The 115,343-nt window shown below is 34.3% G+C and carries 118 protein-coding genes, 1 pseudogene and 1 other annotated feature (1 of these 120 only partly in view); of the genes and pseudogenes, 79 read left to right on the top strand and 40 right to left on the bottom strand.

The features are described 5' to 3' along the window. From BN1242_RS05040 to BN1242_RS05030, 4 genes and pseudogenes are all read left to right on the top strand, one after another. Positions 1–522, top strand: the end of a protein-coding gene (locus tag BN1242_RS05040) for a UvrD-helicase domain-containing protein (RefSeq protein WP_062352262.1). The gene continues 1,272 nt to the left of window position 1, outside the view; only the last 522 of its 1,794 coding nucleotides appear in the window; the start codon falls outside the window, past its left edge; its stop codon occupies positions 520–522. A gap of 516 nt (positions 523–1,038) precedes the next feature. Then, positions 1,039–2,535 (top strand): protein kinase domain-containing protein, encoded by a 1,497-nt coding sequence (locus BN1242_RS05035; RefSeq protein WP_062352259.1) that lies wholly within the window; start codon positions 1,039–1,041, stop codon positions 2,533–2,535. Between the two features lie 506 nt (positions 2,536–3,041). After that, positions 3,042–3,248, top strand: a pseudogene (locus BN1242_RS13125) (3'-5' exonuclease); the annotation flags it as partial. Positions 3,249–3,369: 121 nt separating this feature from the next. Continuing rightward, positions 3,370–3,549, top strand: a complete 180-nt coding sequence (locus BN1242_RS05030; RefSeq protein ID WP_062352256.1) for a sporulation YhaL family protein — start codon at positions 3,370–3,372, stop codon at positions 3,547–3,549. A 46-nt stretch (positions 3,550–3,595) separates the two neighbouring features. Here BN1242_RS05030 and BN1242_RS05025 read toward each other — a convergent pair whose 3' ends face one another. Then, positions 3,596–4,447, bottom strand: coding sequence for a peptidylprolyl isomerase (locus BN1242_RS05025; protein WP_062352253.1), 852 nt, complete (start codon positions 4,445–4,447; stop codon positions 3,596–3,598). Positions 4,448–4,693: 246 nt separating this feature from the next. Between BN1242_RS05025 and BN1242_RS13120 the strand changes: the two genes are divergently transcribed. Together BN1242_RS13120 and BN1242_RS05020 are read left to right on the top strand one after the other, a co-directional pair. Further along, positions 4,694–4,777 (top strand): YjcZ family sporulation protein, encoded by an 84-nt coding sequence (locus BN1242_RS13120; protein ID WP_072136170.1) that lies wholly within the window; start codon positions 4,694–4,696, stop codon positions 4,775–4,777. Between the two features lie 76 nt (positions 4,778–4,853). Further along, positions 4,854–4,943, top strand: coding sequence for a YjcZ family sporulation protein (locus BN1242_RS05020; protein ID WP_062352250.1), 90 nt, complete (start codon positions 4,854–4,856; stop codon positions 4,941–4,943). 75 nt (positions 4,944–5,018) lie between these two features. On the opposite strand, the gene BN1242_RS05015 is transcribed toward BN1242_RS05020, so the two are convergent. Then, positions 5,019–5,198 carry a hypothetical protein gene (locus tag BN1242_RS05015; RefSeq protein ID WP_062352249.1) on the bottom strand — a complete coding sequence of 60 codons (180 nt, stop codon included), beginning with the start codon at positions 5,196–5,198 and terminating at the stop codon, positions 5,019–5,021. Positions 5,199–5,503: 305 nt separating this feature from the next. Here BN1242_RS05015 and BN1242_RS05010 point away from each other — a divergent pair, with 305 nt between their 5' ends. Beyond that, a complete protein-coding gene (locus tag BN1242_RS05010) occupies positions 5,504–5,836 on the top strand; it encodes a DUF1878 family protein (RefSeq protein ID WP_062352246.1) in 333 nt (110 codons plus the stop codon). 22 nt (positions 5,837–5,858) lie between these two features. Here BN1242_RS05010 and BN1242_RS05005 read toward each other — a convergent pair whose 3' ends face one another. Beyond that, positions 5,859–6,431, bottom strand: coding sequence for an HTH-type transcriptional regulator Hpr (locus BN1242_RS05005; protein ID WP_062352243.1), 573 nt, complete (start codon positions 6,429–6,431; stop codon positions 5,859–5,861). A gap of 297 nt (positions 6,432–6,728) precedes the next feature. Between BN1242_RS05005 and BN1242_RS05000 the strand changes: the two genes are divergently transcribed. Beyond that, complete coding sequence (locus BN1242_RS05000) at positions 6,729–6,923, top strand: hypothetical protein (RefSeq protein WP_062352240.1); 195 nt, start codon at positions 6,729–6,731, stop codon at positions 6,921–6,923. 64 nt (positions 6,924–6,987) lie between these two features. On the opposite strand, the gene BN1242_RS04995 is transcribed toward BN1242_RS05000, so the two are convergent. After that, complete coding sequence (locus BN1242_RS04995) at positions 6,988–7,512, bottom strand: tryptophan transporter (protein WP_062352237.1); 525 nt, start codon at positions 7,510–7,512, stop codon at positions 6,988–6,990. Positions 7,513–7,837: 325 nt separating this feature from the next. After that, positions 7,838–8,257: an HIT family protein gene (locus BN1242_RS04990; protein ID WP_062352234.1), complete on the bottom strand. Its 420-nt coding sequence runs from the start codon at positions 8,255–8,257 to the stop codon at positions 7,838–7,840. Between the two features lie 709 nt (positions 8,258–8,966). Between BN1242_RS04990 and BN1242_RS04985 the strand changes: the two genes are divergently transcribed. The 3 genes from BN1242_RS04985 (at position 8,967) to BN1242_RS04975 (ending at position 15,228) form a co-directional block, all read left to right on the top strand. After that, the gene (locus BN1242_RS04985; protein WP_062352231.1) at positions 8,967–9,710 is read left to right on the top strand and encodes an ABC transporter ATP-binding protein; all 744 of its coding nucleotides are present in this window, start codon (positions 8,967–8,969) and stop codon (positions 9,708–9,710) included. Then, positions 9,700–10,917, top strand: a complete 1,218-nt coding sequence (locus BN1242_RS04980) for an ABC transporter permease (RefSeq protein ID WP_062352228.1) — start codon at positions 9,700–9,702, stop codon at positions 10,915–10,917. The genes BN1242_RS04985 and BN1242_RS04980 overlap by 11 nt, the downstream gene beginning before the upstream one ends. A 420-nt stretch (positions 10,918–11,337) precedes the next feature. Continuing rightward, a complete protein-coding gene (locus tag BN1242_RS04975; protein ID WP_062352225.1) occupies positions 11,338–15,228 on the top strand; it encodes an alpha-amylase family glycosyl hydrolase in 3,891 nt (1,296 codons plus the stop codon). A 34-nt stretch (positions 15,229–15,262) separates the two neighbouring features. Here BN1242_RS04975 and BN1242_RS04970 read toward each other — a convergent pair whose 3' ends face one another. Next, positions 15,263–16,444, bottom strand: a complete 1,182-nt coding sequence (locus BN1242_RS04970) for a M20 family metallopeptidase (RefSeq protein ID WP_062352222.1) — start codon at positions 16,442–16,444, stop codon at positions 15,263–15,265. Positions 16,445–16,573: 129 nt separating this feature from the next. Between BN1242_RS04970 and BN1242_RS04965 the strand changes: the two genes are divergently transcribed. The 4 genes from BN1242_RS04965 (at position 16,574) to BN1242_RS04950 (ending at position 20,106) form a co-directional block, all read left to right on the top strand. Then, positions 16,574–17,200 (top strand): phosphatase PAP2 family protein, encoded by a 627-nt coding sequence (locus BN1242_RS04965; protein ID WP_062352219.1) that lies wholly within the window; start codon positions 16,574–16,576, stop codon positions 17,198–17,200. A 126-nt stretch (positions 17,201–17,326) separates the two neighbouring features. Then, the gene (liaF, locus tag BN1242_RS04960) at positions 17,327–18,328 is read left to right on the top strand and encodes a cell wall-active antibiotics response protein LiaF (RefSeq protein WP_062352215.1); all 1,002 of its coding nucleotides are present in this window, start codon (positions 17,327–17,329) and stop codon (positions 18,326–18,328) included. 12 nt (positions 18,329–18,340) lie between these two features. Continuing rightward, positions 18,341–19,381, top strand: coding sequence for a sensor histidine kinase (locus BN1242_RS04955; protein ID WP_062352212.1), 1,041 nt, complete (start codon positions 18,341–18,343; stop codon positions 19,379–19,381). 74 nt (positions 19,382–19,455) lie between these two features. Next, positions 19,456–20,106: a response regulator transcription factor gene (locus BN1242_RS04950; RefSeq protein ID WP_072136169.1), complete on the top strand. Its 651-nt coding sequence runs from the start codon at positions 19,456–19,458 to the stop codon at positions 20,104–20,106. A 117-nt stretch (positions 20,107–20,223) separates the two neighbouring features. Here the strand turns inward: BN1242_RS04950 and BN1242_RS04945 are convergent, their stop codons facing one another. After that, a complete protein-coding gene (locus BN1242_RS04945; RefSeq protein ID WP_062352209.1) occupies positions 20,224–20,766 on the bottom strand; it encodes an antibiotic biosynthesis monooxygenase family protein in 543 nt (180 codons plus the stop codon). 290 nt (positions 20,767–21,056) lie between these two features. On the opposite strand from BN1242_RS04945, the gene hemE reads away from it, so the two are divergent. Next, complete coding sequence (gene hemE, locus BN1242_RS04940; protein WP_062352206.1) at positions 21,057–22,106, top strand: uroporphyrinogen decarboxylase; 1,050 nt, start codon at positions 21,057–21,059, stop codon at positions 22,104–22,106. A gap of 16 nt (positions 22,107–22,122) precedes the next feature. Then, entirely contained in the window at positions 22,123–23,088 is a 966-nt protein-coding gene (hemH, locus tag BN1242_RS04935) for a ferrochelatase (protein ID WP_062352203.1), read from the top strand. Between the two features lie 193 nt (positions 23,089–23,281). Here the strand turns inward: hemH and yhfH are convergent, their stop codons facing one another. Then, positions 23,282–23,416 carry a protein YhfH gene (gene yhfH, locus BN1242_RS12985; RefSeq protein ID WP_071435451.1) on the bottom strand — a complete coding sequence of 45 codons (135 nt, stop codon included), beginning with the start codon at positions 23,414–23,416 and terminating at the stop codon, positions 23,282–23,284. Positions 23,417–23,585: 169 nt separating this feature from the next. Between yhfH and BN1242_RS04930 the strand changes: the two genes are divergently transcribed. The 6 genes from BN1242_RS04930 to BN1242_RS04905 all read left to right on the top strand — a co-directional run bounded on the left by BN1242_RS04930 (position 23,586) and on the right by BN1242_RS04905 (position 29,221). Then, the gene (locus tag BN1242_RS04930; protein WP_062352185.1) at positions 23,586–24,320 is read left to right on the top strand and encodes an MBL fold metallo-hydrolase; all 735 of its coding nucleotides are present in this window, start codon (positions 23,586–23,588) and stop codon (positions 24,318–24,320) included. 12 nt (positions 24,321–24,332) lie between these two features. Continuing rightward, on the top strand, positions 24,333–25,325 hold the full coding sequence (locus BN1242_RS04925) for a lipoate--protein ligase (RefSeq protein ID WP_062352183.1): 993 nt from the start codon (positions 24,333–24,335) through the stop codon (positions 25,323–25,325). A 372-nt stretch (positions 25,326–25,697) separates the two neighbouring features. Further along, positions 25,698–26,678 (top strand): ABC transporter substrate-binding protein, encoded by a 981-nt coding sequence (locus tag BN1242_RS04920; protein ID WP_062352179.1) that lies wholly within the window; start codon positions 25,698–25,700, stop codon positions 26,676–26,678. A 191-nt stretch (positions 26,679–26,869) separates the two neighbouring features. Next, the gene (locus BN1242_RS04915; RefSeq protein ID WP_062352176.1) at positions 26,870–27,592 is read left to right on the top strand and encodes an AzlC family ABC transporter permease; all 723 of its coding nucleotides are present in this window, start codon (positions 26,870–26,872) and stop codon (positions 27,590–27,592) included. Further along, positions 27,592–27,897, top strand: a complete 306-nt coding sequence (locus BN1242_RS04910) for an AzlD domain-containing protein (RefSeq protein WP_062352541.1) — start codon at positions 27,592–27,594, stop codon at positions 27,895–27,897. The genes BN1242_RS04915 and BN1242_RS04910 overlap by 1 nt, the downstream gene beginning before the upstream one ends. A gap of 58 nt (positions 27,898–27,955) precedes the next feature. Then, complete coding sequence (locus BN1242_RS04905; RefSeq protein WP_062352173.1) at positions 27,956–29,221, top strand: M48 family metallopeptidase; 1,266 nt, start codon at positions 27,956–27,958, stop codon at positions 29,219–29,221. Between the two features lie 122 nt (positions 29,222–29,343). On the opposite strand, the gene BN1242_RS04900 is transcribed toward BN1242_RS04905, so the two are convergent. Beyond that, positions 29,344–29,580, bottom strand: a complete 237-nt coding sequence (locus BN1242_RS04900) for an IDEAL domain-containing protein (protein WP_062352170.1) — start codon at positions 29,578–29,580, stop codon at positions 29,344–29,346. A 349-nt stretch (positions 29,581–29,929) separates the two neighbouring features. Between BN1242_RS04900 and BN1242_RS04895 the strand changes: the two genes are divergently transcribed. Next, positions 29,930–30,499, top strand: a complete 570-nt coding sequence (locus tag BN1242_RS04895; RefSeq protein WP_238985087.1) for a competence protein ComK — start codon at positions 29,930–29,932, stop codon at positions 30,497–30,499. Here BN1242_RS04895 and BN1242_RS04890 read toward each other — a convergent pair. Next, positions 30,496–30,900 carry a YhjD family protein gene (locus BN1242_RS04890; RefSeq protein ID WP_062352165.1) on the bottom strand — a complete coding sequence of 135 codons (405 nt, stop codon included), beginning with the start codon at positions 30,898–30,900 and terminating at the stop codon, positions 30,496–30,498. The genes BN1242_RS04895 and BN1242_RS04890 overlap by 4 nt on opposite strands. A 170-nt stretch (positions 30,901–31,070) precedes the next feature. Here BN1242_RS04890 and BN1242_RS04885 point away from each other — a divergent pair, with 170 nt between their 5' ends. The 3 genes from BN1242_RS04885 to lepB all read left to right on the top strand — a co-directional run bounded on the left by BN1242_RS04885 (position 31,071) and on the right by lepB (position 34,497). After that, positions 31,071–33,047 carry an alpha/beta hydrolase family protein gene (locus BN1242_RS04885; RefSeq protein ID WP_062352162.1) on the top strand — a complete coding sequence of 659 codons (1,977 nt, stop codon included), beginning with the start codon at positions 31,071–31,073 and terminating at the stop codon, positions 33,045–33,047. A 226-nt stretch (positions 33,048–33,273) separates the two neighbouring features. Then, positions 33,274–33,891 (top strand): TVP38/TMEM64 family protein, encoded by a 618-nt coding sequence (locus BN1242_RS04880; protein ID WP_062352159.1) that lies wholly within the window; start codon positions 33,274–33,276, stop codon positions 33,889–33,891. Between the two features lie 57 nt (positions 33,892–33,948). Beyond that, positions 33,949–34,497, top strand: coding sequence for a signal peptidase I (lepB, locus tag BN1242_RS04875; RefSeq protein ID WP_062352156.1), 549 nt, complete (start codon positions 33,949–33,951; stop codon positions 34,495–34,497). 97 nt (positions 34,498–34,594) lie between these two features. Here the strand turns inward: lepB and BN1242_RS04870 are convergent, their stop codons facing one another. Further along, a complete protein-coding gene (locus BN1242_RS04870; protein WP_071435449.1) occupies positions 34,595–35,719 on the bottom strand; it encodes an MFS transporter in 1,125 nt (374 codons plus the stop codon). A gap of 140 nt (positions 35,720–35,859) precedes the next feature. Here BN1242_RS04870 and addB point away from each other — a divergent pair, with 140 nt between their 5' ends. Both addB and addA read left to right on the top strand, forming a co-directional pair. Continuing rightward, positions 35,860–39,348, top strand: a complete 3,489-nt coding sequence (gene addB / locus BN1242_RS04865; protein WP_062352148.1) for a helicase-exonuclease AddAB subunit AddB — start codon at positions 35,860–35,862, stop codon at positions 39,346–39,348. Next, entirely contained in the window at positions 39,335–43,153 is a 3,819-nt protein-coding gene (addA, locus tag BN1242_RS04860) for a helicase-exonuclease AddAB subunit AddA (protein WP_062352145.1), read from the top strand. Before addB ends, addA begins: the two co-directional genes overlap by 14 nt. A gap of 55 nt (positions 43,154–43,208) precedes the next feature. Here the strand turns inward: addA and BN1242_RS04855 are convergent, their stop codons facing one another. The 6 genes from BN1242_RS04855 to BN1242_RS04830 form a co-directional block, all read right to left on the bottom strand. Next, entirely contained in the window at positions 43,209–43,427 is a 219-nt protein-coding gene (locus tag BN1242_RS04855; RefSeq protein ID WP_062352142.1) for a spore germination protein, read from the bottom strand. 113 nt (positions 43,428–43,540) lie between these two features. Continuing rightward, complete coding sequence (locus BN1242_RS04850) at positions 43,541–43,906, bottom strand: spore germination protein GerPE (protein WP_062352140.1); 366 nt, start codon at positions 43,904–43,906, stop codon at positions 43,541–43,543. Between the two features lie 31 nt (positions 43,907–43,937). Further along, on the bottom strand, positions 43,938–44,114 hold the full coding sequence (locus BN1242_RS04845; RefSeq protein ID WP_062352137.1) for a hypothetical protein: 177 nt from the start codon (positions 44,112–44,114) through the stop codon (positions 43,938–43,940). Beyond that, positions 44,111–44,755: a spore germination protein GerPC gene (gene gerPC, locus BN1242_RS04840; RefSeq protein ID WP_062352135.1), complete on the bottom strand. Its 645-nt coding sequence runs from the start codon at positions 44,753–44,755 to the stop codon at positions 44,111–44,113. Before gerPC ends, BN1242_RS04845 begins: the two co-directional genes overlap by 4 nt. Before the next feature lie 20 nt (positions 44,756–44,775). Beyond that, the gene (locus BN1242_RS04835) at positions 44,776–44,997 is read right to left on the bottom strand and encodes a spore germination protein GerPB (protein ID WP_062352132.1); all 222 of its coding nucleotides are present in this window, start codon (positions 44,995–44,997) and stop codon (positions 44,776–44,778) included. Between the two features lie 36 nt (positions 44,998–45,033). Next, positions 45,034–45,255, bottom strand: a complete 222-nt coding sequence (locus BN1242_RS04830) for a spore germination protein (RefSeq protein WP_062352127.1) — start codon at positions 45,253–45,255, stop codon at positions 45,034–45,036. Between the two features lie 149 nt (positions 45,256–45,404). Between BN1242_RS04830 and BN1242_RS04825 the strand changes: the two genes are divergently transcribed. The 3 genes from BN1242_RS04825 to BN1242_RS04815 all read left to right on the top strand — a co-directional run bounded on the left by BN1242_RS04825 (position 45,405) and on the right by BN1242_RS04815 (position 50,113). Then, on the top strand, positions 45,405–46,583 hold the full coding sequence (locus BN1242_RS04825) for a DUF418 domain-containing protein (protein ID WP_062352124.1): 1,179 nt from the start codon (positions 45,405–45,407) through the stop codon (positions 46,581–46,583). Between the two features lie 79 nt (positions 46,584–46,662). Continuing rightward, positions 46,663–47,016: a DUF1516 family protein gene (locus tag BN1242_RS04820; RefSeq protein WP_062352121.1), complete on the top strand. Its 354-nt coding sequence runs from the start codon at positions 46,663–46,665 to the stop codon at positions 47,014–47,016. A gap of 190 nt (positions 47,017–47,206) precedes the next feature. Beyond that, the gene (locus BN1242_RS04815; protein WP_062352118.1) at positions 47,207–50,113 is read left to right on the top strand and encodes an EAL domain-containing protein; all 2,907 of its coding nucleotides are present in this window, start codon (positions 47,207–47,209) and stop codon (positions 50,111–50,113) included. 21 nt (positions 50,114–50,134) lie between these two features. Here BN1242_RS04815 and BN1242_RS04810 read toward each other — a convergent pair whose 3' ends face one another. Further along, entirely contained in the window at positions 50,135–50,710 is a 576-nt protein-coding gene (locus BN1242_RS04810; RefSeq protein WP_062352115.1) for a DUF2777 family protein, read from the bottom strand. A gap of 124 nt (positions 50,711–50,834) precedes the next feature. Further along, positions 50,835–52,610: a glycoside hydrolase family 13 protein gene (locus BN1242_RS04805; protein ID WP_062352112.1), complete on the bottom strand. Its 1,776-nt coding sequence runs from the start codon at positions 52,608–52,610 to the stop codon at positions 50,835–50,837. Positions 52,611–52,859: 249 nt separating this feature from the next. Here BN1242_RS04805 and BN1242_RS04800 point away from each other — a divergent pair, with 249 nt between their 5' ends. The 6 genes from BN1242_RS04800 to BN1242_RS04775 all read left to right on the top strand — a co-directional run bounded on the left by BN1242_RS04800 (position 52,860) and on the right by BN1242_RS04775 (position 61,840). Next, positions 52,860–54,143 carry a sugar ABC transporter substrate-binding protein gene (locus BN1242_RS04800; RefSeq protein WP_062352110.1) on the top strand — a complete coding sequence of 428 codons (1,284 nt, stop codon included), beginning with the start codon at positions 52,860–52,862 and terminating at the stop codon, positions 54,141–54,143. Positions 54,144–54,207: 64 nt separating this feature from the next. Beyond that, on the top strand, positions 54,208–55,527 hold the full coding sequence (locus BN1242_RS04795; RefSeq protein ID WP_062352108.1) for a carbohydrate ABC transporter permease: 1,320 nt from the start codon (positions 54,208–54,210) through the stop codon (positions 55,525–55,527). Further along, a complete protein-coding gene (locus tag BN1242_RS04790; RefSeq protein ID WP_062352106.1) occupies positions 55,527–56,369 on the top strand; it encodes a sugar ABC transporter permease in 843 nt (280 codons plus the stop codon). Before BN1242_RS04795 ends, BN1242_RS04790 begins: the two co-directional genes overlap by 1 nt. A 36-nt stretch (positions 56,370–56,405) precedes the next feature. After that, positions 56,406–57,941 (top strand): alpha-amylase family glycosyl hydrolase, encoded by a 1,536-nt coding sequence (locus BN1242_RS04785; RefSeq protein WP_062352103.1) that lies wholly within the window; start codon positions 56,406–56,408, stop codon positions 57,939–57,941. Between the two features lie 403 nt (positions 57,942–58,344). Next, positions 58,345–60,618, top strand: a complete 2,274-nt coding sequence (locus BN1242_RS04780; RefSeq protein WP_062352100.1) for a glycoside hydrolase family 65 protein — start codon at positions 58,345–58,347, stop codon at positions 60,616–60,618. Positions 60,619–60,808: 190 nt separating this feature from the next. Further along, complete coding sequence (locus tag BN1242_RS04775) at positions 60,809–61,840, top strand: LacI family DNA-binding transcriptional regulator (RefSeq protein WP_062352097.1); 1,032 nt, start codon at positions 60,809–60,811, stop codon at positions 61,838–61,840. A gap of 62 nt (positions 61,841–61,902) precedes the next feature. On the opposite strand, the gene BN1242_RS04770 is transcribed toward BN1242_RS04775, so the two are convergent. From BN1242_RS04770 to BN1242_RS04765, 3 genes are all read right to left on the bottom strand, one after another. Further along, positions 61,903–62,394, bottom strand: coding sequence for a YajQ family cyclic di-GMP-binding protein (locus BN1242_RS04770; RefSeq protein WP_062352094.1), 492 nt, complete (start codon positions 62,392–62,394; stop codon positions 61,903–61,905). Positions 62,395–62,557: 163 nt separating this feature from the next. Beyond that, positions 62,558–62,689: a DUF3941 domain-containing protein gene (locus BN1242_RS13115; protein WP_072136168.1), complete on the bottom strand. Its 132-nt coding sequence runs from the start codon at positions 62,687–62,689 to the stop codon at positions 62,558–62,560. A 92-nt stretch (positions 62,690–62,781) separates the two neighbouring features. Next, positions 62,782–63,645: a DegV family protein gene (locus BN1242_RS04765; RefSeq protein WP_062352091.1), complete on the bottom strand. Its 864-nt coding sequence runs from the start codon at positions 63,643–63,645 to the stop codon at positions 62,782–62,784. 180 nt (positions 63,646–63,825) lie between these two features. Between BN1242_RS04765 and BN1242_RS04760 the strand changes: the two genes are divergently transcribed. Then, complete coding sequence (locus tag BN1242_RS04760) at positions 63,826–64,671, top strand: YitT family protein (RefSeq protein ID WP_062352538.1); 846 nt, start codon at positions 63,826–63,828, stop codon at positions 64,669–64,671. A 44-nt stretch (positions 64,672–64,715) separates the two neighbouring features. On the opposite strand, the gene BN1242_RS13520 is transcribed toward BN1242_RS04760, so the two are convergent. From BN1242_RS13520 to BN1242_RS04755, 3 genes are all read right to left on the bottom strand, one after another. Next, positions 64,716–64,892: a DUF3813 family protein gene (locus BN1242_RS13520; RefSeq protein WP_106384819.1), complete on the bottom strand. Its 177-nt coding sequence runs from the start codon at positions 64,890–64,892 to the stop codon at positions 64,716–64,718. After that, positions 64,892–65,047, bottom strand: a complete 156-nt coding sequence (locus BN1242_RS13700) for a hypothetical protein (RefSeq protein ID WP_203226040.1) — start codon at positions 65,045–65,047, stop codon at positions 64,892–64,894. The genes BN1242_RS13520 and BN1242_RS13700 overlap by 1 nt, the downstream gene beginning before the upstream one ends. Positions 65,048–65,216: 169 nt before the next feature. Then, complete coding sequence (locus BN1242_RS04755; protein ID WP_062352088.1) at positions 65,217–66,023, bottom strand: Cof-type HAD-IIB family hydrolase; 807 nt, start codon at positions 66,021–66,023, stop codon at positions 65,217–65,219. A 238-nt stretch (positions 66,024–66,261) separates the two neighbouring features. On the opposite strand from BN1242_RS04755, the gene yjfP reads away from it, so the two are divergent. Together yjfP and BN1242_RS04745 are read left to right on the top strand one after the other, a co-directional pair. Continuing rightward, positions 66,262–67,017 (top strand): esterase, encoded by a 756-nt coding sequence (gene yjfP, locus BN1242_RS04750; RefSeq protein WP_062352085.1) that lies wholly within the window; start codon positions 66,262–66,264, stop codon positions 67,015–67,017. Between the two features lie 202 nt (positions 67,018–67,219). Next, positions 67,220–67,531, top strand: a complete 312-nt coding sequence (locus tag BN1242_RS04745) for a metal-sulfur cluster assembly factor (protein ID WP_062352082.1) — start codon at positions 67,220–67,222, stop codon at positions 67,529–67,531. 127 nt (positions 67,532–67,658) lie between these two features. Here the strand turns inward: BN1242_RS04745 and BN1242_RS04740 are convergent, their stop codons facing one another. Further along, positions 67,659–67,838 carry a YjzD family protein gene (locus tag BN1242_RS04740; RefSeq protein ID WP_062352079.1) on the bottom strand — a complete coding sequence of 60 codons (180 nt, stop codon included), beginning with the start codon at positions 67,836–67,838 and terminating at the stop codon, positions 67,659–67,661. Positions 67,839–68,054: 216 nt separating this feature from the next. Here BN1242_RS04740 and BN1242_RS04735 point away from each other — a divergent pair, with 216 nt between their 5' ends. The 12 genes from BN1242_RS04735 to sspO all read left to right on the top strand — a co-directional run bounded on the left by BN1242_RS04735 (position 68,055) and on the right by sspO (position 80,483). Next, positions 68,055–68,771, top strand: a complete 717-nt coding sequence (locus tag BN1242_RS04735) for a hypothetical protein (protein ID WP_062352076.1) — start codon at positions 68,055–68,057, stop codon at positions 68,769–68,771. A gap of 58 nt (positions 68,772–68,829) precedes the next feature. Then, a complete protein-coding gene (locus tag BN1242_RS04730) occupies positions 68,830–69,600 on the top strand; it encodes a hypothetical protein (RefSeq protein ID WP_062352073.1) in 771 nt (256 codons plus the stop codon). A gap of 167 nt (positions 69,601–69,767) precedes the next feature. Then, positions 69,768–70,700, top strand: coding sequence for a beta-ketoacyl-ACP synthase III (locus BN1242_RS04725; RefSeq protein ID WP_062352070.1), 933 nt, complete (start codon positions 69,768–69,770; stop codon positions 70,698–70,700). Between the two features lie 163 nt (positions 70,701–70,863). Then, positions 70,864–72,102 carry a beta-ketoacyl-ACP synthase II gene (gene fabF, locus BN1242_RS04720; protein WP_062352067.1) on the top strand — a complete coding sequence of 413 codons (1,239 nt, stop codon included), beginning with the start codon at positions 70,864–70,866 and terminating at the stop codon, positions 72,100–72,102. Between the two features lie 484 nt (positions 72,103–72,586). Continuing rightward, positions 72,587–73,609, top strand: coding sequence for an ABC transporter ATP-binding protein (locus BN1242_RS04715; protein ID WP_062352064.1), 1,023 nt, complete (start codon positions 72,587–72,589; stop codon positions 73,607–73,609). Beyond that, positions 73,606–74,619: an ABC transporter ATP-binding protein gene (locus BN1242_RS04710; protein WP_062352061.1), complete on the top strand. Its 1,014-nt coding sequence runs from the start codon at positions 73,606–73,608 to the stop codon at positions 74,617–74,619. Before BN1242_RS04715 ends, BN1242_RS04710 begins: the two co-directional genes overlap by 4 nt. A gap of 75 nt (positions 74,620–74,694) precedes the next feature. After that, a complete protein-coding gene (gene opp4A, locus BN1242_RS04705; RefSeq protein WP_077216109.1) occupies positions 74,695–76,386 on the top strand; it encodes an oligopeptide ABC transporter substrate-binding protein in 1,692 nt (563 codons plus the stop codon). A 34-nt stretch (positions 76,387–76,420) separates the two neighbouring features. Further along, positions 76,421–77,386 carry an oligopeptide ABC transporter permease gene (gene opp4B, locus BN1242_RS04700; RefSeq protein WP_062352055.1) on the top strand — a complete coding sequence of 322 codons (966 nt, stop codon included), beginning with the start codon at positions 76,421–76,423 and terminating at the stop codon, positions 77,384–77,386. Between the two features lie 13 nt (positions 77,387–77,399). Further along, positions 77,400–78,308: an oligopeptide ABC transporter permease gene (gene opp4C / locus BN1242_RS04695; protein ID WP_062352052.1), complete on the top strand. Its 909-nt coding sequence runs from the start codon at positions 77,400–77,402 to the stop codon at positions 78,306–78,308. 125 nt (positions 78,309–78,433) lie between these two features. Beyond that, positions 78,434–79,213: a DUF2268 domain-containing putative Zn-dependent protease gene (locus BN1242_RS04690; RefSeq protein WP_062352049.1), complete on the top strand. Its 780-nt coding sequence runs from the start codon at positions 78,434–78,436 to the stop codon at positions 79,211–79,213. Between the two features lie 256 nt (positions 79,214–79,469). Next, complete coding sequence (locus BN1242_RS04685; RefSeq protein ID WP_062352045.1) at positions 79,470–80,213, top strand: YjbA family protein; 744 nt, start codon at positions 79,470–79,472, stop codon at positions 80,211–80,213. Between the two features lie 114 nt (positions 80,214–80,327). Then, on the top strand, positions 80,328–80,483 hold the full coding sequence (gene sspO / locus BN1242_RS04680) for a small acid-soluble spore protein O (protein ID WP_062352535.1): 156 nt from the start codon (positions 80,328–80,330) through the stop codon (positions 80,481–80,483). A 34-nt stretch (positions 80,484–80,517) separates the two neighbouring features. Here sspO and trpS read toward each other — a convergent pair whose 3' ends face one another. Next, the gene (trpS, locus tag BN1242_RS04675) at positions 80,518–81,501 is read right to left on the bottom strand and encodes a tryptophan--tRNA ligase (RefSeq protein ID WP_062352042.1); all 984 of its coding nucleotides are present in this window, start codon (positions 81,499–81,501) and stop codon (positions 80,518–80,520) included. Between the two features lie 95 nt (positions 81,502–81,596). After that, positions 81,597–81,819: a binding site (T-box leader), on the bottom strand. Between the two features lie 370 nt (positions 81,820–82,189). After that, entirely contained in the window at positions 82,190–82,378 is a 189-nt protein-coding gene (locus BN1242_RS04670) for a hypothetical protein (RefSeq protein ID WP_077216107.1), read from the bottom strand. A gap of 464 nt (positions 82,379–82,842) precedes the next feature. On the opposite strand from BN1242_RS04670, the gene spxA reads away from it, so the two are divergent. The 4 genes from spxA to pepF all read left to right on the top strand — a co-directional run bounded on the left by spxA (position 82,843) and on the right by pepF (position 87,456). Further along, positions 82,843–83,238 carry a transcriptional regulator SpxA gene (gene spxA, locus BN1242_RS04665; RefSeq protein ID WP_062352035.1) on the top strand — a complete coding sequence of 132 codons (396 nt, stop codon included), beginning with the start codon at positions 82,843–82,845 and terminating at the stop codon, positions 83,236–83,238. 292 nt (positions 83,239–83,530) lie between these two features. Continuing rightward, positions 83,531–84,190, top strand: coding sequence for an adaptor protein MecA (gene mecA, locus BN1242_RS04660; RefSeq protein WP_062352032.1), 660 nt, complete (start codon positions 83,531–83,533; stop codon positions 84,188–84,190). 108 nt (positions 84,191–84,298) lie between these two features. Then, on the top strand, positions 84,299–85,495 hold the full coding sequence (locus BN1242_RS04655; RefSeq protein WP_062352028.1) for a competence protein CoiA: 1,197 nt from the start codon (positions 84,299–84,301) through the stop codon (positions 85,493–85,495). Between the two features lie 143 nt (positions 85,496–85,638). Next, positions 85,639–87,456 (top strand): oligoendopeptidase F, encoded by a 1,818-nt coding sequence (pepF, locus tag BN1242_RS04650; RefSeq protein ID WP_062352027.1) that lies wholly within the window; start codon positions 85,639–85,641, stop codon positions 87,454–87,456. A gap of 138 nt (positions 87,457–87,594) precedes the next feature. Here the strand turns inward: pepF and BN1242_RS13110 are convergent, their stop codons facing one another. The 5 genes from BN1242_RS13110 to BN1242_RS04630 all read right to left on the bottom strand — a co-directional run bounded on the left by BN1242_RS13110 (position 87,595) and on the right by BN1242_RS04630 (position 90,979). Continuing rightward, complete coding sequence (locus BN1242_RS13110) at positions 87,595–87,774, bottom strand: hypothetical protein (RefSeq protein ID WP_072136167.1); 180 nt, start codon at positions 87,772–87,774, stop codon at positions 87,595–87,597. 492 nt (positions 87,775–88,266) lie between these two features. Further along, on the bottom strand, positions 88,267–89,133 hold the full coding sequence (locus tag BN1242_RS04645) for a ClpXP adapter SpxH family protein (protein WP_238985082.1): 867 nt from the start codon (positions 89,131–89,133) through the stop codon (positions 88,267–88,269). Between the two features lie 15 nt (positions 89,134–89,148). Further along, complete coding sequence (locus BN1242_RS04640; protein WP_062352024.1) at positions 89,149–89,547, bottom strand: globin domain-containing protein; 399 nt, start codon at positions 89,545–89,547, stop codon at positions 89,149–89,151. Positions 89,548–89,761: 214 nt separating this feature from the next. Then, on the bottom strand, positions 89,762–90,373 hold the full coding sequence (locus BN1242_RS04635; RefSeq protein WP_062352021.1) for a lytic transglycosylase domain-containing protein: 612 nt from the start codon (positions 90,371–90,373) through the stop codon (positions 89,762–89,764). A 15-nt stretch (positions 90,374–90,388) separates the two neighbouring features. After that, positions 90,389–90,979 (bottom strand): CYTH domain-containing protein, encoded by a 591-nt coding sequence (locus tag BN1242_RS04630; protein ID WP_062352019.1) that lies wholly within the window; start codon positions 90,977–90,979, stop codon positions 90,389–90,391. A 140-nt stretch (positions 90,980–91,119) separates the two neighbouring features. Between BN1242_RS04630 and yjbM the strand changes: the two genes are divergently transcribed. From yjbM to BN1242_RS04615, 3 genes are all read left to right on the top strand, one after another. Beyond that, the gene (gene yjbM, locus BN1242_RS04625) at positions 91,120–91,740 is read left to right on the top strand and encodes a GTP diphosphokinase (protein WP_062352016.1); all 621 of its coding nucleotides are present in this window, start codon (positions 91,120–91,122) and stop codon (positions 91,738–91,740) included. Between the two features lie 40 nt (positions 91,741–91,780). Further along, positions 91,781–92,584: an NAD kinase gene (locus BN1242_RS04620; RefSeq protein WP_062352013.1), complete on the top strand. Its 804-nt coding sequence runs from the start codon at positions 91,781–91,783 to the stop codon at positions 92,582–92,584. A gap of 139 nt (positions 92,585–92,723) precedes the next feature. Continuing rightward, on the top strand, positions 92,724–93,620 hold the full coding sequence (locus BN1242_RS04615; RefSeq protein WP_062352010.1) for an RluA family pseudouridine synthase: 897 nt from the start codon (positions 92,724–92,726) through the stop codon (positions 93,618–93,620). Between the two features lie 123 nt (positions 93,621–93,743). Here BN1242_RS04615 and prpE read toward each other — a convergent pair whose 3' ends face one another. Then, entirely contained in the window at positions 93,744–94,475 is a 732-nt protein-coding gene (gene prpE / locus BN1242_RS04610) for a bis(5'-nucleosyl)-tetraphosphatase PrpE (RefSeq protein ID WP_062352007.1), read from the bottom strand. A 205-nt stretch (positions 94,476–94,680) separates the two neighbouring features. Here prpE and BN1242_RS04605 point away from each other — a divergent pair, with 205 nt between their 5' ends. Continuing rightward, complete coding sequence (locus BN1242_RS04605; protein ID WP_062352004.1) at positions 94,681–96,522, top strand: monovalent cation:proton antiporter family protein; 1,842 nt, start codon at positions 94,681–94,683, stop codon at positions 96,520–96,522. Positions 96,523–96,868: 346 nt separating this feature from the next. Next, complete coding sequence (fabI, locus tag BN1242_RS04600; RefSeq protein WP_062352001.1) at positions 96,869–97,645, top strand: enoyl-ACP reductase FabI; 777 nt, start codon at positions 96,869–96,871, stop codon at positions 97,643–97,645. A gap of 95 nt (positions 97,646–97,740) precedes the next feature. On the opposite strand, the gene BN1242_RS04595 is transcribed toward fabI, so the two are convergent. Then, positions 97,741–98,694, bottom strand: a complete 954-nt coding sequence (locus BN1242_RS04595) for an endonuclease I family protein (protein WP_087941725.1) — start codon at positions 98,692–98,694, stop codon at positions 97,741–97,743. Positions 98,695–98,852: 158 nt separating this feature from the next. Between BN1242_RS04595 and BN1242_RS04590 the strand changes: the two genes are divergently transcribed. Continuing rightward, the gene (locus tag BN1242_RS04590; RefSeq protein ID WP_062351995.1) at positions 98,853–99,740 is read left to right on the top strand and encodes a hypothetical protein; all 888 of its coding nucleotides are present in this window, start codon (positions 98,853–98,855) and stop codon (positions 99,738–99,740) included. Positions 99,741–99,918: 178 nt separating this feature from the next. Here BN1242_RS04590 and BN1242_RS04585 read toward each other — a convergent pair whose 3' ends face one another. Next, a complete protein-coding gene (locus BN1242_RS04585; RefSeq protein ID WP_062351992.1) occupies positions 99,919–100,383 on the bottom strand; it encodes a CotY/CotZ family spore coat protein in 465 nt (154 codons plus the stop codon). A 324-nt stretch (positions 100,384–100,707) separates the two neighbouring features. On the opposite strand from BN1242_RS04585, the gene BN1242_RS04580 reads away from it, so the two are divergent. From BN1242_RS04580 to BN1242_RS04510, 15 genes are all read left to right on the top strand, one after another. Next, the gene (locus BN1242_RS04580) at positions 100,708–101,064 is read left to right on the top strand and encodes a DUF1360 domain-containing protein (protein WP_062351990.1); all 357 of its coding nucleotides are present in this window, start codon (positions 100,708–100,710) and stop codon (positions 101,062–101,064) included. A 445-nt stretch (positions 101,065–101,509) separates the two neighbouring features. Beyond that, a complete protein-coding gene (locus tag BN1242_RS04570; RefSeq protein ID WP_062351984.1) occupies positions 101,510–101,761 on the top strand; it encodes a hypothetical protein in 252 nt (83 codons plus the stop codon). 123 nt (positions 101,762–101,884) lie between these two features. After that, positions 101,885–102,808: a glycosyltransferase family protein gene (locus BN1242_RS04565; RefSeq protein ID WP_062351981.1), complete on the top strand. Its 924-nt coding sequence runs from the start codon at positions 101,885–101,887 to the stop codon at positions 102,806–102,808. A gap of 94 nt (positions 102,809–102,902) precedes the next feature. Then, a complete protein-coding gene (wecB, locus tag BN1242_RS04560; protein ID WP_062351978.1) occupies positions 102,903–103,994 on the top strand; it encodes a non-hydrolyzing UDP-N-acetylglucosamine 2-epimerase in 1,092 nt (363 codons plus the stop codon). Then, a complete protein-coding gene (locus BN1242_RS04555; protein ID WP_062351975.1) occupies positions 103,987–104,985 on the top strand; it encodes a polysaccharide biosynthesis protein in 999 nt (332 codons plus the stop codon). The genes wecB and BN1242_RS04555 overlap by 8 nt, the downstream gene beginning before the upstream one ends. Before the next feature lie 119 nt (positions 104,986–105,104). Further along, entirely contained in the window at positions 105,105–105,962 is an 858-nt protein-coding gene (locus BN1242_RS04550) for a dTDP-4-dehydrorhamnose reductase family protein (protein ID WP_062351972.1), read from the top strand. Then, positions 105,955–106,896 (top strand): NAD-dependent epimerase/dehydratase family protein, encoded by a 942-nt coding sequence (locus tag BN1242_RS04545; protein WP_062351969.1) that lies wholly within the window; start codon positions 105,955–105,957, stop codon positions 106,894–106,896. The genes BN1242_RS04550 and BN1242_RS04545 overlap by 8 nt, the downstream gene beginning before the upstream one ends. Before the next feature lie 4 nt (positions 106,897–106,900). Next, positions 106,901–107,587, top strand: coding sequence for a glycosyltransferase family 2 protein (locus BN1242_RS04540; protein WP_062351966.1), 687 nt, complete (start codon positions 106,901–106,903; stop codon positions 107,585–107,587). Positions 107,588–107,731: 144 nt separating this feature from the next. Beyond that, positions 107,732–108,208 (top strand): YhcN/YlaJ family sporulation lipoprotein, encoded by a 477-nt coding sequence (locus BN1242_RS04535; protein ID WP_062351963.1) that lies wholly within the window; start codon positions 107,732–107,734, stop codon positions 108,206–108,208. A gap of 16 nt (positions 108,209–108,224) precedes the next feature. Continuing rightward, positions 108,225–108,692: a stage V sporulation protein AC gene (gene spoVAC / locus BN1242_RS04530; protein ID WP_062351960.1), complete on the top strand. Its 468-nt coding sequence runs from the start codon at positions 108,225–108,227 to the stop codon at positions 108,690–108,692. After that, positions 108,692–109,708, top strand: a complete 1,017-nt coding sequence (spoVAD, locus tag BN1242_RS04525; RefSeq protein ID WP_062351957.1) for a stage V sporulation protein AD — start codon at positions 108,692–108,694, stop codon at positions 109,706–109,708. The genes spoVAC and spoVAD overlap by 1 nt, the downstream gene beginning before the upstream one ends. A 194-nt stretch (positions 109,709–109,902) precedes the next feature. Then, entirely contained in the window at positions 109,903–110,259 is a 357-nt protein-coding gene (gene spoVAE, locus BN1242_RS04520; RefSeq protein WP_062351954.1) for a stage V sporulation protein AE, read from the top strand. A gap of 133 nt (positions 110,260–110,392) precedes the next feature. After that, entirely contained in the window at positions 110,393–110,542 is a 150-nt protein-coding gene (locus BN1242_RS13105) for a YjcZ family sporulation protein (RefSeq protein ID WP_072136166.1), read from the top strand. A gap of 166 nt (positions 110,543–110,708) precedes the next feature. After that, on the top strand, positions 110,709–110,963 hold the full coding sequence (gene spoVIF, locus BN1242_RS04515) for a sporulation-specific transcription regulator SpoVIF (RefSeq protein ID WP_062351951.1): 255 nt from the start codon (positions 110,709–110,711) through the stop codon (positions 110,961–110,963). 90 nt (positions 110,964–111,053) lie between these two features. Next, on the top strand, positions 111,054–111,269 hold the full coding sequence (locus BN1242_RS04510) for a hypothetical protein (protein ID WP_062351948.1): 216 nt from the start codon (positions 111,054–111,056) through the stop codon (positions 111,267–111,269). Positions 111,270–111,430: 161 nt separating this feature from the next. Here BN1242_RS04510 and BN1242_RS04505 read toward each other — a convergent pair whose 3' ends face one another. The 4 genes from BN1242_RS04505 to BN1242_RS04490 all read right to left on the bottom strand — a co-directional run bounded on the left by BN1242_RS04505 (position 111,431) and on the right by BN1242_RS04490 (position 114,041). After that, a complete protein-coding gene (locus BN1242_RS04505; RefSeq protein ID WP_062351946.1) occupies positions 111,431–111,853 on the bottom strand; it encodes a GNAT family N-acetyltransferase in 423 nt (140 codons plus the stop codon). A gap of 3 nt (positions 111,854–111,856) precedes the next feature. After that, on the bottom strand, positions 111,857–112,372 hold the full coding sequence (locus tag BN1242_RS04500; RefSeq protein WP_062351943.1) for a YjcG family protein: 516 nt from the start codon (positions 112,370–112,372) through the stop codon (positions 111,857–111,859). 142 nt (positions 112,373–112,514) lie between these two features. Further along, on the bottom strand, positions 112,515–113,246 hold the full coding sequence (locus tag BN1242_RS04495; RefSeq protein WP_062351940.1) for an alpha/beta hydrolase: 732 nt from the start codon (positions 113,244–113,246) through the stop codon (positions 112,515–112,517). A 198-nt stretch (positions 113,247–113,444) separates the two neighbouring features. Next, a complete protein-coding gene (locus BN1242_RS04490; protein ID WP_062351937.1) occupies positions 113,445–114,041 on the bottom strand; it encodes a nitroreductase family protein in 597 nt (198 codons plus the stop codon). A 341-nt stretch (positions 114,042–114,382) separates the two neighbouring features. On the opposite strand from BN1242_RS04490, the gene BN1242_RS04485 reads away from it, so the two are divergent. Then, entirely contained in the window at positions 114,383–115,249 is an 867-nt protein-coding gene (locus BN1242_RS04485) for a CvfB family protein (RefSeq protein WP_062351934.1), read from the top strand. Positions 115,250–115,343 lie beyond the last annotated feature (94 nt).

Raw genomic sequence — 115,343 nt, 5'->3', positions numbered from 1 at the left:
AGGTTAATAAATTCTATAAAGCCTAGAGAAACGGAGGGAGTAAGGTATCTAGAAATTGCTTTTAAGAGTTTTTTTGAAGCATTGGAGATTGATTTAAATATTCATCCTGTACTTAATGATCAGCTATATGCATTTTTTAAAAGTATAAATAAACGATATGAATCAAAAGAATTTGATGGGATTCCAAGTGATGTTAATTACTTTAAAAGTGTTTTTAGTGCAGATAAAGGAATTGTTATTAATACCTGTCATGGGGTAAAAGGTGAGGAATTTGAGACAGTTATAGCCTTTGGATTATTGTGGGGGTATGTTCCTCATTGGAGTTCCATTATTAATAAACCAAAATATGAAGCACAATCTGCCTCTAAAAAGATGTTATATGTTATTGGTTCTAGGGCGAAAACTAATTTGCACTTATTTGCTGAACAAGGAAGAACCACTATAAATGGATTCCCTTATAGAATTAATGAAAATTTAGCTGAAGTCTCTTTTAAATATGATAACGAATTTTTAACAAAGTAGTTTCTAAAAGAAAATAATTAAGTGATTATTTTGGGGGAATTATTTAGTTAAAAGAAGAGGATAAAAATAATAACGAGTTTCCGTTCCTGATACAGACATTAAAAATGTAACATAAACAGATAGAGTGTCCAATTTTTTGTCTAAAAAAAGATCAGTTTGAAATTTTTATATTTTATGAATTGGCATTTAACATATGTTTGTTTTGGCAGAATATTATATTTTATAAAAGTATGAATATCATAGGTGTTTATAATCAAAAGTAGGAACCCTAATCTTCAACAATCGGGCCGTTTAATGGAATAAGCGAGGAACTTTTAAAGTCATATAATCTATGAATATACTTGTAGTTCTTCAACTGGTGAGAAATTTAGTTGAAGGAGACCGAGTAAAGGATATTAATTAATATAACTGGAGAATGATTATTAATATATCGATAAGTATTGGTTTGTTAATAATTATTGATATAAAATATGTTTCTTCAAGGGTTAAAATTATTCTAGAAACGGGAGGATAAGAATGTCTGAAAATGCGGTAAAAAGGATAAGTAGTTTTATAAAGCAAAACAACAAGTCTATTATTTTGACATTAGGAGAAGTTTCTGATTTAAAGCAGATAGGTCAAGGTGGTAATGGACTTGTTTATTCTGGAATCCTAAATAATCAAGAGGTTGCAATAAAATTTCTTGTAGAGGATAAACAATCGAGTAAATTACAGCGTTTTAGAGCAGAATATTTTAATATTAATTTATTGGAAGATCGTAGTAACATTGTTAACTATATAAATTATGAAGAAATTCTATTTGAAGATGGTTATTCGATCCCAGCCATTATTATGAAAAAGTATGAAAAATCATTAAAAAGTTTCAGAGAGGATACTAAGGAAATAAGTGAAGAAACATTTATAAAATTATTTTACTTTTTACTTAATACTTTAGAAAAGATACACAAAATTGGAATAATACATAGGGACATTAAGCCTGAGAATATTTTAGTAACAAAAGAAGTTGACTTTGTTTTAACTGATTTTGGTATTGCTAGCTATAATCCTGAATTATACACATTGAAAGCAAAAACTGAAAAGAGAGAAAGGTTAGCGAATTATGAGTTTTCAGCTCCTGAACAAGCAAATAGAGATGTTATTCCTGCACCATCAATGGATATTTATGCTCTTGGTCAAGTTTGCCAATGGTATGCGTTTGGAGCAACACATAGAGGAACAAATAGAAGTAGAATTACTGATATCTTTAAATCAGAAGAAGCAGAAGTTATTGATATCGTATTAAATAAGTGTCTTGATAATAATTATGAACAAAGGTATCAGAGTGTTAATGAAATTTTTAAACATATTGATGAAATTAAAGAATCTAGAAAAGAAGTTGACCCTTTTGAAGAAATGTATTTATTAAATGATGCTATTAGGGCAACTTGTCCCTCTGTTTCTCAAGGGATACAGTTCGTTGAAGATGAAAAATATATAAAAAGATTAGTGGAAAATATCAATAAACAGAACTTCAAACGTAAACTTTGGTTTAATACTGGAATAGGAAATAGTGATTTCCGCAAACTTCAGTATTTGGGAAATAAAAAAATATTGATAGATTATAGAGAATTAAAAATCAAAGGAATATGGTTGTATACAGGTAGTAGCTATGATGATTTAATCATATTTGAAACAGAAGAAAATGAACCTTTTATTATAAATGGAGAGGGGGCTTATTATGCATTAATAATAAACAATGAACATATAGTGGAAGCCCATCACCTCAGTGCAGGATATATAGAAATTGATGATGAAGTATATAGTCTTAGTGATCTCCAAGTAGAAGAACACAATAGATCAAATGATTATAAGTATTACTTCATTGGTACTCAGTTTCACTCTTCAATAATATCTGAGAATGATGCTGTTTTAGATAGGTTTCAAGAAAAAGGGATAATAAACAAGGAAGCAGTATCACAATTGATACGAAATTTAAGAAAGAATAAACATAGAGAAGTATTTTATAGATTATAGTATTAAATTTTCCCAGTTTCTTAAAGTGGCATTCGTGGAACAGTTAAATGAACCAACCCATATACATCATCTATTATAATAAATTTATAGTGCTTTGTAATGGGAGTCTTTTTTTCGGATTTTAGATTAGATCATCATCTGGTTTAAACAATAAACCTTTAAATTGTTGCTCTGCTATCTTTAATTGATTGTAAATTTGAAGGCTTGGTTAAGGAATAACTAGCCGTAAGTATTCGATTTTTCGAGCTTCTAATATCTGTCTTTAAACGTTCCACGATTTCGCTTGAAATACTGGGCGAACTAAAATAAACTTTCATGACTTCACCTCATATGATGTTAGACTCTGATAAATAATAACATAATGACTAATTTTACCATTTTTATCTTTGGATACTAAATAAAATAGGTAGAGTAGTGTATTTCTTTCTCACTTGTTGTGAGAAGAAATTGTGAGATGTATTATTGTAGTCACCTTTTTTAGTGTTTTTCTCACTTTTTACATATAGATAATTTCCCATCACGGCAAAGCAGAATGGGGGAGCCCAAAGCCACCAATGATTCGGGAAGCAGAAGTCTTACATCATATTGACAATTTAGATGCAAAAATAAATATGATGAACCGCACATTGGAAAAAACGAAACCGGGTGAATTTTCTGAACGGGTATTTGCATTAGACAATCGCTCTTTTTATAAACCTACTTTTGAAAAGTAAACATGTTAGTACAGGAAAAAATAAGCATATAGAGCATAATTTATTCTAAACCGGCATATTGTTGTACTAAGTAAGCTAATTAAAAAGTGGACAATCTTTCATTTGAAGGAGGAAGCAATGTATGCCGTTTTGGATTTATTTAATCGTTGCTGGAATATTGTTTAGTGCCTATATGACCATTCGAACAAGTAAAGAGGAAAAAGAATTGGAAATGATGGAAGCAGAGCAGGAAGGAAACATTATTTTAGAACGGATGAAAGAAGAACGGGAAAAAAGAAAAGAAGTTTCTTCGGGAGCATAAAAAAAGTGCCTCTTTCGTTAATAGCGAAAGGAGGCACCTTTATTTATTATTCTGCTTTAAATAAGTCTTTTAAATCTTTATCATTAATTTTCACATTACTGTCTTTCACTAATTTATTAAGAGCATCTTGGACAGCAGTTTGAGTAACTTTTGTTTGTTTCACTTTATCTTCTAACTCTGATTTCATTTCAGCAAAAGGTTTAACATCTTTTTTATCTTCTACTTTAGTTGCTTCAATTATATGGTAACCAAATTGGGATTTAACAGGGCTGCTAACTTCTCCTTCTTTTAACTTAAATGCAGCAACTGCAAAATCACGATCGAGGCTATTTGGATCAAGTACGCCTAAATCTCCACCTTTATCCTTCGTACCGTCCGTAGAATATTCTTTCGCTAAATCCTCAAACTTTTCACCATTATTCAATTTGTCAAGAACTTCTTTTGCAGTATTTTCATCAGCAACTAATATATGGCGGGCAGTAACAGTTTTTGATTCCATATTATATTGTTCTTGAAGTTCTTCATCTGTAATTGTTTGTCCATCTAGAACAGCCTTCTCTTGAAGTAATTGCATACGTAAAATATCTTTCAACTGCTCATCGTCTTTAATTCCGTATTGTGCTAAGAACATACTGTAGCTTTCGCCTAATTGTTCTTTAAATGTTTCAATTTCCGCTTCAACTTCTTTATCAGTAACTTCATATTTATCTGCTAGAACCTTTTCATATACTAGTTCTTGAAGGGTAGCTTCACCATAACGTTCTTTTAATACTTGATAAAACTCATCTTGGGTAATATTTCCTGCCTTAGTTTCAGCAACATTATCACCGTTACCGCAGGCGGAAAGTGTTAAAATTCCTGCTGCTAGTGTTACAGAAAGTAGTAGCTTTTTCTTCATGCTAATAAACAACTCCTAATATCTTTGAATTTTTAGTTTGTCTTTTTTTTTTACAATTTTAACTATATCATAATAACCCATTTCTGAGAAACGTTTTTTTTTACTAATTTCTGTTATATTAACGTTAAAAATAGAGAAAATCAAGTTCAATGCTTTAAAAAAATCATCAAATGGGTTTTTGTACTATACACTTTTCCGCATTTATACATAGTATATATGGAAATTAGAAAAGGAGGTAATTTTCATATGGCCTGGGGAAATAACAGTTTTGTGTTAATTGTCGTGTTATTTATTTTGTTAGTAATTGTTGGTAGTGCGTATATTTGCTAAGAATGGACCTTTCATCTTACTAAGTGAATAGGTTTTTTGAATCATATAGGAATACCTTTTTGGAGGTGATAATTGGATGACTGCTGGTGGATATGCTGGAAGTGGTTTTGCCCTTTTAGTCGTTTTATTTATCTTACTCATCATTGTCGGTGCGGCATGGTGGTAAGCAAATTTGCGATAAATGGTAAGAGATAATGGGGAAACGGCAAGAATTTCTTGCCGTTTTCATTTGACCATTTTATTAAGTGAAAAGAATTTCAATGTATGAGGAAATAAGCAAAATGAGAGTTAGTATATTGACTGTCCGAATTACACTTGGCTGCTTTTCATCAGGAATTTCTTTTTGAATACAGAAGGCGTGCATTAAATTATTCATATAAAATAAAATAAAGCCTGCTACAAGGATAAATGTTAGGACCAAAATATTACCTCCTAATTACAATTCCACTATGAAACAATAGGGGTTGTAATTTTGTTCATTCGCATTTTGATAGATTGCAAAGTTTGCTTTTCTTTCATAACATAGTATTACTTTTTATAATAATAACACCAATTCTTCATTTATTCATTAAATTTTTCTTAGAAATCATTCTTCTAATGTAGGAAGGGAAAATTTAATCGTGAAATTAGGACATAATGACTAATTTAGTCGAGATAAAAGGTAATTGTTTCCGTCAAGAAGAATGATTATACTAAAGGTAGAAAAAGAAAGGGCAGGAATATTATATGGAGGAAATATTAAAAAGAATTGAGTTGCTGGAATACCATCAACAATTATTCATCCGTTTATTAACAGATTCGAAGATGGATTTTACTAAGTTAATCATTGAAAAAAATCTAACGAGACAAGATGTAGAAGAGTTCCATAACCTTTGTGACGAATTACACATAAAATGGGAAGAACAAAAAGCGGAAGGATTTGTATATTTTCATCCGCTAATGAAAGAGTTCGCTAACAGACTTAATAAAAAATTGCAAGTGAAGGAAACAATTCAAGCATGTATAAATGAAGGCCTGTACTTAGAATTAATGAATGAATTTGCAAAATATGTAAAATAGCAAAACACATCCATTATTCAAGTTATACCACTTCTTTTTCTTTATCTTCCTTCTTTTTAATAAATCCATCATCATCGGTAAATTCATCCTCTAGATGGTGAAAGGATGATTGAAATATTTTCATAAAATCATTTCCATATATATTCCGAACAATCGCCGTTAATTCTAAAATATCTGGAAATTTACCATACATTTCCTTTAATGGAAGTGCGCCTTGAAGGACGGAATTTTTACTTGGATCGTACGACTTAATTAACTCTAAAACAATGTTTTCCCCTTTTTCTGTTAATTGGATGTACGTATTTCGCTTATCGTCTACTTTTTTTGAAAAGGATAGTAATCCTTTTTCTTCAAGCTTTTTTGAGAAGTTAAAAGCAGTTGATACGTGCATTACGCCAAATTTTGCAACATCTGAAATAGATGCCCCATTTAAATAGTAAGCAATCCAGAGAATATGATGTTCGTTTATATTCAAATCAAATGGCTTAATCCACTGTTGCCAATCTTTTTCAATTGACTTCCAAAGTGCCTTTCCTAGCTGGGAAATTTTCTGACTGAATAAAAGTGCCTCGATTTTTGAAATGTCCTTGTCCATCAATATCACCTTCTTTATTTAAGAATTATTATGTTAATAAAATAATAACAGTATACTTTGCAAAATGCTAAATTTTTAGATAGTTAACTTTATAAAAATTCTGCTAACGATACTAACATATACGATTGACGTATTAATTCGTTTCATTAAGTTCTATTTTGCCATGGTATTAAACAAAATTCTACACTAAATTGAAAAATCCTTGTTTATTTTAGAAAAATTTTATTTTTTATTAATATAATTATACATTAACCTCATATATATAAGAATCATAACGTTTTAGATTGGGGGAGTGGAATGGAAGGAATTATTTTTGGCCTTTTTTCCTTAAGCATCCTTTTATTATTTGGTTTAAGTCAGTCCGTAATAAATTTGAAAAAAATAAAAAATCCTGTTGTTAAAGATACTGCCAAAAGGAAAGCTTTGTTCCAATTGATGATGGCACTGACCTTAATAATTGCTGCTGTTCTTCTAATAATGATTGTCTATTAAAAAGAGAACTTAATCTAATTTGGATTAAGTTCTCTGTTTAGTTTAAGTCGTAATAATCCAATTGTTATTGAGGCAAATGAACTAATTTTGTTCTTTTTGCTATGCCTAAAACAGTCGGATATATGACTGCCATGACAATTGTATTTAATATCATTGCGGGAATAACAATCATTGTAAATAATCCAATAAAACCAGCTTCTCCTAAGCCAACCATTGCAGCTGCGACAGTTAAAAAGATAGTACCTGATATTATTGTTCCGACAGCGGTTAATGATGCGTTTATGACAATGTTATTTGTTTTCTTAACTGTTACATATAATGCGAAGAAAAGAAAAGCAGTGATCATTTTATCAATGACATTTGGAAAAAATCCGCCAGCAAATCCTGTCGTTAACCCAGAAATAATTCCTGTTGCTAACCCTAGTAGAAGTACATTTTTCTTTTCAGGGAACATAAAAATTCCTAGGAACATCATGATTAAACTGAAGTCTGGCTTCATTCCACCAGCCCCAAAACCTGGAATGATCATGTGCAAGATAGCACCCATTCCAACAAGTAATGCCATTACTACAAGATTTTTCGTATTCATTTCTCATCTCTCCTCGTCTCAACTATTCTATTACTCTACCCCTTTTGTGTCCTCGTGACCAAAAGCGGGGAAAGTTGCAATTATTATAACATATTCGATAACTAATGCAAAGGTTATTTTTTAAAAATATTTAATAAATTTATTTATGGAAAAGTATCGGAAGAATATTGGGTGTGAGAATTATATAGGAGTATCGATTGAAATGAATATGAGTAAGTTTTGGTGTTTTGCGAAAAAAAATGAGCAGTTCAAAATCTCAAATCATCTATATTTGGAACTTGTCAAACAATACATGATTTTTTTCATTCGAACTGCACAATAGTAATTAAATATTCTCTTTTATTGTTTTTGCGATATCGTGTAAATCATCTTGTGTATAGTCACTCGTATGTGTCTTCCAAACAGCCCCGAAGCCGTCCCCTTTACCATATCGTGGAATTAAATGTATATGGAAATGAAATACAGATTGTCCAGCATATTCACCATTATTATTTAAAATATTCATCCCTACTGGGTGGTAAGCAGCCTTCAACCCGTTGGCGATTTTTGGAACTGCTGCAAAAACATTACGTGCTACATCAGGCGTTAATTCATAAACATTTTCTTGATGAACTTTAGGGATAACGAGGGTGTGACCTTTCGTAACTTGGCTAATGTCTAAAAAAGCTAACACATTTTCATCTTCATATACTTTTGCCGAGGGAATTTCCCCATTTATTATTTTGCAAAATATACAATCACTCATATGTAACGTAACCAGCCTTTCCATCATAATTTAGTTTATTTTAGCATAATTTAGCTAGAAAAGGAAAATGGTTCCTCTAACTCACCTTAGTTGGAATAAATAAAGGGGGGATCTAAATTAATTACAATTGACCGTAACGCCTTTCAAAAATGCAAAAAAAAGAGAGCAAGGCTTGTGTTGTCACAAACCTTGCCCAAGTGAAGGGAAATTTCTTCGATGTTACCTTTCGTGCTTTACAGGTTTTCAAAGATGTCTAAAGCATTCAAGCTCATCATCCCCATTCGCTTTGGAAGTTTATTTCAACTTTTCGGCTTTCGGCAGATGATCTTTCGTAAACACCTCATTTTACTTTGAGAATGTTTTTCGAATGCAATTTACTCTTTTTACAACAAGTTAAAGCATCTTTGGCAAACACCTCATTTGTGAGTGTGATTAATTCCCCTTCGCTTATTATGATAACCAGTTACATTTGGAATATGCACAAATTAAAAAAAGATTTTTTTGGAAGCCATGTTATTTTTCTGACTATGATATGTTTTTTCTGCTAGAATGGGACTAAAGAAGAGTTTTTCGGGTAAATGTGTTAAGAAGGCGGTGTAAAGGCAGTTACGTATAAATATTAAGTTCATTTACCCTTTTGAAGCGGGTTATCAATTAGAGGTAAGGATTACACTGTTAAATAGTAGTTCAAATTTAAAGGAGAATGTGTATGGGTTTGTTAGAAATAAAAAATTTGACTGGTGGGTATACGAAAAAAAATGTATTAAAAAATATAAACTTTTCAGTAAATAAAGGGGAAATTGTCGCTTTAATTGGTCTTAATGGAGCTGGAAAAAGTACGACAATTAAACATATTATCGGGTTAATGGAGCCGAAAACAGGGGAAATAACGATTGATGGCAAAACAATGAAAGAAGACATATTACTGTATCGGAAAAAATTTTCATTTATTCCTGAAACGCCGGTTTTGTATGAAGAACTCACATTAGCAGAGCATTTACAATTAACAGCGATGGCCTATGGTCTCGAGGAGTCCCAATATAAAGAACGTCTATCCAAATTATTGAAAGAATTTCGGATGGAAAAAAGATTAAAATGGTTTCCTTCCCATTTCTCTAAAGGAATGAAACAAAAAGTAATGATTATGGCGGCATTTTTAGTGGAACCAGAACTCTTTATCATTGATGAACCATTTGTAGGATTGGACCCATTAGCAATCAACTCTTTGCTGCAACTTTTAAAAGAGCGCCAATCTGCTGGTTCAGGTATTTTAATGTCAACCCATATTCTAGCAACTGCTGAAAAATACTGTGATCGCTTCGTCATTTTGCATAATGGGGAAGTAAAAGCAGTAGGAAATATGGCAGAACTGCGAGAACAATTTGGACTAGCTAATGCGAGTTTGGATGATATTTATATTCAATTAACAAAGGATGAAGCAAATGATGAATAGTATTCAGCTTTGGTCCAAGCGTTTCGGAGAACGGATGAAAGAAATGCTTAAGTTCGGACGGTATATGTTTAATGACCACATATTAATTGTTTTATTAATTTCTATTGGTGCAGGAGCTTACTATTATAAAGATTGGGTTGCAAGCTTATCGGAAGATTTTCCAACGGCGTTTTTATTTGCCGTTTTATTCTCATTCGTGTTAGCGACTGGAAATATTATTACCTTTTTTAAAGAGGCGGATAAAGTTTTTTTATTAGCAGTTGAAACAAAATTAAAACGATACATCGTTCGCTCTTTCATACTTACTTACGTATGGCACCTCTATCTTTTATTTATGCTTTTGTTAGTTTTAGCACCGATTTTTTTCAATACAATGAGTGGTAATCAAAGTTACGTTATTTTCGCTGTACTTATTTTTGTATTAAAAATAATTAACTTATTTGTCCGTTGGTTCGTGGATTTTGATTACGATAAACAAGTTGTTACTTGGGACGTGTTAACGCGGATTTGCTTAAACGGGATTAGCATATTTTTATTCATGCAAGAAGCATACATTTTATTTGCCGCTTGTATCGTTATTTTTCTTGCTTATTTCGTTTATTTTGCCTTAAAAACGAAAGGAAAATCATTGCCATGGGAACGATTAATAGATAATGAAGAAAGACGTCTCGGACAATTTTACCGGATTGCTAATCTTTTTACTGATGTTCCAGAATTACGCATGGAGGTAAAACGTCGTAAGGGTCTTGATATTTTCTATAAAGGAATCCCTTTTGCGCAAAATAGTACATATAGTTATTTAATTAGTCGAACGTTTTTTCGCAGTGGCGATTATTTTGGCTTATTTATTAGACTGACGTTAATAGGTGGAGTATTTATTTTTGGCCTTGACGGTTCCTATTTAAGCTACATTATCGCAATACTATTTATTTATTTAACTGGATTTCAGTTATTGAGTATGTGGAAGCATCATGATTACGTAATTTGGACCGATTTATATCCAGTTTCCTCTGACATTCAATTGCAGTCGTTTTTAAAAATATTATTAAACATCTTATGGACGCAAAATTTGTTTTTTACATTCCTTTTCTTAAGCTCGGGTGAATGGATAAAAGGGCTGATTTTATTTATCGTTAGTAGCGTCTTTGTTTATTTATTCGTCTTTGTTTATTGTAAAAATCGACTTGTAAAATGGAGCCAAAATTAACAAGCTGTTATCCATTTATAAATAATACAATGTGTCGTATATTTTTTACTATTGAAATTGCAAGAAAAAAAGGGGTTGCTCTATTTTGTTCAACCCCTACCTATTTCGTACATATCCTCTTAGTAAAATCCACGAAATATATGAAAAACTTTTGTTCCTTTTATGACAGAGCTGCTCCCACCTCAATTATCTCATCGTATTAAAATAAAACTTTACCATTAAAAGGAATAATTACGTAACTGTCATATTTTGAAATTTTTTGTTTCCTCTTGAAAGCGTTAACTAAAAGTGATATGATTAACATATATTGGATGAAAGCGCTTGCGCAATTATTGCACAATAACTAGTTTGATAACTAGTTAGAACGTTTTTATCAATTTATGCAAACGTATGCACAAAAAAGTTGAGGAGGAGAAAAATTTGGAAAAAAGGCATATGAGAAAATTATCCATTTTAATGATTTTTGCTTTATTTATTCAAATGCTTTCCGGAATTGCGCCGACTTTGGTAACAGCACAAACTAATGTGAAAAGCCCAATAATTGGAAGCGAAGGGAAAGTTACTTTTAACTATGTGGATAGTGGCGAAACAGCAATGTATGTGATTGGAAATTTCAACGAATGGAACTTAGATACTGCTGTTGAGATGAAAAAGGAAAACGGTATCTTTACAGCAACAATTGGTCCGCTAAATGCCGGAGAATATGAATATAAATTCCTTCGTAATAATCGTTCATGGGATGATTCAGTAAAGGATCCTTTAAATGATCAATCAGCAGGAGATAATTCCGCATTTACGGTCGGAGTGGTGGAAAAAGCGGAAAGTCCGCTTGTAAAAGAAAATGGTGAAGTGACTTTCCGATATATAGGGGAAGCTGACCGTGTAAGGGTTGCTGGCAGTTTTACAAGTTGGCAAGATAATGCATTAGAAATGGAGAAGAATGACGAAGGAGTATGGCAACTGACCGTACAACTCACTCCTGGCACTTACGAATATAAGTTTATACTTGGAGAAAATAATTGGATTACTGACCCAGGCAACAATAACAAAGCCGGTGATAATTCCGTTGTTCATCTTCCTGGAATAATTATTGAATCGGCGAATGACATGAATGTTGGCATGGAAATTGAACTTAATGCCAAATGGATAAATGAAGCTGGTGAAAAATCAGAGGTTAAACCAGTTTGGAGTTTAAAAGAAAGTAAAGCTGGAGTTGCGTTACAAGGAAATAGACTATCAGTAGCAAACGATTATAAAGTAAAAGAAAATGATAGTGTTACCGTTGTAGCAACATATAATAATAAATCAGTAGAAAAGCAGATAAATATATTATCTTCCCTTTACACTTATAATATTCACTATTATCGCCATGATGGGGAACAAAATAATTGGGATATGTGGATATGGTGGGATGGAAAAAATGGGGAAGCATATTCTTTTACAGAAGAAGTAGGAGAGTATGCGAAAGCAACATATAAATTCCCGACAAACAAAATATCTGTTATTACAAGACCAGGGAACTGGGATACACAAGAGGAAGCAAGAGTTATTGAAATAAAAGATGGCAACACAGTTGACGTTTGGTTAGTTCAAAATGATTCCCAAGTATATTACAGCGAACCGCAACTGAACGAAGAAGAAATGGAACAACGGTATGTTCGTGTTCGTTATGTCCGCCCTGATAAAGATTTTACTGACTGGAACATTTGGGTATGGAATACGGGAGTGAAAGATAATCAAATTGACTTTGAGAAAATTGAAGGTGATACGGCAATAGCCAATATTGCAATCGGACCAAAAACGGATTCTATCGGTTTCTTAATCCGTAAAGGAACCGATTGGGAGACAGCAAAAATATCTCCTGAAAGTGATGACCATAATGTGACAATCGATCCTGAGGAAGTGATTACAAAAGTTACGGTCGTTACAGGAGTGCCTGGACAAACAGTAGTGCCAGTCGTGAAAGGTCCTGTTCTTAACGATGGTAATGTTACATTCTTTTATCGGGATGAAGCATTATACCGTAATGATTTAATGGATACTATTGAGTCGGTAAAAGTAAAAGTACTTGGTAAAGAATACGACATGGTCTATGATCGAGAAAATGAATATTTTACTTATACAATGGAAGGTATTTCAGAAGGTATTTTCGAGTATTCCTTCCTCGTAACGAAGGATGGAAAAACAGAAGAAGTACTAGATCCGAAGAATACGGTAGACGGGAAGTCAGTTGTGGAATACCGGGTGCCGGAAATAAACATTGCTGCTCGAGTGAAACCTGAAAAAGTGACGTATAACGAGAATGCAATTATATCCTTAAATATTGAAAATCCTGAGAAGGCATTAATCAAGGAAATTTATGCAGATTTAACTCCAGTGGGTGGAAATGATAAGGTAAAAATTGATCCGCAATTAAATGCCGTTACATTCGGGGTGAAAGACACCGTTCTAGCTGGGATGAAAGAAATTACAGTAACGGTTGTTGATGAATACGGCAATAACCATCAACAAAAAGCACAAGTAGAAGTTGTGGCGCGTCTTTCCCAAGGCAAGTTAGACTTTGATTGGGATGAAGCACGGATATATTTTATGTTAACCGATCGTTTTCATGATGGAGATAAAACGAATAACCATCCATATGGCTATGATCCAACACATCCAGAAGCATATCATGGCGGTGATTTCCAAGGGATTATTAATAAATTAGATTATCTCGAAGACCTCGGCATTAACACGATTTGGATTTCCCCAATAGTGGATAATATTGATTTTAATAAAGGAGCTGATTTTACTACTGCAGAGGGATTGGCAGCAAAACAATATGCTTATCACGGTTATTGGGCAAAGGATTTCACTTCCTTAGATCCAACTTTAGGGGATATGGATAAGTTTAAAGAGTTGATTGAAAAAGCCCATGATCGCGGTATGAAAATTATGGTAGACGTCGTACTAAATCATGCAGGATATGGTATGAGCGAGTATCAAAACGACTGGCAAGACTTGCCTGGTGCTCCAACCGATGATGAAAAGAAAACCTTTGAAGGAATGATTCGGGAAAAAAGTGAAGGTGGAGAAATTCGTGCAGAATTAGATGGATTACCTGACTTTAAGACAGAAGATCCAGAAGTTCGCAACCAACTTATTGACTGGCAAACAGCTTGGCTAGAAAAAGCAAGAACAGACCGTGGGGATACGATTGATTATTTCCGTGTTGATACAGTAAAACACGTGGAAGATACAACATGGATGGCATTCAAAAACGCATTAACTGAAATTGCGCCTAGTTTTAAAATGATTGGGGAATATTGGGGTGCTAGTTATAATCTTGATGGCGGACATTTACGTTCTGGACAAATGGATTCATTGCTAGACTTTGATTTTAAAGAAAAGGCAAAAAGCTTTGTTAATGGCGATATGGAAGCTGTGGAAGCATATTTACAAGAGCGAAATGCAAAAATTGATAATACGGCAATGTTAGGTCAATTTTTAAGTTCCCATGACCAAGATGGCTTTTTAACAGAATATGTTAATGGGGATATTGGTAAATTCCTACTAGCAGTTTCTTTACAAATAACAGCAAAAGGACAACCAGTGATATATTACGGAGAGGAATTAGGTCAATCCGGTAAAAATTCTTGGGATGTTCAAGATGGTATTACTTATTCCTTCGGTGAAAACCGTGATTCGATGCCTTGGGATAAATATGAAAATCGTGATCCAGTTGCACTGAAGATCCATGACCATTATAAAAAATTACTTCAAATTCGTGGCGAATACTCTAAAGTATTTTCAAAAGGAACACGAACAATGGTTTTTGGAAGTAATGAGGAAGAGCTACTCATAACGAAACGGGAATACAATGATGAATCCATCTTTGTTGGCTTCAACATTTCAGAGAAAGAAAAGGAAGCAACATTTACTGTTGATTATCCAGCTAAAACCGTTTTAACGGATCTGTATAACGAAAGAAATTATACAGTGGGAGAAGATAAGACGATAACAGTAAAAATACCTGGAAATAGTGATGGTGGAACGATTGTGTTAGTTAAAGCAACTGAACCGGCTGATAATGACGAAGGGTCAGGTTCTACAGATAATCCAAAAGAACCAGGAACAAAAGATGAATCGGAAACACCAGGAACTGCAGATGACAATGGTAAAGACAACAGTCAAACTGGAGAAAAAACAAATGGTGACAACACGTTACCAAATACATCTAGTAACATTTACAGTAATTTGTTATTAGGAATGTCATTGCTCCTAGTAAGCTTTGTATTCTTTAAGCGTAATAGGAAAATGATTAGCAAATAAGAATCCCCCTTATTAATATAAAGAGGCTGTTGATTTATTCAACAGCCTTTTGGTAGTTAATTGCTGCTGAGACTAATGTTTTGGCGGCAATTACCATCGCTTTTTCGTCGATATCAAATTTAGGGTGATGATGCGGAAAAGCAGCATTTGCATTAACTGGTTTTGCCCCAGTGAAAAAGAAACTACCTTTAACATGTTGTAAATAATAGGCAAAATCCTCTCCACCCATTTGCGGAGGGCTTTCGACAACCTCAACGACACCCGGAACATCTTTAGCTAGTGCTGCAAGAAATTCTGTTTCCTCTTGATGATTAACTAGCGCAGGGTAGCCATGAATATATTCATAGGAATAGCTGCAATCATTTGTTATACAAGTTCCCTTCAGTACTTTTTCAATTTCTTTTTCAATCGATGCACGAATCTTATTATTAAATGTGCGTACTGTTCCCGCTAACTTGACTTTATCAGCAATTACATTAAAGGCATTTTCCGCCACAAAATTACCGACAGATATTACTGCCGATTCAATAGGATCTACCTTTCTACTAACAATTTGCTGGAGATTTACAACAAACTGACTTGCTGTCATAATTGCATCCTTAGTCGTATGTGGGTGAGCACCATGGCCACCTTGTCCTTGAATCGTAATTTGAAAACGGTCGGCAGCAGCCATAATTGGACCAGAACGATACAATATTTTCCCTGTATCCTCCGTTGCCCATAAATGAGTGCCAAAAATAACATCGACGCCATCCAAACAACCGTCCTCAATCATGGAAAGAGCACCACCTGGGGCTATTTCTTCGGCATGTTGATGAATAAAAACATAGTCCCCAGCTAAATTATCTTGGCATTGTTTTAAAACTTTTGCCACGATGAGTAATGTAGCAGTATGCCCATCATGACCACAGGCGTGCATTACTCCGGGAACTTTTGATTTATAGGCAACGTCTTTTTCATCTTGGATGGGCAGTGCATCGAAATCGGCTCTAAGTGCTACTGTTTTCCCTTTTTTTGTCCCTTTTAATCTAGCAACTACACCATTTCCACCAACATTTTCTTGTACCGGAATTCCAATGTTACGATAAAATTCTGCAATGAGTTTTGGTGTTTCCTTTTCTTCAAACAATAGCTCTGGGTGTTGATGTAAAAAACGACGAATGTCGACCATTTCATGGAAATAGGAATCTAGCTTTTTATGGAGCACTTCAATCATACAACCACCTCTTCCTTTATTTATCCTAATTATAACATTTTCATGTATTCCGAAAAGTATTTAGTTTTTTGAAAAATAGTATTACAATATTAATATCTTCACTTAAAAATATACGAGGAGTAATTTTTTATGAAAAAATACTTACTATATAACTTGTTCACGCTCATTATATTTATTATGCTTTTATTTTATGTAGGAAATGGTCAAGAAACCGCATTAGACAGTTTCCTTATTAATAAACTCGCATTTTTAGATACATATATGGCTTTCTTTCGCGTGATAACGAATTTTGGTTCTGAACCGGTTATTATCACAGGTACTTTATTATTGTTGGTTTGGCTCTGGGTAGATAAGAAAAATTACATGGCAATGACTATCGTTGTTCTTGCAGTTGGTGGAGGTAATGTTTTCAACCAATGGTTAAAGAACATTATTTCAAGGGAACGGCCAATTGGGCATACTTATGAAGGTTATAGTTTTCCGAGTGGACATGCGATGCTAGGGTTGCTTTTTTATGGTGTTGTGTTTTACTTTTTGGCTAATCAATTAAAAAATACTAGTGTCCGAATAGGTTTGAAAATTAGTTTAATAGCTATTATCGTTTTAACAGGATTAAGTAGAATACCGTTACGTGAGCACTATCCAACCGATGTATTAGCAGGATTTGCAATTGGCTTTAGTTATTTAGTGGTAAATATAATAATATATGAGATTTGGATGTTCCGTTGGAAAAATAAAAGACCAGGAACTTTTTAATTAAATAACTATTTTACCGAAAAAATCCGTCTCCAGACTTACCGGAAATCCAACTAATTGTATTTTAAAAATAGATAATGCTTCGATATACTTATGATAAGGATGAGATGGAAAGAAGGGTCAATGATGAAATTATCTAGTTCCCAATTTTTATTAGCGATTATATTATTGCTTGTTGGTGGAATATTGTTGTTGTTTAATATTGGTATTATTTCCTTGGAAATAAAAAGTATATTCACCCAAATATATCCATATCTTTTTCTTGTTTATGGAATTTATATGCTCGTCCGTGGCATTATCGAAAAATATAAAAACCATATATTTTGGGGCAGTTTTGTTGTCTTATATTCCATTTTATTGATTTTTAGTAAGTTAGGAAAGCTAGATTTTGGTTTCTGGGACTTTTGGAAGCTTTGGCCACTATTGTTTATTTTCTTTGCAATCGGCATTCTATTTCCTCAAAAAAAAGTCATTAAAATGACAAAGGTAAAAAATGATGATTTTGGTTTCAATATGGATTTTTCCTATGATAATGACAAGAATGGTGGACAAAACAGCCGAAGTGACAGTATCAAAATGAGTGAACTGGATGAGCTGCTGAATGAAATTAGTGAGAAAATAAATGATGAAAATATTGAAAAGTTAATTAGAAATACGATAGGGGAAAAACTGAATTCAAAGGAGAAAACAACGTATAAAAAATCCAACAAAACATTTCACCAAGCTTCTAGTAAAAAGACTGCCCAAACGAATGTCAATGTTTTCGGTCTTAAAGTAGCTGATGTTGAGTATAATCAGTCGAATTGGTCGTTAGAACCATTAACATTAAATAACACCGTTGGCAACTACTATATTGATTTAAGTAAGGCTTTTATACCAGAAGGGGAGACACCAATTAAAATTAAAGGGAGAATTGGTGATGTCCAAATTTTAGTTCCAGAAGATATTGCTGTCAAAATCGAAGCGAGAAATTCAGTAGGTGATATGACGATATTCGGAAACTCTTCCGATCAGTTTGGAAAAGGAAGCTATTTATCATTTAAAAGTGAGGATTACGAATATGCATTACGGAAAGTAGACATTAACATTCAATTATCAATTGGATCAATTTATATTGATTACGTATAAGGAGGGGAGGTAATGCGGAAAAACAGCGGAAATTTAACGATAAAAATAGTAACGAATTTTTTATTCGTCGCTATTTTTATCTCTATTTTATTTTTTGTTGGTGCTCAAGTTTTACTTATTACTTATAAAAATCAGCCTTTTACTATGTCCCTCGTTCTTAGTTTAAGTGCATTCGTTTTCCTCCTATCTGTTATTACTTCCATTTATTACGGTTATCGAACGAGTATCGACATCAAAGTAAAACTGCAAAAGATGATCACTTTTACCTCATCATTAAGGAGAGGAAAGTTTTCAGATAAAATGATCGTAAATGAACAGGATGAACTAGGTATTCTTGCGAAGGAATTAAACAATTTAGCTACAATATTAAATGAGCAATTACAGTCAATCCAACGTTTAGCTGATGAAAAAACATCTTTACGACAGCAAATTCATACGGCAGCCGTGATGGAGGAAAGGCAGCGATTGGCAAGAGAATTACATGATTCCGTTAGTCAACAGCTATTTGCCTTAAGCATGCTTTCAGCAGCAACGGAAAAGATTATTGATAAAAAGCCAGAACTCGTTCCTTTACAAATGAAGCAAATTACGGATATTGCAGCAAAAGCCCAAGGGGAAATGCGGGCATTATTATTACATTTACGTCCTATCGATTTGAGCGGTGAAACATTAAGTGATGGAATTTTATCTTTAGTAAGGGAATTAAAAGGAAAAACTAATTTGCATTTTGAAGCTACTATCGATGAAGTAAATGAATTACCGAAGGCAGTCGAAGAACATTTATTTCGAATTGTTCAAGAGGCAATATCTAATATTTTGCGACATTCCAACGCCGATACGATTATTTTAATTTTAACTGAACGAAATAACACTATCTATTTACATATCGGTGATAACGGTGTCGGGTTTGATATGGAAGAAAATAAAAAAATTTCTTATGGATTAAAAACAATGAGGGAACGATGTGAAGAAATTGGTGGAATTTTCTCTATACGATCGAAACAAGATAAGGGGACCTATATTGATATAAAGGTGCCAATAAGCCAAAATTAGAACAAATATCTCTATATTCTAGTGGAAAAAGCATTAAAACTCTCGCTTAGGGAGAGCAGGGAGGACTGAAAAAAGTGGATAAAATAAAGGTTGTTGTAGTCGATGACCATGAAATGGTAAGACGTGGCTTAATTTCATATTTATTAACAGAGGATGATATTGATGTTGTCGGGGAAGCAGCTAGTGGTAATGCAGGGGTGAAAGTTGTAAAAGAAACAATTCCCGATGTAGTGCTAATGGATTTATTAATGGAAAATGGCAATGGGATAGAAGCAACAGCGGAAATATTGAAATTCCATCCTACTTGTAAAATTATCATCATTACTAGTTATTATGACGATGAACAAGTATTTCCTGCTATTGAGGCAGGGGCATTTAGTTATTTGTTGAAAACAGCTCGTGCAGAGGAAGTTGTCGAAGCAATAAAAAAGGCGATAAAAGGTGAAACGGTAATCGAATCAAAGGTCGCTAATAAGATGTTAAACCGATTGCGACCAAAAGAAAGAAAACTACATGATGAGTTAACAGAACGGGAATTAGAAGTGTTAATGTGCATCGGTGAAGGAATGACAAATGAAGAAATAGCAAAAGAATTATTTATCGGGATAAAAACGGTAAAAACACATGTTAGTAATATTTTAAGTAAATTAGAGGTACAAGATCGAACACAGGCGGCTATTTATGCAAATCGCAATGGAATTGTTTTTTCTAAAAAGAATCTATAATCAATTAATGAAAATCCCTGCTATGTAAAGGAGGTTTGCAAAAGGACGGACGATTGCAAACCTCCATTTTTAGTTTCATGTGTTGTGGAGTTTGTTTATATCAAATAAAGGAGCGTGTTATGGAATATCATTTTTTTGATTTCCTTCGTCTTCATCCTTATCAATGCCAATTTTGTAAGTTGTGAAATATGGTGCTCTAATATCTATTTTTACCATTTCTTTTAACTTCTCCAGTTCACCGAATTCCAATGCAAATCTATTACTCGCCTTATAATCTTTAAATGTTTCTTCATTTTTCCAACAAGTTAAGATGATATAGGAATCATTTTTAATTGGCCGCAAAACTCTAATAGCTACGAAGCCGTCCGCACCATGGATGATTTTCCCTCGATTTTTTAATCGATATTCAAACCTTTCACGATTATCATCATTAACAGGAATATAATGGAGGGCTGCAAACCCTTCATTTGGTAGGTGATGTTCGCTTTCCAAAATTTCATATTTCCTAGGCAATTGAAAAATTGTCTTTTTTGCTGATTCTTGAAGTAATAAGGCATGATCCATATTATACATATACACTAGTTTAGTGCCATGATTGTGATTTTTGTTGAAAATTCTTTCCATATAGTCGTGGGTACCAGATGTAAGAAAAATAAACATAATATCAACCCCGAAAACGCTTTTTTACAATAATAATTGTATATTCATATTATTATACTTTATTTTCGATTAACAATAAAATAATTCATGTGTTTTTAGAAGAAAGTAATGGAAAATGGGACAATTTTGTGATAAGCGGGCTATTTACTATACTTTTTGTTGAATTAAAGCTATATTGAAATACGTATTAGATGATAATTATTTTTACCGTGGATACATTTTGACACCCACATCCCATAGCTTGAAATATATATTATTTATTACTTATTTAGAAAGGTGGACAAGCCTAAATGACGAAAATCATAAATAATACTTTTTTAAAGGCTGCCCGGAGTGAAAAAACAGATTACGTTCCTGTCTGGTATATGCGACAAGCAGGACGTTCTCAACCTGAATATCGAAAGTTGAAAGAGAAATACTCCTTGTTTGAGATTACTCACCAGCCAGAACTATGTGCATACGTGACACGTCTACCAGTAGAACAGTACGGTGTGGATGCAGCTATTTTATATAAGGATATTATGACACCACTCCCGAGTATCGGTGTTGATGTCCAAATTAAGTCCGGTATTGGGCCAGTAATTGATGAGCCGATTCGCAGTAAGCAAGATATTGAAAACTTACGTGAACTTTCTCCAGAAAATGATGTTCCATATGTGTTTGAAACGATTCGCCTACTAACGGAGGAACAATTAGATGTACCATTAATTGGTTTTGCTGGGGCACCATTTACTTTAGCAAGCTACATGATTGAAGGCGGACCTTCGAAGACTTACAACAAAACGAAAGCTTTTATGTATGCACAACCGGAAGCTTGGTTTATGTTAATGGATAAACTGGCGGATATGACAATTACTTATGTGAAGGCACAAATAAAAGCAGGGGTTTCTGCGGTGCAAATATTTGATTCATGGGTAGGAGCTCTTCATAAAAATGATTACCGATTATTTATTAAACCGACGATGGAGAAGATTTTTTCGGAGCTAAAGAGAGAAAATGTCCCTCTAATTATGTTTGGTGTCGGCGCTAGTCATTTAATCGAAGAATGGAACGATTTACCTGTAGACGTGATTGGTTTAGATTGGCGATTGTCCATTCAAGAAGCAAGATCTTTAGGGGTGAAAAAAGCACTTCAAGGTAATTTAGATCCTGCTCTACTGTTAGCACCGTGGGATGTAATTGAAGAAAGAGTGAAGCAAATATTACATGCTGGTATGAATAATCCTGGGTATATTTTCAATCTAGGACATGGTGTATTTCCAGAAGTAAATCCAGATACGTTAAAACGACTAACTAGTTTTGTCCATGATTATAGCAAACAAAAATTAACAACAAACTAGATAATGAGGTGATAAGATGAGGGAAAAACTTGGATTATTAGTAATGGCTTACGGAACTCCATATAAAGAAGAAGATATTGAACCGTATTATACGCATATTCGTCACGGCAGAAGACCAAGTGAAGAAGCGTTACAAGACTTAAAAGACCGATATGAAGCAATCGGAGGTATCTCTCCTTTAGCAAAAATTACAAAAGTACAGGCAGAGAAACTTACTGCTCATTTAAATAAAATTCAAAATAATTATGAGTTCCAATTATTTATCGGTTTAAAACATATTCATCCCTTTATTGAAGATGCTGTTCAAGATATGAAGCAAGCTGGAATATCGAAAGCAATTAGTATTGTTCTCGCTCCACATTATTCCACTTTTAGTATTAAAAGTTATAATGAACGCGCAATGAAAAAAGCAAATGAATTAGGTGGAATGGAAATTTTCCCAATTAATAGTTGGTATAAAGAAAGGAAATTTATTCAATATTGGTCCGATGCATTAACAGAACTACTGAAAACGATGGATGACGAGAATAAGGATCGCTCGGTTGTGATTTTCTCTGCTCACAGTTTGCCAGAGAAAATTTTACAAGCTGGTGATCCATACCCAGAACAACTGGAAGAAACCGCAAAACTAATTGCCAAAGAGGCAGGAGTGAAAAACTATGCAGTCGGTTGGCAAAGTGAAGGTAACACACCGGAACCTTGGTTAGGACCTGATGTACAAGATTTAACACGTGAACTTTATGAAAAACACCAATATCAAGCATATATTTATTTACCAGTTGGATTTGTGGCAGATCATTTAGAAGTGTTATATGACAATGATGTGGAGTGTAAAATAGTAACAGAAGAGTTAGGTGTTTCCTATTATCGTCCACCGATGCCAAATGATCATGATTTATTTATCGCTGCTTTGACAGATGCTGTTATGAAAAAAATTCCTATGATAAATGAAAATAACACTTTCATGTCTGGCAGATCATAACTTTTTTCACAGTAACTTCAAAAAAAAGACTTTCCAATCGTGGTCAGGCCCATACATACCATGTAACTGTTCGTATTGGGCCTGACTTTTTTATCGGAAAATCCGGAAAGCAAGGAGTGTATAGTTAGGAGTGTAACGAAAAAACTAGAAAAATTTCAAACATTTTCCATAACATTATTTCTTTTCAAGTAATCTATAAATCTTTAAAACCTAAACATTTATGACATTTATTCCCATAACATTCATGTTGTTCTTCAATTCTTTCTCCACAAATATAACAAAGCTTCGGTGGTAATACTTTAAGAAATTCCGACATTTTCATTAGCATAATCATCTCTCCCTTAAATTGATTTTATTATATTGTATTATAACACGTACGAAAATGATACATTGTTTTATAACAAAATGCAACAACGTGAAAAAAATTTTATAATGGTTTATAGTTATAAGTGGTCAAATACTGTCGAAAATGAGAAGGTATTAGGAGGTGTAGTCGTTTGCAACTAACTGTTATCGGTTGTTGGGGTGCTTATCCGAAAGTTAACGAAGCAAGTACTGGTTATTTACTGGAATATGATGGGTTTCGTTTATTAATTGATTGTGGAAGTGCTGTCCTGTCCAAGCTTCAACAGTTCGTGAAACCGACAATGATAGATGCATGTATTATTTCTCATTATCATACTGATCACATCGCAGATATAGGAGTATTACAACATGCACTAATGATTGATAGTATTATAACAGGCTCGGAAAAACAATTGCCGATTTACGGACATACGTTGGACGCTGGGGAGTTCGCCAAACTAACGTACAAGCAATATACTCAAGGTGTTGCTTATTCAGAAGGTCGAGAAAGTAATATCGGTCCTTTCACTGTTAGCTTTTTACGGACAAACCATCCTGTCCCATGTTATGCAATGAGATTTGAAGCAGGTGGCAAAGTACTAATATTTACTGCCGATAGTGCTTACCAAGATAGCTTTATCCGATTTGCTAAAGATGCCGATTTATTATTAAGTGAGTGTAACTTTTATGAAGATATGGATGGTGAAAATGCTGGCCATATGAATAGCCGTGATGTTGGAACCATTGCAAAAAAAGCAAATGTAAAGCAAACGGTACTAACACATTTACCGCAATTTCGTGATGTGGAAACATTAGTAAAAGAAGTGAAAAAGTATTATAATGGTCCTGTTCAATTGGCAAAATTAGGATTACAAATTGACGTTTAAGGAGAGATAGGGATGTTATTTGTAGACAATCAAGGAATACATGACCCACAAATTAACTTAGCAATTGAAGAGTACATATTAAAACATTTAGACATTAACGAATCATACTTACTATTTTATATTAACGAACCGTCTATCATTATCGGTAGAAATCAAAACACGATCGAAGAAATTAATACGGAATATGTGGAAAAAAATAATTTGAAAGTTGTACGGCGCTTATCAGGTGGTGGGGCTGTTTACCATGATTTAGGTAATTTAAACTACAGCTTTATTACGAAAGACGATGGGGATAGTTTCCATAATTTCCGTAAATTTACTGAACCAGTAATTAAAGCATTAAGAAAACTAGGTGTCAATGCGGAATTACAAGGAAGAAATGATATAATTGTTGAAGGTCGAAAAGTGTCAGGTAATGCTCAATTTTCTACAGGTGGAAGAATGTACACACATGGTACGTTAATGTTAAGTTCAGAACTGGAAAATGTGGCATCTGCATTAAAAGTTAAAAAGGAAAAAATTGAATCGAAAGGAATTAAATCTGTTCGTAGCCGTGTAGCAAATATATCGGAATTTTTACAAGAGCCAATGGATATTGAAGATTTTCGCTTATATTTATTAAAAAGTATTTTCGAAGAACAAGGCGGAGAAGTGCAAGAATATGTTCTTGGTGAAAAAGACTGGGAAAAAATTCACGAGATTTCCGAAGAACGTTATCAAAACTGGGATTGGAACTATGGACGTTCTCCAAAATTTGATATTCAACACTCTAAACGCTTCCCTATTGGTTCAATTGATGTTCGCTTTAATGTAGAAAAAGGAATTGTCCAAAGCTGTAAAATTTTTGGTGACTTCTTCGGAGTAGGTGAAGTGAAAGACATTGAAGAAAAATTAACAGGAATCCGTTATGACCGTTCCGAATTTGCTAAAGCACTTGCCGATGTGGAAGTAAAACATTACTTTGGTAATATAACAAAAGATGAGTTTCTTGATTTAATTTATTAATGCTTATTTGGGAAAAAAGTTACTACTGCTCCAAATTTTAATTTGAAAAGCCAGACCACTGATAAAACTTTGTGGGTCTGGTTTTTTTGGTTAAGAGAAAAATGGAAGGAGAATTGTTTAGAAAGTATGAGTGGAATGGCCCGTTTTACATTTCCAATATAAATTAATTTAATTTTTCGCTAAAGGTCCAAATGATTTAATAAACTTATATATATTAATTTTCATAAAATACTTGAAATATTTACTAGAATCGTTATAATTAATCTCAAACTATTATTTTTTGCCTAAAAGGGTATGGCACAATAGGTCGTACATATAATTTTTATAGCAGCCTTTTTAGGAAGCAAACTTAAATTAACAAGGGGGATGTGTATGTTAAAAATTTGGAAGGGCTTTTTAGTAACAATGTTTGCTTCAATGTTAATTTTAGCAGGATGTTCAAGTAAATCAGGCGGGAATAAAGATGAATATCACATCGGTATTTCGGTATATGCTGATCATCCGTCCTTAAATGCTGCAACGGATGGTTTCAAAAAAGCATTAGCAGATCAAGGCTTAAAAGTTAAATTTAATGAACAGAATGCACAGGGAGACACTAATACTGCAAAAACAGCAGCACAAAACTTAGTGAATGCAAAGGTAGACTTAATTTTTGCCAATGCCACTCCTAGTGCAGTAGCTGCGGCAGGGGCCACGAAGCAAAATAAAATTCCAGTTATTTTTACATCTGTGACAGACCCAGTTGGTGCTAAATTAGTAGAATCGATGGAAAAGCCAGGAGGGAATGTGACAGGAACGACAGATACACATCCAGATGCCATTCCTAATACAATTAAATTTATTCAAGATTATATACCGGCAACAAAAATTGGCACTATTTATAATGCTGGTGAGCAAAACTCGGTTGTTCAAATTGATGCAATGAAAAAGGCGTTGAATAATACGGGGATTACCCTTGTTGAAAAGGCTATTGCCAATACTTCGGAAGTGAAACAGGCAGCGGAATCATTAGTTGGTAATGTTGATGTTATTTATATCATTACTGATAATTCCGTTGTTGAAGGGTTGGAATCCGTTATTTCTGTAGCCCAAAATAATGATATTCCATTATTTGTCGGCGAACTTGATTCTGTTAAACGTGGTGGTTTCGCTGCGTACGGCTTTGACTATTACGATATCGGTTATGAAGCGGGACTACTGGCCGCTCAAATTTTAAAAGATGGTAAGGATCCGTCGGAATTAGCTGCCCAATACCCACAAAAGTTAAAGCTATTAATCAATAAAAAAGCGGCAAGTGAAATGGGAATTGAATTAAATAGTGAGTGGGATGATATTGCTGATTATCATGAGTAATGATATATTCTAAAAGTGAAAAAACTTCTTCACTAGCGTGAATGGTGTTCCTTTATTATAAGAATGCGAAAAAGTGACTGTTCTCAATTTATTTTGGGGACAGTTTTCTTTTCTATTTCAATTTAATGGAATATTATTTACTATACATCGTTTATTTAGGGTTGTTTTACTAATAGATAAGGAGGAATCTGATGGAAGTAACTGTAACGAATAGCCGAACAACACAGTTTCGTTTAGGTTTTCAAGAGGGGATATCGATAGCTATCGGGTATATGCCAATTGCTATTACTTATGGGCTTATAGCAAAGGCCACTGGTTTGACAATGATGGAAACATTGTTAATGAGTGTATTTGTTTATGCTGGTGCATCCCAATATATGGCACTAGATATGATAGGTAAGCATATAGGAATGGTGGAGATTGTCTTTACTACTTTCATCGTGAATATACGCCATTTCTTGATGAGTGCATCCTTAAATGAAAAGGTAGAGAAGGATCATCCGTTGAAAAAGGCAATTTATGCATTTGGCGTTACAGATGAAACTTTTTCGGTAGCAGCCGTGAAGAAAGAACCAATTACTACCTCGTATATGTTTGGACTAACTATCATAGCCTATAGTAGTTGGGTAATTTTTTCTGGCATTGGTCATGCAGTTGGTAGCAGTTTGCCGGAACTTTTTCAACAAGGAATGTCTATTGCTCTATACGCAATGTTTATAGGACTTTTAGTTCCGTCTATGAAAGGCAGTTGGAAAGTCTTTTATTTAGCAGTAGTTTCTGCAAGTTTTAACTGCTTATTTGTAATGTTTCAATTGCTGTCGACAGGCTGGGCAATCGTTATATCGACATTGCTATCCTCTCTTCTAATCGAACTAATTATTTACTTGAAGAAGAAAGGAGTGGGGTATAAATGATTAATTATTCCATTGTATGGATGATTTTAGGAATGGCTGTTGCTACATATTTGCCACGGATGTTACCGTTAACTTTCTTTCAAAATTTTACATTTCCTCCCTTTATCCAGGAAGTGTTAAAAAATGTCCCATTCGCCATTTTAGGTGCATTGATTTTTCCAGGGGTGTTGTTTATTCAAGAGGAGATTTGGTTTGGTTTATTCGGGGCATTTGTTGCCTTTATAATTGCATATACAGGGGTAAATGTAATATTTGTGGTCATTGGAACGATTATCACATTATCCATTACATCGTATTTACTGTAAAAAAGAATAAAAATCGTTTCGAAACGAATAGACTTGTTCTTTGTTTAGAGGTGGTAGTTTGAAAAAGAAAATAACACTTGTATTTATCGGTATTTATTTATTATTTTGTGCCATTTTAGTTAGTTACTTATTTATTTTTAGCAATTCAGAAATACCAGCTGAAGCGAAAGGGACGGTACTTGATCCGAAAACATTTTTATCAGATAACGAGTTAATATTGTCCGAACAGTATTCGCAGATTCGTAACTTATTATTCTTTTTAGAAACACCATTTGAATGGTTATTTTATCTGTTTCTATTACTGTTTGGACTAGGTAGCCGTTTTGAACGGATTGCAAAGCAAGTTACAAAAATCAAAATATTACAGACAGCGATTTTTACATTTATGTTATCCTTTACTACTTTCATCGTATTTTATCCGCTGCGATATTTCCGGTATTCTTTAGCGAAAAAATATGGCATTTCTACTCAGAACTTTTCTCATTGGTTAAGGGACGGTATAATCCAATACTGGTTAGATTGGGCAATATTATTTTTCATCGCATTTATCGTATTTTGGTTAATAAAGAAAAGTGAAAGACGTTGGTGGTTATATAGTTGGATTTTAGCTATGCCTTTTGCAATTTTTTATATGTATATTCAACCAGTTATCATTGATCCACTATTTAACGATTTTTATCCGTTAAAAAATAAGCAATTAGAAGCGAAAATATTAACTTACGCCAATGAAGCGGGTATTCCTGCCGAACATGTATTTGAGGTGAATATGTCGGATAAGACGAATGCTTTAAATGCGTATGTGACTGGAGTAGGTAATAATTCCAGAATTGTACTTTGGGATACAACGTTAGAACGATTGAATGAAGAAGAAGTATTGTTCATCATGGCTCATGAAATGGCTCATTACGTAGAAAAACATATTTATATTGGTATGATCGGCTATTTAGTTTTACTATTTGTCTTATTGTTCGTAGTCAATAAATTACTAAAGTGGTTTATTCGCCAATATGGAGTTATTTTTTCTGTCCGATCTTTTAACGATTTTACTATATTGCCGCTAATGCTATTATTCTTTTCTATAACATTGTTTTTAACAAGTCCAGTTATTAATGCTGCATCTCGCTATATGGAAATGCGAGCCGATCAATATGCAATTGAATTAACAGATGATGCAGAAGCGGGTATTTCTACATTTCAGAAATTAACGAAGTCAAGTTTGAGTCAAGTTCATCCGCCAATGTTAGTGAAATGGTTTCGCTATGGCCATCCAACAATGTATGAGCGGATGTTATATTTAAATAATTATCCTCTCGAGACAAAATAAAAAACTGAAATTGTAAGGGGAATTTTTCCAAATTGGATGGAGCGTTGGTTTAGAGGCTTATAAATCAGCGCTTTTTCATTTGTGGGCACGCAGAAAAAAACTGCTAAATAGCAGTTGAAGATTTAAGCATTTAACTGTGTTTCAACAACTAATAACTTTTCCGCTAATTTGTTAAATAAATTTTTGTCATTATTATCAATTGCTTCATCAATTTTTTGTTTTAAAATTTGTTGTTTTTGTTTTAAAATTGCTTCTGCTATTAATATTTCAATATATAAATCTTGGATGAAATACTCTTGTCTAAGCTGGTTTGTGATGGCAAACTTCTTTGATATTCCGATGTAAGAATTATCCTTCATAAAAATTATCCCCCTTTCGCATTGTTAGTTCGTTTTATTAAAACGATTTGTTTTGATTCCCGCCAAAGTCGGAAGCTTTCCGAGGAGCCACCTTTTCCACTTATCAACAAGTACATAAATTAATACGGTCCTTTAACGTAGTTATTGTTAAAAATATTTTATTTTTTATTATATTAAAAAATGAGTTAAAATACAACAAATTTAATTAAATGTTCTGAAAAACTTTTAAAGAGTAATATATTCACTTTTTTATAAAAAATTTAAAATAATAGTGACAAGTAGAGTATAATATGATAGAATAGTCTCGAATTTTGTAAAATTATGAAAGGAGAAAAGGAAATTGTTACAAATGGATTTTAAAGAAACAAAAACAGAGTATTTAATAACAGAGGAGACGATGATGTTAATTCCTAAGCAGTTAGCGGGTGGTTTAGGTACAATCGCTTTAGAACAAGATAGTGCAATATTAATCAAAAAAAGTCCGCTAAGCATAATTAAACAAAACTGTAAAAATGGTTTTTCAAATTACGATAGTAAAGTAGAGACAACAAAAAAATTAATTGGTGTGAATTATAAAGTACCAGTTCCGATTAATGAATTACCGACAATCATCTTTTTTCCAACCGAATCCCCTAAATCTCCAACCTGTTATTGGATATCCTTCGAACATATTAAATCGCTTAAATTAGAAGACTCACAAGTAACAGAAGTGGAGTTCTCAAATAATCAAAAACTTTTCGTACCTGTATCAGAAACAATCATTGAAAAGCAGTGGATGAAGTCAGGCATGTTAAAATCCATACTGCTGCAAAGTATCGTTCAATCGGTCCAAATCACTTCTGCTAACTTTGTTGCACAGGCGTTGGAGAGTAGAAAAAAATATGATATATATTCGCGAAAAAAACGTTTGGACGATTAATTTTCATTTATTGTTTCGTTTCGAACTTTAGGGGATGACTTGTTTATCGTAATGGTATTTAAATAGCTTTCAAGCAATTCTTCTACTTTATTGCGAATGGTCGGGTTGAAATAATTATGATATTCTTCAAAACCACGATAAATAAACAGGAACGTTGTAAACAACTCATCACGTTTAATTTCCTCCACCATTAGACGTTGTTTCTTCATTTCTTTTTTTACTAAATACAAATCAGCTTGAACTTTAAGCATTAATTTTTCAATTAAGTTAATATATGGTCTTGGCAGTTTAAAGGAACCTTTTTCAAATAATTTTCTATCCCTTTCTAATACTGTTAAGAGCATTGGATAATAAATGGCTTTTTCGAGTAAATCTCTTAATTCAGATGAAATTCTGGTCATTCTCTTTCACCCTTTGCAAACAAGCGTTCGGATATTTCTTATCTTATCATATATAATTTCCGAAAAAATATCAATTAGACAGAAAAAATTTTTTTTATTTGCAGGAGAAAGTATTACGAAAATCGAAATAATTAAGTGGTTCGTAAATTTTGCAAAGAAAGGTGAAATAGATGACAAAAAGAAGAGGAATAGTAGCCGAGGATTTGTATGAATTAACATCGGTGGCAGATCCGCGAGTATCACCAGATGGTAAAAAAATTGCCTTTGTTGCAACGTCTATTCAGAAGGAGGAAAATGAATATTTTTCAAATATCTATACAATAGATACAAATACGGAAGAAGTCCAACAATGGACATTTGGGGAATATCGAAATAGTTCACCACGCTGGTCTCCCGATGGACAAACTTTAGCCTTTGTATCTAATCGGACAGGAAAAAACCAAATATATTTGCTCCAATCAAATGGTGGAGAGGCACAGCGGTTGACAGACGTAGAAAATGGCGCAACGAATCCTGTGTGGTCACCAGACGGGGATAAACTTACATTCACCGTTTCATTGAAAAAAGGTGAACGCGTTGATGTTAAAAAAGAGAAGGAAGAAAAGAAAGAGCTCGAACCACTTGAAGTAACAAAAATGAAATATAAATCAGATGCCGGCGGTTTTTTTCGAGGAGATTATCAGCAAATAGCCATCATTGATATAAAGACTAAAAAGCTGGATGTAATAACGGAAGGTGAGGTACATCATTCGCTTCAAGCATGGTCACCTGATGGTAATTTCATCGTTTTTGGTGCGGATTATGCAGAAGATATTGATTTTTCCTTTCAACAAGATCTTTATTTATATGAAATAAGTACGAAAAAGATAATAAAGATTACCGAGTCAACGGGCAGTTTTTATCATGCAACTTTTTCGAATAATAGTCGTTATTTATCTTGCTTTGGCAGTGAAAGAGAATACGAAAATGCTACTTTAAGTAAGATTTGGCTGTATGATTTACAAAAACAGACTTTTACCTGTATAGCAAAAGATTGGGATTTTCCTGTTGGAGACTACGTTGCGGGAGACTTCCAACAAGGTGCAGTAACTCCTGGTGCAATATGGAGAAAAGATGATGAGGGCTTTTACTTTATCGGTACAAATAAAGGAAATACAAATATATACTATGCTACACTTTCAGGTGAACTGCAACAAATTACGAAAGAAAAGGCACATATTTACGGTTTAAGTATTGTAGGTGAGACAGCTATTGCTGCCATTAGCTATCCGACTAATCCAAGCGAAATATATGCAGTTCAATTAACTAATGGAAAAGTTTCGCAACTAACAAAGATGAATGAAAAATGGTTACAGACGGTAGAACTAGCAAAACCAGAACCTATCTCCTTTAAAGGTCCGGATGATTGGACAGTTCACGGCTGGTTAATGAAACCGGCTAATTTTCAAGAAGGAGAAAAATATCCGTTAATCCTCGAAGTTCATGGTGGTCCTCATGCAATGTATGCTAATACTTATTTTCATGAGTTCCAGATGTTAGCTGCGTCCGGCTATGCTGTGTTATATACTAATCCACGTGGCAGTCATGGGTATGGACAAGCATTTGTTGATGCCGTGCGCGGAGACTACGGTGGGAATGATTATCTGGATTTAATGGCTGCTGTAGACTATACGCTTGCAACATACGATTTTATAGATGGCAATCGTTTAGGGGTAACGGGTGGAAGCTACGGTGGTTTTATGACGAACTGGATAGTTAGTCATACGAATCGCTTTAAAGCGGCGGTAACCCAACGTTCTATTTCCAACTGGATTAGTTTTTATGGGGTTAGTGATATCGGCTATTATTTCAATGAGTGGCAGCACAAACTAGAGGTAAATGATATAGAAGGGTTATGGGAAATTTCCCCACTCGCTTATGTGAATAATGTTGAGACACCATTACTTATTTTACATAGTGAAAAGGATTTCCGCTGTCCAATTGAACAGGCTGAACAATTATTTATTGCGTTGAAACATCGGAAAAAGAAAACAAAATTTATCCGTTTTCCAGAATCTAATCACGAATTATCGAGAAGTGGAAAACCAAATTTACGGATAAAGCGATTAAATTATATTGAAGATTGGTTTGTGGAGCATCTAAATTAAATCTGCTGTATAATTTGTTTTCTTATATTAATACTAGTTGATAAAATAGCTGGATTTTCCAGCTATTTTTTACATTGTTTCAGTAATCACAAATTGGAGTTGTATTGGTAAGAAAATATTGTGCATTAACGTAAAGCTTGCATTTTATTTAAATATATATGTTATAATTTAAGAAAAACTTTAATTGTATTCATAATTGCAACAATGAAAAATAGGGAGACTTCTGATGGATCTATCAGTCATAAAAGAATTTTTAACACCGGATAATTTAACTGAATTAATTCAAAGCTACCGTTCATTTGGACCAATTATCGGTATTACATTACCGTTAATTGAAGCGTTTTTACCTTTTTTACCTTTATTTATTTTTGTTATGGTAAATGCTAGTGCTTACGGTTTGTGGCTAGGATTCTTGTTTTCTTGGATTGGTGCTTGCTCTGGAGCGATGTTCGTTTTTTGGATAGTCCGGAAATATGGGCAAAGTCGCGCATTAGGTTTTTTAAAGCGCCATAAGCAGGTCCGTAAATTTATGGATTGGCTTAATCGACATGGGTTTGGCCCGTTGTTTCTATTATTATGCTTTCCATTTACGCCATCATCGGTTGTAAATATAGTTGCTGGATTATCTAAGATTAGTTTCTATCAATATGCATTAGCTGTTTTTACAGGGAAGATGGTGATGATTTTTACGATGAGCTTTGTCGGCTATGATATCCCATCATTAATTAAGCAGCCGATTCGTACAGCAATCGTACTTTTAATCATTTTTATTCTATGGTTCGTAGGCAAGAGGATTGAAATAAGCATCAATAGGAAAGTAGAAAAGGAACACCAACATTTATAAGTTTTTCTTCGTTTAAACATTTGCAACGCTATTTAAAACTAGAAAGGTGGGGATAGGATGGAACGTTTAAAAAAGGAAGGTTTAGAATGGGGGAAAGCTATTGTTATCGGTTTTGTCATTTTTATTGTTATACGGATGTTTTTATTTACGAATTATGTAGTGCAAGGTGAATCAATGGAACCAACATTAGTACAAGGTAACAAGCTAGTCGTAAATAAAATTTCTTATACTTTTGGAGATATTGAAAGATTTGATGTAATTGTCTTTCATGCAAATGACGAGGAGGACTACGTGAAGCGAGTTATCGGTTTGCCCGGTGACAAAATTGAATATCGGAAAGATAAGCTGTACATAAATGATCGCTATTATGAAGAATACTTTCTAGAAGACAAAAAGACAATGAGGAATGTAACGGGGAGCTTTTCGCTAAAAGATATTGCCAATGTGGAAAAGATTCCAGACGGTTATTTATTTGTCCTAGGAGATAATCGTATGCGGAGTGAAGATAGTCGTCACTTCGGATTAGTACCAATAGACGAAGTCGTTGGTAAAGTTAATTTAAGATACTGGCCGCTTAATCAGTGGGAATTTACCTTTAAAAATTGAAAAAAGGTGTCCCAAACTAACCATTGTTACAAAGAAAGAACCGTTTATCTTTCATATAATGGGATTTTTGGGACAGTAAATAATAAACGAGGATTTATTACAATCTAAGTTGAATAGTTATAATTCCGTTTATTATGAATATTGATAAAAGAATGAACAAAACAAATGTATAAGGGAAAATAGCTGCAATTACTGGTCCAGCGCTTGCACCGAGTAATAATAAAAATGAGTATAATGATAGAGCTTTTCCACGCTCATTTCCACTGTACGTCCCGATTAAATGAATAATTGTCGGAATTAATAAGGAAATCGCTGCCACTAATAATATGGATATAATACTAATCCAAACTAATGAACTACGAATGAATAACAATAAAGTACTTATTAATCCTAAACAAATGCTGAAAATGAATGTGTTTTTGAGAGAATAATTATCGATAATTTTCTTCGTAAAAATAGATAAAATTACGCCAGTTAAACCTATAATACGGAAGAAATAAATGTCTTCATTAATAAAACGGTAACTAAATGTTTCATAAAAGGTAACAAAGCTAAATAATAATGTGGGGACAATTAAATAGCAGTAGAGTAAATTTTTATTTTTAAATAACTTTAACATTTGTATAATCGTTTCCCTTAATGCTAACTTGTTCTTTGCTATATTTGTTCTTGGCAAAATAACTAGAGCAAAAATGAACAATATAATATAAATTAATGCATAAATGATATATACGAATTTCCAATTGACAGCTGTAGATAGCATATTACTTAATAATTGCCCGACGATACCTGCTACTAAAAAACCTGCATTTATTAAAGCAATCCAAAACGTTCTCTGCCTTTCACAGAAGATTTCAAAACAATAGGCGAAAGCAACAGGAGCGAATGTTGCTAATGAGAATCCTTGTAGTCCTCTGAAAATGTATAACATGGTCAAGTTTTCACTAAAACTAAGGAGACTAGTTGATATTGTGGATATTAATAGTCCTGCCGAAACAATCGTTTTTCTGCCAACGCGGTCTGAAACTGGGCCGAATAATAACAAGCCACAAGCATAAAATATGGAAAAAAATGTACTCCCTAAAGCAACCTCCACTACTCCTCTATTAAATTCCTTGCTTATTTCACCATATAATGGAATTAGTGAATAAATATTACATGCGACGATCATTCCCGTAAAAACAAGAAAAACACCTGAAAATAAATTTCGCTGCTTCCCCATGTATATCCCCCCGTTATATAGTATTAATAACATATGCTTTAAGGTGTAACTAATCGATAAACGAGAGTGAAAAGCCCGCTGCTGGAAAGTCTTCTTTATGTTAAAATAAAAATAAAAAAACGATGTAAAGGGGGATTTGAATGTCTGTTCAGTTTATTTTAGGCCGGTCAGGTACGGGGAAAACGACATGGATTTTAAATGAAATTGTGGAGAAATTACTTGATCAGAACGACGAAACCCCAATTTTTTTGATTGTCCCGGACCAAATGACATTTTTAACAGAATATAAATTGTTAACAGAATATAACATTACAGGGATGACTCGTGCACAAGTATATAGTTTTACTAGACTGGCATGGAGAGTGTTTCAAGAAACAGGAGGGATTAGCCGACTCCATTTGCATCCATCTGGAATTCGCATGCTCCTACGCAAAATTATGGATGACAATAAGGAGCAATTAAAAATTTTCCATCATAATGCTGACCAAAACGGCTTTATAGAACATATGGAAAATGTTATTACGGAGTTTAAACATTATTGTATTACTCCAGAAATGATTTCCAATCAAAAAAATGATGATAATTTAAGCTATGCATTAAAAGATAAGCTAGAGGACATGCAATTAGTTTATCAATCTTTTCAACAGGCAATTATCGGAAAATATTTAGCTAGTGAAGATTATTTAACGTTATTAGCAGCAAAAATTCCACAATCAAAAATTCTTGATAATGCTATTTTTTACTTAGACGGGTTTCATAGCTTTACACCACAGGAATATCTCGTTATTGACAAGCTTATGTCTCATTCACAAAAAGTAACGATAGCATTAAATTTGGACAGGCCATTTCGAAATACGGTTCCAGATGAGTTGCATTTATTTCGGATGACAGGGGACACATATTCCACTTTATTCGATATTGCTCGAGTAACGAATAAAGAGGTTTATGAGGATATTATATTAAAAAATACCGTTCGCTTTAAAAACGAATCGTTAGCGTTTCTCGAAAACAATTTTGAAAACTTACCAGTTGTTTCTTATGAAGGGGAACCACAAATAACGATAGCACAAGCGACCAATCGCAGAGCGGAAATTGAAGGAGTCGGTAGAAAAATCATATCGCTCGTTCGTGATCAAAACTATCGTTATAAAGACATTGCAATTCTTGTTCGCAATGTGGAGCAATATAACGATTTATTTGATACAGTTTTTACTGATTTTCAAATTCCGTATTTCATTGATCAAAAACGTTCGATGCTTAATCATCCATTAATTGAATTAATTCGCTCAACATTTGAAATAATTACTGGATTTTGGCGCTATGAACCCGTATTTCGTGCAGTGAAAACAGAACTTCTTTACCCATTAAATGAAAATCCTATTACAATGAGAGAAAAAATGGATCAGTTCGAAAACTACTGCATCGCTTACGGAATTCAAGGTGCAAAATGGACGAGTAAAACACGCTGGCATTACCGAAAAATCCGTAATTTAGAATCACTTAACTATCCGCAAACAGATGCAGAAAAACAGTATGAACAAGAAATTAACGAATTACGTCTCTTGATATCTGCCCCGATTAATCGGCTGGCCAATCGTTTAAAAAAGGCAGAAACAGGAAGACAACAATGTGAGGCACTATTTTTATATTTAGAGGAATTGGATATACCAGCGAAGTTAGAGAGATTACAAATACAAGCAGAAGAAGCTGGCAATTTATTAGCAAGTCGGGAACATGAACAAGCTTGGAATGGTGTATTACAATTGCTAGATCAATATGTGGAAATGTTAGGAAATGAAAAAATAACGATAAAAGAATTTTCAGCAATTATGGAAGAAGGCTTAGAATCCCTTCATTTTTCCTTAGTACCGCCAGCAATTGACCAAGTGATGGTCGCTAACTTAGAATTGTCGAGGTTATCTGCTATTAAAGTAGCTTTCGTTATCGGAGTAAATGATGAAGTCCTTCCGGCAAAATTGCAAGATACAGGTATTTTGTCAGAAGAGGACCGAGAAAAGCTATTAGTAAGTGGATTAAAAATTGCCCCAACAGAAAAACAACGATTATTTGATGAAGAATTTTTAGCATATAAAGCTTTTACTGCTGCGGAAGATTATTTATATATTACCTATCCAATTGCTAATGAAGAAGGGAAAGCATTATTACCTTCTCCATATGTAAAGCGAATAAAGGAAATGTTTCCGAACATGAAGCTTGTTCTCTTTGATCATGAGCCAACCAATTTAACGGATATAGAACAACTAGAGTTTCTAGTGAATAAGGACAAAACGATTACGTATTTAACAGGTCAATTACAAGCGTTCAAACGATTAGAGAAAATGGAGCCACTATGGTGGGATAGTTATAATTTCTTAGTTAATAGTGAAGTAAAAGAGCAGCTGAGAACAGCCTTATCTAGTTTGTTTTTTGAAAATAAACCAGAAAATCTATCAACAGATACCGCACAACAACTTTATGGTGACTTGCTTCAAGTAAGTATTTCCCGTGTAGAAATGTTTCAGCGGGATCCATTTTGCCATTTTCTTTCTTACGGTTTGAAATTGAAAGAACGGGAAGTTTTTCGATTAGAGGCACCAGATATTGGCGATATGTTCCATGGTGCGTTAAAACAAATTGGTGAAATGATTGAGCAAGAGAATTTGAGTTGGGCGAAATTAACGAATCAGCAAATTCAAAAATTAGTTGCTATTGCGATAGATACATTGTCACCAAAATTACAAAATGAAATATTATTAAGTTCGAATCGCTTTCAGTATATAAAGAGAAAGTTAGAAAAAATCATCTATCGGTCAACACTCATTTTAAGTGAGCATGCAAAAAGCAGTGGTTTTTCCCCTATTGGTATGGAAGTTTCATTCGGTGGAAAAAAAGCAGACTTACCTTCCTTAAAATTTAACTTAAACAATGGTGCTAAAATGGAGTTAGTAGGAAGGATCGATAGGGTAGACAAAGCAAAAACAGATGATGGTTATTATTTAAGGGTCATTGATTATAAATCAAGTAAAAGGGAACTAGATATCGGTGAAGTATATTATGGGCTTACCTTACAAATGTTGACCTACTTAGATATTTTATTAATAAATGCTCAAAAACTAGTGGATGATGAAGCTAAGCCAGCAGGAATGTTCTATTTCCATATCCACAATCCGTTAATTAAAAGCAATACAGAATTAGCAGACGATGAAGTGGAAGAGGAAATTTTTAAACGATTTAAAATGAATGGGCTAGTTCTTTCAGATGCTGACGTTGTACAGCTCATGGATCAAACTTTACAAACTGGTGAATCGAAAATTATTTCTGCCGGACTGAAAAAAGACGGAAATTTAACTGCACGATCAAAAGCAGTTACAGAGACAGATTTTACGAATTTACGGAAGTATGTTCATAAAGTGTTTATTAATACAGGTAATGAAATATTAGATGGCAAGATAGATTTAGCTCCTTATAAATTAAAAGACAGAACAGCATGCACATTTTGTCCGTTTAAATCTATTTGTCAATTTGACCCAGCATTGCGAGAAAATAATTATCGCAACTTAACACCATTAAAACGGACAGAAGCACTAAATTTTGTGAAAAGGGAGGTCGAGACATATGACGGAGAATAGCCAACCTCAACCACAAAAAAACAAAAAAGGAGTCATTCCGGAAAAACCAGCTGATGTTACATGGACAAATGAACAGTGGCAAGCAATTTATGCAAAAGGACAAGATACTTTAGTTGCTGCTGCCGCTGGTTCTGGAAAGACAGCAGTATTAGTGGAACGGATAATTCAAAAAATTATTGATGAAGTGGACCCGCTCCATGTGGATGAATTGTTAGTGGTGACTTTTACTAATGCTGCAGCAGCGGAAATGCGCAATCGGATCGGCCAAGCTATTGAAAAAGAGATTAAGAAACGACCAGATTCGCACCATTTACGGCAACAACTAAGCTTGTTAAATCGTGCCTCCATCTCGACTTTGCACGCCTTTTGTTTGAATGTTATTCGTAACTACTATTATTTAACGAATATTGATCCTAGTTTTCGGATTTTAGATGATACGGAAGGGATTCTTTTAAGAGATGAAGTGATTGAAGAGCTTCTCGAAGAAGAATATAGTAAAGAAAATAATGAAGCGTTTTTCCAATTAGTAGATATTTTTACTAGTGACCGCAGCGATCATCAGTTACAAGATTTAATTATTAAAATGCATGAGTTTTCACAAGCAAACCCTATTCCTAAAGGTTGGTTGGAAGAATTAGTGAATACGTATAACATACCGGATACGATGTCGGTAGACGAACTGCCTTTTGTCGATCCACTGCTATTCGATTTAGAACTGCGGTTAAAGGAAGCAAGGCGACTGTTTCAAGAAGCATTAGAAAAAACAACAGAACCTGGTGGACCGGCACCTAGAGCTGAAAACTTTATCAATGATATTCGCATGATTGATGAACTGCTATTTGCGAAACAACAATCATTTTCTGCTCTTTATGAGAAATTTCAAATGCTCCAATTTCAACGCTTGAACAGGTGCAGTGGTGATGAATATATTCGTGAACTAGTGGATCAAGCAACCAATCTTCGTGATCGTGGGAAAAAAATTGTCACTGTAATTAAGGACCAATTATTTTCACGGAAACCGGAAACCTTTTTGAAAGATTTGCGTGAAATGAAACCACATGTTACCACGCTAGTAAGATTAGTTATTTTGTTTTCTGAAAAATATAAAGCATTAAAGCAGGAAAAAGGAGTAGTGGACTTTTCTGACTTAGAACATCTTACTCTTCAAATTCTTAGTAAGTATGATAAGGAAGCTAATGTTCTTATCCAAACGGAAGCAGCCGTTCAATACCAACGGCAATTCAAAGAAGTTCTTGTCGATGAGTATCAAGATACAAATATGGTTCAAGAAGCCATTATACAACTAGTAAAGCGCGGAACAGAGGAGGACGGGAATCTTTTCATGGTTGGTGACGTGAAGCAGTCCATTTATCGTTTCCGCTTAGCAGAACCGAAATTGTTTTTACAGAAGTATTTACGCTTTAATAATCTGAACGATAATGCAGGTCTCCGTATCGATTTAGCTAAAAACTTTCGCAGTCGGAAAGAAGTATTAGCAGGTACTAATTTTATTTTTAGACAAATTATGGGTGAAGAAGTAGGAGAAATCAACTACGATACTGCGGCTGCACTAAAAAAAGGTGCCTCGTATCCAGAAGAAGATCGCTATCCAATAGAATTAGCGATCATTTATAAAGGGCAAGATGAGGATGATTATTCTAATCAAGATGAGGAAGAACTAGATGAAGAGGAACAAGACTTGTTTAGTAAGGAAGAACTGGAACAGTCACAAATGGAGTCGAAATTCGTCGCGAAAAAAATTCGTGAATTGATTGATACGGAAAAGCAAATTTTTGATCCGAAAACAGGAACATATCGTACGATTGAATATCGTGATATTGTTATTTTGTTTCGCTCATTTACGTGGGCAGGGCAATTTTTAGAAGAACTAAAAAATCATGGGATTCCGGCGTATGCCAATATTTCTAGCGGCTATTTTGAAGCGGCAGAAGTAGCTACTATGGTAGCCTTACTAAAAATTATCGACAATCCTTATCAAGATATTCCGTTAGTTTCCGTTCTTCGTTCACCAGTAGGAAAGCTAACGGATGAAGAGTTGGCACAAATTCGTATCAATGGGAAAGGCCAAACGTTTTACGAAGTGGTAAAAACGTATTTACAACATAATGATTCTCAGGAAATTACAGAAAAGATTCAGTGGAAACTTCGTCGCTTTATCGAACAATTGAACAGTTGGCGTCAATTAGCAAGACGATCAGCATTGTCTGAACTTATTTGGCAATTGTATCGTGATACGAAGTTTTATGATTATGTTGGCGGCTTGCCAGGCGGAAAACAAAGACAAGCGAATTTACGTGCATTATATGACCGGGCTCGAGCATATGAGAGTACATCTTTCCGCGGTTTGTTCCGGTTCTTAAGATTTATTGAACGGATGCGTAATCGGGGAGAAGACTTAGGAGCCGCAAAAGCTCTAGGAGAACAGGAGAACGTTGTTCGTATTATGACTATCCATAGTAGTAAAGGATTAGAATTTCCAGTCGTTTTTGTTGCTGGTTTAGCGCGTCAGTTTAATATGATGGATTTGCGAAAACCATATTTATTTGATAAAGAATATGGCTTTGCGATGAACTATATTAACCCGGAAAAACAAATAACGTATCCTTCATTAATCCAATTGGCTGTTACCCAAAAGAAGCGGCAAGAATTAATCGCGGAGGAAATGCGTGTCTTATATGTTGCATTGACAAGGGCAAAGGAAAAATTATATTTAATCGGTTCAACGAAAGATAAGGATAAATTAATTGAAGGATGGCAACAGCATTTAAAAAATGACAATTGGTTATTGTCAAACTATCATCTTCTTTACAGTAAAAATTACTTGGATTGGATAGCCCCTGCTATTATCCGTCATCCAGATGGAGGAACAATCCGTTTAAATAATGGATCGGTGGTAGTTCCGCAAGATATATGGCAGGATGAATCGATATGGAAAGTGCAGTTAATTTCCGAAATGGAAGTAATAACGGAAGAACTTGCCGATGAAGAGGCGGACATGGAAATTTTAGACTATGTAAAAAAATTACAGCCAGTCCCATTTACTTCCAACTTAAATGAATCTGTGCTAGCACAACTAACTTGGAAATATCCTTATGAAGCGGCTACTATACACCGCAGCAAACAATCGGTGTCAGAAATCAAACGGCTGAAGGAAATTCGTGACGCGGAAAGTGGCGATGACTTCGTTCGTTCCTTTAAAAAACCAATTGTTACGAGACCAAAATTTATGCAGCAAAAGACTATTTCACCAGCTGAAAAGGGAACTGCGATGCATATGGTGATGCAACATATTGATTTATCTCGTCCGATAACTTTGGAAACAATTGAATCGACATTATTTTACATGCAGGAACAAGAACTATTAACATCAGATGAAGCAAATATTATTGATATACAAGGAATACTCCGATTTTTTGAATCAGAAATAGGCTTCCGTGTTAAATATGCAAAGTGGATTCGACGAGAGTTACCATTCAGTTTTACGATTGCACCAGATGAAATTTATCCGAACTGGCAAGAGGGAACAGAGAAAATATTTGTACAAGGAATAATCGACTGCCTATTGAAAGATGAAGATGGATTCGTTTTATTAGATTATAAAACGGATGATATAACTAATCGGTTTCAAAATGACTTCTCTCGTGCTGCACCAATTTTAAAGTCACGATATTTAACGCAAATTCGTTTGTACAAACAGGCGATTGAGGAAATTTATCACGAACCTTTAACAGAAATTTATTTGTACTTCTTCGATGGTGGACATTTATTGGCAATGGATTTATAGAAAAAAGCGTGGCTGTTCGGAATAGCAGCCCCGCTTTTTTGGCTCATAAGTGGCATTAATTATTCGCAGTTGAAGGTTGATCTACGATATCAGGGTCAAAAGCATTAGTTGCACTTAATGCATTATTAGTAATTATAAAGTTTGCAGTATTGGAAGAACCGGAACCTTCATTTATCTTCGTATTAGATTTTGGCGCGATATTCAATGCATCTCCAAAATTAACAACTCCGCCTTCAACATTATTTAATTGTAACGATCCGATGATAGCTGGCATCAAGAAACATCCTTTAAATTTAATTTTGCCATTCTATTTGTTTGGAAATTGTATTAATATAGTCTATGCATCTGTAATAAAGGATGTTCAATTATAATGATGTTCCGTACTGTTTAGCTTTTTCGTAAATCTCTAATATGTTTTCGTCGATTTTCTAAAAATACGTTTTTGCTATTGCCAATATGAATAACGGCACTTGCCCCAGTTCCAATTACATTCACTTCATCAACACTGATTTTGCCATTTATATTCGTAGTAAGTTTTATTAAAGGTTCATATAGTGGTGGATAGGTAATATCTCTCGAAAAAACGGGAAATCGAAAATGTCCTTCGTATCCAAAAAATAAAGGGACCTCCCGCATTACCGCCAATGTTTCTGACAAACTATCGATTTCACTAGAATCACCAATTTGCAGTAGCGAGCTAGTATTTATCGTTTTCACATTCACTCGTTTAACAAAAGATGTCCTTTTTAACATATATTTCATCCTCATTAATTGTTTTCAAAAACTACTCTGGAGCAAGCGGAACGAACGGACCAAGTAATAATGACTCGAGTGGGGTATCGTACAATGATGCAAGTTGAATACTATCTGTGTCGCCTATTAAAATGGCAGAAGAACTGGCAATTGCAATAACATCAATTTTTCCGACAGATAAATTGTGATTTGTGACATGAATGTTCATTTTAATCCACCTTCTCCTTTATCTTCTCCTTTTTTTCCAAATGGAAGCAAAAATGTTTGGATTGCTTGCTCTATATCTTGCTGAATGGATGATAATATTTCATCTATCAACACTTCTTCCGAACGATTTTCTTTCGTTGTTTGTTTTCTCTGTATATAAAATTGAATTCTTCCAGGTAATTGCTTCATAATGTCTTGTTTAATCAATTCCGTATAGGACTCATCTAGTTCAATATTAAATTGCCGTTTCGTTTCTTCTACAATAGTTGGTACTTTGGATTGAACGTACTCTTGTAATTCTGATTCCAACCTTGCAACTAAATGTGGAAAAAGTGATGGCTGTGCCGGTATATGTTCACCGATTGCAAATTCGTCGAGAGCTTCTATATCTTGAGGATTTAGCCCAATATTTAATGTACCTTCCAGTCGTTCAATTTTTAATTGGTCGAAGTGATAATCAATTCTTTCGATATGGACGGGTGGCTTGTTTTTCACTGCTTCTATTGATTGTTTGAATTTTGTGATTGATTTTTCTATTTCTGCTAATTTTGTTAAATTCGATTCAAGCTCTTTAATTTTTTTGTCTTGTTTCTTTATATAATTTGCAAGCTCATGCAAATAAAGGTAAATATCATTGGTCAAGAATGACACCGCCTTTCATACTATCCAGATGGAGCAACTGGTATTGGTACTCCTTTAATTAATGGGGTAACCGTTCCGGAATGTTCCGATTTTGGCGCTAATTTTGTAAAACCACCCGAATTTTGTGAATAGGAGTGGGCTTTAATCATCCCAGCACTGCCAATTTGCAAAACTGCTGAGTTCGCCATCGTGTTTATCCGCAATATATTAATATGAACGGATTGATTGACATACAGATTCATTAAATCGCCTGCCTTTTTAACTGATAAAATATGAAGCTATACATTTAATTTAATCGGTTGGTCGACGAAGTCTTTGTCGCTTGTATTTGTACTGCTTTGATGATTATATACATATAATTGTTCTGCTGTATTAAAGGAACCTGCACCTGAGAAGGTTTTTGTTTGTGAAACAGGTGCAATTCGATAAACATCTCCAATATGGAACACACCACTTGATACAATACTATTGACTTGAACTATTCCAACTACCGCTGGCATAAAGTCACATCCTAAAAAATCAATAAACTTTTACGCTATATAGTATGAAACAATTTATTGATTGTGATAAAATAGCCTAAAACCAAACAATTTTTGACAAAAAACGGCTTCATGTTTTTTTGTTGCAGCTGCATAAAGGGGGAGAGATGGTGAACGGAAATATTGGGATAAAAGAAAATGAGCGGATTTTTTCTATTGATGTGATGCGAGGGTTTGCTATATTAGGGATTTTTTTATTTAATATATACTCGTTTCATACACCGTATTTATACATAGACTTATATTCACTAGCGGAAAAACCGTTGGATCGGATTGCTTTTATTTTTGTTGATGTTTTTGTCCAGGCAAGCTTTTATCCTTTGTTTGCTTTTTTATTTGGATACGGAATGATCATTTTAAAGACAAGAATAGAACTTCGTAACTTGAATTACGCACAGATAATGATGAGAAGGATGTTTCTTCTTCTTATTATTGGTGTCATCCATGCTTTTTTCATTTGGTCCGGTGATATTTTAATTACATATGCGGTAATGGGATTTATTTTTATTTTATTTGCTAATTTCTCTGCAAAGGCATTATCAATCACAGGCATTTTACTTTATTTAATATCTAACTCTTTACTTAGTATTTTGCTAGTCATAATGGCGAAGTTTGTCCCTAGTGATGAACTGCAACTATATAATAGTGTAGAGGCAGATAAGGCATCCGATATTTATCAGCATGGAAGTTTCTTCGACGTTACGACGCAAAGAATGGCGGATTGGTCGTTTGCCAATGGGGTTGCAAGTTTTATTATGTATTTATTTATGATCTTACCGTTATTTTTATTAGGGGCAAGTTTTGCAAAAAGTAATCGACTAAGTAAGTCAAAGGCAAACGATAAATTTTTCACTATTTTATTCGGAGTTACACTACCAATTGGTTTATGGATTAAATGGATTCCATACTTGTTTGAAAAAAATTACGGATTCGATCAATTTCAAGATTTAATTGGTGGGCCAATTTTAACGTTTGCCTATATTTCCTTGATTTATTTCTTGGCAAATTTACCGGCGAGTAAAAACTTATTACGCCCATTGGCGAATGTCGGGAAAATGTCGCTATCCAATTATTTATTCCAATCTGTTGTTTGTTCAATCATCTTTTTTAGTTATGGTTTTGGTTTATATGGACAAGTTTCTTATTATCAAAGTAATATATTGGCAATTGTTATTTTCTTCCTCCAAATTATAATTAGCTCCCTTTGGTTGAAGTATTATCGGATGGGGCCACTGGAATGGATTTGGCGCGGCTTTACTTATAAGAGCTTTAATGAGATTAAACGATAAGGCTTTTTATTATCATTTTTTATTTACATATGATACGATTTTGATAAGAAAATAAGGGTTTTTTTGGGAGGAATAATAGATGATTCATGCACATTTAACTAGTTGGGCGCTAGCACTTATTTTATTAATTATAGGATTTGTTGTTGCGAATAAAGGAAATGAGAAGGCAACAAAAATAATTCAAATGATTTTAAGAGTTACGTATTTATTGATTATCGGTACTGGTATTTATTTGTTTGTGAATGCACCGCTAAATGCACTATATTATGTCAAAGGTATCGCAGGGTTGTTAGCCGTTTCTGCTTTTGAAATATTACTGATTCGAAAAGTTAAAGGAAAACCAGTAGGAGCAATATTGCTACTTTTAGTCATTGCCTTTGGAGCAGCGATATACTTAGGTTTTTATTTACCAATGGGAAGCAAGCTATTTTAATAAATGAGTAGGTATCGAATATCGAATTTTGGAGAGAATTGTCGAAAAAGGCAATTCTTTTTTTCTATTATTGTTACATTAATAATAAAAATATGGTATTTTAAATGAAGAGAATTTATATTTCCATTTTTAATAGATAGATAATTTAATTATATCTGAGGGTTTTGATTGTGGAAGCAGGTGGACAGAATTGATAACGACACAAAGTTGCGAGTATAAAAATGAGAAACAGTTATTATCATTTTTAAAGGAAAATCAATTTGAAAATAGTGATAAAACATTCATTCAAGTATTCGTATGTAATAGACAAGTAAAGGAAATAAATTCAATCCAAGCAATTTTTCGCGAATTTTTACCTAATGCCCAATTACTAGGCTGCACAACTTCTGAATTATGGATTGATGGGGAAATTGAAACCGACAAGATTAATATTACAATTATTCAGTTTGAACATACTAAGGTTAAAACGAAATTATTTACAAATAAGGGATCAAGAACAAATATTAGTACTTCTATGAAGAAAGAATTAAATGGATCCGATTTAAAAACTATTATTACATATACATCCAATAGATTATTAAATATAAGTAATGTTTTTGAACCATTGCTCACTGGGAATAAAGATTTAGTTATTACCGGTGGAACGAGCACATTAAACGATAAAGCGCTTATTTTTACGATGGATGAGATGAGCGATGATGGAATTGGAGTTTGTGCATTATATAATGAAAGACTGATAGTTTCATCAGTTGCCAATACAGACTGGCAATCAATTAGTCGTCCGTACAAAATAACAGCAGCAGCACATTCAAGAGTAGTTTCAATTAATTTTCAAAACCCAAAGACCTTTCTAAAAGAATATTTTTCCACGACTTTTATCGAAGAGCTACCATATTCAAGTTTGGAATTTCCATTTTTAGTAGAGGAAAATGGAGTACTAAGAAGTTATTATATAAAAAAAATAAATGATGATGGGACAATTGAGTTAAATAATCCTGTTAAAGAAGGCTTTCCTTTCACGATTGGCTATATAGATTTAGAAAAAAAACGAGAAACTAGTAACCAACTAGTTGAAAACTTGTTACAAAATAAGTATGAACTCATTTTTTCATTTCAAAATAAGTTGGGCTTCGAATTATTACCGTTGACTACTGTTGAAGAAATGACGAATTTACAAAAATTTGGCTCTGTAACTGGATTTATTTCTCAAAGTGAATTGGTATTAGATACAGATCGTTCTGTTCAATATCAACATTTATCATCAACTTTATTACTAATTTCGGAAACAGCTACAAAACAGCCAGTAATAGATAAACAATATATAAATAGCTTAACTAATGAATTTACTTCGAGACTATATTTAACGAGCTTAGCGAAAAAGACTGCAGGCGAACTGTACGAGTTGTCACAAACATTATCGTATTCTGCTAACTATTATAAATCCTTGTTCAAAAACAATGCAGATATTGTATTTTCTACCGATATGTACGGAAGGATTTCCAGCATTAATAAAAAATTTACCGAGACATTTGGAATTGAGGAACAAGAGATAATTGGTGAATACGGAATGCGTTACTTGAAGACGGAAGATCAATTACGTGTAAAAAGGTACTTTTTGCAAACAATTCGAGGTAAAGAAATAGAATATGAGCTACAATTGCCGAACAAAAATGGAGAAATCCAGTTTTTTCGACTTAAAAATATTCCAATAATCATTAACGAAAGTATTATCGGTATTTTTTGTACAGCTCATAATATAACGAAAAGTAAAAAGTTTGAAGAACGGATATTACAACTTGCATATTATGATTCTGATACTGGTTTGCCGAATCGTGCAAAAATGACAGAGTTAATTAATGATGCGTTAAATAAAGCGATGGAAGTTCACGGGAAATTGGCTGTTATGTTTATCGATATTAATCGTTTTAAGAATATTAATGATAGTTTCGGTCACCATGTTGGAGATCAAGTGCTAAAACAGTTAGCTCAACAAATGACTACTATTTTACCTGAATGGGTAACATTAGGAAAGTTCGGCGGTGATAAATTCACCTTACTAATTACGAAAAATACAGATGTAAAAGTAATTACACAGTTAAGTAATGAGATTATGAAAGTGGCATCGAAACCGTTTATTATCAATGATCAAGAAATTGTTTTATCAGTAAGTTTGGGAATTAGTTTTTATCCAGAAGACGGAAACAACGCAGATACGTTATTAAAATACGCCGATACTGCGGTGAACCGAGCTAAAAAATTTGGCGGAAATAAACTAGTATTCTTCTCCAATGAGATGAATGATCAAATTAAGTACCGGTTAGAATTGGAAAGTTATTTACGTAAAGCAGTGAAAAAAAATGAGTTATTTTTAAATTACCAACCGCTCGTATGCCTTAAGACGGGGCAAATTATTGGAAGTGAGGCACTCGTTCGGTGGAATCATCCGAAGCTTGGGATTATTCCACCGATGGATTTTATACCATTAGCTGAGGAAACAGGACTCATATTCGATATCGGTAAGTGGGTATTAATGGAAGCATGTGCTCAAAACCAAATGTGGATTGATAGTGGATTAGGTAATTTAAGTATTTCTGTTAATGTTTCGGCACAACAATTTCAACACCCTGCTTTTTTACAACAGGTAAAAGAAGCGCTTCAATTTTCAGGTTTGTCGCCGAATAATTTGCAACTGGAACTGACGGAAACGGGCATGTTGAATAATATTAACAACACGATTAAGATTATGCAAGAGTTGCGAGATTTAGGAGTTAAAGTGTCTATTGATGATTTTGGTACGGGATATTCATCATTAAGCTACTTGAAAAACTTACCAATTGACTCTCTGAAAATTGACCGAACATTTATAAATAATTTAAATGAAGAGAAGACAGTCGATCGCTCCATAGTGGAAGCAATCATTACAATGGGCAGTGGTTTGGCAGTGAAAACAGTTGCAGAAGGTGTAGAGACGAAGGAACAATGGCAGGAATTACAAAAATTAAGTTGTGATTATGCACAAGGTTATTTTATTGAAAAACCAATCGATAAGATGTCTTTTACTAATATTTTAGTTCAAAATCCCCTAGTTTTTGCTTAATTCTAGGGGATTTTTCATGTGTTAATGTTCATGTTTATGATCTCGTTGTAATTGCTGGACAATTGCTCGCTTTCCATTATTTAATGTAAATTCAAAGCGATCCTCCCTAGTTTTATCATAATTGAAATGGTGGTGCACAGAACAAATTGCCTCCCCGTTATCTAAAATAAAGAAATTGACACCTTTTGCTTTCTTAAACACTGAAAAATGAAGGTGGTTATAACAGTAGAGAATATCAAAAATCGAAAATTGGAGGTCATTTAGTTTTCGGATAAATAAAAAAAACGAATCATCTGTTAAATCCTGTAACAGTATTTCAAAAGAAAATAATATATTTTTTTTAATTCTTATGCTATCTTTTTCCTTTAGTTTGTATTGTACGTGTTTATTTTCTATGATGAAATTTTCTGTTAGCACTCCTTTTTTCCACTGATTCATCCGTAAAACGAGGACTTCTCGGTAGAGAAAATTTTCCAAAGGAAATGCTTCTTCTGACTCACTATCAAAAAATACCCATTCGTTATTAATGAAGTCTATCGTACCTTCACAATAAGCCCTTTGTTGCTGATTCAAAAGTTGTAGTCGTTCTTTTTTCATCGTTGCCTCCAAAACAAAACAGTTATATAGCATCAGTTTTAGACAAGAAATCCTTATTTTATACTAGACGAAAAAAATGGCTAAACCAGCAGGTAAAAGCACCTTTGGCTTAGCCAATAATAGTTTATTTCGTTTTGTTAACTAAGAGAAATTGAAAGTCATGCGGTTCGACGGAAGTGGTAATGGTATGTTCAAATGCTGATTCCTTCCCATTCCATAGGTTTGTATAAGCTTTGTTCACGTTTTCACTTTCAATTGGAATCGTGATGTCTATATTTTTGTTCGAGTTATTCATCACAATATATAGAATTTCATTATCGGTTTCTTTCGCAATAACAACATGATTTGTTTCATCATTTGCTTCAAGAAAGCGCATTTCTGCCTCGCTACCAAACACTGCATATGTTTTCCTCAACGAGATTAGTTTTTTCACATCATCTCTTAACGATTGGTTTTGTTTTTCAGGATTCCATTCCATACATTTACGACAACCAGGATCTTGCTCACCAGTCATACCAATTTCGTCCCCATAATAAATACAAGGTGTTCCGATAAAACTTAATTGGAATGCAAACATTAAGCGAATTTTCCCTTCATGGAAATGGGCAATATTTTGGATTCGTGGTGTATCATGACTTCCTAATAAGTTGAAGGCAACTTCATTTACATTCCGTGGGTAAGAGCAAAGTACGTGTTGAATCATTTCAGAGAATTCCTTTGCTTTTAACGTATCCTTTGCAAAAAATTCTAATGTCCCATATGTGAACGGATAGTTCATCACGGCATCAAATTCATCGCCTTGCAGCCAAGGCATCGAATCATGCCAAATTTCACCTAAAATATATACATCTTTTTTAACGGAATGGACAGCCTTTCTAAACTCACGCCAAAACTCGTGATCAACTTCATTGGCGACATCTAATCTCCAGCCGTCAATATCGAATTCCCTTACCCAATAACGTCCAACTTCCAATAAATATTCTTTTACTTCTGCATTTTCTGTGTTCAATTTGGGCATATTAGGTGTAAAGGCAAATGTATCATAATTTGGCAGTGGCTCTGTTTGCAGTGGGAATTCGCGAATGTGGAACCAATCTTTATATTTTGAGTTGGCCCCATTTTTTAAAACATCCTGGAATTGTGGGAAATAGTATCCACTATGGTTAAAAACTGCATCTAGCATGACACGAATTCCACGTTTATGACATTCATTTACTAATTTTTTAAACGTTTCTTTGTCACCAAATTGGGGATCAATTTCAAAGTAATCAATCGTGTCATATTTATGATTGGAATATGCTTTGAAAATAGGTGTAAAGTAAAGTCCATTTATCCCTAAATCAACTAAATAATCGAGATGTTCGATAACACCTTCAAAATCACCGCCAAAAAAGTTTGTTGGTGTTGGCATGGAACTACCCCAAGGCAAGGTGTTTTCTGGGTCATTTTCCTTATTGCCATTTGCAAAGCGTTCAGGGAAAATTTGATACCAAACAGTGTTTTTTACCCATTGTGGAGCTTCGAAAATATCAGCGGGATTTAAATACGGAAAACAGAAATAATATGCAGTATCATCTAAAGGTGCATTAGTAAAGAAACCTTTTTCCGTATAAACAATTGTTTCATTGCCATCCGATAATTCAAATCCGTAACGCAGTCTTCTGAACGCTGGTTTAACTGCTAAAAACCAATAATCAAATAAATTATCCGATCCGCTTTTCTTCATTAATTCTTTTTTAGTGATCCACGTTTTATTTTCAAACTCATATGGATCACCATAAATTAATTTCACACTTTCGATATCATCTTTTTTCGTGCGAATGGTAATGTGCATTGTTTCTCTATCATAGCCGTACGCAAATTCATTCTTCGGTCGATGATAGATTGCTTCTTTAAACATAAGAGAACCTCCTTATAACAATCGTTTGCACAAGTTGTACAAACCCATCTTAAATGCAAACGTTATCTTTGTCAATTATTTGTAAAATTTAAGCATAAAAAAAGTAGTTGCATTTTGGAAATATGATGTTTATAATAATAAGTGAAAGGTGCAACCGTTTTCACCAACGCTTTTCAAAATAGATAATAGAAGATTAATAGACAAGTTGGTGCAACCGTTTGTACAAAAAATAAAAAGGAGTGAATTATTTTGAAAAAAGTATTCTCATTATTTATGGTTTTACTTTTATTAGTCGGCATTGTAGCTGGCTGTGGCGCACCTAAACGTGACGAGGGGTCAAGCGATAAAGGTACTGGTACTGATGATGGTGCTAAATCTGAAGAAGTTGCAAAACCGGACAAGCTTTTAGTTTGGGTTAACAACGAAGACAAACAAAAGAAACCTTTAAGAGAAATCTTTGATGCTTATGAAGAGGAAACAGGTATCAAAATTGAAATGGTCGGCGTTAATATGTTAGACCAAATTCAATCACTCGCTCTTGATGGTCCAGTTGGAAAAGGTCCAGACGTATTTTTCCAACCACATGACAGAATTGGTGATATCGTACTTCAAGGTCTTGCAGATCCTATTGATTTAGGTGACTCAGCAAAAGACTACTCAGAAACAGCAATTTCCGCTGTAACATATGATGGTGAAATTTACGGTGTACCATTAGTAACAGAAACATACGGTTTATTTTATAACAAAGATTACGTAAGTGAAGCACCAAAAACATTTGAAGAACTACAAAAAATTGCAGATGAAAAAACAGATGCTAGTAAAGAACAATTTGGATTTGCAATGGAAGCAGCTAACCTTTACTTCGTATGGCCATTCTTTGCAAATAACGGAGCATATGTTTTCAAAAACACTAACGGTACTTATGATGTAAACGATATCGGTTTAGCAAATGAAGGTGCTAAAAAAGCCGGTGAAGTCGTGAAAAACTGGTTTGATAAAGGACAAATTCCAGTAGGTATTACTGCTGATACATTAAATGGTTTATTCCAAGATGGAAAAGTAGCTGTAGTTCTTAACGGACCATGGATGATTCCTGGATATAAAGAAGCATTAGGCGACAAACTAGGAATTGCAAAATTACCAGAAATTAACGGCGAAGGAGCAAAATCTTTCGTTGGGGTTAAATCTTGGATGTTATCTGCTTACTCTGATAACCAATATTGGGCAACAGACTTCATGAAATTTGTAACAAATAAAGATAACTCATTGAAATATTTCAAAGAAGCTGGGGAAATGCCTGCTAACCAAGCAGCTTTAACTGACCCAACAGTAACAGGTGATCCTAACATTGGACCATTTGCAGATCAAATTCAATATGGTGAACCAATGCCAAGTGTTCCTGAGATGCAACAAGTTTGGGATCCATTTAACAAAGCACTAGAATTACTTTCTAAAGGTGAAGATACTGGCGTATTAGACGAAGCTGTAAAACAAATTAAAGATAATATTGCAGCTGCTGGTGGCGGTCAGTAATAAATCTTTGTAGTGGATAGGATGAATAATCCTATCCACTGCATTTCGTATAGGAGGATTGAAGATGGCAAAAGATATAAATAATACAGCCGCTAATAGTAATAATTCAGCACGAAAAAAGCATAACCCGAAACTTGCAATGATTCTTTCCATTCTCTTCGCAGGTCTTGGTCAAATATATAACCGCAGATATGGAAAGGGGTTAATTCTAATTATATTAGAATCAGCTTTCCTTATCACACTTCTTGAATATGTGAGCACAGGATTTTGGGGTATTCGAACTCTTGGTGAAATTCCACGTGTCGATCATTCTATTTTATTACTCATTCAAGGTTTAATTTCATTAATCCTAGTCGCATTCGCAGTTACGATATATGTAATTAATATTCGCGATGCATATAAAGAGGCTAATGAAATCCTTGACGGAAAACGTCGTCCAAAACTTCGTGAAGCAATTCGACATGCTTGGGATACAGGATTTCCATACGTGTTTATTACTCCTGGTTTTATCATGTTAATATTTGTAGTTTTACTACCAATCATGTTCATGATTTCCCTTGCTTTCACAAACTACAACTTATATAATTCCCCACCTAGAAAATTATTAGATTGGGTAGGTTTTGATAATTTTATTAACTTAGTGAAAATTGATATTTGGTCAGATACATTTTTCAGTGTATTAGCATGGACTTTAGTTTGGACTTTTGTAGCTACGACGCTACAGGTAGCTTTAGGATTATTTTTAGCGTTACTAGTGAACGACCCAAGAATTAAAGGGAAAAAGATTATCCGAACCATTTTAATTTTACCTTGGGCAGTCCCTGCTTTTGTTACTATTTTAATATTTGCTGCAATGTTCAATGATTCATTTGGTGCAATAAATAAAGATATTTTAATCCCGCTATTTGGCACGAAAATTCCGTGGTTAACTGACCCAACTTACACACGGTTGGCGTTAATTATGATTCAAACATGGCTAGGATTCCCGTTTGTTTTTGCACTATTTACTGGTGTTTTACAAAGTATTTCAAAAGACTGGTATGAGGCAGCAGATGTCGATGGTGGTACCCGTTGGCAAAAATTCCGTTTTATTACGTTACCGCACGTATTATATGCAACTGCACCTTTGTTAATTATGCAATATACAGGTAACTTTAATAACTTCAATATTATATACTTATTTAATGAAGGTGGACCAGCTGTTCGTGGGCAAAATGCTGGTGGAACAGATATTTTGATTTCATGGGTATATAAATTAACCTTTGATACTAATAACTATAATATGGCAGCAGCCATTTCCTTACTCATTGGATTATTTGTTATCACTGTCGCCTTCTTCCAATTTCGACGGACACGTTCCTTTAAAGAGGAGGGGAATATTTAATGTCAATCAAAACAAAATCAAGAATCGAAGTTACATTAATATATCTATTTATAGCTTTTATGGCGGTAATTATTTTTTATCCACTATTGTGGACGATTGGAATATCGCTCAATCCTGGGACAAGTTTATATTCAGGTTCGATGATTCCAGAAAACTGGACGCTAGAACATTATAAATGGTTATTTACAAGTCCTGATAGTGATTATCTATTATGGTATAAAAACAGTTTAATTGTTGCGAGTGTTAACTCTATTGGTTCCGTATTTATAACAGCTTTAATCGCCTACTCATTTTCTAGATATCGATTTGTAGGTCGTAAATTTGGTTTATATTCATTCTTGTTATTACAAATGTTCCCATCCTTAATGTCGATGGTTGCACTATATATTTTCTTAAATACTATTGGTTTATTAGATACGCTTGGCGGATTAATGCTAGTGTATATCGGTGGACAAATTCCATTTAATGCATGGCTTGTTAAAGGATATTTCGATACAATTCCACGTGAACTAGACGAAGCTGCACGTATTGATGGTGCTGGACATTTAGGTGTATTCTTTAAAATTGTCTTACCACTTGCTAAACCAATTTTAGCAGTTGTTGCTTTATTTAACTTTATGGCACCATTTACAGACTTCTTACTACCTAGAATATTGTTGCGTGACCCGGAAAAATACACGTTAGCATTAGGTTTATTCAACTTTATTAACAACCAATTTGCGAACAATTTCACTAGATTCGCTGCTGGTTCGATATTAATTGCTTTACCAATTGCTTTAGTCTTCTTATTCCTACAACGTTACTTAATTACAGGATTGACTGCAGGGGGTACAAAAGGGTAAAGTAATGGCGTAAAGAAAAGGGGGAAGCGGAAGAAAATGAAAAAAATTATTGTTGCATTTGTTTTAGTTCCGTTTCTTCTTTTTTACGCCCCTCATGCAGGTGCCACTGAAAAAGAAGAACGTAGTTGGGAAGATGAAACCATTTACTTTTTACTCGTAGATCGTTTTAATAATGGTGACATTAACAATGATTTCGAAGTAGACACACAAGATCCGTTAGCATACCATGGCGGGGATTTTCAAGGAGTAATTAAAAAACTGGATTACTTAAAAAGTATGGGTTTTACCGCTATATGGTTAGCACCCATTTTTGATAACTCTGCTAAAGGATACCATGGTTACTGGATTACTGATTTTTATAATACAGAAGAGCATTTTGGTACTATAGAAGAGTTTAAGACTTTAGTGGCAGAAGCTCATAAACGAGATATGAAAATTATTTTAGATTTTGTTGTCAATCACACTTCGCCTGAACACCCATGGGTCCATGATCCTGAAAAACAAGACTGGTTTCATGAACCGAAAGAAATTATTAACTGGAGTAATCAAGAGCAGTTAGAGAACGGCTGGATCTATGGACTACCAGACTTAGCTCAGGAAAATCCGGAAGTGAAGGAGTATCTAATTAATGTTGCCAAGTGGTGGATTACCGAAACCGATATAGACGGTTATCGTCTTGATACTGTGAAACATGTACCGGTGGATTTCTGGGAAGACTTTGTCAATGAAGTAAAGTCTGTTAAAGATGATTTTTATTTACTTGGTGAGGTGCTTGACAGTAACCCGGACTACTTGAACCGTTATGCAAAGACTGGTATTGACGGTTTCGTAGACTATCCATTATTTGATCGAATGCGCTCAGCTTTTGCTAGTCCGGATCAATCATTGTCAATGATATTTAGTACTCTAGAATCGAACGAAACAATTTACGAACGTCCACATTTAATGGGACAATTTATTGATAACCATGATAAACCACGCTTTACGTTTGACATTGTCAAAAATAAGCAACAGCCTAAAAAAAGATGGGAACTAGCTTTAACATTTATGTACACGACGCCGGGAATTCCTATCGTTTATTACGGTTCTGAAATTGCTTTAAATGGGGCGAATGATCCAGATAATCGCCGTCTAATGGAGTTTCGAGCAGACCCGGTTCTCATTGAATACATTGAGCAAATTGGAAGTATCCGCAATAAATATGCCCCGTTAAGAAGAGGCAATCTAACTGTATTGTATGAGAGCGGTGGAATGGCAATATATAAACGGACATATAATGATGAAACGGTAGTAATTGCATTAAATAATACAACGAAACAACAAGATATTAAATTGGAAGAAAAGGAAATCGGTATAAATCAAGAATTAAAAGGTTTATTACAAAATGATTTAATTCGTGAAAAAGATGGACAATATCATTTTGTCATTAGTCCTGAAACGAGTGAAATTTACTTGTTGAAAAATAAAAGTGGTTTAAATATTGCATATATTGTAGTACTTAGCTCGATAATTATTCTTTTTCCTTTACTCGTTTATATTATGTATCGAAGAGGAAAGCGAAAAATTAGTTAACCTTAATCTTCAATCCTATACGTAGCGTACTTATTGATTGAAATGAGTTATATGGCGTACAAATGAACCGTATAACATATAACTCATTTATTTTTTTCAACAAATGCGCAACCGATTTCCTAATCTTTCGTTTAACTATCTGCTCAATATCGGAATTTTTATTTTAAACATAGTAATTATTAAGTATAATCACTGTGCAAATAAACATTTTTTTTGCATTAACTTCGTTAGGAAATTGAATAGGATAAACAATATTTTTAAACATAACCACCAATGAAACCGATTTTTCGCCATGGTGAATGAAAATAGCTGTATTTTCAGGGTAGCCTATGCATTAAAGAAACGCAAAAATTTTTATAAATTGTGGAAATGGATTTTTTACTACATGTTGGGAGGCAGACTGATGGCATACAATCGATTATTTGACATTGATCCTTGGAAAATTAAAACAACGGCGCTAACGAAAGAACATAAGCGACTTCAAGAAAGTTTAACTAGCATTGGTAATGGATATATGGGAATGCGTGGGAATTTTGAAGAAGGTTATGGTGGAGACCATCATCAAGGAATTTACTTAGCGGGTGTTTGGTTTCCAGATAAGACTAGGGTTGGTTGGTGGAAAAACGGTTATCCAGAATACTTTGGTAAAGTAATTAATACGGTAAATTTTATCAAAATGAATGTTCTAATTGACAATGAGCCAATAGACCTTTACAAAGATACGGTTTCTAATTTCTCATTAGAATTAGATATGAAAGAAGGAATATTAAAACGCTCATTTATCGTTGAAAAAAATAATAAGAAGTTTCAGTTGAACTTTGAACGTTTCGTCAGCCTAGATGTAAAAGAGCTATGTGCGATTAAATTAACGATTACAAGTTTAGACGGTAAGGCAAATATTCAAGTCTATTCAGCGTTAGATGGTAACGTGACAAATGAAGATGCCAACTATGATGAAATGTTTTGGCTACCAATTACATCCGAGCGGAACAAACTAGTAGTGGAAACGAAACCAAATCCATTTGGTGTTGAGCAATTTACTGTCGCAACAGCGATGCAAAATAAAGCAGAGAATTTAGCGCACGCCCACTTTCATGTAGAAGAAATGGAAGTTGTAGAAGTGTTAACAGGTACTATTGATAATGGAGAAACTGCAACAATTGAAAAACAAATTATTGTAACGACTACACGTGATTATGACAAAGCTGAAGTATTAGTTGGTGCAGAAACCATTTTAGCAAAAACAAAAGATATTTCCTTCCACCAATTAGCTGAAGCCCATAAAGCATTATGGGAAAAACGTTGGGAAATTGCCGATGTAACTATTGGTGGGGATGAAGCAGCTCAACAAGGAATTCGATTTAACTTATTCCAACTATTCTCTACTTACTATGGAGAAGACGAAAGATTAAACATTGGACCAAAAGGTTTTACAGGTGAAAAATATGGTGGAGCAACATATTGGGATACAGAAGCTTATGCGGTGCCATTATATTTAGCATTAACAGATCCTTCCGTTACGAAAAACTTATTATTATATCGCCACAATCAACTGGACGGGGCATTTATTAATGCACAAAAACAAGGGCTAAAAGGCGCTCTTTATCCGATGGTTACCTTTACAGGTATCGAATGTCATAATGAGTGGGAAATTACCTTTGAAGAAATTCACCGGAATGGTGCAATCGCTTATGCTATTTATAATTATACTAATTATACTGGTGACAAGACCTACTTATTAGAAAAAGGGATTGATGTACTAGTAAACATTAGCCGTTTTTGGGCTGATCGTGTCCATTATCAAAAGGAAAAAAATGTTTATATGATTCACGGGGTTACAGGACCAAATGAATACGAAAATAACGTGAATAATAACTGGTACACTAACTACATTGCCCGTTGGACATTGCAATATACTTTAGCTAATTTGGCTGACGTTGCTAATGAAAAAATAACGGAACTAAATATTAATGAAGAAGAAAAAGCAAAATGGACAGATATTGTTGAAAAAATGTATTTACCTTATGATGAAGAACGGGGCATTTTTGTTCAACATGATACATTTTTAGATAAAGATTTAAAACCAGTGTCTGATTTAGCGCCTAGCGATCTTCCTTTAAATCAAAACTGGTCTTGGGACCGTATTTTGCGCTCTTGTTTTATTAAGCAAGCAGATGTCCTACAAGGAATTTATTTCTTTGGCAATCATTTTACAATAGAAGAAAAAGAAAGAAACTTTAACTTCTATGAGCCAATGACTGTACATGAATCCAGTCTTTCTCCAAGCGTCCACGCCATTATTGCAGCAGAATTAAGAAAGCTTGATAAGGCTGTGGAGCTTTATGCACGTACAGCACGACTTGACTTAGATAATTATAATAATGATACGGAAGATGGACTGCATATCACGTCAATGACAGGCAGTTGGCTAACGATTGTTCAAGGTTTTGCTGGAATGCGGACGTTTGATGAAACATTATCATTTGCACCAATTATTCCAGAAAACTGGACAAATTATAGCTTCCACATCAACTATCGTGGTCGCTTAATGAAAGTGTTTGTAACTGGTGAAACAACGACAATTACCCTTGTTAAAGGTACAGCTTTAACGATGAAAGTGTATAATGAAGACATTACATTAGTAGATGCCTATACTTGTAAAACAAAACTAATGTAAAGGATGCTAATATTACCACAAAATATGAAAGACAATTCGTGTCAGAAGGCGTTATAATATAGTAGGTCCTAAATGAAATGAATGAAAATGGCGAGGCTTTTCTCCGTGGTTTCTCAATTTACCACGAATAGTCTCGCCTAAAGCAAAAAATCTGAACGCCCAATGCAGATTTAAAGGGGAGATAGTTAAAATGGCGGTTACGATTAAAGATGTAGCTAAGGCGGCTAATGTAGCACCATCCACTGTTTCACGTGTCATCGCTGATAGCCCAAGAATAAGTGAAAATACGAAACGAAAAGTTAGAACAATAATGGAAGAATTAGGTTATCATCCTAATTTTATTGCTCGGAGCTTAGCAAGCCAATCCACCCAGACATTAGGGATTGTTTTCCCAAATTCTGGAAATATATCGTTCCAAAACCCCTTTTTCTCAGAGGTATTGCGCGGCATCAGTGAAGGTGTTAATGACAAGCATTATACGTTGCAATTAACAAGCGGAAAAACAGAAGATGAAATATATAATGACGTCGTAAATATGGTACAGGGACGACGAGTTGACGGTATTATTCTTTTGTATTCAAAAAAGGATGATAAGGTAGTAGACTACTTAAGACAGAAAAAATTCCCATTTGTTTTAATCGGAAAACCTTATGAAGATCAAGAACAAATTACCCATGTCGACAATGATAATATTAGTGCAGGTAGAGATGGCACGAAATATTTACTAGGACTTGGTCATGAACGAATCGGATTTATTGGCGGTAATAAAAACCTAATGGTGACGGCCGATCGTTTGGCAGGTTATAAAAAAGCTTTAATAGAAAATCAAATTCCGATAAAAGAAGAATATATAACACATGATGAATTTTTGCTTGAAGGTGGACAACAAGCGATCAAAGAGTTAATGCATTTAAGTCAACCCCCAACTGCTTTACTTGTAACGGACGAATTAATGGCCTTAGGAGTTTTGAAAACGGTTCACGCCCTCGGTTATAATGTACCGGACAACTTATCAATTATTAGTTTTAATAATGCTCTATTTGCAGAGTTAGCAACCCCACCGCTCACTTCCATTGATATTAATATTTTTGATTTAGGAATGGAAGCGGTAAAAAACTTAATTTTAAAGCTAGAAAACCCGAAAGAACCGATAAAACGAATAATTATTCCGCATTCAATTATCGTCCGTAAATCATGTGAAAGAGGGTCTCATAATTACTAGACAAATAGAATTAATGAAAAGGCACTGAAAACTCATCAGTGCCTCTATTTATGTATTCACGATTATCGATAGTTCACGAATTGAACTTCAATAGGTAAATCAGCATCTCGAATGGCAGAGATTATATTTTGTAAGTCATCGCGACTTTTCCCTGTAACACGAATTTGATCATCTTGAATTTGGCTTTTTACTTTTAATCCTGTATTTTTAATAATGGTATTAATCTTTTTTGCATTTTCCTTATCAATTCCTTGGACAAGTTTGCCCCGTTGTCGCACGGTTCCGCCAAATGCAGATTCCAATTTGCCGTATTGAATGTTTTTTGTTGGTACTTGTCTTTTAATGAGCTTACCAATGAGTACATCTTTTAGTTGTCCCATTTTAAATTCGTCATCCGATATAAGCACAATTTCTTCCCCGTCTAAAGAGATCTCACTTTTACTTCCTTTAAAATCATAGCGGTTTTGAATTTCTTTTAAAGCCATATTGATAGCATTTGTAACTTCGGATAAATCTACCTTTGAAACAATATCAAAAGAGCTTTCTTTTGCCATATATATTCCTCCGATCGTAATCATTAAATATTATTATAGTAAATTTTAAAAGTTAGTACAACCTATTGCAAAAAAGGGCTGCCCGAATAAGGAGAGCCAGGCAATTTAGTAGAAGAGAAATTTTCTCTAGTAGAGCCAGGCAAGTTCGGACAGCCCTAACATATTATAGGTGATCGGTTTTTTTCGAATATTGATGTTTTCCGGCTTGGCGATTCTTCTCCCGGAGCTCATTCTTTTTTTCGCGACGTGCTTGGTTATCAACCGGTTTTTTATTATCATCGGCTGTACGTGACATAATATAATCCCTCCGCATCACTACCTTATTTTATCAAGGTTATTATTCGCGAAAAAACCTGTCTTATTCGTGTTTTATCATTCAAGTTAGTGTTAGCTAAGCTTTTTATTTAAAAAGAATATAGCGAGTGTTCCAGGCCCTGAATGGGAGCCGATAGCGGAACCAATCATATTAATATAAAAGTTCTTAGAACCAAATTTTTCCGAAATCATTTGCTTAACCATTAATGCTGTTTCTTCGTCATCACCATGACTAATTCCGATAAGCTGATTAGTCAGATCATCTCCACGTTCTTCCATAATTTCTAGTATGCGGCTAAATAATTTTTTCCGACCACGATGTTTTTCAAGTGGAATTAACTTTCCATCCTCTACATTTAATAGTGGTTTAATATTTAATAATCCCCCGACAAAGGCAGATGCTCGTGAAACCCGGCCACCGCGTCGTAAATATTCCAAATCCTCTACTGTAAATAAATGTTCCATATGTTGACAATGAAGGTTAACTTTTTCTACAATTTCTTCTTTCTTAGTACCGGACTTCGCAAGTTGGGCAGCATAAATGACTACAAGGCCGTGTCCAAGAGAAGCACATTTACTATCAATAATCGTTAAGTCGAATTCTGGATAATCTTCTAATACTTGTTCTTTAATCATACATGCTGTTTGATATGTACCAGATAGTTCAGATGAAAATGCTATATAAACACTCGGTTGTTTTTTTTCAGCAAGTTGTGTAAATATTTCTTTCATTTGATTTGGAGACGCTTGCGATGTTTTCGGTGACTTTCCTTCTCGCATGGCATCATACACTTTTTTCGGATGAATTGTAACTAAATCTTCATATTCTTCTTCATCTAGATGCACTCTTAAAGGAATTAATATTATATTATTTTCTTGGTAGAAAGATAATGGGAGGTCACAGCCGCTGTCAGTTAAAATTTTAACATTAGACAACTAAATCACCACTTTCAAATAATTTATCTTAAGTTTAACCTTTCTTTATTATTTAGACAATCATTAATTGTTCATATTGTTGTAAAAAATGGAGTGAATTTTCAGTTGGAACAGAATTCTTTTCAAAAAATAACAAATACTAATTACACTGCACGAATTCAATTAAATGGAGGACTACAAGTGCTCTCATTAGAATTAAGAAAAGCTTTAGTAGTTACTATTGGCGCTTTTATTTATTCAGTAGGAGTTAATTTTTTCATGATTCCAGCAAACGTATACGCAGGAGGATTTTCTGGGATTTCTCAATTGTTGTCAAGAGTATTATATGAGTACTTAGGATTACGTATTTCAATGGGAACATTTTTATTATTACTAAATATTCCTGTAACGATTTTAGCATGGAAAAAAATAGGAAAATCATTTACGTTATACAGTTTTTTGAGTGTAGTTTTAACGTCTGTTTTTTTACATTTTGTACCAATTTATCCATTATCCGATGATATTTTATTAAATGCAGTTTTTGGTGGACTAATTACTGGCACAGGGGTTGGTTTTACATTAAAATGGGGTGCCTCAACAGGCGGAATGGATATTATTGCTGCCATTTTATCAAAAATAAAAGATGAGCCATTCGGTAAATATACATTAATGTTAAATGGGGTAATTGTTGCTTTAGCTGGTATCCTATTCGGATGGGAAAAAGCACTTTATACATTAGTTACGCTTTATACCACTTCCCGAATAATCGATATGATTCATACTCGCTCACAAAAGTTGACGGCAATGATTATTACAAAAAGAACGAAATTAATGAAGGCGGAAATTATTAAACGACTAGGTAGAGGGATAACGATTGTTCCGGCACGGGGAGCATTTACAGATGATTATCGGGAAATGTTAATTACGGTTATTACCCGGTATGAGTTGTTTGAATTAAAACGAATTATTCATGAAATAGATCCAGAGGCGTTCACGAATATTATTCACACGGAAGGAATTTATGGCCGTTTTAGAAGAGATGATTAAATAAAAAAAGGGGAGCTCGTTAACGGTCTCCCCTAAATTTTTTTTCAGTTACTTTGAATGTCTGTGTCTATTCCTAAATCATTTAGTTCTTCTTCGTATTGTTGTACGAAATTTTGTTCAGCAAGAGTAGCATTTGGAAAGGCAGCAGATATGGCGTTTTTTACTTGCTCAATATCTTCGGTTGTAACTTGTTTTTCCACTTCTCGCTGCTTATTTTCCATTACTCAATCCCGCCTAAAGATGAGTCGTGAATATTACTCATTTTTCTAGCTTCGGCTTCTGCATACGTAAAACGGTAAGGGAATTTTTCAGCATGTTTCGTAACAGCATCCACACCTTGTTTAACAAAACGTTTAGATTTGCTACTTCTACCCATTGCTGTTCCCCCCTAATAGAAATTGAACGACTGAATCGTTCCTTTATAGAATGCTCGATTCTCAAAGAAAAAATCTTGATAATCCAAACTTTTTTAATAAAAGATATGGATTATTTAATAGAAATTGCCATAGTTATTTTTAACAAGCTTTAACGAAAAATGATTTAGGTTATAGCAGAAATTTTTCTAAGTAAACGGCAACACCGTCTTCTTCATTCGTAAGTGTTGTATCTTTCGCAACTTCTTTAACTAAATGAATACCATTCCCCATTGCCACACCGTATTTTGCATATTGCAACATCTCTAAGTCATTATCTTCATCACCGAAAGCGATAATCCGATCTTGTGGAATTTGGTAGTAATCGGCTACCTTTTGGACTCCGACTGCTTTATTAATACCATGTTTGACAATTTCAATGACATTCCAAGGAACTCCCCAGCTTCGATGTTCCACCACGTCTGTGTGCACATCGGATAAGTAGTCACGAATTGCTTTCATTCGACCATTATCTGCATGGATTAACATACTAGTTGGATTGTCTTTTAACGAAAGACGGATATCCCCAGTGGAAATATTTGGATTTCCGATACTAAAAATATCGATTAATTGTTCATCATGATTTTGAATATATATATCATCAATTACTTCAGCAATGATATTTTTCACTTCAAACTGTGAGCAAGTGTCGACAATATCTTTTACGACAGACACATTGAGTGGTTCGTGGAATCTTCCCCAATCCGGTTGTTGTGGATGATGAACAAAAGCACCGTTAAAATTAACGATTGGGCTCGATAATTGTAATTCTTTATAATACATCGCACTGGAACGGTACGGTCTTCCAGTGGAAATCATTACGACATGACCATCTTGCTGTATTTGTTTCAGCACTTTTTTCGTTTTTGTTGAAATAGTTTTATCATCTTTTAATAATGTTCCATCAAGGTCAAGTGCAATTAAGTAACGATCTTTCATTTGTATCCCCCCAAATAGTACTTTTTTCCAAGCAAATAAATGACAAACATGTTAAACTAATGTAGAATTAATTATTTTCTAGTTTAAAGTAATAAAAAAATATTACAATCAATATGCCCTGAATGGCTTACTCAGGCTTTAAAAGACATATTGGTACTAAGTCTGTATTATTAATAATTCATTGTACATGATTTTATGGGTTCTGGAAATATTTTTTTAGTAAATAGGGGGACTTGGTATGATTGTTATTGAAAAGAAGAAAATTAACGATATTCCGTTATTAGAAATTGCGTGTAATGACAAATTACAAACCGCTTTGCCTACCGTCTTTTTTTTGCATGGTTTTACTAGTGCAAAAGAACACAATCTGCATTATGCATATTTATTGGCAGAAAAAGGTTTTCGAGTTATTTTACCAGAAGCAATGTATCATGGTGAAAGAAATTCCGAGCTTTCCCAAACAGATTTAGCTATTCATTTTTGGAATATTGTTGTTCAATTTATCCATGATTTAGAAACAATAAAAACTAACTATGAGGAAAAAAAATTATTAATAAGCGGAAAAATAGGTGTTGCAGGTACGTCTATGGGAGGGATTACGACCTTAGGTGCATTAACACAATTTGACTGGATTAATGCCGCAGTTTGCTTAATGGGAAGTCCTTCTTATCTGGAATTTGCAAACGAGTTAATAAAACAAGTGCAAAGACAAGGAATTTCCTTACCATACACAGAAGAGCATTTGAAAGAGCAAGTAGCTAGCTTACGTAAATACGACTTAACTATTCAACAAGAGAAACTAGCTAACCGTCCGTTGCTATTTTGGCATGGAAAAAAAGATTCAGTCGTACCTTTTCATTATGCATATGATTTTTATGAACAGGCGAAAGATAACTATACTGTTCAATTTATTGTTGATGCTCATGCAGACCATAAAGTTACACGGGAAGCGCTATTAGCTACGGTTGATTGGTTTCAAAAGTATTTGAAGTAATTACTTGCAAGGTGGCCCTGCATCTGTTAATAGAAATAAAATCAATCAAGGAAATGCCATAAAAGAGGTACCACAAATTTCTCCAATTAACAAGTACAAATTCAACATTGTGATTAGCATATTTAACACGATAAAAATAGTATTAAGTTCATTTTTTTAATATAGTTTGGTATGATAGTAATACGAAAAGGAGGTTTGAAAAATGGATCAAGCGTTAAAAGATAATTTGATGGGTGCTTTAGAGCAAGTGATTGACCCTGAATTAGGGATTGATATCGTTAATTTAGGTTTAGTATATGATGTTGATTTAACAGAAGAAGGAAAAGCAATCGTCACGATGACGTTAACAACGATGGGTTGCCCATTAGCAGGTGTAATTTCTGATCAAGTAAGAATGGCATTATCTGATATTCCAGAAGTGAAGGATACAGAAGTTAATATCGTATGGAACCCACCTTGGAGCAAAGATCGGATGAGCCGTTACGCAAAAATTGCACTAGGTATTTCAGGGTAATCCATATCCTTTATATAAACTTAGCTAAAATTTAAGGTCAGTTTCCCATGTAAAAACGATAGTGCTACCGTGCACTAAAGTTATCTAACATTAAGGGGAACTGACCTTTTTCCCATTTATAAAAGCTTTAAAGTGATTCTTCTTCTTTTGGCATTGCCACAGGAAGTAAAGAAACGCCAATAAACATGCCGACGGCGATTAGATTTCCTAATTGAAAATCATAAGGAGCTCCACTCATTGATCCTACTACATATGTAATCATATGGGATAGTGCGAATGCCCAAAATAAAGTCCATAAATACTTCATTATTTCACCCTCTTGTTTTATCTCCGTATAAAAAAATAATATCATAATTATTAATAATAGCAAGAAAAAGCTGTTCTAAATAAAATTTATTTCATAAAAATAGGCTAGTGTATTAGAAGTTTGTGTTTCATTTGAATACATTATAATAGCATAGACTGCATGCAGAATGAAACACGGTTTCGCAAAAAACGTTCGTAATAAAAAAGGGGAATTTATATGGATTACCGAACATTTAAATTAAATAACGAATTATGCATAATCCACTACCCTAAGAAGCCAAATGGATTTGGAATTTTAGTTATAGGAAATGATTATGATTATGTTGATGAGAAGCAAACATCTTGGACAAAAAATAAAACACGCTATCAAATTCTCCAAAAATTTTTGCAAGCTGGTTATACCGTATTTTATTCGAATCTTGGTGGAAAACATTACGGAAATGAATTTGCAGTGGAACTAACAATGGACTTGTATGAATATGTGAAACGAGTAGAAATTTTAAATAACAAAATTCATCTTTTTGCAGAAGACGAAGGAGCAATAATTGCTAACAAATTTATTAACGAAAAACGAGAAGTTGTCCGATCTGTTTTATTTTTAAATCCAATCTTTACATTATCTATACTGTTTGAAGAATTAGCAGATCAACCATTTTCCTACAGGAAATTTTTAAAAGAGGTCGGTAGTGCCTATAATCAGAATGAAGAAGAATGTGAAAAATTTACCAAAAATCATTTTATTAATTTTCAGCCATTGGCACTACCTTACAAAATTATTCATATATTAAAGTATGGTTTAAATGACCGTAGCCGAATTCACTATTACAAAATGATTGGTAAAGACATTCCATTACACGTTATCTTACCAGAAAAACAAATGGACATTGCGACTCAAGCCATATATTTTTTTCAAAAGTATGAAGTCCCTTTATAATTTTCCAGCATCACCTGGCAGTGTAAGGGGATAAACAAAAAATAAGGATGATATGAATATGAAAGAATTTTTTATCCTCAATCCTTTTCAATTCCTTTCATATGAAATTACGAGGCAATTGTTAGAGACAGGTCATTCTGTCCATTACCAAAATACAATAGAACCATTTGAAATAGAAAAAGAATTAATGATTGGTAGAAATAGTAATTTCCAGCAACATACTAAATTTGCTAAAGAATTGTTAGAGAAAGAAAATCTCCATATTATTTTACCGGTGTATGATTTATTGTTTCGCAAAGGGCAATTCAATTGTTTTGATTACAGCAATACAATAAATTTTTGTCAAAGCAAAAGTAAGCAACCATTAACGATTATTGCCCCATTCTCAAAGTATGCCCAAGTGATCGCTGAACAAGAGAAATTGCAGAAATTGACATGTAGACTACAAATGATTTTTGTACCAACATTATATGGAAAATACCAACCAGAAAACTCATTATTTTTTGAAGCAATAAAAAACCACTCACTAAGAGATAGTGAGCTCTTCAATACACCTGATTTTCACCAAGATACACTTCACATTACTGAGGCCGTATCGGAAATAATTCAGATTATGAATAACAATAACACTGGGATTTTTTTGTTGAAAAATATGGATAAGGATCGACTTCATCACTGCTTATTTACTATAATTGGCAGGACCGTTTCCCTCCCTGCCATGAATGCTACATTTATTGGAGAATTAAAAGACGTAAAAGATACAGGTGATTACTTATCTATAATTGAAGAATTAAGTCAAGACATACGTAGTGGTCAAATTGTCAGATAAAATAAATATCTATTATCTAATTGAAATATATTTTTTTTTGCGTTAAAATTAGTACCAAGTCATAGTATTTGATTATAAAAAATCTGTCGGAATTTCTGCCCTTTGTGAGGATAGAATTAATTGGAGAGTTTATTTTAATAGTAAAGATAATATTTAGGAGTGAAATTATGCAAGCTGGAATCATTGGAATCGGAAAATATGTACCGGAAAAAGTCGTTACTAATTTTGATTTGGAAAAAATAATGGAAACATCAGATGAATGGATTCGTACCCGTACAGGTATTGAGGAAAGACGAATAGCAAGCGAAGATATGGATACATCACATATGGCATATTTAGCCGCAAAAGAAGCAATGGAAAATGCGCAAGTAAAGCCGGAAGATATCGATTTAATTTTAACAGCGACGGTTACCCCTGATCAGCCCTTTCCGTCGATCTCCTGCATGCTACAAGACCAATTGGGGGCAAAGCATGCAGCGGCCCTTGATGTAAGTGCGGCATGTGCAGGTTTTATGTATGCGATGGTAACGGCTAAACAATTTATTGAAAGTGGCACATATAAAAATGTGTTAATTGTTGGTGCAGAGAAGCTATCAAAAATTACGGATTGGAAAGATCGAAATACTGCCGTGTTATTTGGCGACGGTGCGGGAGCTGTTATTATGGCACCAGTTTCAAATGGAAGGGGAGTCTTATCCTTTGAATTAGGGGCAGATGGTTCTGGTGGTAAGCATTTATATCAAGACCAACATATTTTTATGAACGGAAGGGAAGTATTTAAATTTGCTGTCCGACAAATGGGTGAGTCTGCTGTTCATGTTATTGAAAAGGCTGGAATAAATAAAGAAGATGTAAGTTATTTAATTCCACATCAAGCGAATATTCGTATTATGGAAGCTGCACGGCAACGATTAGAGCTACCTGTGGAGAAAATGTCTAACACAATTGCGAAATATGGTAATACATCTGCTGCGTCGATTCCAATCTCATTATACGATGATGTAAAAGCTGGAAAAATTAAGGACGATGATATTGTCGTGATGGTCGGTTTTGGTGGCGGATTAACATGGGGCGCTATTTTAATGAAATGGGGTCGCTAGGCGATATTATTATAATGACTTAATTATTTGAAAAAATAATAGTTTCCGTTACAATTTAATAAGGAAAGCAAGTTTGAAACGTTCGAAAAATCAATGGTGAATTTTTGAAATTTATTTTTTACATGACAACCATTTTTTAATTATTGCAAAGGAGTGGGGTAAAATGGAAAAGCGCAGGGTAGTCATTACTGGTTTAGGTGCTGTTACTCCTGTCGGAAATGATGTTGAGACATCGTGGAACAACATCATTCAAGGAAAATCTGGTATTGGAACACTTACAAGACTAAATCCCGATGATTTTCCAGCAAAAGTGGCAGCTGAGGTCAAAGATTTTAATGTGGAAGCCTATCTTGACCGAAAAGATGCTAGAAAAATGGATCGCTTTACCCATTATGCAGTTGCTGCTGCAATAATGGCAGTAAAGGATGCGAACTTAATAATTAATGAAGAAAATTCTCACCGTGTAGGTGTTTGGATTGGATCAGGAATTGGTGGAATGGAGACATTTGAAAATCAGTACGATGTATTTTTGAAAAGAGGATACCGCCGTGTTAGTCCATTTTTTGTACCAATGATGATTCCGGATATGGCGACAGGACAAGTTTCCATTATTTTAGGTGCTAGAGGAGTGAATTCATGTACGGTTACTGCTTGTGCGACAGGGACAAACTCTATTGGTGATGCCTTTAAAGTGATTCAACGTGGTGATGCCGATGCAATGGTAACCGGTGGGTCAGAAGCACCGATAACTAAAATGTCATTGGCAGGCTTTTGTGCCAATACTGCATTGTCGACAAATCCAGATCCAAATACAGCGAGTCGCCCATTCGATAAAAATCGGGACGGATTCGTTATCGGTGAAGGAGCGGGTGTAGTCATTTTAGAAGAGTTAAATCATGCCTTAAAACGTGGGGCAAAAATTTATGCTGAAGTTGTTGGCTATGGTTCAACTGGTGATGCTTATCATATTACTGCGCCAGCTCCAGAAGGCGAAGGTGGGGCAAGAGCGATGAAAATGGCTTTGGATGACGCAAACATTACCCCAGAAGAAGTTGACTATATTAATGCCCACGGGACTAGTACGGATTATAATGATAAATATGAAACGGCAGCAATAAAAGCTGTGTTTGGTGAACATGCATATAAACTAGCTGTAAGCTCAACTAAATCGATGACTGGACACTTATTAGGGGCTGCAGGTGCAGTAGAGGCAATCTTTTCCGCTTTATCTCTTAAAGAAGGAATCTTGCCTCCAACAGTTAACTTAGTTGACCCAGACCCAGATTGTGATTTAGATTATGTACCAAATGAAGCAAAGAAAAGGTCCATTACTTACGCACTAAGCAATTCACTAGGCTTTGGTGGCCATAATGCAACACTCTTATTTAAAAAATATGAATAACATAATTAATTTTGGAAAAAACCAAGAATAAAATCTGAAAAAGATTATTCTTGGTTTTTTCTTTGGTTAAGTTATTATTTATATTTGGTTTTTAGGCAGTTGTTGATTGTAAGGTGGCGACTCCTCGAAAAAAACAATCGCTTTTTCCTTTGTGCGCTGCCTTGCTGCCGAAGCGTTCCTTACCTGTGGGAATTAATAGAAAATATTAATGAAAACGTAATTTTACCAAGAATAGCAAAAAATAAAATAAATATAACAATAAAAGTATTTTAATATAAGGAATTTTTTAGTATAATATTTACAAAGATTAATGGCAAAAAAATTAAATAATAATTATTATTGATATACCAACATTGGCAACGCTTTCTATAATTTACTATTTAAATTTTTTAAAAAAAGTACTTGAAATTATTTTGATAATATAATATTATATTATTTAAATATAATAATTGCCTGAATATTTCATAAGTTAGAGGTGTGTAAAATGACTAAAATAAATAACTCACCAAACAATGTATTAGAAGTCAAAAATTTAGAAACTGCGTTTAAAATAGATGGCGAATATTACAATGCGGTGGATAATGTGTCTTTCCAAATGAAAAAAGGACAAGTATTAGGTATTGTAGGCGAGTCAGGGTGCGGAAAAAGTGTAATGTCTTTATCTATTATGCATTTACTGCCTAGAGGGATCGGAAAAGTTCGTGGCGGAGAAATTACATTTAACGGTACGAGAATAGATCAAATGTCAGAAAAAGAAGTAAATAAAATACGTGGGAAAGATATGGCGATGATTTTCCAAGAACCGATGACATCGCTCAATCCCGTCTTTACCATTGGCTATCAGCTACAAGAAACATTATTTAATCATATGAAAATTACAAAGGAAAAGGCACGGCAAGAAGCTATTACTCTATTAAAAAGTGTCGGAATTTCCCGACCTGAAAAAATTGTTGATGAATATCCGCATCAACTCTCAGGTGGTATGAGACAAAGGGTAATGATTGCAATGGCGATTGCTTGCCAACCGAAATTATTGATTGCCGACGAACCGACAACTGCATTAGACGTAACAGTGCAGGCACAAATATTAGAACTTTTAAAAAACATTCAGAAGGCGAACGATATGTCTATCATTTTAATTACCCATGATTTAGGGGTCGTTGCAGAAATGTGTGATGAGGTTATCGTTATGTATGCTGGCAGAATTGTTGAAAAAACAGATGTGGAAAAACTATTCTATCAACCGAAACACCCATATACGAAACTATTAATGGGCGCCATTCCAAAAATGGATGAGGAAGCGGAAGTACTTTCTTCCATCGAAGGAATTGTTCCTTCGCTAAAAAACATGCCGAAAGTGGGTTGCAGATTCGCAGATCGTTGTCCAATGGCGAAACCAGAATGTTTCACGGTAACACCACAATTGGCAGAAGTAGAAGAGGGGCATGAAGTTGCTTGCTTATTGTATGAGGAAAGCAAACCGAAAGAAGGGATGAAAGTATCATGAGCATCTTAGAAAAAGACCTCAAGCAAAATACAGAGCCGAAAGCGAAAGACAATCTCTTAGAAGTTAAGAATTTAAAAACATACTATCCGATTAAAGGCGGCTTTTTCCGCAGAACAGTCGGTTATGTAAAAGCGGTGGACGATGTAAGCTTTGAAATAAAAAAAGGGGAAACACTCGGATTAGTAGGGGAATCAGGTTGCGGAAAGTCTACAACAGGCCGAACTATTTTACGCTTGTTAAATGCAACGAGCGGACAAATTATTTTTGACGGACAAGATATTACCAATATACGCGGAAAAGCGTTGCGTGAGGCACGTAAGGATTTTCAAATGGTTTTCCAAGATCCATATGCCTCTTTAAACCCAATGCAAATGGTTGGAGATGTAATTGCTGAACCGCTGAAGAACTTTGGCAAACATAATCCAAAAGAATTAAAAGCAGAAGTAATGGACTTGTTACAGCGTGTTGGACTTCCCGAAGATGCCTATTATAAATACGCCCACGAATTTTCTGGTGGTCAAAGACAACGGATAGGTATCGCAAGATCATTAGCGTTGAAACCGAAATTAATCATTGCTGATGAACCAGTTTCTGCCCTAGACGTTTCCGTACAGTCACAAGTATTGAATTTATTAAAAGAATTACAGCAGGAATTTGATTTAACATACTTATTCATCGCTCACAACTTAAGTGTTGTCAAACATATGAGTGATCGGATCGGAGTTATGTATTTAGGTAACATAGTGGAAATTGCTGATAAAAGCTCAATATATGATGAACCACTTCATCCATATACACAAGCATTAATTTCTGCAATACCTGAACCAGATCCGAAACGTAAAAAAGAACGAATAGTATTAACTGGTGACTTGCCGAGCCCGGCCAATCCACCGACAGGATGTCCGTTCCATACGAGATGTCCTGTAGCTAGACCTGAGTGTTCTGAAGTAAAACCACAACTTAAGGAGGTGAAGCCAGGACATAAGGTGGCATGTGTTTTATATGATTAAAAGCTAACGAAAATCCTTAAAACATCGTTAGGGGCCTAATGGCTAAGACATACATGATTACATGGGGGGAAAATAATGAAGAAAAAATTATTAGGATTGACAGCACTAGTTCTTGCTTTGTCGATGTTCCTTGCTGCTTGTGGTGGTAAAGATTCAAGCAACGGTTCATCTGATAGTGGATCTGATTCAAAAGCGGGAGGAACATTAACATATGTAATGTCCACTCCATTTGATGGATTACTAGACGTTAACTTTTATGAATCAGCGACAGATGCAGAAGTTTTAAGCTTTACTCAAGAAAGTTTAATTGATTATGATGATAAACTTGTTCCACAACCGAACATTGCTTCATGGAAAACAGAAGATAATAAAGTGTATCATTTTACATTTAAAGAAGGTGTAAAATGGCATAATGGCGATGAATTAGTTGTGGATGACTGGATTTTTGCAATCGAGTCTATCGCAACAATCGGTGCTGATTCCGCACGTTGGGTGAACGTTAATACGATTGAAGGTGCGGAAGCATTTAACGAAGGTAAAGCAGATTCTATTTCTGGTTTGAAAAAAATTAATGACTATGAAATTGAAATTACTTTCGAAAAGGCAGCAGTCAATAATTTAGAAAACTTATGGACATACCCACTAAATCGTAAACATTTTGAAGGTGTAGATCCGCTCAAAATGTCTGAATCTAAACAAGTTCGTCTAGAACCAATGGGTACAGGACCATTTAAAATCGACAAAGTATTGCCTGGTGAATCTGTAGAACTATCTAAATTCCCTGATTACTGGCAAGGGGAACCAAAAATTGATAAAGTCATTGTAAAAGTTATTGATGCATCGTTAATCCCAGGTGAGTTTGGCAGTGGCAAAATTGATATGTCACAAATTGCTCCAGCAAGCTTACCAGATGTTGAGGCTACAGGTAAAGCAAAAATTGAAGTAGTTCCTGGCCTATCTTATTACTACATCGGTTTTAAATTCGGAGAAATGAAAGACGGTAAAATTGTCATGAATCGTGATAAATACAATGACAAAAAATTACGTCAAGCAATGATGTACGCTTTAAATCGTCAAGAGTGGATTGATGCTTTCTTTGGTGGATTAGGGAAACCAATTGATAGTGTAATTCCTTCTTCCCATTGGATTGCAGCAACAAATGAACAATTACCAAATAATTACACTTATGATCCAGAAAAAGCAAAACAATTGTTAGATGAGGCTGGATATAAAGATGTAAATGGTGATGGAAAACGGGAAGATCCAAATGGTAACGAATTTGTTATTAATTTCTCTCACTACGCATCATCTAACCCAACATTTGAAACACGTGCACGTCAGTTAACTCAATATTGGGATGAAGTTGGATTAAACACGAAATTGTCTATGACTGATAGTGGTTTATACTATGAACAAATTCAAAAAGACCATAAGAGTGTAGAAGTATTTTACGGTGGTTGGGGAACAGGTGCTGACCCAGATCCATGGGGATTATGGGGTGATGACACAAGCTTCAACTACCCACGTTGGACTAATGAACGTGCTTTAGAAGTAATGAAGGAAGCAATTGACTATAGTGTTGTTGGACAAGATACGGAAAAACGGAAAGATTTATATGTTGAATTCCAACAAATCTTTAACGAAGAACTTCCTGTATTACCTATTTTAGAACTTGAAGATGCTTATGCATTATCAGAACGTCTTAAAGGTGTAACATTCGACGTAAGTGGCTTTAACTCACCACACGAATGGTACTTAGAAGATTAATATTAAACTTGTAAGTTAGATAAGGAGAATGCATATGTTAAAATACGCACTTCGAAGAATACTATCCATGATTCCAATGCTTTTCCTTATCTCCATTGTAGTGTTTACCCTGGCAAAACTCATGCCAGGGGACCCTTTCACTGGAGAGCTCGATCCGAATATTCATACTGAAGAGTACATTGAGGAAATGAGAGAAGAACTTGGTTATAATGATCCAATTCATGAACAATATTTTCGTTGGATAACAAACTTTTTCCAAGGAGATTTTGGTAAGTCTACGAGATATAAAGTACCTGCCAATCAAATTATTATGGAGCGGATTCCAAATACAATTTTTCTCGGTATTACTTCATTATTAATTACGTATATTTTTGCGTTTATAATGGGAACGTTCGCTGGACGTAAACCTTATACTTTAGGAGACCATGCGATTGGGACGTTTAACTATATCGGATTAGCATTGCCATCATTCGTTGCTGGTGTTTTTGCAATATACTTTTTTGCCTTTGGTTTAGGGTGGTTCCCGTCAAACGGTTCAGTAGACATATCGTTGGATAAAGGATCGCTAGCATATTGGTTAAGTCGGTTACATCATGTGTTTTTACCTGCACTAGTTTTAGGATTATTAAGTACAGCTAGTTATACCCAATTTTTACGAAATGATATTATTGAGAATAGTAGAAAAGACTATGTTCGAACAGCTCGTGCAAAGGGAACGAGAGAAAGTAAAATATACAATGTTCATATTTTAAGAAATTCGATAATTCCTTTAGTAACGTTTTTAGGTTTTGATTTTGTTTCCATTGTAGGGGGAGCAATTATTACAGAAACGATCTTTACTTATCCTGGTATCGGGCAATTATTTTTGAACTCTGTATCGACCCGTGATTATCCAATTTTAATGACATTGACGATGATGTTTTCTACATTAACATTACTCGGAAATTTAATTGCAGACTTACTATACGGAATTGTCGATCCAAGAATTAGAGTAGACTAGGAGGAATGGATGCATGGAAGCAGTACAAGAAACAACGAAGAATATGAAACAAAAACCACCTAAGAGTATGTCACCATGGGCCATTGCTCGTCGTAAATTCTTAAAAAATAAATTAGCGATGATAAGTTTAGCGTTTTTATTAATAGTAGCAATTGTTTCCATTTTGGCACCATTTATTTCTTCTCAAGATATTGTGAAGGTAAATATTTCAAAAATGTCACTAGAACCTTCCTCTGAACATTTTCTTGGGACTGATAAAAGTGGAAGAGACATTTTCACGAGATTACTTTTCGGTGGTAGGGTTTCTTTATTAATAGGACTATCATGTACCTTTTTCGTAATAGTATTAGGTACTATCGTTGGTTCAGTAGCAGGGTACTTCGGTGGAATTATTGATAACTTATTAATGCGTTTTACAGATTTAGTGTTAACTTTCCCATTTATGGTATTCGTTATCGTATTGAATGCGATTCTAGATGGTAAGGTGAATGGAGTATGGGTATTAATTGGTACGATTAGTATTTTGAGTTGGGGCGGTGTTGCTCGGATAGTCCGAAGTAAAATTTTAGCAGAAAAAGAAAATGAATATGTCCTTGCAGCGGTTTCCATTGGCTGTCGGCCATCTAAAGTTATCGTGAAGCATATATTGCCGAATGTTTTATCAACGATTATCGTTCAGGCTACAATTCTATTCGCTAGTATGATTGTTGCAGAGTCTGGACTAAGTTATTTAGGTTTCGGTGTCCCAGTCGAAACACCTAGCTGGGGAAATATGTTATCTTATGCAAATGAACCAGACGTATTATCTGGAAAACCATGGATTTGGATTCCACCAGCGTTGGCAATTACTTTAACCATTTTGTCGATTAACTTTATCGGTGAAGGAATTAAAGATGCGTTAAATCCAAAATCTATCCGTTAAAATCTACCCTCTTCAAAAGGTAGATTTTTTTTGTCTACAATTAGAAGATGGTCCAAACTTACGTTGCAACAATAGTTACTTCCCCGAATATAATACGAAAAAGGTATGAGGTGGTGCAGAAGATTGTGGTTATTGATACAGATATATGGTTAGATCACTATTTCTTTGAACCGCTGAAACTATGTAAGCAAATAAAAAAGTATTTTTCTGATTTAACAGAGCTACAAATTTTGCAGTTGCTTCAAGAGAAAGGATTGTATCAACCTTCCGTCTTTACGAAACATAGCTATGAGCAACTAAAAAAACAAAATATATGGGTCCGATTTCGTTTTTATGAGCAAAAATATAAAAAATTGTGGAATGGACCAGATATTCCACTATTTATTTTTCCTTGTCATCATTCGATATTTTCATCCATTCGCAAAAATGGGTTCACATTCCCAGATAAAGTTTTATTTTTTTTAACTCCACTTGAGGATAACGAGGAATATGAAGCTTTATTTGTTCATGAATATCATCATGCTTGCAGATTAGCGGGTATCGGAAAACCGATAGAAGAGGCAACATTATTAGATTCATTAATAATGGAAGGTTTGGCAGAACACGCAGTTCGAGATTATTGCGGGGAAAAATATATAGCTAGACAGAAATATAATTATAAAGAGAAAGAAATATTGTATTTTTGTCAAAAAGTGTTTAAAAATAATTTACACAAAAAAATTAGCGACCCAATACACAATCAACTTTTGTATGGGTACGGTTTGAAAATACCTCCGTTTATTGGTTATTTAACAGGTTATTATTTAATTGACTTGTATAGAAACAAAATGCCTTTTTCAATAAAAGACACATTGAATACAGCTTCTGAGCAATTTTTAACTGTTGTGAAGGAAGATTTACCATAAATATAACGTTTTTTATAGAATGGTGACGTAACTGGAAAAAGATGACGACTATATATGTTGTAACAACATTTGACTTCGAAATTAGTTTGAAATTAAGGAACAAACAATTCGACGCGCAACAAGTTTGAAATAGGATATAAATTTTTTAGAGTAATTTGCTGGACTTTTTCATGAATAATTGCTTGCATAGGAATATTTTAACTTCCCTCGGCCAATACTGAAAAATAACAGACTCAAAGTGAGGGGATTGAATATCATGATGTATTTACATGATGTTTGGGTAAATTGGTTCGAGGGAGAAGAGAATGGATACAATGTGTGCCATTTCCACGAATGGCGAAAAGACGATAAAATTGAATTATTAGATCAAGTCCCATTAATAAAAGTTTCGCCAGAATTATATCAGTACATTGAAAATGATTTGGCTGATTTACCCGAAAGTTTATTAAATGACGTGTATCAAAAGGCATACTTGCGTAGAAACCATGAACGGATCCAATTAGAATATTGTTTTATTGTAACGGATGGAATAGGCATATTGGCTGTAGACACAATCGGCTATCAAATTCCGATGAGAAAAAGTCGGCTTATTCCTCGGCAAGAGCAATTAGTTTATGAAATGATTGAAGATAAAGTGGTGGAGAATTATCCATTTACTAATAAAAGTGAAAAAAATTATCACATCCTTTCGCCGGAACCGATACTTATGCAAGGTTTAACTCGAAAAGAACGGCAATTAAAACATTTATTGTTCATGGCTTTAGATCAATTATTAGCAACAAAAAACACGGCGCAAGTTCGTTATTTTTATACAGAATGGGCACCGGAAAGATATCAAGACATTCAAACGAAGCCTTTTGATGAGATTTGGAATTTGCTTTATGATGAAGTAAAAATTGGGTGGACAGAAAAACACGAGCATTTGTGTGAAGCTTTAATAAAAGGACAGCCGTTTTTTGAAAAATTATGGGAATTACAAAATGGTTCCAAAGTTAACTAACCGTAAGAATTTTTAATTTGAATGTTGGACAAACTATAAAGGATATTGGTGCTTAGCATTTGACTAATAAGATTTACTGATAAAGAGGTGTCTGTCATGCACGAAAATGAAAAAATGGCGAAACAATTATCTAAGGACTTCAGTGATAAACAGGCGGTAAAAAAACAGCAGTCACGTCAATATGACCATGAATTAGCCAATGAGCCGTTAAGTATGGAAGAAAAATTAAATAATAAAAAGACAAAAAAAGACAATGAAAAAGATGGCTAAATTGGCCATCTTTTTCGTTATAACAAAAGTGACATTAGTGCCTTCCAAGTCCCATTGCTTTTTCCATTTTGGCTATCATCGCACTAGCTACTTTGTTTGCTTTTTCAGCACCATTCGTTAATATATCATCTAACTTTGTTGATTCAACTAAATTTTGATAACGTTCTTGAATAGGAGTTAATTCACTAATGACCGCGTTAGCCACATCCGCTTTAAAAACACCATACCCTTGACCTTCATATTTTTTCTCTAATTCTTCAATGGATTGCTTACTAAAAATGGAATAGATTGCTAAAAGATTTGATATCCCAGGTTTATTTTCTTTGTCAAATTTTACAATTCCTTCCGAGTCAGTAACAGCACTTTTAATCTTTTTCTCAATTTGTTTTGGCGTGTCGAGTAAAGAAATAAATGCTTTTTGATTGGCATCTGATTTACTCATTTTCTTTGTCGGCTCTTGAAGGGACATAATTCTTGCACCGACTTCGTTCACTTTAATATCTGGAAGTGTGAAAATAGATGCGTATTTTTTATTAAATCTTTCAGCTAAGTCTCTCGTTAGTTCTAAATGCTGTTTTTGGTCCTCGCCTACAGGAACTAAATCTGCATTATATAATAAAATATCGGCGGCCATTAAAGGTGGATAAGTAAGTAGTCCAGCTGAAACTGCTTCTTTTCCAGCGGACTTATCTTTAAATTGGGTCATCCGTTCAAGCTCTCCAATATAAGAAATACATTGTAACATCCAAGCAGCTTGTGCGTGGGCTGGAACTTCGGATTGTATAAATAAAGTCGCCTTCTCAGGATCAATGCCGACAGCTAAATATAATGCCGCTAAGTTGCGAATATTTTGCTTTAATTGTTGCGGGTCTTGAGGAACTGTAATGGCATGTTGATCAACAATACAGAAATAACAATGATAATCATTTTGCAGTTCGACAAATTGTTTTAATGCTCCGATATAGTTACCGATTGTAATCGTACCGCTAGGCTGAATACCTGAAAAAATGGTTTTCATGTTTTATCCCTCCATAAGTTTTTCATATGCTCCATGCAAACTGCAGCATACGCATAATCCGTTAAAAAAACAAATAAAAAACAACCATACATCCAGTTAGGGACGAATGGTTGTTGTATCCGTGGTACCACCCTAGTTACCTATAAATAGGTCACTCAGATCCTTATAACGTTAAGGCACGCTCTACCTACTAAAATCATTAGATTCGTTCAGTTTTGGCTCGAAAGTCCATTCCATTCATGTTTTCGTTTGTTTTCACCATCCACAAACTCTCTAAAGAAAACAGTTGAATGTACTATTCTTTCTCATCGCTTTTGCAATTATTTTATTTAATTTTTATTATAGTAAATGATTCTTTAGAAAGCAACCTCGTAAAAGGTAAAAATGGAACGAACAATCCACAAATATGTTGTACGAATAAGATTTTGCTCCTTTAATTTAAGACTATGTTATTGTTTATCGTTGTTTTTAGGCATTTGTTGATTGTAGTGTAAGGCGGCCACTCAGGCGGGAACAGCACGAGCGGAAGCCCCTGCAGACACGTACCGTCGAAGCGGCTGAGGCCGTGCCCGCGGAAAGCGTCCGCCTGTTCCTGTCGCTTCCCTTTTGTCACAAATAAATTTGAAACGGAAATCAACACCAGTCTTTAACATAGCTTAATTTAAAAAGCATCTTTGTAAAACTTTCGTTATCGATGATTACTGTTCCCGCCTACTTGTTTCCACCCAGCTTGAATCGCTTCCATTTGCTTTAGATACTCGTGTTTATTTTTCCCGAAAAGTAATTTTCCAAAAAAATTAAGGATAACTCCTAAAAAAGCGGTAGTCAAAATAATAAAACTAAATGTTAATGAAAAATCAATAAAATAACCGAACAAATTCATCACCTCCTAGTTTGTCAACCAGATAAATTTATTACCTAAAAGGATAATAATGTACAAATGAAAAGTGATTAACTACCTTTCCTAAGCTTTTGTACGATCGTTCACAGTATTGTCACTAATTATTACTTATTTATGTATTTTTTCATTCATATATTACAAATGAAAATGGTTTATAAAGTCTTCAATATGGGTAAAGATACTAGGCGTACATATTCAAAGTCTTTTATAATCAAGGAAAAAAAACAATAATTTTACGGAAAAAATTTGAAAAAACATATACCAAAATTGATTAATATCATGTATAATTATAAATAAGAATTACTAGTTTAAATTAATTACAATTAAAAACTATGTATTATAGATAGAATAATATTTAAAGTGTGATAAGGGTAACAATGTTGTAAAATTACTAAATTATAAATATATATTTATATACTAAAAGGAGTGAAAGCGCTAAAATGGTCACATTGTATACAGCACCTAGTTGTACTTCATGTCGGAAAGCAAAAGCGTGGTTGGAAGAGCATGAAATCCCATTTAAAGAACGGAATATTTTTTCTGAACCATTAACAATGGAAGAGATAAAAGAGATTTTTAGAATGACAGAGGATGGAACGGACGAAATTATTTCTACTCGGTCAAAAACATTCCAAAAGTTAAGGGTCAATTTAGAATCATTACCATTACAAAAATTATTCAACTTAATTCAAGAAAATCCTGGTTTATTACGTCGTCCAATTATTATTGACGAAAAACGCTTGCAAGTAGGTTATAATGAAGATGAAATTCGCCGTTTCTTGCCGAGAAGAGTAAGGACTTACCAACTTTTAGAAGCACAAAAAATGGTAAATTAAAATGATTTACAAATGAAAAATATTCAGATATAATGTATATTCAATAATTACCTTCATGCTTTACAATAGCATGAAGGTTTTTTCAAACTTACATGCAAAGTCATTACTCAGGGTAGGTTGTTTTCTCATTTTTTGTTTATTAGCAGAATTTATTTCCCTTCTGAATAAAATTGTCATAAAATAATAATAGATAGGATAAAATGATTTTTGCATAATCTATATGTATAGGCATTTTTAATGCTAAGGGATATTTTTCCCTTCAATTAAAATGGTTAGAAGGGAGAGTTGTAAAGTGGAAATCGAACGCATCAATGAAAACACCGTGAAATTTTTCATATCGTACGTTGACGTTGAGGAAAGAGGTTTCGATCGGGAAGAAATATGGTATAACCGTGAAAAAAGTGAAGAATTATTTTGGGAAATGATGGATGAAGTTCATCAAGAAGAAGATTTTACATTTGATGGGCCATTATGGATTCAAGTACAAGCTTTAGACAAAGGCCTTGAAGTCGTTGTCACGAAAGCTCAATTATCAAAAGATGGAAATCCTCGTTTCGACATAATTGCGGATGAAAAAGCTCAAACAGAAGATAGGATCGGAGAATTACTTGATCATCATTTCCATTTTAACAATGATGATCAAACAGAGGTGGAGGAAGAAGATTACGTCTCCTTTATAGCATATTTCCATGATTTTGAAGATGTAATAAATTTGGCTAAACGCCCGTGGCCAAAGGAAATGGAAACGAAACTTTTTTCCTATGATAATAAATACTATCTTTACGTAGAGTTTTCCTATGACTTCTTCACAGAAACAGAAATTGATAACAATATAAGTTTGATACTTGAATATGGTATTGAGTCGGAAAGAACAATTGAATTTTTACAGGAATATGGAAAAGAAGTAATTTCAACTGACGTATTTACAACAATAAACCATTATTTTTTATAATAGACCGAACATCAAGACAACTCCATCTTAATAGGTGGAGTTTTTTTATAATAACTCTTTTCTCTAAAACAATATTAAAAAATTCATATTATAGGAGTGGATAAAAAAGTGTTTTTTGCTTTAACAAATTCAGGTAAATCCATTACTTTATTGAAAATGACAGTAAGTGAAATTCATCAACTAAAAAAAGAACAGCCTTTTTACTGTCCGCATTGTAATGGAGAGCTTATTCTAAAAGTAGGTTCGAAAAAACTCCCCCATTTTGCGCACAAATACATCTGCCCAGTGAAGCCGGAAGGAGAAACGGCTGCCCATCTAAGCGGAAAAAAATTATTACACGATTGGTTGGTAGCGCAACAATTGCAACCGAAGATGGAAATTTATTTTCCCGATATTAACCAACGTGCCGATATTTTGTTTTACTGGAAGAAAAAACCGTTTATTTTTGAGTTCCAATGTTCTTCAATCCCTGTTAATGAATTAGAGAGACGAACAAAGGCTTATCATCAGGCGAATTTTACCCCTCTGTGGATTACCCATCAAGACAAAATCGGAAAAATTAGCAACCACATTTTATCAATAACTGATTATCTTAGTTTTTTTATTACTAATTTCCCACAAAATAGCGAACCAATGATCCTCGCCTTCCATCCAGAAAAGCGACAATTCCAATTAATTTATCACTTCATGCCAATTTCCACTCGAAAAGTACTTGTTCAACAAATGAACATTGGATATCAAACAACACTGCAACAACTATTCTCATTTCAAAAGCCAATTCCCCAACACTTTTTCCAATACTGGTACATCTATGCAGAAAAATGGCTTTTTCATCTTCCACTTTATAATAATGCTCGAAGAAACAAGTTTTTAACTTTTCTTTATCAAAATAATATTCATCCAACAAAATTACCAATGGAGGTTGGTGTCCCAGTACCGTACATGATTCTTATCGAAACACCCCCCATTATTTGGCAAACGTATATTTTTCTATTTTTATTTAATGAAAATAGGGGACGAAGATATATCTTCCTAAAAGAATTAACAAACTATTTGCAAAAAATCGTTAAAGAAGGGTTACTACGATTTCGGTTAACACAGTACAGTTTTTTAGCAAACAAATATATGCCAATAAAAAAATACTTAGTTTTTCTAGAAAATGTCGGATTAGTGAAACTAAAAGAGGATAAGTTATTTGTAAATACATCACGCATGACAAATGTTCATTATAGAAAAACTCGTCAACAATCTTTTAATCAATTTTTAGAAAAAAATAGAGGAAAAATTTTGCAGCTTTTTTATTGACGGAAAAGTGAAATAGGTTTATGTTTAAAAGTAATATATGTTTTTCTAATGAGGATATATGGTAATAATTATTATCTTTAATTAACGAAATATTTCCTCTTATTGAATTGAACATATAAATTTTTGATATGGAGGTACAACAGATGACAAATGAAACTACAGTAAAAAAACTTCCTGTTAGAAGTGAAATACCTGTTGAACATACTTGGAAATTGGAAGATATTTTTGCTACAGATGAAAAATGGGAAGCAGAATTTGCCGAAATAAAGAATTTGATTCCAAAAGCAGGAGATTTCCAAGGGAAATTAGCTGAAGCTGCTGACACATTATATGAGGCATTACAATTGCAAGATGAAGTAATGTCCAGATTAGGAAGACTATATACATATGCCCATATGCGTTATGATCAAGATACGACAAACTCCTTTTATCAAGGATTGAATGATCGTGCAAGAAGTTTATATTCACAAGCAGGAAGTGCTTTTGCGTACGTTGTTCCTGAATTACTAGGAATTGATGAGGAAAAGCTCCAACGTTTTTTACAAGAAAAAGAAGAGCTAAAGTTGTACGAACATGCGTTAGAAGAAATTAATTTACAACGCCCTCATGTTTTAACTGCTGAAATGGAAGGCCTACTAGCACAAGCTTCAGAAATAATGGGGGCATCTAGCAACACATTTGGCATGTTAAACAATGCAGATTTAGAATTCCCGACAATTAAAGATGAAAATGGCGAAGAAGTAGAAGTAACCCATGGAAGATACATTAACTTCCTAGAAAGCGCTGATCGCCGAGTACGTCACGACGCATTTAAAGCAGTGTATCGTACGTACGAGAAATTTATCAATACATTTGCTAGTACTCTTAATGGGCAAGTGAAAAAGGATAATTTCTATGCGACCGTTCGGAACTTTAAATCAGCAAGACATGCAGCATTATCGGCTAATAATATACCAGAAGAGGTTTATGAAAATCTCGTAAATACTGTTAATAAAAATTTACATTTATTGCACCGCTACGTTAAACTGCGTAAAAAATTACTTGGTTTAGATGAGTTACATATGTATGATTTATACACTCCATTAGTTAAAGATGTAAATATGAAAGTATCTTATGAAGAGGCGAAAGAATTAACATTGAAAGGGTTAGCTCCATTAGGGGAAAATTATTTGGCGATTGTAAAAGAAGGTTTTGAAAATCGTTGGGTAGATGTGTATGAAAACAAAGGAAAAAGAAGCGGTGCATACTCTTCTGGGGCATATGGAACAAGCCCATATATTTTAATGAACTGGCAAGATAATATAAATAATTTATATACATTAGTTCATGAGTTCGGCCATTCCGTTCATAGCTATTATACGAGAAAACATCAGCCATACCCGTATGGTGACTACTCAATATTCGTTGCAGAAGTTGCTTCAACAAGCAATGAAAACTTATTAACGGATTACTTATTAAAGACTATGGCTGATGATAAAAAACGTCTATACATTTTAAACCATTACTTAGAAGGCTTCCGTGGTACGGTATTCCGTCAAACAATGTTCGCAGAATTTGAACATGAAATCCACAAACGGGCACAAAATGGTGAAGCATTAACAGCGGAACTCTTTACAAAACTATATTATGATCTGAATAAAAAATATTTTGGTGACGACATTGTCGTAGATGAGGAGATTGGCTTAGAATGGGCAAGAATCCCTCACTTTTACTATAACTATTATGTTTATCAATATGCGACAGGATTTAGCGCTGCAACAGCGTTAAGCAAGCAAATATTAGAAGAAGGACAACCAGCTGTCGAACGATATATTACTCATTTCTTACAAGCCGGAAGCTCCGATTATCCTATTGAAGTGTTGAAAAAAGCTGGAGTCGATATGACAAGTGCAAAACCGATAGAAGATGCATGTAAAGTATTTGAAGAAAGATTAACAGAAATGGAAAAATTATTATCGTAATAAGAACAACAGCAGCTCTTTTTCAGGCTGCTGTTTTTTTCATATTTTTAGAAAGAAGATATACGCTTGCAGAAAAGGAACTAGTTTTTCCGTTTCCATTCCCAATATTCTTGTTTTTTCTAAATAAGATACATACCTTCATTTAAATCCTTTAAAACGATTTCGATTATTTATATACAGGAGGAAAATAAAAAAGGAAAGAAACAAAAGACTACTGGAAAGATAAATCGGAATTAAATCTAATAACGCATATAAATGAAGGATAAAAGAGATAATAATGAATAAAATCATCATTGGTATCGCCAACTGTTTAATCAAAGTAGGCACCCCTAACGGTGTATTTTGTTTATTAAATCATATGTACAAACAATGGAATTATGATTGAAAGACTATGAAGGCGGACTCAAATGTGACAAACTTGTGAAATAGTAAACGAACCCTTGCATTCGAAAAAAATATTTGTTATTATAATGGTGTGAAGTTATTCACAAACAAACATATACCCCTTTGTTTGACCGTGAAAATTTCTCCCATCCCCTTTGTTCGTAACAATAGAAGGTTCAGTAGACCACCCATCTGCTGAACCTTCTTTGTTTTTATTTTAGTCTCTTTTCCCAAAGATTGAAATTAAAACTAGTTGATTGAAGCACTGGACGGCGACGGAACGGAAATCAACACCATTCTTTAACATAGCCACTGATGAAACCGATTTTTCACCATGGCGAATGAAAATAGCTGTATTCTCAGGGCAGCCTAAAAATAAAAAACATACTTAATTCAATAAGTATGTTAAACGTCCAGTATGTCGCATTAATACACAACACGCCAAAATGTTCCGTGGGTTGAAACTAATTTTTCTATTTTTTGTTGAAACAGTAGCTTCTTTAATTCCTTTTCCACTCTGCTTACAGGCCACTCATATACTGTTACAATATCGTTGGTCGTTACTAGTTGAAAGTGATGGATGAACGATAACAGTGGTGGTAATTCTTCACGATTTGGCATTTCGCCGAGCATTTCTACTAATACTTCTTCGTATATTTCATACTGATGGACTCCAGTTACTTTTAGTCCTGGCTGTTCAGAATTGTTATTAAATAATACTAAAGAAGGTATTTCTTCCACTCCCATTTCATTCGAAATTTGAATATCACATTGAAATGCATTGGATGTACTTACTGAATGGATATCATTTTGAAATTCATGTACGTCTAACTGAACCTCTTTCGCACATTCCAGTAAAATATTTACATCGGTAATATTTTCCCCTTTTAAAAATAAGTACTCCTGTAATTTTCTTAAGAATCGAATACCTGCTTTTCTACCTTGTAATTCCGCTGCTTTTATAGCGATGGAAGCTAAAAATGGGCTTGTTATTCCGTGTTGCCCTGCAACATTTTCACAATGTGGACACGGACGATTATGATCGTATGGTCGTGGTGATGTGGAAATCCTTTTAACTTTTTTAGGAAGAGGATTTAAATGTTGTAATTTTCCTGTTAAAACATATGTTAAAGAAAAATATTGGCTATATTCCAATAGTAACTTTTTAATGATCGGTTCTAACGCCCAACAATGTTGACATAGTGGATCTATAAACAAAAATAGTTCTAGAGGCCTATTTTCATGATAGGAATATGCTTCTAATTCTAAATTATAATGCTTTTTGTCTATCACTGTATTTCACCTTTTTCATCTTTCTTCCTTTATATCATTTGTATTAACCATATGGTGGGCAGTAATGACAAGTCTCGAAAAAAATTCTTCACGAACAGGCCCTGTGAAACTCACTTCATCCATCGCATCTGACATACATTTGAGCCAAGCTTCCGCACGCTTACTTGTTATTGGGAATGGTAAATGTCTCGCCCGCAACCTCGGATGACCGTGTTCGGCTGTATATAAAGGTGGACCACCTAAAAATTGTGTCAAAAACTGCTTTTGCTTTCTAGCTGTTTCTGTAAGATCATCGGGAAAGATGGGAGCTAAATCTGGATCTTGATGAACTTTCTTGTAAAACTCATCTACTAATCGATATAGCATTTCTTCACCAATGAGATTAAATTGTGACTGAAAATAATTATTGTTCATTGGAAATTCTCCTTTACTGCTTTGATAAATATTTTATCAACCGTGAACATATATCTCAAATAAATAGCTTGTGAGGAAAAAATTACCTTGGAAAATGCTTATACTATCAGTTGAACAAAAAGCAAGTTTACAATATAAAAAAACATCCATGGTTGTGAGCTACACACGGATGTATTTGGCAGGAGAACTCCCTTGTTGAAAGGATTTAAGGATTTTATGAAACAGTTAAATCATTTAATATCTTTGTAACATAGTTTTGAGTTTCTCTAAAAGGAGGTATCCCGTTATATTTTTCGACATTTCCAGGGCCTGCATTATAAGCGGCGAGTGCTAGTTCAATTTTTCCATAGCGATCTAGCATTGAACGCAAATATTTTGCTCCGGCCATAATATTTTCACGAGCGTCAAAGATGTTTTTTACACCAAGACTTTTCGCGGTACTTGGCATTAATTGCATATATCCGCTTGCACCTGCCGAACTAACGGCATGCTGGTTAAAATTCGATTCATGTTTAATCACCGTGTTGATTAAAGCAACAGGCAAGTTATAGCGGGATGCAGCCTCTTCAACAATGTTGGAAAGTTGTGCAAACCCGGATGATTTATTATCGAGGTATTTATGATTAATAGGGTAAGCGGTCCTATCGATTTGTTGGGCATTCATTTTCGCGGGTTGTGAGACAGAGTAATTGTTGCCTGAAAGCAGCAAATGTTCCAATAATGATGAAAAACTTTCGCCGGACGGTGATGAATTTACTTGATTGCTAGAGTTAAGATTACGCAAAGTGCTAATTTCCATCCAAAGTTTTAATTGTTGGATATTCATATGAATTGCTCCTATCTAAATTTTGTTACTAATGTTCCGTTTTTCATTGTAAAAGCGAACAATTTTATTGTCCGTTTTTCTTATTGGAATATGAAATTGGTTAAGAAGATCAAGAAATTGTTTTCTACCTATATTTGCATCCTCTACTTCATATTCTAATTCAAAATCGTTTTTATTCAAATAAAAACTGTGATCGAAAACAAGTAACCCATCTAAATATGGAAGCTCCGCACGCCAAGTTTGCAACGTTCCAAAATATACAATATCATGAACGTCGATATTTAAAAACTGTAATTTGTTAGCAATTTCCCCAACTGGGAAGCGAATGTTTTGTTTAAGTTCTTGATACTGTTCTTTGCTAATTTCTTCGTTTGTTTCGAGCAAACCGACATCATGAGGCTGTTTTAATGTGAGTGTGTATTGATTTGACTTCTTCCTTACACGTAATGCACTATTGGCGTTTTTTAAAGAGAAATGTACTGTGTCAAAATAATCGTTTTCTTGAAGGAAAAAATCTGATTGTTGAAGTTGAAAATAATCTATTAAGAGCTTAAATTCCTTTTCTGTCAAGATGTTTTTATATTCTATTTCCAATTGTTCACTCATTTCTTTGCCTCCGCATATGTTTTGTTCTAAAATTATTCGTAGTATATGTTAAAATTATAGCAGAAAGATAATTGTATAAAAAATGGAATACAAAAAATTTACATTTCCATCAGATTGAGACATGGTTTGAGGTGAGTGAAATGGATAATTGGGAAGAATTTTTAGGTCCGTACCGTCAAGCAGTGGAAGAATTAAAAGTAAAATTAAAAGGTTTGAGACGCCAGTTTGAAACAGAAGGAACACGTTCCGCAATCGAATTTGTAACTGGTAGGGTGAAACCGATAAAAAGTATATTAGATAAAGCTGAACAAAAAAATATTGCCTTAAGCAATTTGGAGCAGGAAATGCAAGATATCGCTGGTTTGCGAATCGTTTGTCAGTTTGTGGAAGATATATATAACGTAGTAAAACTATTAAAAATGCGAAACGATTTTGAAGTTATAGAAGAACGAGATTATATTAAAGAGAAAAAGAAAAGCGGTTATCGCTCCTATCATTTATTAATTGAGTATCCAGTTCAAACGATTCATGGTGAAAAGAGAATTTTGGCTGAGATTCAAATAAGAACGTTAGCAATGAACTTTTGGGCCACAATCGAACATTCATTAAACTATAAATACAACGGGGAATTTCCTGAAGATATACAAAAACGGCTGCTTCGCGCTGCTGAAGCTGCCTTTTTATTAGATAATGAAATGTCCCTTATTAGTGAAGAAATTCGCGAGGCACAGGCATTTTTTACAAGTAAGCGGGAAAGTTGAGTAACTAGGATAAAATATAAAGCTGATAAAGGTGAGAATAATGAAATTTTTTGTACTATCTAAAGGCGATAAGAAATCAAATTTGTTAACAAAAAAAATTCATAGCTATTTACAAGACTTTAGTTTGACTTTTGATGAAAACGAGCCAGACATTGTCATCTCTGTTGGTGGTGATGGCACTTTTTTAGCCGCCTTTCAAAAATATACGAATAGACTAGAGAATACAGCATTTGTAGGGGTACATACAGGACATTTAGGGTTTTATGCAGATTGGGTACCAGAAGAAATTGAGAAACTTGTTATAGCGATTTCGAAAAGTACTTATCAAATAATAGAATATCCTTTATTAGAAGTAATTGTTCGATATACTAACGATGGGAAAGAATCGAGCTTTTTAGCACTCAATGAGTCTACTGTAAAAAGTGTAGAAGGTACTTTTGTAATGGATGTAGAAATTAAGGGGGAGCAATTTGAAAGATTTCGGGGCGATGGCCTATGTATTTCTACCCCTTCAGGTTCTACGGCATATAATAAAGCACTTGGTGGGGCTATAATACACCCATCCCTTGAGAGTATTCAAATATCAGAGATGGCTTCTATTAATAATCGAGTTTTTCGAACGATCGGATCACCACTCATTTTACCTGCTCATCATACATGTATGTTAAAGCCGGTGACACAGTCGGACTTTTTAGTAACGGTTGATCATTTATCTTCCTTACAAAAAGATGTAAAATCGATTCAATTCCGAGTAGCCGATCAAAAAATACGTTTTGCTCGCTATAAACCATTCCCGTTTTGGAATCGTGTTCGTGATTCTTTTATTGAAAAAGCGGAATCATAATAGAATAGTTCTATCAGCAGTTATCCACCAGCAGAAAAATTTGGAGTCTTGATGACCTGCAGGAGCTAGCGAAGAGGATCGTCGGAAATGCGTCATTTTTTAGGAAAGCTTTATTTTTTAATAGGTAAGGAGAATTTTGATGAAACGGCTTTTTCAACTTAATTGGGTAATTTCAGAAGAGAATGCTGGAAAAACAGTTCGGGAATTTTTAAAAAATGAACGAATTTCCAAAGCGGCACTAACAGATATTAAATTCCATGGCGGGGACATTTGTGTTGATAGAAAACATGTTACCGTTACCCATGTTTTAAAAAAAGGTGAAAGGTTAACAGTAATATTTCCAGAAGAGCAACCAAGTGATTCGCTTATTTCTGAAAAAATTGATTTGGATATTGTATTTGAAGATGATTACTTAGTTATAGTTAATAAGCCACCATTCATGAATACGATTCCTTCACGAGAACACCCGACAGGTAGTCTTGCCAATGGTTTGAATGGTTACTACGAAACATTGCAATTGACAGCTAGCCCACATATCGTGACGAGACTGGATAGGAATACATCTGGTCTTGTATTAGTTGCAAAACATCGGCATATTCATCACTTATTAAGTATGCAACAACAAGAACAGAAAATTAGACGAATCTATGAGGCTTTCGTTTCAGGTACATTAAAAACAACAGCTGGACGGATTGTCGCACCGATAGCTCGGAAAAAAACGAGTATTATCGAACGAGAAGTTTCCGCAGATGGCCAATATGCGGTGACCAATTATTCATTAATTATCCAAAATGAAGATTTTGCTCACGTTAATTTGCAGTTGGAAACGGGACGAACTCATCAAATTCGCGTCCATATGGCATATATGGGACATCCATTACTTGGTGATGATTTATATGGCGGTTCTTTAAATAATATCAGTCGCCAAGCATTACATTGTAAAGAGATAGCATTTATTCATCCAGTTACAAATGAGGAGCAAACATTCGTTATTCCATTGCCAGCTGATATGAATAATTTATTAGCCCGGTTTTAAGGCGAATTTTCGTGTATAAGATTAATACTATCAGGGGGACGAAAAACTAGTTCATCAATAGGGGGAAAGTCCAACGATAGGAAAATAATCCCCCCAGATGGATATTTCACTGTGAAAATGTTCTTAAAAGCTTTTGAACTTTTCTTCCACTAAGGGAAGAGTGGATGGAACATCGACAATTTCTCGTTCAGGGTAGCGAAGTGCCGACAATTTTCCGCCAAAGACTACTCCAGTATCAATATTATACGTATTGTTAATGATTCTAACTTTTTTTACTGGAGTATGCCCATAAACAATTATTTGCTTGCCATGATAATTTTTTGCCCAATCGAGACGGATTGGAGTACCATCCCGATGTTTTTCCCCTGTTATATCCCCATATAACACGAATGATTTCACAGTATCATTATATTGGCCAATATATTTTTCAGGAATCCCAGCATGTGCAACAATTAATTTGCCATCGTCCAAAGTTAAATATAAAGGGGCATTTTCGTAAAGTTTCATAAATTTATGCCTTATTTCTCTTTTCTTTTTTGGTGACAAACGTTTAAACTCTGCATCGGTCGTTTCTAACCCATGTTTTATTTGTACTCGATTTCCGAGGAAATATCTGTATAATTTGTTACAATGGTTTCCTGGGGTATAGAAGGCAGCTCCTGCATGTACTAAATGATATACGAGGTCAATTACTTCTAATGAATTTGGCCCACGATCGGTCAAGTCTCCTAAGAAGATTAATTTTCGCTCGGACGAATGTAGAGGAATACCATTTTCCCACTGATAGCCTAATTTTTTTATTATTAAAGTTAATTCTTCATAGCAACCATGAATATCTCCGATGATGTCATACAATTTCGTCTTCTCCTTTATGTAAATATATTCAACTAAAAATGTAAATCATATTACCATAAATTCTCATACATAATGCCTTTTCTTTTGACATTTATATTATATAAATTATAAAATGGCACCAATGTTTAAAAATGCAATCGCTCAGATTTATCTGTTTCGATACATACAACATGAAAAAGTGAAACTTCAAAAGGAGAGTGATCCGATGGAACATGGTGCATCCATAACATCATTAGTTATTGTAATTATTGCTGCCTTCATTACACCAATATTATTACACAGGCTAAAATTAAATATTATTCCAGTAGTAGTTGGGGAAATTATTGTCGGACTTATTATTGGAAAGAGCGGTTTTAATATCGTTCATTCAGGTCCATGGTTAGAAACATTATCCACTTTAGGTTTCATTTTTTTAATGTTTTTAAGTGGGTTAGAGATAGATTTTTCTGCCTTCTCGAAAAATAAAAAGTCCAAACAGCAAACTGGTCCGAACACATTTATTACAGCAATCATTGTATTTTCTGGTATATTTATTATCTCTTACGCTTTATCATACTTATTTGTGTTTGCTGGTTTTATCGATGATGCTTTGTTAATGACTATTATCATTTCCACTATCTCCTTAGGTGTTGTTGTACCAACGCTAAAAGAAGAAAATTTAATGAAATCAACCATTGGGCAAATAATATTGTTAATTGCGGTTATCGCGGATTTAGTAACGATGATTTTGTTAGCTGTATTTGTATCATTGAACGATCCCGATAGTGGAAATACATGGCTCTTATTAGTTTTATTTGCAGCAGGTATTGTTATTTATTTGTTTGGGAAAAAATTCAAAAACGGTAAATATATTGAAACTTTATCAAAGGGAACAATCCAAATAGGAACGCGAGCAGTTTTTACGTTAATCATGTTACTTGTTGCTTTATCGGAGACAGTAGGTGCGGAAAATATTCTTGGTGCATTTTTAGCAGGTGTATTAGTATCTTTATTGGCACCTAGTCAAGAACTAGTCCATAAATTAGATTCATTTGGTTACGGTTTTTTAATCCCAATCTTTTTCGTGATGATTGGTGTTAACTTAAATATATGGACATTATTTAGTGATCCGAAATTACTATTACTTATTCCATTGTTATTAATTGGTTTACTATTATCTAAACTAGTGCCAGTTCTATTTTTAAGAAAATGGTTTGATATGCGAACTGTCATGGCCTCTAGTTTCTTACTAACCTCGACACTGTCACTTGTAATTGCCGCTGCGACCATTGGAGAAAGAATGGGAATGATTTCAAATGAAATGAGCGGTACATTAATATTAGTTGCCATTATCACATGTATCGTTGCTCCAATCATCTTTAAGCGGTTATTCCCAAAACAGGAAGAGGAAGAAACAGTGATTCGTGTCGCAATTGTTGGTGCTAATCAAATGAGTTTATCGGTATATAAGGAGTTGCAATCATCTATCTATGACCCGATTATCTTCCACCGGTGTCAAGAGAAATTGGAAGAAAAGTTTAGCAATTCGCTGTTTGATATTATCGAGTTAGAAGATTATAATGAGGCATCTTTTCGAGAAAAAGGATTATTAGATTTTGATATCGTTGTATTAGTTACTGGTGATGAGGAAACAAATGCCACGCTAGCAATGCTTGTAAAAGAACATGGTGTGGAGCGAGTTATTGCAAGAATCGAAAGTCCTGACTTAGATCAAATATTACGGCAACACAAGATTGAAGTATTTTCCTCTTTACTATCACAAAATGTGTTATTGCGGGCATTAATTGAATCGCCAACAATGTTACAATTATTAACAAATGAAGAAACTTCTTTATATGAAATTCAAATGTTAAATACCGTTTATGATGGCATTACTGTTCGTCAATTTCCATTTACCGGTGATGTCATTTTCGTAAGAATTTTTAGAGGTCAAGATTCTTTAGTTCCACATGGAGAAACAGAATTGAAATTATATGACCGACTCATTGTTACTGGAACAAAGGAATATGTAGACGAACTGAAACGGAAATTGGAGTTTTGTGAGTAGAGGAATTTTGAAAGACGCTCGATTGGATAATCGAGTCGTTTTTTTTTTTTTTTTTTTGAGTGCGTCCATAGCATTTCCCACATCGCTTTTCGTAATAATGCAAGAGGAAATGTTTGCAAATTCGAACGAGTCCACGTATTTTTGCTCTTATTTGCATAAGAAAAATCATTGAACCAATAATTTCATTTATTCAAAGTTAAACTATTTTTTATAGGTGTTATCCTTAAAATATCAACACAATCTTGTCTAAAACAAAAAATAAAAACGTCTTTTCCTTTTCATTTCTCTAATTATCGTTTATAATTAGCACTAGGTACTAATAACTTGTAATAATGGAGGATAAGAAATGACACTTTCATTAGAAGGTAAAACATATGTCGTAATGGGAATAGCAAATAAACGCAGCATTGGCTGGGGAATTGCTCGTTCATTACATAATGCTGGAGCTAATTTAATTTTCACCTATAATCAAGACCGTATGGAAAAAAATGTCCGTGAATTAGCGAATAGTCTAGAGGACAAGCAATCGCTTATTTTACAATGTGATGTAACGGATGATGACAGTATTAAACAATGCTTTCAAATGATCAAAGAAAAAGTGGGAGTTATTCACGGAATTGCCCATTGTATAGCGTTTGCCAATCGGGAAGATTTAGATGGAGAGTTTGTCAATACATCTAGAGATGGATTTTTATTAGCTCATAATATAAGTTCCTTTTCTTTAACTGCAATAGCAAAAGAAGGAAGAGAATTAATGACAGAAGGTGGCAGTATCGTCACTTTAACTTATTTAGGTGGAGAAAGAGTTGTTAGAAATTATAACGTTATGGGTGTTGCGAAAGCATCTTTAGAGGCAAGTGTAAAATATTTAGCGAATGATTTAGGAAAAGATGGAATTCGGGTTAATGCGATCTCAGCTGGACCAATTCGTACGCTATCCGCTAAAGGTATTCGTGATTTCAATTCTGTTTTAAATGAAATTGAAGAAAAGGCACCATTACGGCGCACAACTACTCCTGAAGAAGTTGGAGATACAGCTTTATTTTTACTTAGCGATTTATCCCGTGGTATAACTGGAGAAAACATTCATGTTGATTCCGGATTCCACATTATTTCGATATAATTGTATGAAACATTCACTCCTTTTTTGTTGGCTGTTTTATTTAGGTAATCCTGATAAAACAGCCATTTTTTTAAAAATCCATTGCAAAAGTTGCCCTACTCATCTGGAAATTTAATTTGTTCTGCTAAATTTGGAAAATCAATGAATGGATTGCGATTACCTTGAATTTGATAAATAGCTTGATTGCGGTGTTTTTCATACATATTTATCGGAAAGGTACGATTCCATTCCCTTAATAAAGGATAATTAATCGATTTTCGAAACCTTTTTCTGATTGCTCTCGGATAGCGGACGAGAAAATAGAACATTGCTCTTGCAACAATCCCCTTACCATACTCTGGTTCAAATAATTGATTAATAACAACACCACATTGATTTCGAATTTTTTCTGATGCTGATTCTGGAACGTAATGTAAATGATCTCCGTAAGGGAAGTTGGAGCGGGCTGCATTACAATGAGGCTCACAAACGAATAAATGGTGCAAATCGCCTTTCATTGGTTCTCTTGCTGAAAACCATGATTGTGGGACAACATGTTCTGTATTAAATTTATGTTGTTTGTCTACAACTGCTACTTTTTGAAATATATGATTGCCGTTTTTCCGTTGGTTGTTTAGCAATGTCTGAAATTCATAGAAACGACTATTTACTGTTAGAAAGTCTTCTAATAACAGTGTTTGCGGATTTTTTTTCTGACCAGAATAAATGCTTTTTACAGTACCATCGGCGTGTAAATCAACCCAAGTATATAAGTAATTGTCTTTGCTTATAAAATACGGAATAGTACGAATATGTTTGGCTTTGGCGTGTATGTGATGCAAATAAAATAAATCCTTCCCCGTCTTTTTTGTTTTGACTATATGTTGGTAATATTTTTTGCAGTCATGATTATCCTTCTTGGCATCATAATAGTATGTATGATTAATAATTACTTTTTCTAAATTTTGATGTAGTGTTGATATTTCTGCAACTTTTGCATTAGCCGCCCATTTTTCCATTTCTTTCATATTTTTTTGAATGAATTTTAACTTTGACTTTTTGCCACCCATTATAACAATCTCCTATAATATGAATTTATGAAACTCCTCTCCTATTATTTTACCAAAACTAAGCAGAAGGTTTCCCTTTATTTACTTAAACATAAATAAACTACATTGCATATTTATATAAAGACGTATATTTTACTGCATAGAGGAGGGCAGGCTATATGGCTAAACGAAAAGTAAACAATGAATCAAAACCGTTATTATTTATCCAACAACCAAATTTTCAATCTACGACAATAAAACCCCAAAAAAACATCCAATTTACTATCCAGCAATCAAATAAGCCAGCGGGGGGCATTTCCGCAAAATCAGAGCAACAAAAGGAAAACTTTCCATCAAACATACAAAATGATATGAAAGAAGTCCCTTTAATTAACCCGGAAACAATCGAGAAAATCGAAAAATTATGGAACCGAATAAAATCACAACCGCTTAGTGATATAAATACACCTAGTGAGGAAAATATTATTGAAAATAAGCCCGTTGAGGAAATTGAACCGCTTGAATCGATGGATGAAAGTGAAAAGCCGACAAATGTAGAAAGAGCAGTGGACCAACTAGAGTCAGAATGGAAGGAAATCAAGGAATCGGAACTGGAATCGATTCATTTAGTAGGAGAAGTCGATCCAATTAATGAAAATAAAGAAACTGGAATAAACTCAGAGCAACAAGAAGCAGAGATTACTTTTACCGCTGATGACAAGGAAAGTCCTATCACTCACGCCGAAAAAGAAAATCATCTTGCTGAGGCTGAAAAAGGTGAATTAATCAAAGAAGAAGTATCAATCAATAAGGAAGCTATACCAACGCAAAGTGAAGAGGAAACTAGCCAACATCAACAGCCAACGCAAAATTTAAAAGCTATTATTCGCCGATTAGCATTATATCCGCGTGTATTAGAAAGACCTTATTGTCAAGCGAATATTCATGGGGAAAAAATAGTATTTCAAGTATTAAGCAAGCGTGGAGATAATGTTCGCTTAAAAACAAAGAAAAAAATTATCGTTTGTAAAATTACGGATATTACTGAGTTTGAAATAATTCAGTAAGGGAAAGGAGACTAAGTGTTAAGTTTTTCAGTACTGGATAAAGTTGTCCAAACAAATGATTCGGACAAAACTGCGATTCAGCAGTACTTCCATTACTTGAAAGGAAAAACTTTCTCATCATGAAAAATAGACTCAAAAGGATGTTCCTTTTGAGTCATATTTTACTTGTTTCTCATAATTAAAGTGTCATTGGCGGTAAGCAAGTAACACCGCAGAAGCAATTTAAGTCAACAGTAATGCAAGTATTTGTGCGAACTAACGGTGGTGTATCTGTCTCAAGTGCACCTAATAAAGTGGCAAGGTCATAACCGACAGTTCCGAATTGAAGTAATTCCAATGTTGCACAGCATGTTTCTGGATCTACATCGGCCACTCTAAATGCAATTGCATGGGTAATATCAATCCCACTTCCTCCAGCAACTCTTCTTGCACCGTGCCCTACGAATAAATCGCAAGTACTTTTGCAATATAACAAAACAGGTATTGTATTATATGGGCTTGAGGAAAGGCCGCCAACTAATTCTTGAATTGCTGTACTACAGCTAAATGCACAACCATTTTCAACTTGTTCTTGTGCTTCTACAATCGCTAGCAGTGTATCACATACACAATTACTAGTGAAAACTTCTGATTCACAACCCATTCTATATCCTCCTTATTTCCAAGTGAATTCATTTTCATTACAGACTATGTTTTTTAGTGGCAAATGGAATCGGCAAATCGCCTATTTTAGTGTAAATTCATTATAAAAATCAGCCCAGATTTATATATATTAGAAAGAGCATTAAATTAACTGTTAGGAGCAATTTACATCATAATCGTTGCCTCATAAAAAATAATGTTGATGGCATTTTATTAAATGAACAAGAAATGAATACCCATCATACATTTATATATTCATGTTGGAAGCTTCGATTTATAATCAGGAAAAAAATACGATTTTAATAAGAATGGAGCGTTTTTATCGATGACAGACTTAAATATTTTAACCGTTATCATTCTCGGCTTAGCATCTTTTCGACTGACGAGATTAATTGTATTTGATAAAATAACCGAATTTGTTAGACGCCCTTTTTTTGATGAAGTTATCGAGAAGGCGGAAAACGGACAGGAAGAAGTATATCTCGTTGTAAAAGAAGGTGGATGGAAGCGGTGGATAGGCGAATTATTAAGTTGTTATTGGTGTACTGGAATTTGGGCAAGCATATTCCTTGTATTATTATTTTTATTAAATGAACAAATTGCCAATATCATTATATTAGTTTTAGCAGTAGCAGCAATTGGCTCCATTATCGAAACAATTATTAGCCGGATTTTAGGTTAATGAATAAACCAATAGATTGTATTAACATATAATGTTAGAAAAATAGTATTGGAGGAATACCATTGCAACGAAAAATATATGATGTAACGAAAGTTAAACAAACTCCTGTTAAAAAGAAAAAAAATTGTGGTTGTTATGGCCGCAGAAAACAAAATAACGAGAATATGTCTTCTAAATAAACTTTATCAAAAAAAGCTGTTCCAAATGATTGGGGCAGCTTTTACTATTTTTTTAAAAGATGTCCGTATTTCTGGGATGGAATTTTTCCTCGAAAATTATCGAAAGCGGAAGTGTATTTATTTTTCTCATACATATACATACGACGTTTTACTCATTTTTCATAAGAAGGGCTTTGTAGTTATGGTGAATGTCCAAACATATTAGGATAATTTTCATATATCAATATTGAATTCGTCATTTATTAAAGGAGAGGTGAATTTTTTTCATGCCAACAGTTACAAGTAAAGTAGGTTTTAAAGTTTTGATGGATCGAAACGTATTAATTAATGAAATATTTGTCCGGGCTACACAAGTTCCTGGTGAGCCTGACTTAACAGGTGTTCGTATCGTCTCTATGCATCTTGATTTTATGATCATTGAAAAGGCTGGTTCGGTAGGGGCGGAACAATTTTTCATCCGTTATGATGATATCGTTGCTGTAGACATTGCAGCTGATCAAGTGCCAATCTTATCTTAAACATAAAAAGGGAAAATGGCTGTCTCCTTATGTGAGCTTTCATGAGCAGGGAATACAATGCTTAGGGGCTATAGCTGAGACAGCCTCCTTTTTTACTATATAAGGAAAGGGTTCATACGATATATGGTTAACAAACTAAAGCTTTTATTTATTACGAAGGATTTCACGAAACGGTTGGAAAAGAGTACCGTTTATTTAATAGAAGAATTAACGAAAATTACCGATCTTCGTATTTGGTATGACCATGGTTCGATAATCTCTATTCTCGAACAGCTGAATTTTCAGCCTGATTATATTTTATTGAATGACTATAAGAGCGATTATTGTCCGTTCATTTTTGACTTAAATAAAATTAATATCCCAATTGGAGCAATTATGCATGATTTAAAATATAAACCGTTTCGACGCGCCCAATTTTATGAACGGGAAAATATCCGTACGATATTTACTATTTATCGGGATGCCGCGCAACAATTATATCCACAGTTTCAAGACCGCTTTGTTTGGCTCCCCCATCATGTACCGACTAATATTTTTCGAGATTATCAGTTGGAAAAGAATATCGATGTATTAATGATGGGTGCCCTCTATCGACATATGTATCCGATGCGTGCAAAGTTTTATGAAATACTAAAAAACCATCCAGGTTTTACTTATCATTCACATCCAGGTTATGAAGTGATTGAAGATTTTTCTAATGTGTATGCAGGAGAAAAATATGCTCGTGAGATCAATCGAGCGAAAATTTTTGTCACTTGTGATTCTGTCGATCGATTTCCTGTGATGAAATATTATGAAGCAACCGCTTGTCGTTCCTTATTATTAGCTACACCGTCTAAAGAGTTAGCAGATCTTGGATTCATTGATGGGGAGACTTTTGTAGCAATAAATGAAGAAAATGTATTAAATAAAATTCATTTTTACTTACAAAATGAATCAGAACGATTGAAAATAGCTAAAAAAGGGTATGAAATGGTTCGTTCGCGTCACAGTACCGAGATTCGAGCGCAACAATTAGTTGCAGAAATAATAAAGCGTATAAACTAGCGCAAGCGCCTTATTTTCCGTTCTTTAGGAAATTCAACTATTCCAAACACACATAAGCGGAATAAATTATCAATGTATTAAGGAGGATGGAACCTTGAAAATAATGACAATTCTTGGGACTAGGCCTGAGATTATTCGCCTAAGTTTAATCATTCAAAAATTAGATAAATTATGTGAGAAACATATACTCGTTCATACTGGGCAAAACTTTGCAGCAAAACTAAGTGATGTATTTTTTGAAGAATTGAATATTCGCCAGCCAGATTACCATATTAATCATCATGAAATATCACTAGGTAAACAACTAAGTACAATGTTTGAACAGTTAGAAAGCATCATTATAAAGGAGAAACCAGATAAAGCATTAGTATTAGGTGATACGAATAGTGCTTTAAGTGCTATTTTGCTAGAGCGAATGAGTATTCCTGTAGTGCATATGGAGGCAGGAAACCGCTGTTTCGATTTGCGTGTACCTGAAGAGAAAAATCGCCGTGTCATCGACGCCATTTCCACATATAATTTGCCATATACACCGAATTCAAAAGAAAACTTATTGCGCGAAGGTTTTCCGAGTAACCGGATTATTGTTTCTGGAAACCCGATAAAAGAGGTAATTGATTTTTATAGTGTGAAGATAAAGCAACAACCGATTCTCCAAAACTTACATTTAACGAAAAATCAATATTTCGTCGTCACTGTTCATCGTGCGGAAAATGTAGATGATTTAAAAAACTTTCAATCGATATTACATGGGTTAAATTTAGTCGCAGACTATTTCCAAAAGCGAGTCATTTGTAGTATTCATCCGCGGACAAAATCAAAGCTAGACATATTATCGGATTACAGTAATCATCCACTCGTGGAGTTTCATGAGCCATTTGGCTTTTTCGATTTCATTCAATTACAGAAAAACGCATTGTGCGTATTAACAGATAGTGGGACAGTTCAAGAGGAAAGTTGTATTTTTCATGTACCTGCAGTAACGATTCGCAATAGTACGGAAAGGCCAGAAACGGTGGATTGTGGGAGTAATATTGTATCGGGGACAAATTCTGAAACAATTTTACAAGCAGTAAAAGCAATGGTTCAGCAAAAAACTGATTGGGAGTTGCCAGTAGGGTATGGGGATCACAACGTATCTGATAAAGTCGTAAAATTTTTACTTGGAGGTAGAATTCATGTTTGAACACCAAACAATTTTAGTTACTGGGGCAACTGGTTCATGGGGGAATGAACTTGTTAAACAATTATTATTGAAAAATCCGAAAGAAATCCGGGTGTTTTCCCGTAATGAGGCAAGTCAAGTGGCAATGCAAAGACGCTTCAATGATCCGAGATTACAATTTATTATCGGTGATATCCGTGAAAAAGAAAGTTTAATAAAAGCATGTACAGGTGTGGAAATTTTATTTCACTTAGCAGCTTTAAAACATGTTCCCGTTTGCGAAGCTCAGCCACTCGAAGCTTTCAAAACAAATGTAATTGGAACTCAAAATGTGATTGATGCGGCTATAGTTAATAAGGTTAAGAAGGTTATTTATATTTCTACAGATAAAGCCGCCAATCCAATTAACTTTTATGGATATACAAAGGCAATGGGTGAAAAGTTAATTATTCATGCTAACAACGAGACGCCGGATACAAAGTTCGTTTCTGTTCGAGGCGGAAATGTACTAGGGACAAATGGCAGTGTGATTCATGTTTTCAAAGAGCAAATCGAAAAAAACGGACAAATTGGTATCACACATAAAGATATGACGAGATTTTTCTTAACGCTTGAAGATGCAATAAAACTGTTATTTAAAGCATCAGAATCGAGTATTGGCGGTGAAATTTTTGTAATGAAGATGCCAACATGCCGAATATTAGATTTAGCTCACGTTTTAATCGATGATTCAGGAAGAAAGGAAATTGAGATTGTAGAATTAGGGATTAGACCAGGTGAAAAATTGCATGAAATTTTATTCTCAGAATATGAGAGTGAGACGACAATCGTTTTTGATGAGGAGTATTTTGTTATTATTCCTAGAGAAAAAATGCACGAAATTAAGGAGCGTTATGCTTCCTATCCACGAGTTACGTTAAAAAGCTATAGCTCTCAAGAAGGTAGAATGACAAAAGATGAGATAAAACAATTATTGCAAAAAGGTGGGTTTCTCAAGCTTACGCAAAAATAAAGTGATTAAATTCCTTATTTGTTGACAATTTAATGCATTCACCATATGAGAAAAATTGAATACGTTGAAATATAGGTATTCGCCTATTGACTGTATTTATTGGAAGGAGGCCAGCGTAAATGAAGCTGCTAGTTTTAGGCGGGAAGGGTATGGCCGGACATGTAATTGCCGATTATTTTTCTAAGCAGAAAAACTTTCATGTGAAATATACGACAAGAGATATTTTAAATCATGAAAGTGTTTATTTAAATGCAACAAATTTTTATAGTATAAAAAAAGCTATTTATGAAAATCAACCCGATGTAGTTATCAATGCTATTGGGTTACTAAATGAGGAAGCGGAAAAACGTAAATTAGAAGCGATACAAGTAAATAGTCTTTTTCCACATCATTTAGTAGAGCTTCTCAACCAGTATAATGGAAAACTAATTCATATAAGTACCGATTGTGTATTTTCTGGGAGAGTGGATAGTGAAAGTAATGATTGTCGCAATCAAGGAAGGTATAGTGAAACAGATTTAACCGATGGAGCTACGGTATACGCAAAAACGAAAGCCCTCGGTGAAATTATCGATAATAAGCATGTTACGATCCGTACATCTATTATTGGACCTGAATTAAAAGATGGAATTGGGTTATTTCATTGGTTTATGAATCAAAAGGGTGAAATAAAAGGGTATAAAAATGTATTATGGAACGGTGTTACTACATTACAGTTAGCGAAATCAATTCATGAAATAATTGAAAATAAAATGTCAGGATTATTTCATCTTACTGCACCTGAAATTATTTCAAAATATGACTTATTAAAAATGTTACAAGTAGTATTTCGCAAAGATGATGTAACTATTCAACAAGATGGGGAAATCAAGTTAAATCGGACGTTACGACAAACGCGACCAAATTGGACATTTCAAGTGCCATCCTATAAGCAAATGTTACAAGAGCTATATGATTGGATGAAGCAACGTGACTAACAAAACTATTTTAATAACTGGTGCTAATGGATTTACGGGTCAACATGCTTGTCAACATTTTTTACAAAAGAACTATCATGTAATTGGAATTGTCCGGGATGAAGCGACATTGTATAAGTTGAAACAGCAAAGCGATACTAATCACCCGAATTTAGATTTAATTGCTTGCGATATAACGGATGAAGTAGCATTAATGAACGAGGTTGCTTCGAGAAATATTGACTATGTTCTCCATCCAGCCGGTAAAAATGCTGTAACTGCTTCTTTTGAGAAACCATCCCTCTATATGAAAACAAATGTACTAGCAACCGTATATTTATTGGAAGCATTACGGAAAGTGAAAAATTTGCAGAAAATAATCGTCATTGGATCCGCCCTCGAATATAACCCATTTAACGAACCTCCAAGTCATCCGTATGGACTTTCAAAAACATTTCAAACAATTGTAGCTAAAACATGGGAAAACTTATTTGGACTACCAATTATTATCGTTAAGCCAACAAACTTAATCGGACCAGGACCATCGACAGGAATTTGTTCTCTGTTGGCAGAAAAAATTGTTCAGTGTGAAAACAATATTGAAACGACACCGATCACCATTGATGACCTTAATAAAAGGCGAGATTTTTTAGATATACGTGACGCAATAGCTGCATATGAAATAATACTTCAACAGGGGAGTATTGGAGAAATTTACCCAATAGGTACAGGAAATGAGCAATCTTTATATGATGTAGTAAAAACATATAAGCAATTAACTTCTGTAAATATCCCAGTAAAAATTGAAAAAGAATATAAGGAAGATAAGCAAAATAAACGTATTAATGGAACCAATTTTCACAACTTAAAACAACTAGGCTGGGAACCAAATTATTGCTTCAAACAATCGCTTGTATCGATTCTTCAATATTATCGTGCAAAGCAATCAGGGTGATTTAGTGAAACCGTTAATATCTGTAATTATTCCATTTTATAATTGTTCTTACGTCGACCAAGCAATTACTAGTGTATTACAACAAGATTATCCGAATGTAGAAATAATCGTTGTTGACGATGGTTCGACTAATGATTATATAGCGAACATTCAACCCTACATGAACATAATAAAATATATTTATAAACGAAATGGCGGAACAGCTACAGCCTTGAATAAAGGAATTGAACATGCACGTGGAGATTATATTTGTTGGCTTAGTTCTGATGACGTGTTTTTACAAGGTAAAATAGGAAAACAGTATGAATGGATGATTGCTAATCATTCTAACATTAGTTTTACTTCATTCTATACGATGAACTCGGAAGGAATGCGGACATCTGGACCAATCCAGTTAAATATAGAAGATCAGAAACAGTTAAAGAGAATATTAAAAAGAAGAAATTTGTTCAATGGCTCAACCGTAATGTTAAAAAAGGAAGTATTTGAACAGATTGGCTTATTTAATGAAGACTTCCGTTATACACATGATTATGAGTTTTGGCTACGGGCGAGTCAAAAATATGTTTTAGGTTACATTAAAACTCCATTTACATCCTATCGAATTCATGAAAAAATGGGGACAAAACGCTTTAAGAAGGAAGTTAGTAAAGAAGTGCAAGTAATTAGACAAACGTATGCAAAAGAATAGTTAATTCTAAAAAGGTCTGTATCTGCAATGTAGGTACAGGCTTTTTTATTGCTTTTGTTATCTTTTGACATCATAAAATGTGGAATTTTGAAAAGAATATATGTGAAAAAGGTTAATCAATCTTGTACATAGGAAGGGAAAAGCATGAAGGGAAAAAAACTATTGTACACCATACAAATTTGCTTATTGCTGTTTATTACGGCTTGTGCTTCCAAGGACGATACCGAAGTATCACGCAATGCGTTAATAAAGACGACAAATCCTCCAGCAGAAGCGGTAGACAATCATCCAAAACAAGCAGGTATTGTGAAGGAGATAAAAGATACGGTGCTGTCATTTAACGAAATTTATGACACTGCCATCATTAAAGGGGAAAAAGAAACGATTGTTACTTACAAAGTCCGCCAACTTCAACGTTTTCGAATGAAAAAAATTGAAAAGAACGTCAAGGAAAAATTAGAAAAAAAATTTCCTGATGAACAATTCATCATTTCTAGTGATTTTAAAATTTTTTTAGAGACCATTCGTCTCCAAGAAAAAATCCGAAATAATACGTTGTCAGAGAAAAAGATAGAAAACCAGCTGAAAAAAATAATTACACTTAGCAAAGAACAAACATAACGAAGGGGGAATCACCTTGGCGAAAGAGAAAACACCCGAACAAAAACAATATGAAAAAATAAGTAAAAAACATGAGACAAAACGGCCGTTATTAAGAAATTGTCTCGTAGCTTTCTTAGTGGGAGGACTTTTTTGTACTGTCGGTCAAGCTATCACGTATTTTTATATTTATTTCTTCAATTTTACTGAAAAGACAGCTAGTAATCCGACAGTTGCAACGATGATATTTATTGCGATGTTATTGACAGGTTTTGGCGTATATGATCGAATTGGTCAATTCGCAGGAGCTGGAAGTGCGGTGCCGGTAACAGGGTTTGGCAATGCCGTTATTTCTGCAGCAATTGAACATCGAACGGAAGGCTTTGTTCTCGGAGTCGGTGGAAATATGTTTAAGCTTGCTGGGTCTGTCATTCTTTTCGGTGTATTTTCAGCCTTCGTAGTTGCATTAATAAGAACGATAATCGTGCAGTGGGGTGGATTGTAATGCTAGTGGGAAAGCAATCTTGGCTTTTCGAAAATCAACCAGTAATCAAAGCAACAGGTGTTACCGGCGGGCCTTTTGAAGCGAGAGGGAAAATTTCCGAGGATTTCGATATCCTTCATGATGAATTGTGGATGGGCGAGCAAAGTTATGAGAAAGCCCATAAATTATTAATTGAAGAAGCTGTGGATGTAGCATTAAAAAAAGCGGAACTAACAGAAAAGGAAATTCAGTTTTTTATTGGCGGAGACTTAATTAACCAAATTACTCCGACTAATTTTGCTGCAAGAAAGTTTGCCATTCCATACTTTGGATTATTTAATGCTTGTGCAACTTCAATGGAAGGGTTAGCGCTTGCGTCTTTAATAATAAATCATAATGGAGCGGACTATACGATTACCGGAGCAGCAAGTCATAATGCTGCCGCTGAAAGGCAGTTCCGATATCCAACAGAATACGGTGGCCAAAAACCACCGACTGCACAATGGACGGTTACTGGTGCAGGTTATGCAATTGTCGGAAAACAAAAAAATAAGGAGAAATTGCCAAAGGTGACAACTGCCACTATTGGCAAAGTTATTGATATGGGATTAACAGATCCTTTCAATATGGGAGCGGCAATGGCCCCTGCTGCGGCGGATACGATTGAGGCACATTTCCGAGATTTGAATCGCAAACTAGAGGATTACGATTTAATTGTAACTGGCGATCTTGGCAAAATAGGCTATAACATCGCCATCGATTTACTTCATCAAAAAGGGATAATGGTGGATGAAAATAATTATAAAGATTGTGGTTTGTTAATTTATAGTGAGGAACAAGAAGATGTTTTGGCAGGTGCAAGCGGTGCGGCTTCTTCTGCGACAGTTATATATGGTCATTTATTGAATGAGATGAAAAAAGGTAAATATAAGAAAATATTATGTGTTGCTACTGGAGCATTATTATCACCGATGACCGTTCAACAAAAGGAATCCATCCCATGTATTGCCCATGCAGTATCGATTGAATTTGATTGACATTGAGTAAAATTTTCCTTCGATAACTAATGAGGCGGTGGGGGATGATCGTAAAGTTTCAACGATTTGCTTCACCGCCATGTACTATTGCCAGGAGCGGCTCAAATATAGGATACTATCGCTTTCGTGGCAACGATTTTTTGGCGGATATGAATGGGAGATTTTACAGTAAACTGGATGGAGGTGGAAATTGCATGTTACCAATGTTTTTTTGGTCTTTCGTGATTGGAGGATTCATTTGTGTAATTGGACAATTACTATTAGATGTTGCCAAATTAACACCAGGGCATACATTAAGTTTATTAGTTGTTATCGGTGCAATCTTAGATGGTTTTGGCTTATATGAACCACTAATCGATTTTGCTGGAGCAGGAGTAACCATTCCCATTACGAGTTTCGGTAACTCCTTAGTTCATGGTGCACTTCAAGAAGCAGAAAAACATGGCATTATCGGTGTATTAACAGGAATGTTTGAAGTAACAAGTTCGGGTATATCAGCAGCGATAATTTTTGCATTTATTGGAGCATTGTTATTTAAATCCAAAGGTTAATCGATGGAAGCAAGCAGTAGACAAACCACCGAAAAAGTAAAGAAATTTTTTCAGTTCGGGAAGGTAGCCCAAACATATATAAGTCATTTTACATATAGTAAATTGAAACTAATTAAAGTGAGGTGAAGTATATATGTCCTGGGGCTACGGCGGCTGGGGCGGCTGCGGCTGGGGCGGCGGCTATGGCTACGGTTATGGTGGTGGCTATGGTTATGGATCCTCATTCGTGTTAATCGTCGTCTTGTTCATCCTGTTAATCATTGTTGGCGCAAGCTTTATTTAATCTTCAAAGTTAAAGGGATAGGTGATTTTGCCTATCCCTTTTCCATTTTTAAGCTAAGCGAAAGCGACTCCTTGAACTATTTTTCAGTGCCAATGGGCAAAGAATCTACACCAAAATATTTTTGCGGCATACAATAATATAGTTTGATAGGGGAGTGTGAAAGTTAGTGGATAATCATTTTTTTAAAAATGTGGAGAAAAAAACTGGCGTTAATATGAATGAAATTTTACAATTAGCATCTTCACTACAAAATGCTAATTTTCGAGATGAAAATACTGTTCGCAACGTTATTCGTAAAGTAGCACAAATAGCTAATCGACCAGTTGCGAAAGAGATGGAAGATAAAATCGTAAAAACGATTGTAAATGATGGAAAACAATTGGACTTTAATACAATCGCGAATATGATTAATAAAAAGTAGGAGCAAATTAAATCCAATACAATGTTTCATTATTAGGAAAATTGGGTAAAGGATAGTAGGAACGTATTGCTAAACGTGGGGGTGTATCACATGGGCTACTTGTTACCAGTTAACTTAAATCAATATAAAACATACCAAATGCGGATGTTGCAAAAAAAAGATGCATATCAACGAGTAGCACCTGTTTTAAAAGTGGCAAAGCCAGAATTGCAACGTAAATTACACTCTCACCATTCCACACTAAATTACCAAAACAAAAGGCATTCATCAGAAACGAAAGGGTTTTATATAGATAGGTATATTTAACATGTAAGTGGTATGAATTGATAAAAAAATGAAGCTGTTCAAAGATGACTAGCCTAATACAATGTTGTAGGCTGGTCTTTTTCTTGAACAGCTTCCTTTTCATTTTTCTTCAACAGTGGATGAAAAAAACTTTCTAAATTTATATTTCTCGTTATTTTAAATTAAAAAGTTAATTCCATTGTTTTATGTGGAATGCCTGCGTCCATAAACTCTTCAGACACAACAATAAAGCCTAATTTCTCATAAAAAGGAATTGCATGTGTTTGAGAATTTAATTTCACTTTAGAAAAATTGACTTCCTGAGCATACTGAATCATTTTTTCCATTAATAATTTGCCAGCACCATTTCCACGATACTCTTTTAAGATACAAACCCGTTCAATTTTACCGACACCATCTACACTCCGAAAGCGGCCAGCACCGATTGGTCTTGCTCCATCATACAAAACAAAATGAGTTGCTTCTTTTTCAAATTGATCAATTTCTTCCTCAGGTGGCACTTGTTGTTCGTCAATAAAAACAATTTTGCGGATAAGAAATGCGTCTTGTTGTTGTTTCTCGGTTGTAACGATTGCTGCCTCCATATACTACTTATCACTTCCTAATAAAAAAGTTTCATAAACCGTCCAAGTTCCATTTTCTAACTGATATAATAAATGGAATCGATCGATCGTTTCTTCATGATCAATTTTTTGCAACCTTAATTGACTATATACATCAGCATGCTCACTATTTGATAAGTCGCGGCCAACTGTTATATGAGGGACAAATGAATATTCTGGCGGGTTTCCATAAGGAATTGTATTTATTTCTTCATACAGGCCTAGTAATCCGGTTACAGGATTTACTTTAAAAAAGATGACATTATTCACGGGATGAAAAGAACTTATTTTTTCTGTACGTAATTGAAATGGTTGATATTTCGTTGCAATCCGATCAAGCTCTGAGGATATTTTTGTTAATTCTTCTTCATTTGAATCGAAAGCAGCTTTCAATGTTAAATGGGGAGGAATTAAAGCATAACTTGTATCATAACGCTTACGATAGGAATTTGCTAAATCTTGTAGCTTTTTAGAAGGAAAAATAAAAACCCCTACTTTCATACGATAACCTCCTGTGAATTTTTAGTTTCTTTTAACAAAAGTAATTAATCTTATAGTTCTATTTATTATAACAAAATTATGCGAGATTAAAAGGGAAAACAACGAAAATATGCTAAAAGTCACAAACAGTTTTACAACAATATTACTTATTCATAGGAAAAATATATGGAAATGCTCTTCGTAAATCTTTTTGCCAATATTTCCACGTGTGGTTACCAACGAATTCATCATAGAAGTAATCAGCAGGATAGTCAGAGATAATTCGTTGGAGTTCTCGATTCGGTGTTAAAAAATCTGCTATATTTCCATCTGTCATACTAACGGATGTTTCCTCTGTCCCAATAACGTGATAAATAGATAGCTGTGACCAACTTTTAAACTCATTTGCCTTATGTAAAACTATTTCATCAACAAAAGGTGAATGTAGAATAACATTTCCAATCGTATATGGATACTCCATCGCTGTTAGTAACGAAACGGTTGCAGCAAGTGAATCACCAGCTAATGCTCGGGCAGAAGCAACATTTATTAATGAATAATTTTTTTCGATAAAAGGTATAAACTCCTGTACTAAAAACTGAATATATTGCTTCGTTTTAGACCCTTGAGGATGATATTTTTCTCGTCGATCCGCGACATTTTTATATGGAATACCGAAAACAATGAACGGTTGGATCACTTTTTCTTGCAGCAATTCGTCCATTGTTCTAGCTAAACGGCCTAATTGGAAATAATCTTTTCCATCTTGTGCTATTACATAAGGATATTTATTTAAGGATGAATAATTCGGTGGCAAATACACGAGTACTTCTATACTTTCATGTAATTTCTCACTAGTTATTGTAAAATCTTGAACAGTGCCTTTTGCCTTCATAAAAAAGCCTCCTGTTTTTTGATGATATCATTTTATCATAACAGGAGGTTTTCACGCGTGTTTTTTGCTTGCAGTAATGATTGGAGAACAAGAATAATTATTTTAAAATATCTATTCCCGGCAACAATGCCTACAGATAATAACGTAGGTAAAGGAGCTAATCATAGATAAAGGTAGCAATACTTTTTTGAAAAGTATTTATTTTAAAATGGTGTTTCCAAATTTCCCTGAAAAAATCGACTCAGATAGAGGACGGCGTTGATTTGGCATTTCTCTATTCTGTAAATTTTCGGGCAATGCTGCTTTATCCCCTTGGTAACCGATGGCGACTAATGCTTGAATCGCATAATCATTCGGTATACTTAATAGTTCTCGTGCCTTTGTAAAATCAAAACCTGTCATTGGGTGAGTAACTAAACCTTTTAACGTAGCTTGTAACGCAAGGAATCCCCACGCAGCACCGGCATCAAATGAATGGGAACGATTTTCCTCCTCATTCCTTTTTGTATGTGAAATAATTAAAGCTAACACTGGTGCTTTTTTACACCATGTTAAATTAAATTCACTAATAAAACGATAAAAAAGTTCGCGTTCTTCATCTGTTCTTGCTATAATAAAGCGCCAAGGTTGTTCATTAAAAGCAGAAGGGGCCCAGCGAGCAGCTTCAAAAACACTATACAAATCTTCATCTGGAATTTTTTTATCAAGGAACGATCTAGGAGACCAACGCTGTGTAAAAACATCATCAATATGATAATCAGGTTGGCGAATAATGTTATTTTGTGAAATTTTCATATGTAAGTACCTCCAATATTTTTAGTAAGTCACAAATGTGAAATCAATCTTTCTTATTGGTCTTGGACATTAATCTATCCAAACTTATTGTAATATAATAAGTTACCATTCTCAAAGAAAGAACTATTGTCGTATGAAAGTGCAAAAATTCGTTTATGATAAAAATAGGACCATTTTAATAATTGTTTTACAGTAATTTGGCATTTCTCTAAAATGTTCCAAAGAAAATTGGTCACATCATTAAAAAAAATGTAAGTTTGTGAAGTGCCTGGAGCGAGAAACAAAGACATGGTTTAACAGCGCAAAAATAATAAATGATACATAAAAGGAAGTCGGTAAATATGGCTGATTTAAAAGCAGGAACAGTTGTAGACTTAGAGGTAGCAAGGGAGGCTCCATTTGGCTACTTTTTATCCAACGGGAGAGAAGATGTGCTACTACATGAAAGCGAGATAAAGGGGCATGTATCGATTAACGATACGTTAGAAGTTTTTCTATACCAAGATAAACTTGGCAGACTGGCAGCGACAATGACGATACCCGAAATACAAATTGGAAAATACGGTTGGGTAAAGGTAGTAGATGTTCATGATAATCTCGGGGCCTTTGTAAATATTGGAATTAGTAAAGATATTTTAATTCATAAAGATGATTTACCGAAGCTGAAACAAACATGGCCAGCAGTAGGTGGAAAATTATATTGTACACTGAAAACTGATAAGAACGGCAGATTGCTTGGAAAGTTGGCAACCGAGGATATTATGACTACACTGTTTGAAAAAGCAAACAGAGAAGCTTTTAATAAAACCGTAAAAGGGACTGTTTATCGAACATTGCGATCGGGTACTTTCATCATTACGGAAGAAAATTATCGTGGCTTCATTCACGAAAGTCAGCGAAGAAAAGAACCACGTGTGGGAGATGAAGTAGAAGGACGAATAATTGATGTAAAGTCAGATGGTACAGTAAATATCTCTTTGTTACCACGTAACTTTGAATCCCTCCAAGATGATGCAGAAAAAGTTTTTGCCTATTTACAACAACGTGGCGGCTCCATGCCATATTGGGATAAAAGTTATCCAGAAGAGATTGAAAAAAGATTTCAAATGAGTAAAGCTGCTTTTAAAAGAGCGTTAGGAAAGTTAATGAAAGAAGGAAAAATAATTCAGGAGAACGGTTGGACTCATTTAAAAAAGGATAAAAGCTGAGCCATCTAACCAGAAGGCTTCCACTTACCTCAAAAAACACATATAAATTCAACCAATAAAACAGTGGAGGCTCTCAATGGAGCCTCCACTATTG

The organism is Bacillus kwashiorkori (genome assembly GCF_001375515.1).
GTDB classification, from domain to species: domain Bacteria; phylum Bacillota; class Bacilli; order Bacillales; family Caldibacillaceae; genus Bacillus_BK; species Bacillus_BK kwashiorkori.
The sequence above is the reverse complement of the archived record's forward strand: the minus strand, read 5'-3'. Positions and strand labels throughout refer to the sequence as shown.

Excerpts from the sequence above, each read along its gene's own strand:
- BN1242_RS04555 (WP_062351975.1), top strand. The coding sequence starts at position 103,987 with ATGTTTGAACACCAAACAATTTTAGTTACTGGGGCAACTGGTTCATGG.
- BN1242_RS04885 (WP_062352162.1), top strand. The coding sequence starts at position 31,071 with ATGACAAAAAGAAGAGGAATAGTAGCCGAGGATTTGTATGAATTAACA.
- BN1242_RS04795 (WP_062352108.1), top strand. The coding sequence starts at position 54,208 with ATGGCAAAAGATATAAATAATACAGCCGCTAATAGTAATAATTCAGCA.
- opp4A (WP_077216109.1), top strand. The coding sequence starts at position 74,695 with ATGAAGAAAAAATTATTAGGATTGACAGCACTAGTTCTTGCTTTGTCG.
- lepB (WP_062352156.1), top strand. The coding sequence starts at position 33,949 with ATGGAACGTTTAAAAAAGGAAGGTTTAGAATGGGGGAAAGCTATTGTT.
- trpS (WP_062352042.1), bottom strand. The coding sequence starts at position 81,501 with ATGAAAACCATTTTTTCAGGTATTCAGCCTAGCGGTACGATTACAATC.
- BN1242_RS04550 (WP_062351972.1), top strand. The coding sequence starts at position 105,105 with ATGAAGCTGCTAGTTTTAGGCGGGAAGGGTATGGCCGGACATGTAATT.
- BN1242_RS04485 (WP_062351934.1), top strand. The coding sequence starts at position 114,383 with ATGGCTGATTTAAAAGCAGGAACAGTTGTAGACTTAGAGGTAGCAAGG.
- BN1242_RS04570 (WP_062351984.1), top strand. The coding sequence starts at position 101,510 with ATGCCAACAGTTACAAGTAAAGTAGGTTTTAAAGTTTTGATGGATCGA.
- BN1242_RS04725 (WP_062352070.1), top strand. The coding sequence starts at position 69,768 with ATGCAAGCTGGAATCATTGGAATCGGAAAATATGTACCGGAAAAAGTC.
- BN1242_RS04990 (WP_062352234.1), bottom strand. The coding sequence starts at position 8,257 with ATGAGTGATTGTATATTTTGCAAAATAATAAATGGGGAAATTCCCTCG.
- BN1242_RS04535 (WP_062351963.1), top strand. The coding sequence starts at position 107,732 with ATGAAGGGAAAAAAACTATTGTACACCATACAAATTTGCTTATTGCTG.
- BN1242_RS04805 (WP_062352112.1), bottom strand. The coding sequence starts at position 52,610 with ATGTTTAAAGAAGCAATCTATCATCGACCGAAGAATGAATTTGCGTAC.
- BN1242_RS04590 (WP_062351995.1), top strand. The coding sequence starts at position 98,853 with ATGGCTAAACGAAAAGTAAACAATGAATCAAAACCGTTATTATTTATC.
- spxA (WP_062352035.1), top strand. The coding sequence starts at position 82,843 with ATGGTCACATTGTATACAGCACCTAGTTGTACTTCATGTCGGAAAGCA.
- BN1242_RS04715 (WP_062352064.1), top strand. The coding sequence starts at position 72,587 with ATGACTAAAATAAATAACTCACCAAACAATGTATTAGAAGTCAAAAAT.
- BN1242_RS04630 (WP_062352019.1), bottom strand. The coding sequence starts at position 90,979 with ATGAGTGAACAATTGGAAATAGAATATAAAAACATCTTGACAGAAAAG.
- BN1242_RS04730 (WP_062352073.1), top strand. The coding sequence starts at position 68,830 with ATGAAAGAATTTTTTATCCTCAATCCTTTTCAATTCCTTTCATATGAA.
- BN1242_RS04740 (WP_062352079.1), bottom strand. The coding sequence starts at position 67,838 with ATGAAGTATTTATGGACTTTATTTTGGGCATTCGCACTATCCCATATG.
- hemE (WP_062352206.1), top strand. The coding sequence starts at position 21,057 with ATGACGAAAATCATAAATAATACTTTTTTAAAGGCTGCCCGGAGTGAA.
- BN1242_RS04745 (WP_062352082.1), top strand. The coding sequence starts at position 67,220 with ATGGATCAAGCGTTAAAAGATAATTTGATGGGTGCTTTAGAGCAAGTG.
- BN1242_RS04835 (WP_062352132.1), bottom strand. The coding sequence starts at position 44,997 with ATGAATCTGTATGTCAATCAATCCGTTCATATTAATATATTGCGGATA.
- BN1242_RS05010 (WP_062352246.1), top strand. The coding sequence starts at position 5,504 with ATGGAGGAAATATTAAAAAGAATTGAGTTGCTGGAATACCATCAACAA.
- BN1242_RS04780 (WP_062352100.1), top strand. The coding sequence starts at position 58,345 with ATGGCATACAATCGATTATTTGACATTGATCCTTGGAAAATTAAAACA.
- BN1242_RS04880 (WP_062352159.1), top strand. The coding sequence starts at position 33,274 with ATGGATCTATCAGTCATAAAAGAATTTTTAACACCGGATAATTTAACT.
- opp4C (WP_062352052.1), top strand. The coding sequence starts at position 77,400 with ATGGAAGCAGTACAAGAAACAACGAAGAATATGAAACAAAAACCACCT.
- BN1242_RS05020 (WP_062352250.1), top strand. The coding sequence starts at position 4,854 with ATGACTGCTGGTGGATATGCTGGAAGTGGTTTTGCCCTTTTAGTCGTT.
- BN1242_RS13115 (WP_072136168.1), bottom strand. The coding sequence starts at position 62,689 with ATGTCACGTACAGCCGATGATAATAAAAAACCGGTTGATAACCAAGCA.
- hemH (WP_062352203.1), top strand. The coding sequence starts at position 22,123 with ATGAGGGAAAAACTTGGATTATTAGTAATGGCTTACGGAACTCCATAT.
- BN1242_RS04785 (WP_062352103.1), top strand. The coding sequence starts at position 56,406 with ATGAAAAAAATTATTGTTGCATTTGTTTTAGTTCCGTTTCTTCTTTTT.
- BN1242_RS04635 (WP_062352021.1), bottom strand. The coding sequence starts at position 90,373 with ATGAATATCCAACAATTAAAACTTTGGATGGAAATTAGCACTTTGCGT.
- fabF (WP_062352067.1), top strand. The coding sequence starts at position 70,864 with ATGGAAAAGCGCAGGGTAGTCATTACTGGTTTAGGTGCTGTTACTCCT.
- BN1242_RS04995 (WP_062352237.1), bottom strand. The coding sequence starts at position 7,512 with ATGAATACGAAAAATCTTGTAGTAATGGCATTACTTGTTGGAATGGGT.
- BN1242_RS04565 (WP_062351981.1), top strand. The coding sequence starts at position 101,885 with ATGGTTAACAAACTAAAGCTTTTATTTATTACGAAGGATTTCACGAAA.
- opp4B (WP_062352055.1), top strand. The coding sequence starts at position 76,421 with ATGTTAAAATACGCACTTCGAAGAATACTATCCATGATTCCAATGCTT.
- BN1242_RS04770 (WP_062352094.1), bottom strand. The coding sequence starts at position 62,394 with ATGGCAAAAGAAAGCTCTTTTGATATTGTTTCAAAGGTAGATTTATCC.
- BN1242_RS05025 (WP_062352253.1), bottom strand. The coding sequence starts at position 4,447 with ATGAAGAAAAAGCTACTACTTTCTGTAACACTAGCAGCAGGAATTTTA.
- BN1242_RS04685 (WP_062352045.1), top strand. The coding sequence starts at position 79,470 with ATGATGTATTTACATGATGTTTGGGTAAATTGGTTCGAGGGAGAAGAG.
- BN1242_RS04620 (WP_062352013.1), top strand. The coding sequence starts at position 91,781 with ATGAAATTTTTTGTACTATCTAAAGGCGATAAGAAATCAAATTTGTTA.
- BN1242_RS04850 (WP_062352140.1), bottom strand. The coding sequence starts at position 43,906 with ATGTTAAAAAGGACATCTTTTGTTAAACGAGTGAATGTGAAAACGATA.
- spoVAD (WP_062351957.1), top strand. The coding sequence starts at position 108,692 with ATGCTAGTGGGAAAGCAATCTTGGCTTTTCGAAAATCAACCAGTAATC.
- BN1242_RS05000 (WP_062352240.1), top strand. The coding sequence starts at position 6,729 with ATGGAAGGAATTATTTTTGGCCTTTTTTCCTTAAGCATCCTTTTATTA.
- BN1242_RS04970 (WP_062352222.1), bottom strand. The coding sequence starts at position 16,444 with ATGATTGAAGTGCTCCATAAAAAGCTAGATTCCTATTTCCATGAAATG.
- spoVAE (WP_062351954.1), top strand. The coding sequence starts at position 109,903 with ATGTTACCAATGTTTTTTTGGTCTTTCGTGATTGGAGGATTCATTTGT.
- sspO (WP_062352535.1), top strand. The coding sequence starts at position 80,328 with ATGGCGAAACAATTATCTAAGGACTTCAGTGATAAACAGGCGGTAAAA.
- BN1242_RS04790 (WP_062352106.1), top strand. The coding sequence starts at position 55,527 with ATGTCAATCAAAACAAAATCAAGAATCGAAGTTACATTAATATATCTA.
- BN1242_RS04510 (WP_062351948.1), top strand. The coding sequence starts at position 111,054 with ATGGGCTACTTGTTACCAGTTAACTTAAATCAATATAAAACATACCAA.
- BN1242_RS04605 (WP_062352004.1), top strand. The coding sequence starts at position 94,681 with ATGGAACATGGTGCATCCATAACATCATTAGTTATTGTAATTATTGCT.
- BN1242_RS05005 (WP_062352243.1), bottom strand. The coding sequence starts at position 6,431 with ATGGACAAGGACATTTCAAAAATCGAGGCACTTTTATTCAGTCAGAAA.
- BN1242_RS13105 (WP_072136166.1), top strand. The coding sequence starts at position 110,393 with ATGTCCTGGGGCTACGGCGGCTGGGGCGGCTGCGGCTGGGGCGGCGGC.
- BN1242_RS04890 (WP_062352165.1), bottom strand. The coding sequence starts at position 30,900 with ATGACCAGAATTTCATCTGAATTAAGAGATTTACTCGAAAAAGCCATT.
- BN1242_RS04945 (WP_062352209.1), bottom strand. The coding sequence starts at position 20,766 with ATGTTTATTTTTCTTACATCTGGTACCCACGACTATATGGAAAGAATT.
- BN1242_RS04920 (WP_062352179.1), top strand. The coding sequence starts at position 25,698 with ATGTTAAAAATTTGGAAGGGCTTTTTAGTAACAATGTTTGCTTCAATG.
- BN1242_RS04615 (WP_062352010.1), top strand. The coding sequence starts at position 92,724 with ATGAAACGGCTTTTTCAACTTAATTGGGTAATTTCAGAAGAGAATGCT.
- BN1242_RS04595 (WP_087941725.1), bottom strand. The coding sequence starts at position 98,694 with ATGGGTGGCAAAAAGTCAAAGTTAAAATTCATTCAAAAAAATATGAAA.
- BN1242_RS05035 (WP_062352259.1), top strand. The coding sequence starts at position 1,039 with ATGTCTGAAAATGCGGTAAAAAGGATAAGTAGTTTTATAAAGCAAAAC.
- BN1242_RS04900 (WP_062352170.1), bottom strand. The coding sequence starts at position 29,580 with ATGAAGGATAATTCTTACATCGGAATATCAAAGAAGTTTGCCATCACA.
- BN1242_RS04775 (WP_062352097.1), top strand. The coding sequence starts at position 60,809 with ATGGCGGTTACGATTAAAGATGTAGCTAAGGCGGCTAATGTAGCACCA.
- BN1242_RS04585 (WP_062351992.1), bottom strand. The coding sequence starts at position 100,383 with ATGGGTTGTGAATCAGAAGTTTTCACTAGTAATTGTGTATGTGATACA.
- BN1242_RS13700 (WP_203226040.1), bottom strand. The coding sequence starts at position 65,047 with ATGGGTAGAAGTAGCAAATCTAAACGTTTTGTTAAACAAGGTGTGGAT.
- BN1242_RS04490 (WP_062351937.1), bottom strand. The coding sequence starts at position 114,041 with ATGAAAATTTCACAAAATAACATTATTCGCCAACCTGATTATCATATT.
- BN1242_RS13120 (WP_072136170.1), top strand. The coding sequence starts at position 4,694 with ATGGCCTGGGGAAATAACAGTTTTGTGTTAATTGTCGTGTTATTTATT.
- BN1242_RS13520 (WP_106384819.1), bottom strand. The coding sequence starts at position 64,892 with ATGGAAAATAAGCAGCGAGAAGTGGAAAAACAAGTTACAACCGAAGAT.
- pepF (WP_062352027.1), top strand. The coding sequence starts at position 85,639 with ATGACAAATGAAACTACAGTAAAAAAACTTCCTGTTAGAAGTGAAATA.
- addB (WP_062352148.1), top strand. The coding sequence starts at position 35,860 with ATGTCTGTTCAGTTTATTTTAGGCCGGTCAGGTACGGGGAAAACGACA.
- BN1242_RS04955 (WP_062352212.1), top strand. The coding sequence starts at position 18,341 with ATGCGGAAAAACAGCGGAAATTTAACGATAAAAATAGTAACGAATTTT.
- liaF (WP_062352215.1), top strand. The coding sequence starts at position 17,327 with ATGAAATTATCTAGTTCCCAATTTTTATTAGCGATTATATTATTGCTT.
- BN1242_RS04965 (WP_062352219.1), top strand. The coding sequence starts at position 16,574 with ATGAAAAAATACTTACTATATAACTTGTTCACGCTCATTATATTTATT.
- yhfH (WP_071435451.1), bottom strand. The coding sequence starts at position 23,416 with ATGCTAATGAAAATGTCGGAATTTCTTAAAGTATTACCACCGAAGCTT.
- yjbM (WP_062352016.1), top strand. The coding sequence starts at position 91,120 with ATGGATAATTGGGAAGAATTTTTAGGTCCGTACCGTCAAGCAGTGGAA.
- BN1242_RS04820 (WP_062352121.1), top strand. The coding sequence starts at position 46,663 with ATGATTCATGCACATTTAACTAGTTGGGCGCTAGCACTTATTTTATTA.
- addA (WP_062352145.1), top strand. The coding sequence starts at position 39,335 with ATGACGGAGAATAGCCAACCTCAACCACAAAAAAACAAAAAAGGAGTC.
- BN1242_RS04830 (WP_062352127.1), bottom strand. The coding sequence starts at position 45,255 with ATGCCAGCGGTAGTTGGAATAGTTCAAGTCAATAGTATTGTATCAAGT.
- BN1242_RS04985 (WP_062352231.1), top strand. The coding sequence starts at position 8,967 with ATGGGTTTGTTAGAAATAAAAAATTTGACTGGTGGGTATACGAAAAAA.
- BN1242_RS04810 (WP_062352115.1), bottom strand. The coding sequence starts at position 50,710 with ATGAAAAAAGAACGACTACAACTTTTGAATCAGCAACAAAGGGCTTAT.
- BN1242_RS04925 (WP_062352183.1), top strand. The coding sequence starts at position 24,333 with ATGTTATTTGTAGACAATCAAGGAATACATGACCCACAAATTAACTTA.
- fabI (WP_062352001.1), top strand. The coding sequence starts at position 96,869 with ATGACACTTTCATTAGAAGGTAAAACATATGTCGTAATGGGAATAGCA.
- BN1242_RS04710 (WP_062352061.1), top strand. The coding sequence starts at position 73,606 with ATGAGCATCTTAGAAAAAGACCTCAAGCAAAATACAGAGCCGAAAGCG.
- BN1242_RS04735 (WP_062352076.1), top strand. The coding sequence starts at position 68,055 with ATGGATTACCGAACATTTAAATTAAATAACGAATTATGCATAATCCAC.
- BN1242_RS04915 (WP_062352176.1), top strand. The coding sequence starts at position 26,870 with ATGGAAGTAACTGTAACGAATAGCCGAACAACACAGTTTCGTTTAGGT.
- BN1242_RS04640 (WP_062352024.1), bottom strand. The coding sequence starts at position 89,547 with ATGAACAATAATTATTTTCAGTCACAATTTAATCTCATTGGTGAAGAA.
- BN1242_RS04500 (WP_062351943.1), bottom strand. The coding sequence starts at position 112,372 with ATGAAAGTAGGGGTTTTTATTTTTCCTTCTAAAAAGCTACAAGATTTA.
- BN1242_RS04855 (WP_062352142.1), bottom strand. The coding sequence starts at position 43,427 with ATGCCAGCTATCATCGGATCGTTACAATTAAATAATGTTGAAGGCGGA.
- BN1242_RS04845 (WP_062352137.1), bottom strand. The coding sequence starts at position 44,114 with ATGAACATTCATGTCACAAATCACAATTTATCTGTCGGAAAAATTGAT.
- BN1242_RS04505 (WP_062351946.1), bottom strand. The coding sequence starts at position 111,853 with ATGGAGGCAGCAATCGTTACAACCGAGAAACAACAACAAGACGCATTT.
- yjfP (WP_062352085.1), top strand. The coding sequence starts at position 66,262 with ATGATTGTTATTGAAAAGAAGAAAATTAACGATATTCCGTTATTAGAA.
- BN1242_RS04980 (WP_062352228.1), top strand. The coding sequence starts at position 9,700 with ATGATGAATAGTATTCAGCTTTGGTCCAAGCGTTTCGGAGAACGGATG.
- BN1242_RS04495 (WP_062351940.1), bottom strand. The coding sequence starts at position 113,246 with ATGAAGGCAAAAGGCACTGTTCAAGATTTTACAATAACTAGTGAGAAA.
- BN1242_RS04755 (WP_062352088.1), bottom strand. The coding sequence starts at position 66,023 with ATGAAAGATCGTTACTTAATTGCACTTGACCTTGATGGAACATTATTA.
- BN1242_RS05030 (WP_062352256.1), top strand. The coding sequence starts at position 3,370 with ATGCCGTTTTGGATTTATTTAATCGTTGCTGGAATATTGTTTAGTGCC.
- BN1242_RS04870 (WP_071435449.1), bottom strand. The coding sequence starts at position 35,719 with ATGGGGAAGCAGCGAAATTTATTTTCAGGTGTTTTTCTTGTTTTTACG.
- BN1242_RS04580 (WP_062351990.1), top strand. The coding sequence starts at position 100,708 with ATGACAGACTTAAATATTTTAACCGTTATCATTCTCGGCTTAGCATCT.
- BN1242_RS04895 (WP_238985087.1), top strand. The coding sequence starts at position 29,930 with ATGGATTTTAAAGAAACAAAAACAGAGTATTTAATAACAGAGGAGACG.